This window comes from Tenacibaculum sp. 1_MG-2023 (genome assembly GCF_030547425.1).
Lineage (GTDB): Bacteria > Bacteroidota > Bacteroidia > Flavobacteriales > Flavobacteriaceae > Polaribacter.
Map to the genome: position 1 here is coordinate 57,672 of NZ_JAUORH010000004.1, position 115,343 is coordinate 173,014.

Consider the following 115,343-nt stretch of genomic DNA (forward strand, 5'->3'; position numbering starts at 1 on the left):
TGTATACAATAAAGCACAAGGAAAGTTATCGCTCTCTAAAATGACGTTTTCTCACCAAATGATTCGTTTATTTATAGTTGAGCAAGTGTATCGTGGTTTTACTATTCTTAGAAACGAGCCTTATCATCACGAGTAAAAACTCTAAAACTTTTATTTACATCAAATTTTATGTGAGTCAAAACATTATGCTTTTAATTTCCAGAAAAGCATAGTAAAAAACCTGTTAAAAAGTTATTTTATTTTTGCATTTAGCCATACTTTTGCGCCCCGAAAAATAAAACTTATATAACATAAAATAAATATGAAAACACTAAGATTCTTAGCTACTTTAACTTTTTTTATATCCTTTACTTGCTTACAACAAGTAACTGCTCAAAATGACATTAAAACGTTAAAGATTCAGGTAAAAAACAAAAAAAATCAAATTAGCGCTAATGAAGAAATCTTAATTAGTGGTGTTGATGCTTTAAAGCGTGTAAAAGGAAATTTAGAGCGTTTTAAGAAAAGTAAAAAAGCTACAAAACAGGAAGTAGAAAGAAAAGAAAAAATTGCTGCAAACATGCAACAAAGATTAAGTAAGCTAAACAATCAAATTGATTTGCATAAAAAAGATTTGGCTTCTTTAGAAAGAAAGTTAGCTAGAAAACTAAAGAAAGAAGAATCTTCAAAAAAAGAAGAGTCTTCGAAAAAAGCTGACAATACCGAGGTGGTATATGAAGACAGTATTAGTGCTGAACAAAAAGAAATTATTTTACAAAAACAAAAACTTGAAGAGGCTCGTAAAAAATTAGATGATGAAAGAAAAGCTAGAGAGCTTGCTTACTTAAAAGAACAAGAGGCTTTACGTTTAGAAGAAGAAAAACTGAAGCAATTAAGCAATCAAATTAAAGTTAAAGAGAAAAACATTAGTAAAGAGAAAAACACTTTAATTAGTGATCTTGAAGATGATATTAGCATTAATGAAGAGATTTTAATTAGTGGTAAAGAAGGTTTAGCTAAAATGAAGTCTAAATTAGAAGAGGCTAAAAAAGATGCTTCTACTTCTAAAGAAAGTATTGAAAGAAAAGAGGCTATTATTAGTAAGATTGAAAATCGCCTGTTAAAAATTCAAAATGAAATTGATGCTAAAAAACAAGAATTAGCAACTATAAAAGGGTAAAACTTTTTTCTCATAAACAAAAAACTCCAAGGATAACCTTGGAGTTTTTTTATTGTTTTTATGCTGTTGCTTTGGTTTTTCTAAACATTAACCAAAAACCTATTAACACTAACGGAATACTTAATACTTGCCCCGTATTTAGTGTGTTAAACACCCAGTCTTCTCGTCCATCTACTTGCGCTTCTTTTAAGAACTCTATTACAAAACGTAACGACCATAGTACTACCATAAACAACCCGAATAAGAAGCCTGTTTGGTTTTTCTTGTCTGTTTTCCAATAGAAATGCCATAATGCAAAAAATAAAACTAAATAACTTAACGCTTCATATAACTGAGTTGGATGACGTGGCACGGTTTCTCCTGCTCTTTTAAAAATTACCCCAAAACTACTTCCTGTTGGCTTTCCGTATATTTCTGAGTTAAAAAAGTTTCCAAAGCGAATAAAAAATCCTGCTAAGGCTACCATGATTCCTAATCTATCTAAGATAAATAACCATGGTTTTTGTAAGTGCTTTTTAGCATAAAAGTACATCGCAATAGGAATTCCAATCGCCGCTCCGTGACTTGCGAATCCTGTAAACCCTGTAAATTTCCATCCATCTAACAATCCGAATAAAGCCGAAGCTCCTTCTTGTTTTTTAAATGGTAATATGATTTCCAATAAATGGTTTTGATAATAATCCCAACTGTAAAAGAAAACATCTCCTAAACGCATTCCTACCAACATAGAAACGAATACGTACATAAATAACGGGTCTAGTTTTTCAACAGAAATGTTATCATTGGTGTAAATCTTTTTCATTAATCGAAGTCCTAAAATAAACGCCGCTACAAACATTAAACTGTACCAACGGATACCAAAACCTCCTAAATTTATTATTTCTGGGTTCCAATCCCACACTATGGATAAAAAATTCATTTACTTTAATTTAGTTTTAGTGTCATTGCGAACCTTTCGGCTGTCGCTAAAGACAAGTTAAAATGAAATAATCTTAAGATTACTTCTTAATAAACTCCTCAATGACAATTATTATTTTTCTTTTTTCTCTGGAACAGGGTCGTAACCACTTCCTCCCCATGGGTGACAACTAAAAATTCTTTTTAATGCCAACCAACCACCATAAAACAATCCATGTTTTTGCAACGCTTCAATGGTGTAGCTTGAACACGTTGGTGAATATCTACATGTTGCTGGTGTAAACGGAGATATGGCTGTTTGATAAAATCGAACTAGTAATATAAACGGATATGTTAGTATTTTTTTCAATTAGTTAACTGTAAACGTTGTTCCTTCTCTACCGTCTTTTAATTGAATCCCTAATTCCAGTAATCTATCACGAATTTCATCAGACAATGCCCAATCTTTATTTTCACGTGCTTCTTTACGCATGCTAATTAACATATCCACTACTCCGCTTAACTTATCAGAATTATTTCCTTCTGAAGTTTCATTCATTAGTCCTAATACATCAAAAACAAACGCGTTGATTGTATTTTTAAACACGTCTAAGTCATCGGTAGTTAAACTTGCCTTTCCTTCTTTTATTTGATTGATAACTTTTACTGCTTCAAATAAATGTGCTATTAAAATTGGCGTATTAAAATCATCATTCATAGCATCGTAGCAATCTTGTCTCCATTTTTGAACATCAAATGAAGAAGTAGCACCTGCTTCAATTTTATCTAAGAAATCTACAGCTTCCATCAACTTTGCATGCCCTTTTTCAGCAGCTTCTAACGCTTCTCCAGAAAAATCTAAAATGCTTCTATAGTTCGCTTGCATATTAAAAAAGCGAACCACACTTGCAGAAAATGCTTTTCCTAAGATATCGTTTTCACCAGTTAAAATTTCGTTTGGTAAAATAAAGTTCCCTGTTGATTTAGCCATTTTTTGACTGTTCAACAACAACATATTGGTGTGCATCCAGTAGTTTACTGGCTGTACTCCAGAACAGGTATGCGATTGAGCTATTTCACACTCATGATGCGGGAATTTTAAATCCATTCCTCCACCATGAATATCAAATTGTTCACCTAAGTACTTTGTACTCATTACTGAACATTCTAAATGCCAACCAGGGAAACCATCACTCCAAGGTGAAGGCCAACGCATGATATGACGATCATCGGCTTTCTTCCAAAGTGCAAAATCTTGTGGGTTTCTCTTATCTGATTGTCCGTCTAACGCTCTAGTATTATGAATAGCATCTTCTATTTTTCTACCAGAAAGAATTCCGTAGTTACCAGTTTCGTTATATTTTAATACATCAAAATAAACTGAACCGTTTACTTCATAGGCAAAGCCTTTATCCATGATTTCTTTAATCATTTCAATCTGCTCTACGATATGACCCGTTGCAGTAGGCTCTATACTTGGTGATAAAAAGTTGTAATTATTTAATACATTATGGAAATCAACTGTATAACGTTGCACTACTTCCATCGGTTCAATTTCCTCTAGTCGTGCTTTTTTTGCAATTCTGTCTTCACCTTCATCAGCATCGTTTTCTAAGTGACCTGCATCAGTAATATTACGTACATAGCGTACTTTATACCCTAAGTGTAATAAATAACGATACACCACATCAAAAAACATAAAAGTTCTTACGTTTCCTAAATGGGCGTTGCTATATACTGTAGGACCACACACATACATACCTATGCGTCCTTCAATTACTGGTTTAAAAAGCTCTTTTGATTTGGTTAAAGAGTTATATATTTTAAGTTGATTTTCTTTGTATAATTCCATAGTAAAAGTGACTATTTGCAATCGCTAATATAGGCACTTTATAAAGAATATAGAAAAAGAATTTGGCAGCAATTTTATAGAAATAGAAGGTAGTTTTGTTTGTATTTCTTATTGATTTTTAACTTTTAATTGACTGTATTTACCGTCTATTTCAATTTCTTTATCGTTAGAAATTAAAATGAACTCTCCGTTATACTCTACATTTCCATCTTTTAGTTTCTTAACCTTATCACTTTGGATATCAAATTTCTTATTTATACCTGTTAAATCAACTCCAGCATCTGAATAACTTAAAAATACTTTTAAATTATTATGACTTGGGTGTATTTTGGTAATGGTTAAGTTTCCAAACTTATTATTTACTTCAACATTACTATATACATTACTTACCACCAAGCCTGAAGAGTTCGAATTTACTGTTGTGTTGGTAACCGATGCTAATTGAGCATCGGTTACATTATTTAAGAACAACGTACAAGCGTTTAATGAATTTATATTTACTGGTGAAAATGAAATATTTAATTTTCCACCGTCAAGTGCGTCAGCTTTGAAGGTTCCATAACTAACCTTTCCTGAAGCTTTGGTTTTTGGCAGTTTTACTTTACAATGGCGGGTATTCAAATCAAACGTTGCTGATTTTGGAACCTTTATAATAATCTTCTTTGTGATTTTTACTTTTTTTCCATTAATCATAAGGTTATTACTGTCAGAAGAGTAAGAATAGTTCATACGAGTTTTTTTCATTTCCTCTCTAACCTTATGCATTTCTTCTCGTGCTTTTGCTAATTGTTTTCTAATCCTCTCTCTATCAACTTTTTTAAGTTCACTTTTAACTCTTTTAAGTTCTTCTTTTAATTTTTTCTCATTGAGAACTTGATGTTTTTTTGAGAAAAACATCTTTGTCTTAGAATTCTTATTATTCTTAAGATATTCTTTATATGCTTTAGTTTTCTTAAATTCTTCCCACTCTTCTTTTGATGTAATGTTTACATTATGTTTACCATCTTTCCATTTAAATCTAACAAGTTCTTCAGTTTCAAACATTTTTTCTACATCAAAATCTACATCTTGAAATAAATTTTCAAAATTAATTTCAGGGATTTCTATTTCAGGCATTTCTGGAATCTCAGGCATTTCTGGGATACTTACCTCTGGTATTTCTGGTATCACAGCAACCTCACTTTCTGTATCATACTCAAATATTCTTGGGTAATTATTGTCTGATGAATTGAAGAATACAATATTGTCTCTTCCTATTCTAAAGCTATTTCTATTGGCATTAATTTGTACCTTACTTTTATTCCCTAAGGCTTCAAATTTCCAGTTGTCTAAATATTTTTGAGCTTCTTTTTTATCTAGCCCTTCAACTTCTACAACTGCTTCTACTGAAACTTCATTTCTGTTCCATGTAGTCACATCAACATCCGCATTAGATGCATTGATATTAACTACTACGTCTTTATTTGTCTTAAAATTTTCACTGAACTTCTTGTTGTATTTCTGTGCAGATACAACGCCTGTCACTAACAGTAAAAAAACACTGATTTTAAATTGTTTGAATGTCATTTTGAGTTGGATTTTTAAATTCTTGTAATTGTTTTTGCATACGTTTTAACAGCTGTAAACGTAATTGCAGGTTTCCAATCAATGCATTGATAGTATCGTCGTTAATTCCTTTTGTATTGAGCTCTTCGGTTAACGATTTATATTCTTTGGTTAATTCTCCTATTTTGGTCAAATAACCATCAAAAAGTTCTTTGTTATCGTCAGTTAATTCTAACTGACTTAACTCGTAATTAATGGTATTTACATAGTAGTCTTCCACCGTTTTTAACTCAGGAGATATGGTTCCTAAACTAATTTGATTTTGAGTGTCTTTTGGAAGCTCTGTTATTATTGGATCTACAGTATTTGTTGGATAAAACTGAATTCCTAAACTTACCAACAACACAATAGATGCTGCTATATACAGCCATTGATATGATTTTTTTATTGATGGTGTTGAATGCAATTCATCCATCAACTTTTGTTGAAAACGCTGTCTGTGATTTGTTGATAACCTCTCTGTGTTTTCAACATTGTTTTTTAGTATTTCTCTAATATCTTTAGACATGATGTACTGCTTTTAATTGTTCTTGCACTTGTCTTTTTCCTCTTAATAAATGTGTTCTCGAACTCACTTCCGAAATTCCTAATATTTGTGAAATTTCTCCGTGGTCATACCCTTCTAATAAAAACAGGGTTAACACAACTCTATATTTTTCTTTTAATTGCTGAATGCAGTTTACAATATCTTGATGCGATATCGTAGCGGCTACATTCCAATTATCATCATCTACTACTGTGGTAATTTCTTCATTGATCGAAACCAGTTCTAGTTTTTTCTTCTTTAAATAATCAATACTTTGATTTATAACGATTCTTTTCAACCAAGCACCAAACGCTACTCCTTCTTTATAGGAATCAATATTTTTAAATGCTTTTATAAATGCTTCTTGCATTACATCTTCCGCTATAAACGAATCTTTTACATACCGAAACGCCACTGTACACATAGCATCACAATACAAATCATACAGTTGCATTTGTGCTTTTGCATCATTGTTTTTACAGGCATCTATTACCGATTGATGTAACTGTTTAGTTGATTTCATTCTTGATTTCTTACCCTAAAGACGAGACTTTTTCCGTCGCGTTGCATTTTCCTGCATTTTTATTTCTAAATTTACGTTATTATTTTGTTTTACCTACATAATGACCGACAAAGACACATCTGCACTTTCTGAAAAAGACGGAGTTTCTCAGCCTGAAACCACCAGTAAATCATCTGCAGAAAAAATAAAGCGTAACAGAAGAAAAACTACCTCAACCGAAGAATTTGTTACTCAAATAGTTGCTGGTAATATTCCTTTTTTAAGTAGAGCAATTACGTTAGTAGAAAGCACGAATCCTAAACACCAACAACAAGCCAATGAAATTTTAGAAGCTTGTTTACCGCATGCCAATAAATCGGTTAGAATTGGAATTACGGGTGTTCCTGGTGTAGGAAAAAGTACGTTTATTGAAGCTTTTGGTAAGCATTTAACTTCTTTAGGAAAAAAAGTAGCTGTTTTAGCGGTAGACCCAAGCAGTTCTATTAACAAAGGGAGTATTTTAGGTGATAAAACACGCATGGAGGAGTTAGTTACCGATGAGAATGCTTTTATACGCCCTTCTCCTTCTGGAACTTCATTAGGCGGTGTTGCTCAAAAAACACGTGAAAGTATTATTTTATGTGAAGCAGCTGGTTTTGATACTATTATTATTGAAACTGTAGGTGTTGGACAATCGGAAACCGCCGTACATTCTATGACCGATTTCTTTTTATTACTGAAATTGGCAGGTGCTGGAGACGAATTACAAGGAATCAAACGCGGAATTATTGAAATGGCAGATGCTATTGTGATTAATAAAGCTGATAGTGGTAATGAGAAAAATGCTAAACTTGCGAAGGTAGAATTTAACAGAGCCTTACACTTGTATCCCGCTAAAGAAAGTGGCTGGCAACCTAAAGTTTTATTAGCGAGTGCACTCCATCATCAAGGAGTTGATGCTATTTACGCTATGATTGAAGAGTACATGAACTTAGTAAAAAAATCTGGCTACTTTCAACAAAAAAGAAACGAACAAAATAATTATTGGTTATTAGAAACCATTAATCAACAACTAAAAAGTAACTTTTATAATAACCCGAAAATTAAAGATCGTTTACAACAGGAAATTACTAAGCTAGAAAAAGGAAAAACTACGCCATTTACTGCCGCAAAACGATTGCTAGAAAATAACTAAACTATGGAGTCCATGATGGGCACTTAATAAAATTTTATTTTTAAACAACTAATAAATACCTAACTGGTATAATCTACAAACATATGGAAGATAACACCCTCACTTGGAACGATTTTACAAAAGTAGAAATGCGTATTGGCACGATTATTTCTGCCGAGGTTTTTAAAGAGGTTAAAAATCCTGCCTATAAAATGCAGGTTGATTTTGGTGATTACGGAGTTAAAAAAACCTCAGCGCAAATCACTAAGCTATACAAACCTGAAGATTTGATAGGAAAACAAGTGGTTGCTGTGGTAAACTTCCCGAAAAAGCAAATTGCGAATATGATGAGTGAATGCTTAGTATTAGGTGGTTTAGGTGATGACAAAGAAGTAACCTTATTAACTACTGAACGTACTGTTAAAAACGGGACAAAGATTTCGTAGCATATCTAAATTTCACTTTTTATTCTTATGAATTAATTTAACTGAAGCTGATTTAAGGACATTAGAACTTAAATTAACAAGTCATAACATAAATTTTGCGTACAATAAAAATACTATTGAACTTATAATTGGAAAATTCCAAAATACTAGCTCAAAATTATTTATTGGTATAATAAGCTAGTTCTTTCTTTGGCTAGCTTATTTTTCTTAAAGAATGTATCACCATATAGTTAGCTTAACTAAGCTCACCAAATAAAAAATTACTTTTGCGGTTTCTTAATACTTTTTTTATGATAGAATTTAGCAAATTCTAAAGCTAAAAAGTTTTCAATTTCCTCTTCTGTTTTCTTTTCTTCTATCATTTTAAAAATAGTTGATATATGATTTTTTTTAAACTCATTGAGGATTCCATTATTAGTTACAACATCTTGATAAGTTAACTTTTGTAGTTCTGATTGCATCCATTGATGCGCCTCCATTTTTATTTTTCTAGTCTGTAAATCTTTTTTATCACTTTTAGATATAAAGTTTCCTCTTTTCGCTTCTTGTTTCATTAAGTGTAGTAAACGATTATAACTAGCTTTGACTTCTTCATCTAGTAAGACTGCTTGGTCGTAAAGCTTCTTTAAACTTTTAAACGCTAATTTATAATACGTATCTATAAAATCTTTGTGTTTATATAAATAGTCTAAATAATTTACTGCTGCCTTCTTATAATGTTTATTACTTGCATTTTCATTATTTACAACATCTGTTTCTAATAAACTTAAATCATTTCTTACTTTTTCTATACTTTTTATACTAGCAAAAACAGGATCATTTAATAGCTGTTTAATCTCTGAGGTAATTTTAGAATGTTCTCCACTAAAAGTATGCTCTTTATACGAGAATGAAAATTCTTTTACTTTTTTGTTTCTTTCTCTTTTTTCAAATCTGAATTTCGGTTTTTTCAAGCCAAAACTATAACTATAACCAAAAGTTACAGTTAATTCACTTAGTTTTTCTTGCTGTGTAGCTTCTCTGAATAACTGTATTGCATTTAAATTTAAATTATGGTTTTGTGCAATAGTTGTAGAAGCACTTGCCCTAAAATTTAAAACATTACTTGTAACTTCTTTGTTTACATTACTATTATACGAAGCTCCTAAAGTGGTATTTAATATGTTTTTAAAAAACAGTTTATTCATATTTAAAGACGCTCCGTATGCTTTACTATCATCTCTACCGATATCGCTATAATTGTAGTTAAGTGAAGGCGAAACTGTTAGCGCTTTTTCAGGAAACCCTAATGTATAAACTACATTTCCATTATGAAAATTATTCGCTTGACCAATTCTAATAATACCATTCTCTTTATTTGCTGAAGATGCTAATGAATAGTTTAAATTAACATTCTGCGTAACGTTTTTCTTTTTAACCAACATCCAATTCAAGTTTATATTGGCATTTTGTGACAGTTGCTTAAAATTTAATGCTTCTTGTTCTTCATCAGTTAAATCGTTGTCGTTAATGTCATCAAACTGATTTAAACTTTTGTTCGTAAACGTTGTGAAGTTAGAATACATTCCTGATAAAGTAATCGCATCTGTCATCTGATACGTTGCATTAACGCTTCCTATATTTCTTCCTGTAGATTGTGCTTTTTGATTGTTTAAATTATCTCTTTGGTATCCTATATTAAACGATAAGTTCAACTTATTTTTAAATAATGATCGAGCCATATTTAGTGTGATGTTCTCAAAGTCATTATTAAAATAATAGGCCCCTAAGGTTTCATAATTAGGATCAATACGTTCATAGCCCAAACCAACTTTCATTTGTCCTAATTTTACATCTAAATCTGCTTTAATCGCATTGTAATATTCGGTTGATGTACGATTATTAAACAAAAACCCTGCTAAATTGTTAGAGGTATTACTACTTTTATCTGCTCTTGTATCTTGTGTAATGGCTGTTGAGGCATATTCTGCCCTTATGGTGTATTTTTTAGCAATGGTAGTTTCTCCTGTAAGACTTATTACTAAGTTTTCTTTAGGTTTTATATTTCTTTCTTCTGGTATTGCTGCAATAGAGTTTTCAGCATCTTTTGCATAAAAACCTATTAGTCCTAGCTTATAATTTGGTTTTTCCCAAGCTACTCTTGCTCCATATCCTGTACGCTTAAAAGCTGGCAAGGTTTGTGGATTACCATCATCTTCTGTTGCTTTTAATAAACGTCCATACATGGCACTAAACTTTATTGGCTTGTTAGGAGTTAATTCAATACCTCCACCTGTAAATTGATGTCCGTTTAAGGTATAAGGAGAAAAATTCATAGTAACATCTCCTATATGCGCTTGTATCCATTTGTATTTTGGGTGTAAGCTCAACCTATTAAACTTAAAAGGCAGTTGGTAGTCAAAATTATCTCCTTGATTAGAAAAACTATAGGTAAAAGGGATATTAAAACTTAACCAACTTACATTCACTGTTCCTTGTAAAAAATACGTAAACGGAATACGTGCATTACGGGTATTTGCATTGTAATACACCATATTGGTATTGACATTACCACTTACTTTAACCTTAGTAGATTTTGTAATGGACTCTATATCTAAATTTTGCGCTAAACTTATACTACTTACTAAACATAGTAAGCTTACTAATATGTACTGTTTCCCCCTTTTCAACACTTCTTTTTCTTCTATTCAAATATTCTCTTTACTCCAATCAGTTCACTCCTCCTATAATTAGACTGGCTACACAATTCATTAATAACTTCCTGCTATATCAACTCTAATTTTAGTTAAGATCTCCCCTAATAAGTTTTTCCCTTGCCAAGTTTCTCTTTTTTGTGCTCTTATATCGTTTTCTACTAATCCAATACTCCATATCCTATCATTCGGAGATGCTTCTACAATGGTTGTACCTACTGTAGACAATAGTTTATTTTTTAATTCTTCGTCTTGTGTAAATTTTGCCTTGTTTCCTTCATAAACAACTTTACTTCTATAATATTTCCATACTTCTTCATTAAATTCAGCAACATTTCGTCCTAACTCTTTAATTTTTCGAACATTATTTGTCTTCATTATTTTTTTGGCTGAATCAATATCTAAAAAAATAATTGCTTTATGATACATCATAAACTGTTCAGCTGAAGAATATTCTTGATCAGGGTAAGGAAATTGACCTTGGAGTACATATTCTCGTTTAGTTTTATTCATACATACTCCCTCAATTAAACAAGTAGATGCTGTAAAATTTGATTTATACCATTGAGAAAAAGGAGACTTAGTTTCCAAAAAGAAAGTAAATTTTTCATTTTCTTTAATTGAATGATAGTGCTCAACTAAAGGAGTTACATAATTAGTATTTTCAGACGGTTCGCTATTTAATGCAAACTCAATTTGTTCTTCTAAAGTAATTCCTTCAATACCTCTTTTGTTGATTATAAATTCATAATCACTAAGAATTGATTTCTTTTTTTCGTCAAAAGACAGTAAGGACCACTCAAAAGCTTCTACTTTATTGTAATATTCATACCTCTCTTGTCTAGAAAGTTTTTTTAATTGCTCTTCAGATAATTTAATCATAACTCTGTCATTTCAATTATATAGCGAGATGTTCCATCAGTATTAGTTATAATTGATAAGTTATCAATTCTATACTGTCCATTTTTATTAAGTATAACTTCTTCTTGTACCATATTTTTAGGACTTGGTCTATTGTGAATCGGTTGCAAATTTTTACCATAATCTGAAATATTATCAATAAAAACTAAACAAATCTCCTCATAGGTGGTTCTTCATTAGAAGCAATAACATTCCATATTAAATCTTTCACGGATAACCAAACACTTTCTTCTGAGTCATCGGAGCCTATAAAGTTGGTTTCATATCCTATTTTTACCCAACTCCATTCAGGGTCATTTAATGCTTGAATAAGTTCTTTTTTTATTCGTTTAGTGTAGTCAGGTTCTGCATTAACAAATGAAGAAAAGGTTTCTTGATATTCTTCTTCTGTTAATTCCCAATCCGCTGAAAACAATTCAATAGCATATCTTAAATGTTTATATTTCTCCATAATTATTCTATTGGAAACATTGTATTTATTTCGTACTTTCCTGTTGCACGATTTAATTTATAACGAACTTCTATTTTGGTTAGACCATTTATTTTTATAGGATTTCCTGATAATTTTTGTCCTGTTAAAACATAATTAGGTGTTCCTATAGGTTTTTTATAACCTAAACCAATAGTTTCTCCCAAATCAACTTGAAATTTAAATAAAGGCGGAGTATCTGTACCTTTAGCTAGTTTTTCTGCCTTTAAAGCTTCTTTAAAAGCGCTTGTAGATACATCTACTGCGTTTAAAGCTTTTTTCATACTGGTAGCATCTATAAATTTAGATGACATTGGCGGTATTATATTCCCTATTCTTCTACCTCCTTGTCGTTTAGCAATAGAAGAGCCATCTGGAGCAATGCCTTCTGTAGCTCTTCTTTTTAATAAATCATCTGTTACTTCAAAGCCATGCCTTTCAATAGTATGAGCAGCTTCATTTGCTCTAAGTTTTGCTATATCAATTTCATCTAAAACTCCAACTTCAGAGGTAGTCAAACTCTTCCATTCAACATAGCTTCCAGCATTTTTAATCTCATCTACAATTACTTCCGCTGTTTTATTTTTTGCCTTTAGATGTGTTGTTACAAAACTTAGCTCTTCTAAATTTGTTCTTAAAGCACCTTCTCCAACTGTATCAAACACCCACCAACTAGTAATAACTTCTGGGTTCTCATCTATAGCTGTTACTAAAGCCTTCCCTATATCAGTGGTAGCGTCAATATCTTTTGTAAAGCGAGACCATCTAAGTTCACAGTCTGTTTGGGCAAAAGAAAAAACTACACTAAATATCGTTAGTAATACAACTAGTTTTCTTTTTAATTCACTTATTTTCATTTAAATAACATTTTTATTATTTCACGGGTATTCTTGTTATAACTAACCAACCATCATCTTCTACCTTACATTTTACATTAATAACATCAAAAAAGTTTATCATTTTATCTCTAAGCTCATTATTTTTAAATTGTAAGCTAAGAATCTCTAAACCCTTTTCTAAATCATTAAGTACTTTTCCAAAAGTAAACTTTTCATTTCCTCTATAATTTAACTTTAAAAAATTATATACATCACCTTCATTTACATATTTTCTTTTTATAATACCTTTAGCAATACTATCTACTGTTCTTTTTTTAGAGTTTCTTTTTCGTAATTCTGATGGTACATCCATGTAATGAACTCTTCTAAACTCTTTGGTTTCTTTATTGACCCTTATTGGACCGTATCCTCCCACTTTTCCATACCTGTCATCAAAGTCTATCCCTCTTAATTTTTCTAATTTCGTAAATACATAGATATAGGTTTCATCTTCAAAGGTTTTATAAATATATTTACCTTCTTCAGTGATGTCTTTTAATAATATTTCTAACGCTTCAATTGTCATATTACCTCTTTAAGACTGCTTTGGAACTCTTGTTATAAATAACCAACCATCATCCGTTAGCTCACACTCAACATTTATAACTTCAAGAAAAGATATTAGTTAATCTCTTATTTCATAATCCTTAAACTGTAAAGTTATAGTATCTGTAGTCTCTCTTTTCAAATCTTCTAAAACTTTATCAAAATTAAATTTTGAATCATCCTTTTCTTTAAATTTAATTTTACAAAAATTATACGTATCGTTAAAATTCACATACTGCCTTTTTACAATGCCCTTTGCAATACTATCAATAGTAGGTTCAACATAATCCTTTTCAAAAAAATGAGAAGGAATGTCCCTATTAGACCCCCTCTTAAACTCTTTATTTTTTTTATTTACTCTTATTGAACCAGGGCCTCCAACTTTTCCATACCTGTCATCAAAGTCTATCCCTCTTAATTTTTCTAATTTTGTAAATGCATAAATGTAGGTTTCATCTTCGTAGGTATCGTATATGTATTCCCCCTTTGGAATCGTATCTTTCAGTAATACTTCTAACGCTTCAATTGTCATATTACCTCTTTAAGACTGCTCCGGGACTCTTGTTATGACTAACCAACCGTTATCCTCTACCTCACATTTTACATTTAGGTCTTCTAAAAACGCTTTTAACTTGTCTCGTATTTCTTCTATTCTAAAATGAGCTCGTATTTTTTCTCTATCTCTTTTATAATCATAAAATACTCTTCCAAAGTTAAAATACTTTTCTCTTTCTCCTTCATAAACTAATTCAACAAAATATAACATATCATGTTCGTTAACATATTGTCTTTTTACAATACCTACAGCTATACTTTCTTTAGTTGGCTTAGGATCATTTTCAAATATTTCTGGTGGAATATCTAAATAATAACTTTTTCAAACTCTTTTTTTTCCATATTATATCTAATAATTCCTGGACCTCCTGTCATTGCTTTTCTATCATCTACACTATCATCTTTTTTACCTAATATATATACATATATATCATGTGTATACGCTTTATAAGGTGAGTCATCTCCTGTATAGTCAAATATTAATTTTCTCAACTCTTCAATGGTCATATTATTTCTTTAAGACTGCTCCGGGACTCTTGTTATGACTAACCAACCATCATGTTCTATCTTACATTTTACATTAAGAACTTCTAAAAAGGAAATAAACTTATCTCTTAGTTCTTCTATTTTAAAATTAGCTTTAATGAATTCTTTTTCAAACTTATAATCATAAAATACATTCCCATAATCAAAATACTCCTCTCTCTCTCCTTTATAATAGATTTCAACAAAACTTAACATATCCCCTTTATTTACATATTTTCTTTTTATAATACCTTTAGCAATACTATCAATCGTAGGTTCAACATAATGTTTTTTATGCAATTCCGAAGGCACATCCATAAAATGAATTCTTTTGAACTCTTTAGTTTGTTTATCCACTAATATTGGTCCTAGTCCCCCTACGATTGCATATCTATCATCATAATCTATCCCTTTTAATGTCTTTAATTTAGTAAACACATATATATAATCCTTATCCTCATATGTCTTATAAATATATTTACCTTCTTCAATGATATCTTTTAATAATATTTCTAATTTCTCAATGGTCATAATCAAAACTTATTTATTTACATATTACACGTTTTGCACCTTGCAGGTTTGCTATTTTGGTTCTAATACTTACGGGTATATTTGGACTTCTTTCCATGGTTTCCCATACCTTAAATAAAAGTGGATCTTTATTAAACTCTGATAATATTTCTACTTTATTATCAAACTCTCTTACAAATTGCTGTAATTTTGTATATGGTAATCCTTCTAAAGTATTAAGAAGCTCTTTGGGGATGTTTTCTACCCATGCATGTACCTCTTTAGGTAAATCTCTTTTTAAAATATTTCTAGATATATATGTATGGTCTTTATATAAGATTTCAAATATTTCAGTAGAAATAAAATATTTATTTATAGTATTCTTATCATACCTTGCTCCGTTTTGTATATCGATAATTTCCCATTCCCTATTTGCCATTCTCCTTGCATTAAAAGCATGGTGTGAAGCAAATTCTTCTATCTCAGACTTTCTTATAGATCCTATAAGGATAACACTTTCTTGATGAATACCATTTAATTTCGTTATCAAATCATCAAAATTAAATGCTGTGCTAGTTTTTACATTATCAAACCCAAATACATCATAAATTAATTTATTAATCTCTTCAGGAGCAACACCTGCATGGTACTTTTTGGTTATTTCTTCAATAACTTCATTCGTACCTTTTGTAAATTCATTTTGATATTTAATAGCACAGGTAAAACAATTGTGATTAAGTTTATTAGGATTATGAATATCTCTCAACGCCAGTAACTCATCTACCTGTAGTTTTATAATGTCTTCTCTAAGTCCTCCAACTAAACTAAGGTATATTTCACCATCATCAAGGTTTTTAACAACACTTATGTTCTTAATTCCTTTAGAACCCGCAGCAGTTTCTACTAACACGTTTTTAATGGTAGCTAGCTCTTCTGTATTTTTAATAGTACTTGGTAACCATTTAGAGGATTCTACAAGAACAATTTCTTTGTTTTCATTTAATAAAACCTTACCTAATCCGGTTAACTTATTATTATAATCAATTGCCAATGTAGGATTATAAGGTGTGCTTGTAGGCTTTACTTTAATTGCAAAAGAATTGGGTGTTTTAAATATAGTATTAAGCTCCAGTTTAAGCTCTACTAATTTTCTATAAATAATACGTTTACTTAAAGTAAGTACTTCAGACTCTTTTTTTATAGCTAACGCTAAATCATCCAATTTAAAAATTACATCTAATTTTTGCTCTGCACTTAATTTCTTAAATTCTTGTATAAAATTTGATTTATTTTTAAAATCAAAAACCAGTTTACGTAAAAACTTAGCATCACCAACCTCAGTGGTAGTGTATTTAAACAATGCTTTACCTCCTTTTCCTATCGAAGTTGCTAAAGCTGGTAGGTGTCGTAAATTATAAATACCATAAATACCTGTCCAAACATTAAAAAACTTTTCATTTCCTAATAAACTTTCATTATCTACATTATTTGCAATAGTAAAAACAATATCTGCTGTAGCTAAAGTAGCATCTATTGTTAGAAGTATTGATGATGCTCCTCCTGTTAATGGTATTGCAGCAACAGCCATTACTTCAGTAAATACTCGTAAAAAAGCTTCATTGTTTTTACCGTTAACGTTCGTAGCCAACCAATGAACAAAGATTCTAGGTACTAATATTTTTTGTTCCTTAAATACTTTACCTCCTATTTTAAAATCATGACGAATATCCATAACGACATAATCATATGGAGAGTATGTATTTTTAAACGCTATACCTGTTATGCTTCCTCCTGGTTTAGTTCCTGTACTAACTGTTATATTAACTAAACCTCCTTTTAAAGAAGTTTCCATTTTATATGGCAAACTATTAGGTTCTGCAAAACCAAACATATTGTTCATTGCTGTAGGAACTACATTGAGTTTGCTATAATTTTCATAATTGAAAGGAATTTCATTCCATGATTTAGCTTTATTAACCATTTCTTTATAAAGCTCTTTTGGACTTCTAGCAATAAGCCATTTAGAGATGTAACTAACAATGTCTTCAAATTGTGGATTATTATTATCCGCCCAATCATTAGTTATATTAACTATTTTAGTTAATAGCTTATAATTTTCAATTTTTAATATATCTAGAATTTTTTGTTCTCTTTCATCATTACCATCTGCTAATTTGAAAATTTTTAACAGTAGGTTTTCTGTTTCATTCCCCCAATCATCTCTTTCAGAAAGTGCTTTTAAAACTAATGTTAGATTATCGAAACCTAGCTTTTCAAAAAAGCAGTCCCAATTATCAGAAGAAACACTTTCATAATTAATATCCATTATTGATCTAAATGTTTCTATAATGTCATCATGATCAGCTTCTTTTAGCATTTCAAAATTACTTACTTGATCAGCTACAATTGGATAGTAATTTAAATTATATTTTTTCCAATGATTAATTAAACTTTTAGCATTATAAATGTTACTATTCTCTTCATGACTATCTTCAAACATATCAGAAGTATATGTAGAGGTAGCTCCTGATTTTGTAATTCTCATATGAGTTTTTACAATTAACTTTAATAATTGACCAGGAACTCCAGTTTTAAAACATCCTTTTAAAACATTATATTTCTCTAACTGAGTCGCATGGACAAAAACATAAGCATCATTATCATAAAACTCCTTCCCATCAAAACCAGCTTTGTATATATTATCAATTATGAACTGCTGAACTTCTTCACTTAAAGCAGGATCGAACTTTGGTGCAGAAATTTCATTAAACTTAACAACATCTTTCAATCTTTGAGATAGGAAATCATATTCTTGATAATCTCCTTCAGCTGTATAATTCTCTCCACCATTTTCAGGCGTTATAGAAAGTTGTCCTACTTTGAATATTATAGCTCCATTAGCTACAGCAGGAAAACCGACAATTGCTTTAGTTATAGATTTCTTCGTTAATACGTCTTTATAGGTATTGTCTAAGCTCGACATGTAACCCATAAACTTTTTCGATTTACACTTCCATGCAGCGGTGTAACGTTTGTCTTTGTAAACAAAACTAGTTAAAGTACCAAAAGGCTTTATTCTAAATGGATTTTCAGTATCTACTTCACATTTTTCAGAATCTCCTGTACTAAAAATAACTTCCGTAATATTTCCTGGTACAGTAATTGGTTTTCCTGACCTAGCAATAAACGTTAATGAACCATCTGGATTGGCAAACTCTTTTAATTCACTAATATCTGTAACTGTAACTTGTTGCCCCTCTTCATCCTTATCAAAAACTCCGACACGTAATTTAGGGTTGTGTATGGTTTGCCAGTGTACAAAAGGAAGTTTAGTACCATCTTTATAATCAAGTAACCAATTGGTAGCTTTTTGTGCATATTGGTAACTCTGTGAAGAGAACGGGTGCTTTAATTGGAAAGCTCCATGTCCTAACTCGTGAGCAGCAAGCCCCCCAACCCCCGAAGGGGGAGCATTAGCTGTGTATATGTATCCAAATTGTCTGCCGAGTGGCATTAATCCTTTCTCGTTAGCAGAAGAAGGTGTTTTGTCTGTTACAATCAAATAGTAAGCATCTTGCTGGTATTGTGGATGCTGCTTTAGCTTATTATTTATTTGACGTTGTTGTTCGGTATATTGTGCTGCAAAACCACTTTCTCCACTTTGTATGGTTCCATTTGGAGTTAAAGCTTCTAAATCGTTTTTAAAATCGTTAATTTCAGTAATGGTAAGGTTTACCATTGCTTGTTTATATATGTTTTGTAACGATTCTTTTATTGTACCTATGTTAGTATTAGAAGTATTAACCACTACTACTTTTATGTTTTTAGGTGCTGCTTGGTATTGTATAAATGCACCTGCAACCTCATATTTAGTTCCTTGTTTTACTAAAGCTTGGGTTTCTATTTCAGCATCGTCAAAAATTCCTTTTAATTGTAAGGTATAAGAAGTAGCTGTACTATCTATTTTTGTAATAGCTACTCCTTCTTTTGTTTTAAAAACAATGTCTTGAGGTTTAATTTTGCTATCTGTAATCGCTACATTCGCTACAATAGTTTCAGTATCGTTTTTTGCAACAGCTTTGTAGGGTACATAATAATTGTTCCCTAATTTTTTATATAAATCTTTCGTAGCACTATAGTTACTTTCGTAGCTATCAAACCCATATTTACTATTGGATGCCTTTTTAAAGGTTACTATTACTCCTTTGGCTGATATCGCAGTAGCTTGACCATTGTTATTAACACCATTCGTATTTTTTGGAGTACTCGCTCCTCCTTCTGCTTGTGTTCCTTGTGGAGTTACATTACCTTCTTCATCAACCGCCCAAACTTGTCCGTTACTATCCGTTATTACAATATCTTCACCCCCCGGTAATTCTACTACTTCTCCGTTTTCTCCTATAACTAATATGTCTCCATTCGGATCTATCTGTACATCTGAAACTGGAAAATCTACCTCGGTTGATTCAGAGTTTCCAGTTCCCCCTTGAGTCCAATCGTTGGTGTCTCCCATGTCCCCCCAAGTTGGGTCGTAGGTCGTTTTTACCACACCTTCTATCAATTGATAATCGGTATTGATACTTATAGCATCAAAGGTTACCGCTATTTTAGTGTCCCCTAAATAAGGAACTACAATGTACCCTACTCCTGTAAAGGTTCCGTTTCCTCCTTGTATCTGTTTCACAGTTACAGGGAAATCACCTGCGGTAAAGGTTTCATTGATTCCTATATTTTTTAGTGGATCGTTATTATCAATTTGTATTTCAGGAATAATTCCGCAGTTATAACTACTCCCCATTTCGTCTTTTGCAGGCATGGTAAACTGACTCATATGACTGTACGAATAGTTTTGGTCAAAATCTGTCAGTTCATTACAAGTACCTCCTACTCGAAACATATACGTTTTTCCTGCTCGTAAATTACTTATTTGTGCTTGTGTGTTATAGGTATATACTTCAAACCATTCAGCATCGGGTATATCTGCTCTTTTATATTGTACATGGTATTTTTTATGGTCTGGGTGTCCTTGCCAAGTAAGTTTAACTCTATCTTTGGCTACTACTTCTGACAATACAAAAGTTGGTGGATAACAGGCATTGGTATAGGTAAAGTAATAAATTTCGCTATAACCATCATTTTTAAAAATCGAGTTTTCACTAACTCCTGTAGTAGATTTGGCTTTTACTCGCCAACCATATCTTCTATTAGGTAATAAGGTAGGTTTCCCTATATTATATAATAATGTTGTTGTATAGGTAGTTTCTGAATAATAATTAGGTGATGCTAAAAAAGCTGCTTGCGGATTTACTTGCGTATCCCATAATTCTCGTAATTCAAACTCGTAGGATACATTGGTAGCGTTCGTATGTCTTGGCGTCCACTGAAAAATAATATTCATAGGATCTTGCGCCACAATTTGATCTCCTTTATAAGGTAAATTTAAAAACGGTGGATCGTTTAGTACTAAATACACATTAGAACAACCCGCTGTAGGATGATTTAATTGTTGATTTGTATACGCTTCATACACTTCCCAACAAAAAGAATACATTCCTTCTGGTAAAGGTTTGTTATACTGTTGAGGCGAAATGCCTATTAAATTATTAGGTTGAAAATAAGCCGCTAAATCGATATTTGTAAACTGCTGTAGTACTCCCCCATTCAAAATCACTTGTGAAGCTCCCGCTACAAAATCTGTTGACTGGATATCAAAACCATTCCCTTTGATATGTAGTTTTAATCGTACTTGTTTATTACTGGCTACAACATCAGTTAATAGTAAGTTTAAACGAAACTTAACATCGCTTGCCGTTGCATAATCACTTAATTTTGTTGAATAGGGTGGAATAATGGTTTGCGTTACTTGTACTGGATAACGTTGCGCATATGCTCCTACAACTATAAGTAAGCAATAAAAAAACAATGATTGTTTTAATCTATATTTTAATTTCGATACATTCATTCTAAGACAATTTTTGAACTTTAATATCACAAAGGATGTACGAATTACTTCCGTTATCTACAAACTCCTTTATTTTTATAGCTCCTTTTCTTCCATCAACAGTTTGAAACAGTACAATTCTTGGTTTCATAGTACTATCAAAATGTAATAATCCGTTTGGAGTTTCCGTAATTGTTATGGTTTGTAAAGGAGTGTCATTATTCATTGCATCAAATTGAGCAACACTAAAACTTACCCCACAGCTACAACCTTCTTGAGAGTTAATTAATTTAGTTTGTTGTGCATTAGGTATTGATACAAAACCATTGGAACCTGCTTCGGTTGGTGACAGAAATTTATTATAGGTAAAACCATTACTAAGTCCCAGAAAAACGAGATCTATTTTGGACCCGTTTTCTGCAGTTACTTCATTTGCAGTAACTGTTTTTCTTAATTCTGTTGAAAAAAAGGCTCCCACATTATTGTTACCATGGGCAGAGTTGATTCCTAACTTAACATCTGTAAATGTTCTTAAATTAGTATTTGGTTTAATCTGAATAGTTTTTATTGTTGTCTTTTCTGTCTTCCCATTAGAAGCAATCAACTTGATTGTATATGTCCCTATATTTTGAAAAGTAACCTCTGGATTCTCTTCTATACTTTTGCTAGGTGCTCCTCCTTCAAAAGTCCATTGATAACTTATGGCATCGGTTGTTTTATTCTGTAAGGTAATAGTTACTGGAGCTTGATAATCATCATCAAAAAAATCGACTTCCCAATCAAAATCTATATCTATACCTGGTAAAACTGTTATGGTTTCTTCTTTAGTTATTGTTTCAAAACCGTTTGACACCGAGACTTGTATACGGTGTTCTCCTGGTTCTTCAAAAACTATATTTGTAGGATTTTTATCTGTTGACTTTACTGGTTTTCCTCCTTCAAAAGTCCATTCATACGTTAAGCTTTCTCCAACTGTATTATTTGTTAATTTAACTTCTACCGGTGGGTAATTACTTTTAATTATTTCTGTTGAAAACTGTATGTCTATTCCTTCTACAACTGTAATCTCTTTTGTTAAGGTTTCTTCCAAACCATCAACATTAGAGGCTTTTAATTTTATTGTGTATGTTCCTGCTTTCGTATATTCAATACCTCCTGGGTTTTTATCTGAAGAAGAAATTATTGTTGCTCCTTCAAAAGTCCATTCGTAAGTATCTGCTCCTTCAGTTTTGTTTCGAATACTTATTTGTACAGGTACTGATTCATCTTCATTAACAAAAGAAGTTTCAAAGTCCGCTTTTATAAAAATTGGGGTCTCTTTATAACATGCAGTCATCACAAAAATTACTGTTAGTAAAATATATGTATAGTTATAAGTTTTCTTCATTCTTTTTAATCTACAATCATTCTTTTTACCTGTGTTTGCTTTGCTGTTTCTAGCACTACTACATACATTCCTGAAGCTAAATTCATTGTAAATGGAATACTATATTCTTCTAATGTCTCATTGGGTATATGTTTTGTTATAAATTGCCCTTGTGTGTTAAAAATACGGAGAGAAATAGGGGTTGCTTCTACTAAATCTATGCTAACCTCAAAATTTCCTTTATTTGGATTTGGAGAAATACTAAACACCTCAATAAATGGAGTTTCTGTATCTCCTGGGTCGACTAAACCACTTTCTTCTTCAACTACTACTTTTTTATATGTTTCTTGTACACAGTCGCCAACTTTTGTTAATAAACCTACTTCATAGGTTCCTGCTTTAGAAAAACTAAGCACTACTGCATTTTCCTTCTCTTCTACTACTTTTGCTTCGTTTGGCAACATCCAATCAAAAGATTCAGGTGTGGGGTTACTTGTATGAAAGACAACAACTTCTTCATCAATATAGGTTTGTGACGACATTAAAAACTCAGCATTTATTTCTTGGTTACTGTAATTAATTATTATGGTATCAGTAGCCACACAACCTAAGGAAGATGTTACTGTAACAGTATAAGTACCTCCTTTTGTTATAATTATTGATGCTTCATTTGAACTAAACCCATTATTTGATGCCCAACTATAGGTTGCATTTTCATCATCAATGCTGGCGTCTAAAAGATAGGTTTGATCTATACATAAGGTCTTGTCACTTCCTAAATCTATAGTTAATTTTTCAGGATTTTCTAACTTTATTTCTGAAAAAGCTTTACACCCATTAGCATCTATTAATGAAAACTTATAAGTTCCTTCTACCAAATTCAGTAAGCTTGTAGCTTTTTCTCCTGTTTCCCATTCGTAAGTATATGGTGCTTCTCCTCCTGAGATATCTAAAGAAATGGCTCCGTCATTTGCACCATAACAAGTAGGGTCTTTTTTATTTACTTCAATCTTTAACCCTCCTGGTTGTCCAATTGTAACATTTCCTGTTGCTTCGCACCCTCTAGCATCGGTAACAAACACCAAATGGTTTCCCGCTATTAAGTTTTCTGCCGTGGTAGTGGTTGCTCCATTAGACCACTGAATGTTGTATGGTGGGATTCCTCCTGAAATAGCTACAGTTGCAGTTCCATCATTTCCTGTATCACAAGAAATTTCAGTGGCAGATAACGATAGCGCTAGTAATTCTGGTTCTTCAAAGCTAAACAATACATCTGTTGGATTGATCAACTGTAAACTTTCATAAACACCTATTACAACACCCCTACTATCTTCTACATTTAAAGCATATTCTCCTGTTGATAAATCAGTGGCTATTGGATTGTTTTGATTCAAATCTTCATATATTCCACTACTATTTTTCTTTTTCCAATAATATATGTACGATTCCCCTGTACTAAACGGTAAACCTCCAGTTACACTCGCCTTCAAAGCTCCATCCGCATAAGGATTGTTAAAACTATTATTCTGATTACATGAAATTGGTTTTTCAATGCTAATAGTGGCTTCTATTGGATCATATAAGATGAATTCTTTCTCTACATAAATACACCCTTCTTTTGTCGTTGCTGCCATATAATTTGCATCTTCAATAGTCAAGTGATATAACCCTTTGGGGATATTGTTAATTTTTATTTGAAATTTACCATTCACGATACTTGTTTCCGTTTGCCCATTCAATATTGCTCCTTTTTCATCTTGCCAATAATAAGTATAACTACCGTCAGCAAAAGAGGTTCCTCCTTCTATCTCGGCTTGTATCCAACCATCTGATGCTTGTCCTGTAGAAGGCGTAGCAAAAGCTGTAAAATCTATACTTATTGGATTCTCTGGTTGTTTTATTAAAACACTCCCCGTTACTTGACAACCTCTAGTATCTGTAACCCTTACACTATATTCTCCTTTTGTTAGGGAATTTATTTGTGCTACTTTGTTTCCTCTTTCCCACTCAATGTTATATGGAGGTATTCCTCCTTTAATAATTGCTTTTGCCCAACCATCACTACCTTCATAACAGTATACATCTTGTTTTTCAAAGGTTAATTCCAGTAATACCGGCTCTTCAAAATTATAAATTACATCTGTTGGTGTTACTAATAGGTTATTTTTATATACACCTAAAATAATACCATTTGCGTCTTTAATATTTACGGCATAATTTCCTGCGTCTAATCCGCTTGCTATATTTGAGGTTTGTGTAGTCAATATTGTCCAAACTCCTGGACTTGTTTCTTTTTTCCAAGTATAGTAATAGGATAAACCATTATTTTCATTGGGTTGTAGTTTTATCCCTCCTTCAGCTATTACTTCTAAAACGCCATCAGAAAAAGGATCTCCATAACTATTACTACTATTACATGAAATTGGTTTTCTTAATTCAATACCTGCTTTTAATGGTTCTGGATCATCAATATAATACTCACTTTCAATTACAGTACACCCTTTTTTATCAACTGCTAAAGGGTAGTTTTTATCTTGAATTGTTAACTTATACGTTCCTTCACCAATATTATTGAGTGTTAACTCATAACTCCCAGCATTAAATCTTGCATTTACCTGAGTATTTAAATTATTTCCATTAGCATCTTGCCATATATATGTATAAGAGCCATCGTTTAGAGGAGTACCGCCTGTTATTGTAGCTTTAATCCATCCGTTTGTAGCACCTGCAAAGGTGGGTTCAAAAAAGGTATAATTTATATTAATAGGATTCTGAGGTTCTTCAATTGTTATTGTTTCTTGAGCTTGGCACCCTTTTTCGTCGGTTACCTCAATAGTATAATTACCAGCTACTAAGTTTGATATATTTTCTGTAGTTTCTCCTGTATTCCAAGAGATAGTATAGTTCCCTGTTCCTCCTGTTATTGTGGCATTAATAGCTCCGTCTGTCCCTTGATGACAAAATACATCTTGTTTAGTGTATGTTATTTTTAATAACTCTGGCTGTTGTAGCTCGTACTCTTTATCTGTTGGAGTCACCAATGTATTATTGTTATAACTTCCTATAATTATTCCGTTAGCATCTTCAATATTAACTGTATATTCTCCTGCTCCTCTATTTTCAAGTACATTTCCTGTTTCTCCAGGTATGATTTGATAAACACCAGACGCATCTTTCTTTTTCCAAGTGTATTTATACTTGTATTTACCTCGTATAAGTGGACTAAAAGGGACTCCTCCTGAAGCTATAGCTGTAAGTTCTCCATCACTAGATGGATCTCCGTAAACATTATTATTATTACAAGAAATGGAATTCGTTTCTTCTATTTTTAAATTTAATTTCGGTGGTTGCTGTAAAGTATATTCAGCATTAACTATCGTACATCCTTCTTTATTTGTTGCATTATTGTAATTTGCATCTGTTATAGTTAAGCTATATTTTCCTGCAATTGCATTTTCCAACGTTAGGTACCAACCATCTGCATTTACTATATCGCTAAAAGTATTCCATGTGGTACCATTTTCATGTTTCCACGTGAAGTTGTACTTTCCGTTAGGTAATGGAGTCCCTCCTGTGATTTCGGCACGGATTCTTCCATCTGAAAACCCAAAGGCTGTTGGTTGTTCTTCATGTACAAAATTTATTTTTACAGGTGATTTAGGCTCATCAATTTTTATAGGTTCTTTTTTTTCTTCTCCTAAGTCTATAATATTTCCTGCTCCATCTCTTACAGGTATTTTAGCGATACAATTATTTGCATCTTTTATTTGAACAATATAATCTCCAGCTGATTTTCCTGTGATAACTTGGGTAGCTTCTCGTTTTACATTTGGAAAGGTTCCTGTATAAGTTGCTAGGTGTGTAAACACAATCCAATCACTATCTAACACAGGGCTTGTATCTCCTTTATCTCGCAATAAATATTTATACTTTTTTCTATCTTGTCCTCCACTGGCTTTTATGGTTATGGTACCGTCACTACCTCCATTACACCATACATTGGTTGAAGTAACAGAGAACTCTATGTGATTTGGACGGTTAACTATAAATGTTGTTTCATGTGTTGGAGACTCTGTATATAAATTATAACTCTCTCCTGTGTCATATGCAGGTGCATCCCCAAATAGTTTAAAAGTATATCTCCCTGGAGGTAGATCTCTTATAGTATATGAATTATCATTTTCTAGAGTTTTATTAACTCCATCAGCTTGAGAAACTATACTAACACCATAAGGAAGATTAAAAGTACCTCCTTTATCGTTAGTAAGTGTATAAGTTAAACTCTCCCCTTGTTTTAAAGCTCTATCAAAGTTTATTTTTACAGCTCCATCATTTGAATCATAACATTTTACACCTTCTGGAACTCTTGATGCAATATGTGGTGCAGAGCGACGAATTTTGTATTTAACTGGATAAGAGTTATACCCGCAGGCTGTTTGCTTAAAATAAATACTTCTCCCATGATTTAAATCTGCATCAAAAACATTATCGATTTCTTGTGCATTTAATGTTATAGCAGGCGAACCATTAAACGCTGTCATATTAACCCAAGAATTAAGGTTAAAAGAATATTGCCAGTTATATTCACTACTCCTAAATCCTGTATGAGAAGTTATGGTTATGTCATCTTCAACAGGAAAAGAATTAGCTGATCCTGGTGAATTAATGGTTAAAATAGGGTAAATCTTTACATTAAATTGAGAGTTCCATAAACCTGTACCATCACTTCTATCTCTAAATTGTCTGAACTCAAAATCAAAATCAAAACACTCAAAATAACTATTACTATAAATACGTCCTGTATTAAAAGGTCTGTAACCATTACAACTACTTTTTATCTGTCTCTTTGCCCAAAAATTTAGAGATTTTAATCTCTGGTTAGCAGGAAAACGAGATGTTGTTTCATTACTTCCTGCACTATAATAAACCCTAGCAGAACGTTCTCTATAATTAAATTCAAAAGCTTTATAGTTATTTGAAGAATTTTGGAATTCTAATTCTACATAAGCATAGCCACAATGATGATTATTAGCCCCTTCAGCCCAACCATCAAATGTAATTTCATATTCACCTAGTTGTCCGAAAACTATTTTGAAGCAAAAAAAGATAATAATAAAAATAATTTTCTTCATCTCTTAAAATTTTATTTCAATCGTTTTTACTTTAGCATAACCTCCTTTTTTGAGTGTAGCTCTTATATGATAGATATACGTTTCGTTGGGGCTTACTTCTTTATCAATTGCATTTTTAATCTCAGCAGGTAAAATACGCCATGTACTAGGTTGCTTTTCTTTTAACTGTTTATAAATAGTGTATTCAGCTATTTCATCTTTATTTGCTCTCCAAAAAAGCTCTATGTGATTGGTTTCTCTATTTACTACAAAGTCTAATCCCTTTATATACTCCTTTGGTGTTAAATCTATCATTTCAATAGTTAAAGGAGTGGAAGGGGGCGAAGTCAACCCGCTTTTATCAATGGCTTTGATATGATATCGATACCTATTGTTCGATTTCAATTTGGTATCTATATATTGATGTATTGTATCATTAGTACTAAATACAGTTTCTAACTCCTTCTTTTCGGTAAGATTCTCTCTTAACAAAACATGTGTTGCTTTTTCTTCTGAAGAAGGTATCCATTCTATGATAATTTTTCCTTCTTTTATTTTATATCCTGAAAAAACAGGAGCTGTTGGTGGTATTACATCAGGCTTTTCTAGTATTAGCACTTCTGATTTTTCGGAGTGATTGTGACGCTTATCAACAGCTACTATACTATAAAAAACCTCTGCATTTAAGTTTTTTACTGTTACTGTATCAATAAAACTATTTTGGCTTATAGGAGATACTGTTATTTGTGAAGGTTCTTCATCTTTTAAAAAACTTCTAAAAACTCGATACCCTAAGAAATCAGGTTCTATATTTTGTTTCCAAGTTATGTGAACCACACCTAAACTATCTATCTTTCCGCTTAATTCTGTAGGTATAGCCGGAGGAATCCTATCTAAAGGTTGTATCAGTGTTGAAAACGATGTTTTTTCTTGTTTTGGATCTTTTCCTATTGCTTTTATTTTGACATAATTTGATGCTTGTAATTTGGAATAGGTAAGTTTACGTTGTTGCGGAGAAATATTATCTACGGCTACTACGTATGGACCTTTATCTACTGGAGCAATCAATAGTTGGAATTTTTCTAGCAATGTTTCTCCCTTTTCGGGAAACTCCCATGTAATTATGGCTTCATTGGTGTTTTTGGTAAGTTGTACATCAAAAACTCTAGGCGTGTAAGGCAAAATAGGCTTTCCTTCTCCTGAAATTATTGTAGAATACAATCCTTTTTCTCCGAACGGGGAAATTCCGTTAACTCTATAATAATACGTCTTTGTATTATTTGCCAAGGAATCAATATAAAACATACGTTTGGCTGGGGCTTCTGGTTTATCATTTAAGTTCACCAAAGGTTCTTTGCTTAACGATGTAAAGTTTACACCATCTTCTGAACGTTCTAAATTATAAGAGGTATATATTGTTTTAAACAGTTGATACTCCCATGTTAGAATTACATTTTTATCTCCAAAAATCCCTTGAAAATCTATCGGAGCAGGTAATGGCTCATATTCTTTAATACTAGCTATGGTAGCTGTTCCTTTTATTTTAACAATTTCTGAAGTATTCTCTATAGTTGCAGGTTTAATTTTGTACACATATTTTTCATGAAGTTTTACATCTGTATCTTCAAACCCCCACCCTGCTTTTTTTGCAGCTTCAAAACTCATATCAGCCGCTAATAAAGAGAATGAAAAACGCTGTTCATTTTCATTCACTAAATTGTAAATATCTGCCAATTGTCCTTCACTTCCTCCTTCTATAAAAAAACTTTCGCCAAATAGCGCTTGTGCAATAATGGCTGCGTTGTTATCTTCTTCTACAATTTCTTGCCAAGTTTCAATCGGAGCTGCTTGTATCTTTTTTGCCCATACTTTTTCTAAACTTGGTAATCGTTTACCATCACGAGAAAGCACGTATTTTTCTAATGTAAAACCACTTTTGTTTGTCTTTTTCCAAGCATTTGCTGTAGTTACCGCCCAACGTAATAAAATTTTATCTTTTTGTACTCTTGCAAGTATTTGTACACTAGACTGATGGAGTTCTTTTACTTGCGAAAAAACTCCTTGAGTAACTAAAAAATTTACAATTAGCAAATACGATACAGCAAATAACTTCTTCATGCCTTTTTAAGCTTTTTTTATTAATTAAAAGGGTAGGTGTTAGTTAGCATAACCTACCCTTTATTTTAATTATATTTTTTGGTAGAGGGTATAACTTCCATTTTCTTTTCCTTCTTCATCTTCTCCCAAGAATTTCAAGTTTCCATCTACAAAATAATATTTTACCTCTTCTATCTCCCCTTCTCTAGTTACTTCCAATATATTATCTCCTTTTTCCTTCCATTTTCCTTCTTCCGTATACGAAACACACTCATTATTCATATTTTCCTCATAAGAAACATCTTTAAAAGTGTTGTCCGATTTAAATTCTAATACTGCTTTTTTTTCACACTCGGTAAGTTCATCTACCTCTCCATTAGACGCTACATCTTTAAGTATCTGCCACTTTCCTATTAATGTATCTTGTGGTGTATCATCGTCACTACATGATGTAAAAAATACATTTACACATACTACTAAGGTTAAAATCATTGCATTTTTAATTGTTCTCATTTTTAAAATTTATTTGGGTTTATAATTAAGTTACTTGTTTACCTAAACTTATTAGGGTTTTTAAATTTATATACGGCACTAGTTCCTTTTATTCCACTTGGTAATGTATAGAACAGTTTTATTTTATAATCTCCATACCTCATAAATAAATAATTCTTATCTAAGAATTTCAATACTGAATTTCCATCGTTTATAATTCCGTCACTATAGTCATTTACTATTTGTGATTGTATATCTATCCAATCTTGTTTGTATACGTACCCTAAATTATATCTGAAAGGAAACGTCGTTTCTAACATCTTTTTATTTACCTCATACTCTGCGTTACTTACATAGGTATTTAATAATGGAAGTGCATATTTTGGAGGTGCTCCTAATTCGTTTTCATCACGTCTTTTTACTCGGTAACCTCCTAACGGATATCGTGCGTACAATGGTGGATTTATATCTTTTTCAAAATAATCGTCTTCTAAAGTTGCCTCAATAGTCACTAAAGGAACATTATCGGTGTAACTTGTTCCTAATAGTTCTACTATATCAAATGGTTCATGGCTCTCTATTCTATTGCTTAAATAAATAACATCTGAATAAATTTTACCCCAGTTATATTCCTTTGTATTTATTGAATTTATTTTATCCTTGAACGTTTTATATTTCGAAGTACTAAAATCATAGGCTAATCTTTCTATCTCTCCATCCTTTGAAATATTTTCAGCTTTACTTTGTTTAACTTCTACTTCAGTACTTTCTACATTATTATTATAAGAGCTTTCATTTTCAGAAGTATTATTTTCTTTTGACGAAATGTTGGTGCTAGATATAGTACCTTTTAGCTTACTTACAATACTTAAATGATATTTGGATGATTGTGCTACATTAGGTAAATTGTATGTAAGTATATTGTCTGATGTATTGTAATTAAAATTATATTCTGCAGGTAACTCTCCTTCTTTTTTATATGCTATATGACTCTTCCATTGTGTATCATCAAATAAGTAATCTTGCCCTCTTTTTAACTGGATATATCCTTTATCATATTCTTTTTCTAAAAAATACTTTTGATCCAAAACAGGGTATGCATAGGTAATATTATGTAACGGAATTACTGTTGGTGCTCCTCCTGTAATAAAGGTTCTTTCTTCTATTTCAATAGCTTTTTTACCATCTATCATTATTGTTTTAAAGACTCCTTTTACTTTTTCTTTAAAACTTACTTCAACTTCAACTGTTAATTCTTCATTTGGTGGTAAAATATCAGTAGAAATAAAGTTGGCTCTATCTTTATAATTAGACCATTCTATTACTCCTGGTATTTCTTTACCTTTATTTAATATTCTGTATTTTTCAAGAATAATCTTATATGTTTTATCTCCTTCATCTTCTGGTATTATAATAGGTTCACCTACTTTCATACTAAAAGTAGCTTGAGGTATAGCAAATACATCTACATCTTTACCTCCATCATCAGGTGTAACATCTGTAATTATTTTTAGTCCACCTAACGGAGAAGCATCTTCAAACACACACTCTTCTCCTAATGTTAATTTAAACCTAAATCTCCCTTTAATCAATCCTCCTAAAACATTAAAATGTCCTCCAACATAACCTCTCATCCATACAGGGTTTGGAGCTTTAGCTTGTAACAATACAGCTGCGCCAGCTTTTATAATAGGTATTTTTTTACTTATAAAGAATAACTTAACATGAATCCCTAACTCCCCTTGTAAGTACACGTACGCCTGTCCATTAGCATACCATCCGTTAATTCCTACTTGATCTCCTGTATTTGAACATTTTGCCTCCCCATAATCTTTCAACATAATATCAAAACCAGCCCCTGCCTGAAAACGAGCATAAAAGATTAAAAAACGTAAGTCTCCTGTATCAATAGAGATATCAGCTCCAAAAGCAAATCCTCCACCATTACTTAAGCTATTTTCATCTCGCATATAGTCAAGTTCATTAGCGTCAACTCCTAAAATTTCAGCAACTATAGGCGGAGGTGGTGGAGAACCTGGTAGTTTAGACCCTACCATAAAATACCCTCCTGCCTTTACACTTACAGGACCAACACCTATGCGCAATCCTAAACGATCTTCTGGTGTACCTGCATAAATGTACCATAAATCAGGAGCAAAGTGAAAAGATAGCCACCCTGCCCTACTTCTAGAACCTCTTCCTTCTATTATTCCTCCTGCTACATTAATATAAATACTTGCATCACCATGCAACGTGTTATTTTTAAAATCATATGATATATATAATTCCCCTTTTACTCCTCCTAAATCTACTGAGAACTCTTTTTCAAAAATTTTAACTCCAATGTCTTTATTTCTCATTTTAATTTCAGTCCCAAAAGCCTCCTTCATTAAAGATGTAAGGTTTAATTCTAAAGATATTTCCCCCTCTATCTTGGCCATTAACTCTGCATAACCATACAACTCAATATTATTTAATCCACCATTAGAGTTAAACTCCATACCAAAAGAAGCTTTCCCTTTGAATGCACTACTCCCTAGTACTGTTAGAAGAGTAACAGCTTTAAAACTTAACCCAATACTTTCATCAAACTCATAACCTATTCCTGTAAAAGAATTACTTGTACCATCAGAGCCTATATCCTCAAAACTAGAAGCTTCTGGGTTATAAAAAGAAGACATCTTCATTCTATATGATATACCTCCTCCTATTGCAGATATCGACAATGGAGGGACTAACGGTATAGGGCTTGGTGTAGCAACCATGAAGTCTACAAACCATAAGCGATGGTTGTTCTTTCTTGCAAATACTGCCTTTGCTTTTCCTAATTCAGCATCTTCTTCTAAGATGGAAACATTTACTACACCTTCAAAACCTTCACCATACGTAGGGTCGTTATCTAATATATTTATTTCTCCTTCAAATTTAACTGCTCCTAAATCAGCTTTTATTGATATTCCTTTTAATTCTACACCTTTAAACTTCCACTTTTGCCTATAGTTTTCTTCTTCAAAAGCACCTATAATACCTAAGCTGGTTTTTGCAGCAAAACCATTGTTTTCTCCCATTAGGTTTATTCCTAGGTCAAAATATAAATTTGCATTTGTTTTATTTGCTGTAATCCCTATATTCTCTATAGATACTGGGAACCCAGCTAGAGCTACCTTATCTCGATACCCCATATAATCAACCGAAAAAACTGGACTTTCAGTCTGTAAAACTAAGTTTTGAAAAACTATTCCTTTAAACTCAACTAACTTCCTTTTACTTGATTGTTTTTCAGTTGTTTTTTTGCTTTTTTCCTGGTTTGCACTAATTGCTAAACGACCATGAAGTATTGCTTTCGGCTTAAACTCTCCGTCATGTATTTTTAATTCTATAGCACTATTAGGTAATAGTTCCCCTTTAGCCTTCCATAAGTTAAAATCAATAATAGAATCATTACGTACATTCAACAAATATTCTTCTTCTGAAATAATTCCTGTATATTTTAGCCCAAGTATTTTATTTTTCCCCTCTGGTTTTGAAACAGGTAATTGAATACGACCATCAAAAGATGCCCCTACTAATTTATTTGCTGCTAATGACACTTCTATTTTATCTAAAGAATATGCCCAAGCTTTATTTTTATTCGTTCTTCCTTTGTTTAACGGAAAAATATTTTCTGCATAGAAAGAACCTGAAACTCCATGACCATCAATTAATAGGTTATGAGCTCCGAAAGCTATTCTCTTATCTCCTTGTGATATGGTTTCTGAAGTTTTAAACTCCTTAGGTAGTTTAACATCTAATGTATTTACATATACTCCCCTCCAAATATTTTGATTTGGTAGTAATAATCCGTTTTTATGATAATGCTCAGGAAATTTAACACTAGGAGAGTTTCGTAAATCACTAAAATCTAAGACAGCTTCATTCAAATAAAATTGAAAATTTCCACCATAGTCTTTTTTATTTCTTTTTTTTGCCAACACAAACGGCTGTAAGCTTATTCCAACCAATAAATCATTCCAATCTGAAGCAATCGCTTTAAAAGCCCCTTTTACACGATAAGGTACCTGAAGAGTTTGCGTTCCATTTTCTGTTTTTACTTTATAAGGTACTTTTGTTTTTCCTTCATTTACCTCTCCATTTTCTTCTAAAGGTAATATCAATTCTCTCGAAAACTCAACCTCTCCTTCTATTCCTAACTCTTTAACACCATCACAATTAATGGTTACATACGTTTTGTTTTGAGTAATACCTGTTCTATAATCAAACCCTCCTTTTAAAGTTAGCATCCATTTACCTCCATTAAAAGGTATATGCATATCTCCCAATAGCACCAAGTTAGCATCTCCTATAATACCTCCATCATGCGATAACTTTACATTATTAGCTCCAAAAAATAGTTCTATCGGATAACCATTTTCATTAGTTTGAGGCAAACGCACCCTTGCAAAAACAGTTAATTCTGTATAGTCTTTATAAATATTGGCTTGTGTTATCCCTATGGCATATTGAATATTTTCTCTAGTATGCTTAACCCCAACCGGAAGTTCTTTTATATCTTCATTTGAAAAATTGTCTACCCAAGACTTATGTTTTTCAATTTGTTCAAATGAAGCTAACGCTTTTTCCTTATCATTAATTACAAGTGAAGGAGTTGGATACCACTTTTTAATATTAGTCCAAGAAAACTCTTTTGCCTTTGGTGAAGTTTCTATTTCATAAGTTTCTTTTAATAAAGAATTAGAAAAAAAGTTTATAGACTTAACCTTTGAGTTACCTTTTGGTATTTCTCTAATATCATTATAGTCTTCTGAAGCAATTGTTACCTGAACAGTAAACAACCACAAAAGAACGAAAACAGCAATTTCCCTTAACATAGTTTTTTATAGTAAACTTAATCTTTTATTTCCCCTTTAATAGCCTGCAAATTAAATGAAAATTATAATCACAACAAAAGTTTTATTCTTTTATAATATTTTTTCTTATAGCCTTCGCTTAATTCCACTTAAAATATTGTTAATTCCTTACAAGAAAGAAGTATATAATAATCCTTTATCTAAGTATTTACATCCCTCCCCTTAAATTTAGAAAAATAACGGTGTCAAATTGTTGTTCTAAAAAGTCAATTGCTCGTTGGCTTCGTATTCCTGATTTACAATAAACCACTACAGGTTTTTCTGTATTTACTTCATCATATCGATGGGCAAGTTCTCCTAACGGAATGTGTTGTCCACCTATATGTTGCTGCTGTCGTTCCCAATCTTCACGAACATCTAATAAATTATACGCTGACAGATTATCTTGTAACTCCTCTAAAGTTATTTCATGAGTAGCTGTTTTTATTCCACAGAAAAATTCATAATCGTTATCTAATTCAGCTACCTCAGCTTTGTCTGTCTTTTCAAACTTCAATATCATTTGACGCATACTTAAGGTATCATACATCAATAATTTATTGGCTAACACCTCTCCTATTACACAAATAATCTTAATAGCTTCATTTGCTTGTAAACTTCCTATAACTCCCGGTAATACACCTATTACACCAATTTCTGAGCAATTCGGAGATTCTTCTGGTTTGGGTGGTGTTGGATACAAACATCTATACGTAGCACTTCCTTCGTAGTTGAACACACTTACCTGCCCTTCAAACTTAAAAATAGCACCATATACCAAAGGTGTTTGAGTTAATACTGCTGCATCATTTGTTAGGTAGCGTGTGGCAAAATTATCGCTCCCATCAACAATTACATCGTACTGCTGAAATAAAGAAATTGCATTTTTATTGGTTAGCTTTTCTTTGTATACATTGAACTGAACAAACGGATTCAATTTTGATAAACGATTTGCTGCTGTTGCTGCTTTAGACTTTCCTATATCGTCTATTGTATATAATATTTGACGCTGTAAATTACTTTGGTCTACTACATCATCGTCTATAATTCCAATCGTACCTACACCTGCTGCTGTTAAATATTGTAGTACAGGACACCCCAATCCACCAGCCCCTATCACTAATATCTTGGCTTGTTTTAATTTTAATTGCCCTTCTTCTCCTATTTTATCGAGAATTAAATGACGGTTGTATTGTTTTTGTTCTTCTTGACTTAAGTTCATGTTTAATTGTAGAATAAATTCACCTCATTAACTCTTAAAATTTTCATTCTTAATTCTAATAGCCTAACAGGCTAACTTCTAAAATGCTCCCAATCCTTCCAAACCACTTCTAATCCCTGTCCTTTTAGCATCTGTACAATTTCTTCTGTACTTCGTTCGTCTGAAATTTCAAATTGCTCTAACGATTGTGGTTCAACACTATATCCTCCTGGATTTGTTTTAGACTCTGCACTTATTGAGGTAGCCCCTAAATTAACAATATTATTTCTAAAAACTTCACTTTCTCGAGTAGACATAGACAATTCTACATCTTCATCTAACATTCTAAACGCACAGATTAATTGTACCAAATCAGCATCAGTCATTTCAACCTTAGGTTCTAAACCTCCTGAATGTGGCCTAAGCCTTGGAAAAGAAATAGAATACTTCGTTTTCCAGTAGGTTTTCTGTAAATATTTTAAATGCAATGCGGTAAAAAAACTATCGGCACGCCAGTCTTCCAATCCAAATAGAGCTCCTAAACCAATTTTATGAATTCCTTCTTTTCCTAATCTGTCAGGAGTGTCTAAACGGTATTCAAAATTAGATTTTTTCCCTTTCGGGTGGTGTTTTTTATATTCTTCTTGATGATACGTTTCTTGATATACCAATACGGCATACAATCCGTTTTCAATTAATAATTTATATTCATCTTGATCTAAAGGCTGTACTTCAATAGTAATGTTTGAAAACTGAGAACGAATGAGCTGAATCGCATTTTTAATATAATCAACTCCCACAGTTCTATTAGCTTCTCCAGTTACTAACAAAATATGATCGTAGCCTTTTTTCTTTAAAAAAGCGACTTCTTTCAATATTTCATCATCGGTTAATGTTCTCCTCGGAATTTTGTTTGTAAAGCTAAATCCACAATACGTACATATATTCTGACATTCATTACTCAAATACATAGGAGCATACATCTGAATCGTGTTTCCAAATCGTTTTTTGGTAAGCATACGACTCTTTTGTGCCATTTGCTCTAAAAAAGGCTTAGCTGCTGGTGATATCAACGCTTTAAAAGCTTCTAAATCAATTTTATCTTTTGATAAAGCGGCTTCAACATCAACTGTTGTTTTATTGAAGATATTTTGTAAAGTTTCATCCCAATTATATTGGTTGAATATTGTTTTAAAGCTATTAGCCTTTAGCTCTTGGCTATTGGTTGTCAGCTTTTTAGTATTACTCCTTGTTTTATTTAGTAACATACTATCAATTTAAAAAAGCTAATGGCAAAAGTCAAAAGCTCTAACCTAAAAAACTCGTTAACGGACTACTTGCTTCTGCTTGTTTTCTTACCGGAGCTAACTTTGCTTCGTATGCCATTCTTCCTGCTTCAACTGCTATTTTAAAAGCTTGTGCCATCGCTACTGGATGTTGTGAAACTGCTATCGCAGTATTTACCAACACTGCATCGGCACCTAGTTCCATCGCATGTGCTGCGTGCGAAGGAGAACCTATTCCGGCATCTACTACTACTGGCACATTAGATTGCTCTATAATAATTTCTAAAAACTCCAACGTTTTTAGTCCTTTGTTACTTCCAATAGGAGCTCCTAACGGCATTACACATTGGGTTCCAACTTCTTCTAATCGTTTGCATAATACAGGATCAGCATGAATATAAGGCATCACTACAAACCCTTTTTTCACTAATTCTTCAGCCGCTTTTAACGTCTCTATAGGATCTGGTAATAAATATCTTGGATCTGGATGTATTTCTAATTTCACCCAATTTGTTTCTAACGCTTCTCTTGATAATTCAGCAGCAAAAATGGCTTCTTTTGCTGTTCTAACTCCTGATGTATTGGGTAATAAATTAATTCGAGAGTGATTTAAATGTGTTAAAATATCATCTTCTTCATTCTGCACATCTACTCTTTTTAATGCCACCGTTATTAATTCACTTTCACTTTCGAATAAAGCATCTCTCATTAATTCTGATGAACCAAACTTTCCTGTTCCTGTAAATAATCGAGAGGTAAACGTTTTATCGGCTATCGTTAATTTTGTGTTCATTTTTACTAGTTGTTATCACCTAATTTATACACTTGCTCGTTGGTACTCGGTGCGTTTAAAATTTTATGAAAAGTCGGTATCAAATTGAAATTTTGAGTAACGGCTTCTGAAACGGCAACACCATATATCCCAATGCTAATAATATAAGAAACATCTTCTAAAGTAATTCCACCAACAGCTATTATAGGAGTTTCGGTTTGCAATTTTTCAAGTAGTATTTTATAACCTTTAATTCCCAAAACAGGACTCAAATTCTTTTTTGTTTCTGTAAATCGAAAAGGTCCTAAACCGATATAATCTACTTTTTTTTCTAGTAGAATTTTACAATCTTCTAAAGTATTAGCTGTTCCTCCAATAGCATACCATTTACCTAAATACTCACGGGCTTTTAACGGACATATATCCTTTTTCCCTAAATGAACGCCATCTGCATTTACTTCTTTGGCTACTTTGTAATAGTCGTTTATAATTAATCGTGTTTGAAAATGACTTGTAATTTCTCTCGCTTTTTGTGCTGTTTCTAAAATTGTTTTCGGATCCAGATTCTTTAATCTAAGTTGCACCCATTCCGCTCCTGAAGCACAAGCTCTTTGAATATTTTCTAAATGTTCTTCGGAAGTTTTCCCTTGCGTTATATAATGTAATTTACTTATCATTTTGTTTTTAGTTGTTACTGTTTTTTTAGAAGTTTAGGAGTTAAGAAATTAAGGACATCAAATATTAAGATTTTTTTAGAATACTTCTACAATATGCATTCAGCATTTTACTTACTTCTTCTAGTAGTCCTTTTTCTTTGGATATACTTTTCACATATTCTAAATCTTTAGATAGAATTAAAAAGTAACGACATTCTTCTAATGATACTTGCGCTATATTATAAAACCGTAGTTTTTCTTTATCACTAATTCTTTTATAACCCTCTGCTATGTTTGCTGTTATTGATATGGCTGCTCTTCTAAATTGTGATGTTAAACCATATACTTCTTCCTTTGGAAATTGTTTTGACATTTTATACACTTCTAATACAAACTGATGTCCTTTTTGCCAAACCAATAAATCTTCAAATGATGTTGTTTTATTCATATGCTTATTTTTTCAGTACTATTTCTCCTATAATCCTTAACTCCTAAAACACTCAATTACTTATAAGAATGTTCTCCCAGAAGTGAGTCATTAGAATTCAAAAATTGTTCTGTATAATACTTGGCATTTTTACAAGCATCTTCTAAAGGAAGTTGATTTGCTATATTTGAAGCTAAAGCTGAAGACAACACACAACCACTTCCGTGTTTTTCAAAAACCGAACCTGTAATCGGTGGAATATTTAGTTGTACTATTTTACTATGGTATATTTCATCCCATCCTCTTTTTTCTTCTCTATGACCTCCTTTTAAATAGATATTGGTTCTTTCTGTGATAAACTCAACGGTTTCTTCGATTGTTTTTTTAGGAAATAAAGCTTTTATTTCATCATAATTTGGAGTTATAAAGTCACAATGCAGCAATACTTTTTCAAATACTTTTAAGTTTTCTTTGGAATGAAAATCAAATCCAGTACTCGATTTTAATATTGGATCTAGCACTATTTTTATTGTAGGGTTACAACTTTTTAACACTTGAACAACCTCTAATAATACTTCCCAAGATTGAATAATTCCTATTTTGACTACAGAAATATTAAAGCGTTCAAAAAGTATTGTTATTTGATTGATAATTGTTTCTCTATCAATCCAAGTACACTCCTTAAAATCAACATCATTTTGAACAGTAACCGCAGTACATACCGATAATCCGTACAAATCATGTGCCTCAAAAGTTTTGATGTCTGAGGTGATTCCTGCTCCGCTTGACGGATCAAGACCTGCAATAGTCAGTATGTAAGGGTTTTGTTTCATGTTTTTTAATATGCTTTTTTTTCTTTGATGAAAAGATTACTTCGTCGTACACTCCTCGTAATGACGCTTGATATTTTTAAAGCTTTCAACTGGATTTTCTGTATTCCAAACTCCTCCTAAAACACCAATTCCTTGAAAACCTAATGCTAAGGTTTCTTGAACGGTATCTGTATTGATTCCTCCTATGCCTATAATAGTCTTATCAATATGGTTTACATCAAAACCTCTTCCTTCATATCCTTTTTTAGATATAGAAGAAAAAACAGGACTCAATAAATGGTAATCAAATTCGATGTCACAATTCGCAAGTTCTTCAGGTTCATGAAAAGAGCTACTCATCATTTTTCCTATCATATCTAGCCCAATAAAATATTCGCTTCCATTCTCTAAAGCATCTCTTCTTTTTTGTTCTTGAAAGTGAATGCCTTTTAAATTGAATTCATTAATCAATTCATGAAAATAATGCGTGATTATTCTATCATGGTATTTTTCATCTACCTGATTCAAATAAGCCACATGCTCCTCGTAATTCTTCTCAGGTTTTCTGAAATGATAATATTCCAACCCTTCTTTAAATAATTGCTGGAGGATTTCAATCTCATTGGGAATATCTTTTTCTGGAGCTATTAAAACAATCATATAGTCAGTTTTAAATTATGAATTACGAATTTAAAAATTGCTAACTCATAATTTATTTATAGATATACTTCTGAACCTTTATCTTTAAATTCTTTAGATTTGTCCTCCATCCCTTTTGCAAACACTTCGTCTCCTTCTACTTTATTCTCTGCAGCAAAATCACGCACTTCTTGTGATATTTTCATTGAACAGAATTTTGGTCCACACATAGAACAAAAATGCGCAATTTTAGCTCCTTCAGCAGGTAAGGTTTCATCGTGATATTCTCTTGCTAATTCTGGATCTAATCCTAAATTAAATTGGTCTTCCCAACGAAATTCAAAACGTGCTTTACTCAACGCGTCATCTCTGTGTTGCGCTCCTGGGTGTCCTTTTGCTAAATCAGCTGCATGAGCTGCTAATTTATAAGTAACGACTCCTGTACGTACATCTTCTTTATTTGGTAAACCTAAATGTTCTTTCGGTGTAACATAACACAACATAGCACAACCAAACCATCCAATCATCGCTGCTCCAATACCTGAGGTAATATGATCGTATCCTGGTGCAATATCAGTAGTTAAAGGCCCTAAAGTGTAAAACGGAGCTTCATCACAGGCTTCCAATTGCTTATCCATATTCGCCTTAATCATGTGCATTGGCACGTGACCTGGACCTTCTATAAAGCATTGTACTTCATGCTTACGTGCTATTTTTGTTAATTCCCCTAAGGTTTCTAGTTCAGCAAACTGTGCTTCGTCATTCGCATCGGCAATACAACCTGGGCGTAAACCATCTCCTAACGAAAAGGCAACATCATAAGCTTTCATTATTTCACAAATCTCTTCAAAATGGGTATATAAAAAACTCTCTTTATGGTGCGCTAAACACCATTTTGCCATAATAGACCCTCCTCTTGATACAATCCCTGTAATACGTTTAGCCGTCATAGGTACGTAACGCAAACGAACTCCTGCGTGAATCGTAAAATAATCTACTCCCTGCTCTGCTTGTTCAATTAGAGTATCTCTAAAAATTTCCCAAGTTAAGTCTTCAGCAATCCCATTTACTTTTTCCAATGCTTGATAAATAGGTACAGTTCCTACAGGTACAGGTGAGTTACGAATAATCCACTCACGTGTTTCATGAATGTTTTTCCCTGTAGATAAATCCATTATATTATCTGCTCCCCAACGACATGCCCATACTGCTTTTTCAACCTCTTCTTCTATTGATGAGGTTGTCGCTGAATTTCCAATATTAGCATTGATTTTCACTAAGAAATTACGCCCTAAAATCATAGGTTCGGCTTCTGGGTGGTTTATGTTAGAAGGAATTACTGCACGACCTCTAGCTACTTCTTCTCTTACAAACTCTGGAGTAATTTTTGCTGGAATACTCGCTCCAAAATCTTGCCCTTGATGTTGTTCTGACAAACGCGTCATTTCATCTATTCGCTGATTTTCACGAATGGCAATGTATTCCATTTCTGGAGTAATAATTCCTTTTTTAGCATAATGTAGCTGTGTTACATTATGTCCTTTTTTAGCCCTCTTTGGTTTACTTTTTAAATTGAATCGTAAATGATCTAAGCCTTTATCATTCAATCGTTCGTTACAATATTCAGAAGTAAATTCTGTTAATTCCTCTACATCTCCTCTGTCTAAAATCCATTGTTCACGAATACGTTCCAACCCATTATGAATATTAATTTCTTTAGTTGGATCAGTATAAGGTCCTGAAGTGTCGTACACTGTTACGGGTTCGTTAGGGGTTCTTTTTTTTGTCATCGAATCCACCGTGTCACTTAATTCGATTTCACGCATTGCTACGTTTATCTCTGGATAAACCTTTCCTTGAACGTATATTTTTTTTGAATTAGGAAATGGATGTCTTGTAATACCACTTTTTTTAGGTGCTGTGTCCTTTTTTTTCATTTTTTAAGGCTATTAGTTTGTATACTGTTGTTTGTTAATTGTTCGAATTATCCTCCTTGTGTAGATTTAATAATTAACACATTATCATTTCCTTTAAGTTTATATGAATTCCAATTTTCTTTTTTTATTACATTCTCGTTAACAGCAACAGCAATACCGTTCACTTGAACCTGTAGCTCATTTATTAGTTCTTGTAACGTTAATGTACTTGAAAATTCTCTTAAAGATTCGTTTACTCTTATTGTCATTGTATTAACATTTTTCAAAGTAAACTATAGAAGAAGAAATATAACGTGGTTATTATTAACCTTATATACTAGCATACAATACTACAACTTTTCCCTACGCTGGTGTTAACCATATCAGGTTCTAAGGATGTTTCTCAAACTAGTGAACTAGCTACTCCTAAAGTTTACTCGACAAATATAAATGTTTATTTTTTTCTTATTTACTTTTTCTACCTCATTTTCTGACACTTATACCTAAATCACTAACATACAAATCATTAAATCCATTACTCTTATTTTATTTTATGAAATTTATATACCTAAGTGGAGAAGCCCCTCTTAAAAAAATGACTCTTTCTGTTGAGTTAATAACAGAAGGCGGTAAACTGAAAAGCCTTACGAGTAGGTAAAACTAACCCTATTTATTATGAAAACTGAAACTTTACACCAAAACACTGAAAACTTAGTTGGAGGGTGGTCTCCTTACAGAGATTTAACCTCTGAAGACAAAGTTATTTGGAATGAAACTCCAAAACCATTGGGGGTTGACTATACTCCTTTTGCTGTATCTACCCAAATAGTTAACGGAGTTAACTATCGTTTTAAATGTACCGCCTCTATGCCTCCTGCTGAAGTAGTTTGGGAAGCTATTGTAGAAATTTATAAACCTATTAATGGTAAACCTAGGATTATTGGAATTATCCGTTTATAATTAAAAACTAAAAATTATGGCAACTACAATAGAAAAAACTCACGTTAAGTCAAATCAAGAGTTAGAAAAATTAGCTTCTGGAGAAGTTGGAATTATAGCTAAATATGCTTTTCAAAACCCGTATTCCATCAACGGACCATTTGGCACTTTAGAATTAACTCTTTCTGGTAACAACTCTGACAAGGAAGTTGCAGTTGGAGAAATAGAGATTAATACGCTATGGGGATTGGGATCGTATACCAATCTTAAATTTACTGGTACAGGTAATTTTAATGGTAGTACGGGATATACAAGCATCCAAGCAAATTCTATCGGAACTATTACTATAAGACCTAATGCACCTAAACCTATTAAAGCCAAAGTAAATATTTCATTAAATCCAGGGTTTCAAGAAGGTACTTTAAGTGTTGAAGGTTTCTTTAGTGATTTTACTATTAAAGCAACTTTTGTTCATTATATAAACAAAAACAATTAAGTATATTCTTTTTCGTTAACGTTTTTTATTCAAAAAAGAAAGCGGGCTTTAAAAAGCCCGCTTTCTTTCAAAATATTTCTTGTATCTTTTTTATAAACTCTTTACTTTTTTTGTTACTTCTTCAAGCACCTCAAAAGCGGTTTCGGCCATTTTATTACCTCTTAAATCTAATAATGGGTTTACTTCTACAAACTCTAAACAAGCTACTTTCTTACTTGCTAATAATCCGTTTATAAGATTGATGATTTCGTATTGATCAAATCCCTTAGGTACTGGAGTTCCTGTTCCATAAGAAATCATGTCACAATCCATTGAATCTACATCAAACGACACATAAATCACATCACAGTTAGAAAGTTTTTCCAAAGCTTCATTCACACAAACATCTAATCCACGGTAACGAACTTCTGCTACCATATAGTTTTTAATACCATATTTTTCCATTTGTTTATCCTCAGGTTCTTCTGTGTCACGAACTCCAAAGAATACAATATCTTCTGGTAAAACTTTTTGTCCAGAAGTTCCTATATTTTTCATTCGCTCCCATAACTCTGATGTTTCCCTATCTACATCATTAATTTGACAATCTAAGTTATCATCTGAAATAGCAGCTGACAAAGGCATTCCATGAATATTTCCAGATGGTGATGTATAAGGTGAATGCAAGTCTCCATGGGCGTCAATCCAAACTACTCCAACTCTTTTAGTTGGGTTTGCTGCTTTTACACCACTAATTGTTCCTAATGCTGAAGAGTGGTCTCCTGACAATACAATTGGAAACTTTCCTTCTTGTAAATTTACTTTTACATGGTTACTTAAGCGTTTGCATTGGTTGAAGACGCTATCAATTCGTTTTGCAAATGAGTTATTTACTTTATTGTAAATAGATTCATTCTCTGTAATTACATCTTCAAAATCATACGAATCAAAGTAATTACTTTTTTGATTTATAGCTGCAATTTCAATTGCATCTACCCCCATATCAGAACCACGAGTCCCTGCTCCGATATCTGATCTATTTTTAATAATTTTAATTTCTTTCATCATCAGTTATTTTATATAAAAAAAATGTCATTTAATTATTTTAAATGACACTTTTCAAATAGTTTATCTCTTGTCTAACTCTACGAAATCTCTTAAGTTCTCTCCAACGTAAACTTGACGTGGACGACCTATTGGTTCTTTGTTTAAACGCATTTCTCTCCATTGAGCAATCCAACCTGGTAAGCGTCCTAAGGCAAACATTACTGTGAACATTTCTACAGGAATTCCCATAGCTCTATAAATAATTCCTGAATAGAAATCTACGTTAGGATATAACTTTCTTTCAACAAAATATGGATCATTTAATGCTTCTTGCTCTAATCCTTTTGCGATATCTAAGATTGGATCTTCAACTCCTAAGTTATTTAGTACTTCATCAGCAGCTTTTTTAATAATTTTCGCTCTTGGATCGAAGTTTTTATACACACGATGTCCGAACCCCATTAAACGGAAAGGGTCGTTTTTATCTTTGGCCTTTGCCATGTACTTTTTAGTATCTCCTCCATCTTCTTTAATTGCTTCTAACATTTCAAGTACTGCTTGGTTTGCTCCTCCATGCAAAGGGCCCCATAAAGCTGAAATCCCTGCTGATAACGATGCAAATAACCCTGCATGTGATGATCCTACGATACGTACTGTAGATGTAGAACAGTTCTGCTCATGATCTGCATGTAAAATTAATAATTTGTCTAATGCATCTTTAACAATTGGATTTAACTCATACTCATCGTTTGGTTTTTGAAACATCATCGTTAAGATGTTTTCAACATAACCTAGCTTACGAGATCCATAGTTTAATGGTAATCCTTGTTTCTTACGTAAAGTCCAAGCTACTAATACTGGGAATTTCCCCATTATTTTAACAATAGCTTTATACATATCTTCTTCTGAATCAACATTTACAGAAGATGGATTAAAAGCTGTTAATGCTGATGTTAACGATGATAACACTCCCATCGGATGTGCATTCTTTGGAAAAGCATCAATAATTTTTTTGATATCATCATCTACAATAGCTTCATCTAAGATATCACCATAAAATTTATCTAATTGCTCTTTAGTTGGTAACTCTCCAAAAATTAACGCATAAGCTACTTCTAAAAAATCTGCTTTTTCTGCTAATTCTTCAATTGAGTATCCACGGTATCTTAAAACTCCTTCTTCACCATTTAAAAATGTTATAGCACTTTGGCATGAACCTGTATTCTTGTATCCTGGGTCAATGGTTATAATCCCACCCGTGGCTCCTCTTAAGGCTTTAATATCAATTGCAGTTTCATTTTCTGTTCCTTTTACTAAAGGAAACTCGTACGTATTTTCGCCAATTTGTATTTTTGCTATATCTGACATTTTTTAACTATAATTTTTTATGATTGAAGTGAATTGCGAAGATACCATTTTTTGGATTATTTTAAAAGGCTCTATTAATAGATTTTTAATATAAAAAAATCAATTTATTTTATTTAAAATAAACTTGAAAACACTAAACCCACCCTTACCTGTGATACAATGTTTTATATAGAAAAAAGTGGTGTTAATTTTCCTTACAAAATTAGTTTTATCTAGATTATTTTATTTTTTCACCCTTACAAACTCATTTTAATATGATAGTTCTCGTGCTCTTTTAGGTATATGATTTTTTTATTGATAAAAAGATTAAAATACAAAATGGATATTTCTTTACACCTCACACATTAAATAACATTATTAAAAAAAATGTTAATTTTTTGTTATTATTTTATTAATAATCAATAAACATATATTTTTAGAAAAAATTAATTCAATTCATAAAATCCTTTCACAATGAAAAAATTTAAATTTATTATTGCATTATTATGCATATCCTTTTTTACTGTACAATGCACCCAAGAAGAAAGCAATTTAACAAGTGACAACTCGCCTATGGGGATTAACTCTCCAAGTATGTTAGAAATTAACAATGCTGAGTGCTACACTGTTGATGGTTTTGGTCCAAATTCTTATTGGGCTGAATATATAGTTAACCAATCTACTACTAATTTTTTAAAGACTGAACACAACGAAGCTGCGAGTTTTTTTGGAATGGGTAATGTACCTTTATACTTAGCAGGTGGCGACGGAACTTTCAATGCTCTTTCTTATTCTAATGGTTACGTAGTATGGGGAGAAGAGTTATTAGCTAGTGCTTTAAATTATGGTAATGTTGCTATTGCTTACGTTGCTGCTCATGAAATGGCACATCAGGTACAGTTTAGAGACAACACTATTCCTAGTGGTAATCATGTTAGTGCTACTGAATTAGAAGCCGATGGGTTTGGAGGATATTTTATTCGTAGAACTTATACTAGTGATTGGAATACTGCAGCGGGTGCTTACAACTTCTCACAAACATTAGCTGGTCCTAATGGTAGTTCTCATGGTACAGCTGCACAAAGAAGGTCTGCTTTTAGGTTAGGTTACTTATTAGGGGATAACGGTACTTATTCTAACAAAAACTTTGATTCAAACTTTTTTTACTACTATGACTATTATGTAAAAGGTGGTAGATTAAAATTAGAATTGGTTAAGCCTTCTACTATCGAACAAAGTCAGCACGAGCATATTGTAGCACACTTAGAAGAGTTACAAAAAATTGCTTCAGGAGAAATTTCTGAAGAAGAATTCTTAAACTTAAATTAAAATATAATCAACTAAAATAAACGAATTGAATTGAATTTCAAAGGCTGTCTTACATGTAAGACAGCTTTTGTTTTTTTTATTTTTATACTACTTAACCTTGATTTGGTTTTTCTTGATCTTCTTCATAATTCTTTTCAAAGCACTATGAATAATAAGGTTTGAGTTTTTTGAAAGCGCATAATCATTATCTTTTTCAGAAACAACTAATTTACCAACTACTGTTTGACTATATATTATTTTAAACATATTTAAATCGTAGATACTAAGTACCACCTCACCTATGTTTTTTGAAGGATCAGTTTGAGAATTACTTGCCCCTAAAACACCTACTTCATTGGATATATTTTTAGTTCTAATATCAATAAAGTAATCATAACCTGTGCCGTTTTTTATATCTTTTAAAATAGATTTATCAAGACTAGGTGAAATATTACTAGGAATTAATAGTCCTTTCATGTTGCTAACCACCAAAAGTCTATTACCTATAAGTTCAGAAAATCGTTCATTTGCCATTTCAGTTAAACCATCTTTTCTAATGTTTTTAAAAAAGGTAACATCATTTAACAACCACTTTCCTTTTCTGAAATCTAATCGTGAATTTACATCTCCTGAATGAGTGTATTTTACCGAATTACAAGACGTAATTACAATAACAGCAAGTAATATGTATAAGTATTTCATATTTCTATAAATCAAACCCTAAATTTAGTTGTAACATTAAGGGGAAAAAACCATGACCTCCATTTACATCAAAATAATAAATAGGTCCCATATCAAATAATAAGTGAAAGTTTTTACCGTATTTACGTTGGATACCCCAAGTAGGTCCGACAGCAAAATCTAAATTATCAGTTACTACATCATCTCCAAAAAGAGTTTTACCTCTTGTTAAAATACGAGCTGATATAAAATTTGCTGAATTGTTGGTTATATTCAAACCTTTAGTTTTACGTTTATCAAAATTATAAAACCATCTCTGTTGCACGTCTAAAAAAGGGTTTATGGCATATACTAACCCTGTATCTACATCAGAAGCTGAAGAGTGTGGATAACTTCCACTATATCCTATTCCTACCCCTATAGAAAGGGTTGAGTTATTTCCAATAGGCATTTCATATTCAATTCCTGGGTTTAAAAAATTTACTCTCCAAACACGCTGCGTTAGTTTTTCTTGAGAAAACACTGTTGCAACAAATAAGCTACAAATAAGCAGGAATGATTTTTTCATAATTATTTTTTTAGTTTATAAACAACTATATAAAAAGTTAGAAGTGTTTTACCCTACTTTTACTTCTTATATTTAAACTATTTATCAAAAAACAATACTATACTTAACTAAAAAAGCTCGTACTTATGCACGAGCTTTAAATATTATATTAAAAAGTTTTATTTTATTTTAAACGCTTTTTCTTGCGGATAATAAGCTATATCTGCCAATTGTTCTTCAATACGTAATAATTGATTGTATTTTGCCATACGATCTGAACGTGAAGCTGAACCTGTTTTAATTTGCCCACAGTTTAATGCTACCGCTAAATCTGCAATGGTATTATCTTCTGTTTCTCCTGAACGGTGACTCATCACAGAAGTATACCCTGCATTATGCGCCATATTCACAGCTGCAATTGTTTCTGTTAATGTACCAATTTGGTTTACCTTTATTAAAATTGAATTTGCTATTCCATTCTCAATTCCTTTTGATAAACGCTCTACATTAGTTACAAATAAGTCGTCTCCTACTAACTGAACTCTATCTCCTACTTTTTCTGTTAAGTATTTCCATCCATCCCAATCATTTTCGTCCATTCCATCTTCAATAGAAATAATAGGGTATTTTTCGCATAACTCTGCTAAGTAGTCTGCTTGTTCTTGGCTAGTACGAACTTTACCTTTTGCTCCTTCAAATTTAGTATAATCATATTTACCGTCTACATAAAATTCAGCGGAAGCACAATCTAACGCTATCATAATTTCGTCTCCGAATTTATATCCAGCATTTTTAGTTGCTAAAGCAATTGTTTCAATAGCATCCTCTGTTCCTTCTAATGTTGGTGCAAACCCTCCTTCATCTCCTACTGCTGTAGATAAATTACGATCGTGTAGTACTTTCTTTAAGTTATGAAAGATTTCAGAACCTACTTGCATTGCTTCAGTAAAATTTTGGGCTTTAATTGGCATAACCATAAACTCCTGAAATGCGATTGGTGCATCTGAATGTGAACCCCCATTTATGATATTCATCATTGGAACTGGTAACGTATTTGCTGATACTCCACCTACATAGCGATATAATGGTAAACCCAACTCATTTGCTGCTGCTTTCGCTGCTGCTAAAGAAACTCCCAAAATGGCATTGGCTCCTAGTTTTGATTTATTTGGAGTTCCATCTAAATCAATCATTAGTTGATCAATCATGTTTTGCTCAAAAACTGATACTCCTAATAATTCTTGCGCTATAGTAGTGTTTACATTTTCAACTGCTTTTAACACTCCTTTACCCATATAATCATTTCCCCCATCGCGTAACTCAACAGCTTCATGTTCTCCTGTAGAGGCTCCTGATGGTACTGCTGCTCTACCTATGATTCCGTTTTCAGTAGTTACATCTACTTCTACTGTTGGATTACCCCTTGAATCAAAAATTTGACGTGCGTGAATGTTGATGATAATACTCATAGTGTTTATTTTTTTCTCTTGAACAATGCCAAGAGTGATCTGTAATTTATTTTCATTATAGATTCCCGTGAATTTTAGTCTACGAGAATCTCTATATTTTTATTTATTTAAGCTTTTACTTTTTTGATGTTTTCGATAAACTCGTCAAATAAGTATTCTGCATCGTGTGGACCAGGACTGGCTTCTGGATGATACTGAACAGAAAATACATTTTTAGATTTCATTCTGATACCTGCCACTGTATTGTCGTTCAAGTGTACATGTGTAATTTCTACATCAGGATGCGCTTCTGTTTCTTCTCTATTAATAGCAAAACCGTGATTTTGAGAAGTTATCTCTCCTTTTCCTGTAAGCAAATTCTTTACAGGATGATTAATTCCTCTATGACCATTGTGCATTTTGTAAGTAGAAATTCCGTTTGCTAACGCAATTACTTGGTGTCCTAAACAGATTCCAAATAATGGTAAATCTTTCTCTATGATTTCTTTTGCTGTATTTTGAGCTTCTTCTAATGGTTCTGGATCTCCAGGTCCGTTAGAAATAAAATACCCATCTGGATTAAAATCACTCATTTGTTCAAAACTTGCGTTGTATGGGTATACTTTAATATAAGCACCTCTTTTTGCTAAATTTCTTAAAATGTTTTTCTTAATACCAATATCTAATGCTGATATTTTAATTGAGGCATTTTCATCACCAACAAAATAAGGTTCTTTGGTTGATACCTTTGAAGCTAATTCTAATCCTTCCATGTTAGGAGTATCAGCTAATTGCTTTTTTAATTCGTCAATTTTATCTACTTCTGTAGAAATGATAGCATTCATGGCTCCATTATCTCTAATATAAGATACTAACGCACGTGTATCAACATCTGAAATGGCTACTAAATTATGCTTCTCGAACCAGTCAAATAAGTTTCCATCAGAATCTACACGAGAGTGTGTAAAACTGAAGTTACGACAAATTAATCCTGAAATTTTAATTCCTTCTGACTCTACTTCTTCATTGTTAACTCCATAGTTACCAATATGTGCGTTGGTAGTTACCATTAATTGTCCAAAGTAAGAAGGATCTGTAAAAATCTCTTGGTATCCAGTCATACCTGTATTAAAACAAATTTCTCCTGTTGCGGTTCCTTCTATTCCAATAGATTTCCCGTAGAAAATAGTTCCGTCTGCTAATAGAACTAATGCTTTTTTACGTGTTTGATATTTCATTTAGTGTGTTGTGTAATTTGTTTGCAAAAATATATAAAAAAAGGATAAACAATACTTTGTTTACCCTTTTGTTGTTTTATAATGAATTATAATATTTTAAAATCTGTTCGACATCTTTTTCTTTTCTATAAGATAGTTTCTTTTTTTTAGCATAAGATATTAACATTTTTTTATTTTTCTTATCTATAAAACTCAAAATTGTCTTTTTCTTTATTTTGTTCAGATTTGATACTTTATCACTTATTTTATCAACCAATACATATTCTTTTTTTATTCTATAATGAGCCGGTTTTATGACTTTTCCATTTAATTTATCTATTATTTCTTCTCTTTTAAATGAAATAAAACTTACTTTCAAATCTACTTTTTTCCCTTCAACTAAAACTTCATAAATACTATTTCCTTTTTTAATAAATTCTTTATTATTTATATAAGCTTTTTCTAAATTTGAAAAAACAAAAAGACTATCATTATTTATCTTAGAAACAAAAGAATTATCTATCAAATCGATATTAAAGTTATTTATTTTGTATTTCTTTTTATTTACATTGAGGATTATAGCCTTATTATTAAACTTCTCATAGTAGTATACTCTTTTTATCTTTCCTTTAGCTTCTGACATTCTATAAAAACCTGATGATGTTTTAGAGAAACTAGATTTAGGGCTACTGTCAACAACCCTAAATGAAGACTGTGAATAAACTAAGTTATTAATCATAAATAATAAAATCATAGCTAAAATTTGAATCTTTTTCATTTTTATAAATTTTAAGTTAATATTCCACTAATTTATAATTTTTATTATAAAAAAAGGGACAAACATTAAATGTTTATCCCTTTGATATAATTTATAAAAATTTTCATTTTTATTCTTCTTCTTGTGAAGTTTGAGTTTCAACAGCAGCTCCTTCAGTCTTCTTCGCTCCACCACGACGGCTACGACGAGTAGTCTTTTTAGCTTTGTTTCCTTTTGGATCGTATAACTCGTTATAATCAACTAATTCTACCATTGCCATAGAAGCGTTATCTCCTTGACGGTTTCCTAATTTGATGATACGTACGTATCCTCCTGGTCTGTCTGCTACTTTTACAGAAATTTCTTTGAATAATTCTGTTACAGCTTCCTTACTACGTAAATAACTAAATACTGTACGACGGTTGTGAGTTGTATCGTCTTTAGATTTTGTAATTAAAGGCTCTACAAACTTACGTAAAGCTTTAGCTTTAGCTTCAGTAGTATTGATACGCTTATGCTCTATTAAAGAACAAGCCATGTTAGATAACATCGCTTTTCTGTGCGCTGTTTTTCTTCCTAAATGATTAAATTTCTTTCCGTGTCTCATGACATTTGGTTTTAGCTTTCATCTTGCTACTAACCCTAGTTTAGGGGAGCAAAATATGAAAGGTTAATCTTTATCTAATTTGTATTTGCTTAAATCCATTCCGAAATTTAAACCTTTGTTAGCCACTAACTCATCTAATTCAGTTAATGATTTTTTACCAAAGTTTCTGAACTTCATTAAATCGCTTTTGTTAAATGATACTAAGTCTCCTAAAGTATCTACTTCTGCAGCTTTTAAACAGTTTAAAGCACGAACTGATAAATCCATATCAACTAATTTCGTCTTTAATAACTGACGCATATGTAATGATTCTTCATCATATGTTTCAGTTTGTGCGATTTCATCTGCCTCTAAAGTGATACGCTCATCAGAGAATAACATAAAGTGGTGGATTAAAATCTTAGCTGCTTCTGTTAAGGCATCTTTAGGATTGATAGATCCATCAGTATCGATATCGAAAACTAATTTTTCGTAATCGGTCTTTTGTTCTACACGGAAATTTTCAACAGCATACTTTACATTCTTTATAGGAGTGTAAATAGAATCTGTAAAAATTGTTCCTAAAGGAGCACCAGCTCTTTTATTTTCTTCTGCTGGTACGAAACCTCTACCTTTTTCAATGGTAATTTCAGCATTTAACGTTACTGATTTATCCATATTACAAATTACTAAATCTGGATTTAGTACTTGAAAACCTGAGATAAACTTTTGTAAATCACCAGCCGTTAATTGCTCTTGTCCTGATATTGCTATAGAAACTGTTTCTCTATCAGATTCTTCAATCTGTTTCTTAAAACGTACTTGCTTTAAGTTTAAGATAATTTCAGTAACATCTTCTACAACACCTTGAATTGTTGAAAACTCATGATCAACACCGTCAACACGTAATGATGTAATCGCAAACCCTTCAAGAGAAGATAATAATACTCTTCTTAAAGCGTTACCAACTGTTAATCCAAAACCTGGTTCAAGAGGTCTGAATTCGAATCTTCCTGAAAAATCAGTAGATTCAATCATTATTACTTTATCAGGCTTTTGAAAATTTAAAATTGCCATATTTTTTTTCTTCGTTTTAATTGTTATTCAGTTGCGCGGTTTATAAGTGTGAAGAAATACAAACAAACCCTTTGGCTGAACACCAATATGATTAATTTATTACTTAGAGTATAATTCTACGATTAACTGCTCTTTGATATTCTCAGGAATTTGTAATCTTTCTGGTACTTTTACAAATGTTCCAGATTTTTGATCAGCATTCCAAGATAACCACTCATAAACATTGCTGTTAGATGCTAATGAATTTTCAATAGCTTCTAAAGATTTAGATTTCTCTCTAACCGCAATAACATCTCCTTCTTTTAAACTGTAAGATGGAATGTTTACAATCTCACCATTTACTGTAATGTGACGGTGAGAAACTAATTGACGAGCTCCACTACGAGATGGTGAAATACCTAAACGGTAAACAACATTATCTAAACGAGACTCACATAATTGTAATAAAATTTCACCTGTAACTCCTTGAGAAGATGATGCTTTTTTAAACAAATTACGGAACTGACGCTCTAATATACCATACATATATTTAGCTTTCTGCTTTTCCATTAACTGGATAGCATATTCAGATTTTTTTCCTCTACGTTTACCTACACCATGTTGTCCTGGAGGGTAATTTCTTTTTTCGAAGTTTTTATCGTCTCCGAAGATTGCTTCGCCAAACTTACGAGCAATTTTAGTTTTTGGTCCTGTATATCTTGCCATTTCTAATTAATTTAGTAGGGATTATGAATTAAGGCTTACTCCTTCGATAATCTGTATATCCTACTGTTGTTAAAATATTTATTTTTTGTGCACAATAGTACACTTAAATAAAATATAAGTTGAAAATTAATTCAACTTATACTCTACGTCTTTTTGGTGGACGACATCCATTGTGAGGAATTGGAGTAACATCAATAATTTCTGTTACCTCGATACCTGTATTGTGGATAGATCTGATTGCAGATTCTCTACCATTACCTGGTCCTTTAACATACACCTTTACTTTACGTAAACCTGCCTCTTTAGCAACGTTAGCACAATCTTCTGCTGCTAACTGAGCTGCGTAAGGAGTGTTCTTTTTAGAACCTCTGAAACCCATTTTACCTGCAGATGACCAAGAAATAACGTCACCTTTTTTGTTTGTTAAAGAAATAATAATATTGTTGAACGATGCAGTTACGTGAGCTTCACCAACTGATTCTATTACAACTTTACGTTTTTTTGTTACTTTCGACTTTGCCATGATTCTTTACTATTAGTAAAAAATAATCAATGATTATTTTTTCTTGTTAGCTACAGTTTTTCTCTTACCTTTTCTAGTACGAGAGTTATTCTTCGTTCTTTGACCTCTTAATGGTAAACCAAGTCTGTGACGAATACCTCTTTGACATCCGATGTCCATTAAACGCTTAATGCTTAATTGAACTTCAGAACGTAACTCACCTTCAATAGTGAAAGCTCCTACTTGCTCACGAATTGCCGCAATTTGATCATCAGTCCAATCTTGAACTTTGATACTCTCATCTATATTAGCAGCAGCTAAAACTTCTTTAGCTCTACTTTTTCCTATACCAAAGATGTAAGTTAAAGCGATAACACCTCTTTTATTCTTTGGAATATCTATACCTGCGATTCTTGCCATAACTACCCTTGTCTTTGTTTAAATCTAGGATTCTTTTTGTTAATTACATATAATCTGCCTTTTCTGCGTACAATTTTGCAGTCGGCACTTCTTTTCTTAATTGATGCTCTTACTTTCATCAGTGTGTGTTTTTAATATCTGTAAGTAATTCTTGCCTTTGATAAATCATACGGACTCATTTCTAACTTCACTTTATCACCAGGTAATAATTTAATGTAATGCATACGCATTTTTCCTGAAATGTGTGCCGTAACAATATGTCCGTTTTCTAATTCTACTCGAAACATTGCATTTGATAATGCTTCAGTAATTGTTCCGTCTTGTTGAATTGCTGGTTGCTTAGCCATATTATTTTAATGATTTTCTGTTACTGTTACCTGTTTTCATTAAACCATCATAACGACTGTTTAATAAATACGAGTTTATTTGCTGTATCGTGTCGATTGCAACCCCTACCATAATGATTAATGATGTTCCTCCATAAAACATTGCCCAGTTTTGAGTAACTCCAAACTTTACAATAATTGCTGGTAAAATAGATAAAGCTGCTAAAAATATAGACCCTGGTAATGTGATTCTCGACAATACTGAATCTAAAAAGTTAGCAGTTTCTTCACCTGGTTTATATCCAGGAACAAAACCATTACTTCTCTTTAAGTCTTCTGCCATTTTATTCGTTGGAATAGTAATAGCAGTGTAGAAGTAACTAAAGATAATAATTAATAATGCAAATATAACGTTATACCATAAACCGTTAATATCAGTTAAACTGTTTAATGCTGGGTACTTTTGCCCTAGTGCTATTGGTAAAAACATAATAGCTTGTGCAAAAATAATTGGCATTACTCCAGCTGCATTCAATTTTAATGGAATGTACTGTCTTGCGCCATCAACATCTTTAATGTTTGTAACTGCTGTACGACGTGCGTATTGAACGGCTACTTTACGTACTGCTGTAACTAATAATACGGTTAACAAGATTACTACAAACCAAACTATTAATTCGATTAAAATCATCATAATTCCTCCAGCACCTGCAGTTTGCTTAGAAACTAACTCTTGTATAAATGCTGCTGGGAAGTTTGCGATAATACCAACGGTAATTAATAATGATATTCCATTACCAACTCCTTTATCAGTAATACGCTCTCCTAACCACATTGCAAAAATTGTTCCTGCACTTAAAAGAATGATAGATGATACCCAAAATGTTGCTCCTGTTACTAAAAATGCTTCTTGCGGTAAACCCATTTGATTTTGAATTACTCCAATATAGGTTGGTGCTTGAAATAATGTAATAGCAATAGTAAGCCATCTTGTTATTTGCGTAATCTTCTTACGTCCACTTTCTCCATCTTTTTGTAATTTCTGTAAATATGGTACCGCAATACCCATTAACTGAACTACAATTGATGCAGAAATATAAGGCATTATACCAAGTGCCATTACTGACGCTCTAGCAAATGCCCCTCCTGTAAATGCGTTTAATAAACCTAAAAGTCCACTGTCAGTACTGTCTTTTAATGCTGATAACTGAGTAGGATCAATTCCTGGTAATGGAACTGCTGCCATAAAACGGTAAACAGCGATTAAACCTAAGGTTAAAAGTAATTTCTCTTTTAACTCTTCAATCTTCCAAATGTCTTTTAAAGTATTTATAAAATTCATCATTTACAATTCTTATAATGTTACTGCTTCACCTCCTGCTGCTTCAATAGCCGCTTTAGCTGATGCTGTAAATTTATGTACAGTTATATTTAATTTAGCTTTTAACTCTCCACCACCTAATATTTTAACTAAGTCGTTTTTACGAGCTAATCTGTTTTCTACTAAAACGTCTAAATTTACTGTATCTGTTATCTTTCCGTTATCTACTAATGATTGTAACTTGTCTAAATTTACACCAACATATTCTTTACGATTAATGTTAGTGAAACCAAATTTAGGCACACGTCTTTGAAGTGGCATTTGCCCTCCTTCAAATCCTATTTTACGAGAATAACCAGAACGAGATTTAGCTCCTTTATGTCCTCTTGTAGAGGTACCTCCGTGACCAGAACCTTCTCCACGAGCGATTCTTTTACCGCTTTTTGTAGATCCTGCTGCTGGTTTTAAGTTGTGTAAACTCATCTTTATATTGTCTTATTTAATTTCTTCAACAGAAACTAAGTGTGAAACTTTACTTACCATACCCAAAATTGTAGCTGATGCATCATGTTCTACAGTTTGGTTCATTTTACGTAAACCTAACGCCTCTAACGTTCTTTTTTGATTTTTAAGGCGACCGATTTGACTTTTTACTTGTGTAACTCTAATTTTACTCATCGTCTTAAATTTTAACCGTTAAAAACTTTCTCTAAAGATATACCTCTTTGCTTAGCAATAGTTGCCGCACTACGTAATTGTAATAAAGCATCAAAAGTTGCTTTTACTACGTTATGAGGATTTGATGACCCTTGAGATTTTGATAATACATCTTTAATACCAACAGCTTCTAATACTAAACGTACAGCACCCCCAGCAATAACCCCGGTACCGTGTGAAGCAGGCTTAACGAATACTTTCGCTCCACCAAATTTACCTTTTTGCTCGTGTGGTAATGTTCCTTCTAAAATAGGGATACGTACTAAATTTTTCTTTGCGTCTTCTACTGCTTTTGCAATTGCAGAAGAAACATCTTTAGACTTTCCTAATCCATGACCTACAACTCCGTTACCATCTCCTACCACTACGATTGCAGAGAAACCAAATGCTCTACCTCCTTTAGTTACTTTGGTAACACGTTGTACACCTACTAATTTATCTACAAGCTCTAATCCGCTTGGTTTTACTCTTTCTACGTTTTTATATCCTAACATAATATAATTTCTTAAAATTTTAAACCAGCTTCTCTTGCAGCGTCTGCTAATACTTTAACTCTACCGTGGTATAAATATCCGTTACGGTCGAAAGCAACAGTATCTACGCCAGCTTTAACAGCTTTTTCAGCAATTGCTTTCCCTACAGATGTAGCCGCTTCTGCTTTAGAGCTAGATGTAATTTCTTTATCTCTTGATGATGCAGATGCTAATGTTACACCAGCAACGTCATCGATTAACTGAGCATAGATTTCTTTGTTACTTCTAAAAACTGATAACCTTGGTTTCTCAGCTGTACCTGTAACAATTTTTCTAATTCTATACTTAATTCGTTGTCTTCTTTCAAGCTTTGATAATGCCATAATAATTTCTCTTATTTATTATGCAGATTTACCTGCTTTTCTTCTTAATACTTCTCCTACAAACTTAACTCCTTTTCCTTTATAAGGCTCTGGCCTACGGAATGAACGAATTTTTGCTGCAACTTGACCAACTAATTGTTTGTCATGTGAAGTTAATTTTACAATTGGATTCTTACCTTTTTCAGATACAGTTTCAACCTTAACTTCTGGAGCTAAATTTAAAACAATGTTATGAGAGAAACCTAAGGCTAAATCTAACTTCTGTCCTTGGTTAGATGCTCTATAACCAACACCTACTAACTCTAATTCTTTAGTAAAACCTTTACTTACACCTTCAACCATGTTATTGATTAAAGCACGGTATAAACCATGTGCAGCTCTATGATCTTTACTTTCTGATGGTCTTTCTAAAGTGACTGTACCATCTTCAACTTTTACAGTAATTCCAGACTTAATTTCTTGAGTTAACTCTCCTAATTTTCCTTTTACTGTTACCACATTTCCGTCTACTTTTACTTCAACACCTTGTGGCAATGCGATTGGATTTTTTCCTATTCTACTCATCTTACAAAATGTTTTTTTAGTAAACGTAACATAATACTTCTCCACCTACGTTCTCTAGTCTTGCTTTTTTGTTTGTCATTACACCTCTTGATGTAGAAACAATAGCAATACCTAACCCGTTTAATACTCTTGGCATTTCTTTAGCGCCAACGTATCTACGTAAACCTGGTGTTGAAATTCTTTGAATCTTTCTGATTACTGACTCTTTCGTATCACGATCGTATTTTAAAGCTATTTTAATAGTTCCTTGAACTTTATCTTCATTGAACTGATAACTTAAAATGTAACCTTGATCGAACAAAATTTTCGTCATTTCCTTCTTCAACTTTGAAGCAGGAACTTCAACTACTCTGTGATTTGCTGCAATAGCATTTCTCACACGAGTAAGAAAATCCGCGATTGGATCTGTATACATAGTTAATTAAATTGTGGTTTTGGTTTTTAGCGACTCTATTTTACTTGATAAAGTACAGTTACTAAACCTGAAACCAGTTAATATTTATTTTTCGTTTTTCAAGGTAAAATCTCGTAGGCATTATACTATTACAAGTATTTACTTACAAGGCGTAATTTACCTCACAAAAACAGTGTGCAAATATACATAAACTTTTTGAAAATCAAACCTTTTTGATGATTATCATTTTTAGTATCAAAATATTACGTTTTTGCTAGTATGTTTAATCTAAAATGAAACTCAAAAAAACTACTTATTACAACTCTATTTTTAAGCAAAAAAGGTGTACAACTTTGTATTGTTGTACACCTTTATATTTTGTATCTAAAGAGCTATTTTACCAGCTTGCTTTCTTAACACCTGGAATTAATCCTTGGTTAGCCATTTCACGGAAAGTAACACGTGAAATTCCGAACTGACGCATATATCCTTTTGGACGTCCAGTTAGTTTACAACGGTTGTGCATTCTAATTGGTGATGCGTTTTTTGGTAACTTTTGTAACGCTTCGTAGTCTCCAGCTTCTTTTAAAGCTTTTCTCTTTTCTGCATACTTAGCAACCATTTTAGCTCTTTTACGCTCACGCGCTTTCATTGATTCTTTAGCCATCTTATTAATTCTTTTTAAATGGTAATCCTAATTCTCCTAATAATGATTTAGCTTCTTTATCAGTATTTGCAGATGTTACGAAAGTAATATCCATACCACTAATTTTTTTCACTTGATCAATATTAATCTCTGGGTAGATGATTTGTTCAGTAACTCCTAAGTTGTAATTACCTCTACCATCAAAACCATTTGCCTTGATTCCGTTAAAATCTCTTACACGTGGTAAAGAAGCTGTAACTAATCTATCTAAAAATTCGTACATTTTATCTCCTCTTAACGTAACCTTTGCACCAATTGGCATTCCTTTACGTAATTTGAAGTTTGCAACGTCTTTTTTAGAGATTGTAGATACTGCTTTTTGACCTGTAATCGTTGTTAACTCGTCAATAGCATATTCTATTAATTTCTTATCTGCTATAGCTGCACCAACACCTTTACTTACAACGATTTTTTGTAATTTAGGTACTTGCATTACATTGCTATAACCAAATTCATCAGTAAGAGCTTTGATAACTCTGCTCTTGTACTCTTCTTTTAATCTTGGTACGTAACTCATTGTTATATTGCTTTATCTGATTTTCTTGAAACTCTAACTTTTTTTCCACTTTCCTTATCAAAGTCATACCCTACTCTTACTGTTTTACCATTTTCGATTAAGGCAACGTTTGATATATGTAATGGAGCTTCTTTCTTTACAATTCCTCCTTGTGGATTTGCAGCACTTGGTTTAGTGTGTTTAGACACCATATTTACACCTTCTACTACTACTCTATCCTTATCTTTAAGAATTTGTAAAACTTTCCCTTCAGATCCTTTGTGATCTCCTGCTATAACTTTAACAGTATCTCCTGATTTAATTTTAAATTTTTTCATTTTAAAATCTGATTTTATAACACCTCAGGTGCTAATGATACTATTTTCATAAATTGTTTCTCACGTAATTCACGAGCCACAGGTCCGAATACACGTGTTCCTCTCATTTCCTCTGTAGGATTTAAAAGTACACAAGCATTATCATCAAATCTGATATATGATCCGTCTTTACGTCTAACTTCTTTCTTAGTACGAACAACAACTGCACGAGATACTTGACCTTTCTTTACAGTTCCGTTTGGAGTTGCAGATTTTACCGATACTACAATTTTATCTCCAACGCTAGCGTAACGCTTTTTTGTTCCTCCTAAAACTCTAATCACTAAAACTTCTTTTGCTCCAGTGTTATCTGCGACTTTTAATCTTGATTCTGTCTGTAACATATTATTTAGCTCTTTCTAGGATTTCTACTAATCTCCAACGCTTAGATTTACTCATAGGACGTGTTTCCATGATCCTTACAGTATCACCTTCGTTGCAATCGTTATTCTCGTCATGTGCAACGTACTTCTTAGTCTTTAATACGAACTTTCCGTACATTGGGTGCTTTACTCTTTTTACCTCGTTTACAACGATAGATTTCTCCATCTTGTTACTAGATACTACACCGATTCTCTCTTTTCTAAGATTTCTTTTTTCCATCTTTAAAACTGACTAGAATTATTGTAATTCTCTTTTAGTTAACTCTGTAGCAATTCTTGCTACAGTTTTTCTTAAGCTGCGTAACTCTAATGGGTTTTCCAATGGAGTTATGGCGTGAGCCATCTTAAGATCAGTATAATTTTTCTTCAACGCCCCTAGCTTTTCTTGTAAGTCAGCTGTTGATAATTCTTTAATTTCTGATTGTTTCATGATCTAATAGAATTAAGCGTTATAATCAAAATCTCTTGCTATTACAAACTTCGTTTTTACAGGAAGTTTTTGCGCTGCTAAACGTAAAGCTTCTTTTGCTACTTCCATTGGTACTCCACCAATTTCAAACAAAATTCTACCTGGTTTTACAACTGCTACAAAATGGTCTGGTGCACCTTTACCTTTACCCATACGTACCTCTAATGGTTTCTTAGTGATAGGTTTATCTGGGAAAATTTTAATCCAAAGTTGCCCCTCTCTTTTCATATAACGAGTTGCCGCAATACGAGCTGCCTCAATTTGACGAGAGGTAAGTAAGTTCTGGTCTAATGATTTGATACCAAACATTCCGTTAGAAAGTTCAGTACCTCTACCAGAGTTACCTTTCATATTTCCTTTCGCCTTCTGTACCTTACGGTATTTTACTCTTTTTGGCTGTAACATTGTTAATTTCTTTTAAAAATTATTTTCTTCTGCGAGGTTGACGTTTACCACCACCTTTGTTTCCACTACCTTTTTGCTTAGATAGTCCAACTAATGGAGATAATTCACGTTTTCCATAAACCTCACCTTTCATAATCCATACTTTCACACCGATTCTTCCGTATGTAGTATGTGCTTCAACAAGTGCATAATCGATATCTGCTCTAAAGGTAGAAAGAGGAATTCTTCCTTCTTTGTAATGCTCAGAACGTGCCATTTCAGCTCCATTTAAACGACCTGATAATTGCACTTTAATTCCTTCTGCATTCATTCTCATTGCAGCTGCGATTGCCATTTTAGTAGCTCGCTTGTAAGAAATTCTGTTTTCGATTTGACGAGCAACACTAGCTGCAACTAATTTTGCATCTAATTCTGGACGTTTAATTTCGAAAATATTAATTTGAACTTCTTTACCAGTAATTTTCTTAAGCTCTTCTTTTAACTTGTCTACCTCTTGACCTCCTTTACCAATAATGATACCTGGACGTGCAGTAGTGATAGTAACGGTTACAAGCTTTAAAGTACGCTCAATAATAACTCTTGATACACTTGCTTTAGATAATCTAGCATATAAATACTTTCTTATCTTATCATCTTCAGCAATCTTATCTCCGTAGTCATTTCCACCATACCAGTTAGATTCCCATCCTCTGATAATTCCTAAACGATTTCCTATTGGATTTGTCTTTTGTCCCATTTCTACTTTGATTAATTACTGTTATTTTTAGTTCCTAACTCTAAAGTTACGTGATTAGAACGCTTACGAATTCTATGTGCACGACCTTGTGGAGCTGGTCTTAACCTTTTTAACATACCTGCGCTATCAACACAAATTGATTTTACGTATAACCCAGCATCTTCGATACTCGCATCTTCATTTTTAGCTTGCCAGTTAGCAATAGCTGATAATAATAACTTTTCTAAGTTACGTGATGCTTCTTTTGAACTGAACTTTAAAATTTGTAAAGCTTTTTCAACTTCTACTCCTCTTACTAAATCTGCTACCAAGCGCATTTTCCTTGGTGATGTAGGACAATTAGTTAATTTAGCAAAAGCTCTAGACTTTCTAGCTTCTTTTAACTGTGTTGCCATGTTATGTTTACGACTTCCCATAATTTCCTACTATTTTTTACCTTTATTTTTTGCACCAGCGTGTCCTCTAAACGAGCGTGTTGGTGAAAATTCGCCTAATTTATGACCTACCATGTTTTCAGTAACGTAAACTGGTACAAACTGACGTCCGTTGTGAACTGCAATTGTTTGTCCTACGAAATCAGGGGTAATCATACTTGCTCTAGACCAAGTTTTGATAACTGACTTACTACCTGCTTCTACGTTAGCTAACACTTTCTTCTCTAACTTATAGTGAACGTAAGGTCCTTTTTTTAATGATCTTGCCATGGTTTATTATTTCTTTCTACGTTCTACGATATACTTATTACTAGCTTTGGTCTTTGATCTAGTCTTATATCCTTTAGCAGGAATACCGTTTCTAGATCTTGGATGCCCTCCAGAAGAACGTCCTTCACCACCTCCCATTGGGTGATCAACTGGGTTCATTCTTACTGCATTCGTTCTTGGTCTTCTTCCTAACCATCTACTTCTACCTGCTTTACCTGAAACTAATAACTGGTGATCTGAGTTAGACACTACTCCAATTGTAGCCATACAAGTTAATAAGATAAATCTTGTTTCTCCAGAAGGTAATTTAACTGTTGCATATTTACCTTCTTTCGCTAGTAATTGAGCAAAAGCTCCAGCAGAACGAGCCATAACAGCTCCTTGACCTGGATGTAACTCTATACAAGAAATTGTAGTACCTAAAGGAATTTCACTTAAGTACATAGCATTTCCAACTTCTGGAGCTGCATCTTTTCCTGAAATGATTGTTTGACCTACTTTTAATCCGTTTTGTGCAATTACATAACGTTTTTCACCATCAGCATAACTAACTAATGCAATAAATGCCGTACGGTTTGGATCGTACTCGATAGTTTTTACTGTTGCAGGAATACCTTGCTTATCTCTTTTAAAATCGATAATACGGTATTTTTGTTTATGACCTCCACCTATGTTACGTGTAGTCATTCTACCCTGATTGTTTCGACCTCCAGATCGTTTTTTCGGAGCTAATAAAGATTTCTCCGGCTTATCAGTAGTAATGGTGTCGAACCCATTTACAACTCTAAAACGCTGACCTGGTGTTATTGGTTTTAATTTTCTAACTGACATTCTGTCTTTTCTTAAAGATTGTTATAAAAATCAATAGTTTCTCCTTCAGCTAACTGAACGATTGCTTTCTTGTACCCACTTGTTATCCCTGTTACTAAACCTTTTTTAGTGTATTTAGTTTTTCTTTGAATAGGATAGTTCATTGTTTTTACAGATTCAATCGCTACACCATAAGTAGCTTCAACAGCTCCTTTGATTTCTAATTTGTTAGCTTTCTTATTTACAACAAATGTATAACGGTTATTTAACTCGCTATCATTTGTAGCTTTTTCTGTAATAATAGGTTTAATTAAAATACTCATCTTGTTCCCTATTTACTTAAATTAGACTCAATTCCTTCTAGAGAGCTTTCAGAAATAACTACTTTACTAGCATTTAAAACGCTATATGTGTTAATACCTGAAGCATCTACTACTTTAGAACCTTTTAAGTTACGAGATGATAAGTAAACATTTTTACTTTCTTCACCTAATACGAATAAAGACTTTTTAGTGTCTAATTCTAAAGCTTTTAATACATTGATAAACTCTTTAGTTCTTGGAGCTTCAAAATTGAAGTCTTCTACAACTACTAAATTGTTTTCTTTTGCTTGAATACTTAAAGCTGATTTACGTGCTAAACGCTTTAAGTTTTTATTTAACTTAAAAGAATAGTTTCTTGGTCTTGGACCAAACATGCGTCCTCCACCTCTAAAAACACCAGACTTGATACTACCCGCACGAGCTGTACCAGTTCCCTTTTGTTTTTTAATCTTTCTTGTACTACCAGCAATCTCAGCTCTTTCTTTCGATTTATGAGTACCTTGTCTTTGATTAGCCAAATACTGCTTTACATCTAAATAAATCGCGTGATCATTTGGCTCAATTCCGAATACCTCGCTAGAAAGTTCAACTTTTCTACCAGTATCTTTTCCTGTAATATCTAATACTGCTACTTTCATTATTTCTCGATAGTTACATAAGAGTTTTTGTGACCAGGAATTGCTCCTTTTACAACGATAAGATTCTTATCTGCAACCACTTTTAAAACTCTTAAATTTTGAACTTTTACTTTGTCTCCACCCATACGACCTGCCATACGCATTCCTTTGAATACTCTTGCAGGGTAAGATGCTGCACCAATTGAACCTGGAGCTCTTAAACGGTTATGTTGACCGTGAGTTGCTTGTCCAACTCCGGCAAAACCATGACGTTTAACAACACCTTGAAAACCTTTACCTTTTGAAACTCCTGATACATCAACGAATTCCCCTTCAGCAAAGTGTTCAACAGTAATTGAGTCACCTAATTTGTACTCACCTTCGAATCCTTGAAATTCAATGACTTTTCTTTTAGCAGATGTACCAGCCTTTTTAAAGTGACCATCTAAAGCTTTATTAGAGCTTTTTGCTTTTTTGTCATCGAAACCAAGTTGTAACGCGTTATAGCCGTCAACCTCTTCGGTTCTGACTTGGGTAACAACGCAAGGACCCGCTTCGATTACAGTACAAGGAATATTCTTCCCGTTCTCGTCGAATAAGCTGGTCATTCCTACTTTTCTCCCTATTAACCCAGACATATTTGTTAATTTTCAGACGATTAGATATTTTTTTATCCAGCGCGTCTATTAATAAAATAAATATTTGAAACAAATGTTTCTTGTTTTACCTTTGAACTTCTCAAAAAAAAAGAGCGAAAACATCTTCACTCTCTGAATTTGTTTTTACCGTTTTTCCTTCGCGAAACCCTCAGGACATGTCATTTCTGAATACTTTTCAGAAATTTTCACACTCCGAAACTAAAATTTCGGTGTGCAAAAGTAAAAAAAACTTTCGGCTTAACAAAATTAAACCGAAAGTTATTGATTTACTTATACTTTGATCTCAACTTCAACTCCACTTGGTAACTCAAGTTTCATTAATGCATCAATAGTTTTTGAAGAAGAACTATAAATGTCTAATAACCTCTTGTAGGCAGATAATTGAAATTGCTCTCTTGATTTTTTGTTTACGTGTGGTGAACGTAATACGGTAAAAATCTTTTTATTTGTTGGTAAAGGAATTGGTCCGTTTACTACAGCACCAGTGCTCTTTACTGTCTTTACGATTTTTTCAGCAGACTTGTCTACTAAATTATAATCGTAAGATTTTAACTTTATTCTAATTTTTTGACTCATCTTAATTAACCTTTAGCGTTTGCGATTACTTCTTCTGAAATGTTACTTGGAGTTTCTGCATAGTGAGAGAATTCCATTGTAGAAGTTGCTCTACCTGAAGATAATGTTCTTAAAGAAGTAACATATCCAAACATTTCTGATAAAGGAACGATTGCTTTTACTACTTTAGATCCAGCACGATCGCTCATATCGTTTACTTGTCCTCTTCTTCTGTTTAAGTCTCCAACGATATCTCCCATGTTCTCCTCTGGAGTTAACACTTCTAACTTCATCATTGGCTCCATAATTACAGCTCTTGCAGCTTTAGCTGCAGCTTTGTAACCTAACTTAGCAGCTAATTCGAATGATAATTGATCAGAATCTACAGGGTGGAAAGATCCATCCTTTAAAGTAATCTTCATCGAATCCATTTCGTAACCAGCTAAAGGACCATTCTTCATTGCTTCTTTGAATCCTTTTTCTACTGACGGTACAAATTCCTTAGGAACGTTACCACCTTTAATAATAGACTCAAATTGTAACCCTGTTACACCTTCATCAGCAGGCTCCATAGTAAACACAATATCAGCAAACTTACCACGTCCACCAGATTGCTTTTTATAAACCTCTCTGTGATCTGCAGTAGCTGTTAAAGCTTCTTTGTACTCTACTTGTGGTTGTCCTTGGTTTACTTCAACCTTAAACTCACGTTTTAAACGGTCTACAATAATATCTAAGTGTAACTCACCCATTCCTGATATTACAGTTTGCCCTGAAGCTTCATCTGTTTTTACAGTAAATGTAGGATCTTCTTCTGCTAACTTAGCTAAAGACATTCCTAATTTATCAACGTCAGCTTTAGTTTTTGGCTCAACAGCAATACCAATTACTGGGTCTGGGAAATCCATAGATTCTAAAACGATTGGATTCTTCTCATCTGATAAAGTATCACCTGTTTTAATATCTTTAAATCCTACTCCAGCTCCAATATCTCCTGCTTCGATATAATCGATTGCGTTTTGCTTATTAGAGTGCATTTGATAGATACGAGAAATACGCTCTTTTTTACCTGAACGGTTATTTAAGATATAAGAACCTGCGTCTAAACGACCAGAATACGCACGGAAGAATGCTAAACGCCCCACGAAAGGATCGGTAGCAATTTTAAACGCTAACGCTGCGAAAGGTGACTTTGCATCTGGCTTACGAATTTCTTCTTCACCTGTATCTGGGTTAGTACCTATAATATTATCTCTATCCATTGGAGAAGGCAAATAACGACATACAGCATCTAATAAAAACTGCACCCCTTTATTCTTAAATGAAGACCCACATACCATTGGAATGATAGACATATCCATTACAGCAGCTCTAAGTGCAGCGTGCACTTCTTCTTCTGTAATTGAATCTTCATCCTCCATATATTTCTCTAATAAGTTTTCGTCATAAGCAGCAACCTCTTCGATTAACTTACCACGTAACTCATGAGCTTCTTCTTTTAATTCTTCTGGAATATCTACAACATCGAAAGTTGACCCATAATTATCATCATGCCATACAATAGCACGGTTTTTAACTAAATCAACAATTCCTTTAAAGTCTGCTTCATCACCAATATTTAACACGATTGGTACTGCATTAGACTTTAACATATCTTTTACTTGCTGACAAACTGCTAAAAAATTTGCTCCTTGACGGTCCATTTTGTTAACAAAACCGATACGAGGCACTTTATAGTTATCCGCTAATCTCCAGTTAGTTTCAGATTGTGGCTCAACTCCATCAACTGCAGAAAATAAGAATACTAATCCATCTAACACACGTAACGAACGGTTTACCTCTACAGTAAAATCAACGTGACCCGGAGTATCAATTATATTAAAGTGATAATCTTTAGTTTCAGGTAATGGCTTAGCATTTTCTAATGGAAACTGCCAAGTACAAGTAGTTGCTGCTGAAGTAATTGTAATACCTCTTTCAGCTTCTTGCTCCATCCAGTCCATTGTAGAAGCACCATCATGCACCTCACCAATTTTGTGAGAAACTCCTGTATAGAAAAGAATACGTTCAGTTGTTGTAGTTTTTCCTGCATCAATATGCGCAGCAATACCTATATTTCTTGTAAATTTTAAATCTCTACTCATTTCTATTAAAATCTAAAGTGTGAGAATGCTTTGTTAGCCTCAGCCATCTTGTGAGTATCTACTCTTTTCTTAACAGCAGCACCTTCTTCTTTAGCGGCAGCTAATACTTCTGCGGCTAAACGCTGTGCCATTGTTTTTTCATTACGCTTACGCGCATATGAAATCATCCATTTAATCGCCATAGAAACCTTACGGTCTGGACGAATTTGCATTGGAATTTGGAATGTTGCTCCACCTACTCTACGAGAACGAACTTCTACGTGAGGCATCACATTCGACAAACCATCTTTCCAAATTTCTAAAGCCGACTTTTCTTCGTCAGTTTTCTTTTCGTTTACGATGTCCATTGCATCGTAAAACACTTTGAATGCTACAGATTTCTTACCGTCCCACATTAAGTTATTCACAAAACGTGTAACTAATTGATCGTTGAATCTAGGATCCGGTAACAAAACTCTTTTTTTAGCTCTTCTTTTCCTCATGTCTTTACATTAAAAAAGTTACTAATTAATTTTTACTTTTTGTCTTTAGGGCGTTTTGCACCGTACTTAGATCTACGTTGGGTTCTACCCTCAACTCCTGCAGTATCTAATGCTCCACGTACCACGTGATATTTAACACCTGGTAAATCTTTTACCCTTCCACCTCTAACTAATACTATCGAGTGCTCTTGCAAGTTATGCCCTTCACCTGGAATATACGCGTTGATTTCGTTACCGTTTGTTAATCTTACCCTTGCTACCTTACGCATTGCTGAGTTAGGTTTTTTAGGTGTAGTGGTATACACACGCGTACAAACTCCACGTCTTTGAGGACATGATTGTAATGCAGCCGATTTACTCTTCTTAGTTATTTTGGTTCTTCCTTTACGAACTAATTGTTGAATAGTTGGCATACTAAATTATTACTTGTTTTTAATTTGTACTTAAATTACTCTAATTTTAAGAGAGTGCAAATGTACGATAATTTTCTAATTATTCAAATATCAAGAAGTTATTTTTAATAACACTAAAAAAACACTAAAATACCTCACCCACAACCCTAACCTCTCAATAACTATACATAAACCCCATAAAAATGTTAAAAAAATAAACATTTTTCAATACAAAAAGAATATTAACCTACTTCAAACCTAAAACAAACGAAACAACTATAAATACAATAATGTTTTTAGAATTTTTTAACAAATACCTTGTTTTTTTAAGTTTTATTTATGATTTTTGGCTCAATTAATTCAAATAATTACATAATGAAAACAAAGTTTAATGGAATTTTAACGCTACTCTTAGCGTTGATTGTGCAACTATCCTTTGCACAAGAAAAAACAATTTCGGGTATAGTTTCTGACGAAACAGGACCTCTGCCTGGTGTTAATGTATTAATAAAAGGAACTACCTCTGGGGTTGAAACTGATTTTGACGGGAAGTTCTCTATTCAAGCTAAAAGTGGAGATATTCTTGTTTTTAGCTTTGTAGGAATGAAATCAATTCAAAAAACCGTTGGAAACTCAAACTCCATGAACATCACTATGACTAGTGACAATGTTCTTGATGAAGTAATTGTAACCGCTTTAGGTATCAGTAAACAAGAAAAAGCCATTGGTTACGCAATACAAAAAGTTGATGGAGACAAACTTAATGAAGCCAAAGAAACTAACCTTGTCAATTCATTACAAGGTAGAGTTGCTGGGGTACAAATCCAAGGATCGGCTTCTTCATTAGGGGGATCTTCTAGAATTACCATACGTGGTTCAAATTCTTTTTTAGGTAATAACCAACCTTTATTCGTTATAGATGGTGTACCTATCAACAATGATAATTATGCTACTCAAGATCAACAATCTGGCTTTGGTGGAGGTAGTTATGATTATGGTAACTCGGCTTCAGATATTGATCCTTCAAACATAGAATCTATGTCTGTTTTAAAAGGTGCTGCAGCAACCGCCATTTATGGGTCAAGAGGTGCTAATGGTGTTATATTGATTACAACAAAAAGCGGTAAAGGACAAAAAGGTATAGGTGTAAGTTTTGACTCTAGTGTTAGTCTTGATAAAGTAAACAACTTAATCCCTATTCAAACAACTTATGGTGGTGGTTCTATTTACCCAACTGCTAGTGGTTTCAATGAGTTCACACAAGATGGAGTTTCTTATTTAGCACCCAACTATGCTAAAGATGGTTCTTGGGGACCTAAATTCAACCCTAACCTTATGGTTAGACATTGGGACTCATGGGATCCTGGTTCTTCTAATTACAAAGAAACTAGACCATGGACAGCTCCAAAAAATTCATATGATTCATTTTTTGACATCGGTGTAACTTTCACTAATTCAGTAGCTTTCTCTGGATCCAACGACAAATCTAATTTTAGAGTTGGGTACACCAACCTTAAACAAAAGGGAACTACACCTGGAGGTGAAATAGAAAGAAACACCCTAAATGTAAATACTTCTTATAAACTAACTGATAAGTTAAGAGCTAATATTGTTGCTAACTATGTTAATACAGCTGCAGAAAACAGAAATGTAACTGGTTATTCTCAAGGTAATGCTATGCAAGGCTTCTATCAATGGTGGCAGTCTCAATTAGATGTTGAACGCCTAAGGGATCAACAAAACACAACTGAAGGAAGCCAGTACACTTGGAACCCTAAAGGTATTGTTACAGACTCAAACGGAAACCTAACTTCCTTTAATCCAACCGCTAATTATTTTGACAATCCTTTTTGGGTTAGAGAAAACTTCTTACAAGAAGATAGTAAAAACAGGTTATATGGTAATGCAAACCTTAGCTATGATATAACTGACGAGTTAACACTTACAACTCAGTTTGGAACTGATTGGTTTCAGTTGAACTTAAGAGAAGGGATTCCTTTCAGGTCTGTAGACGGATCAAGATATGAAGAAACAAAAAGACATTTCCAGGAAACTAATATGGAGGTTCGGTTAACTTATGACACCAATTTTGGTGAAGAATTCACCTTTAATGGATCAATTGGAGCTAATAGAATGAGAAGCTCTCAAAAAAGAACAACGATAGAAACCTCTGGAGGTTTAATAGTTGATAAGTTCTTCAATATAGCTAACTCTGCCGGTAGTCCTATAGCAGAGACTTTCGAGACTAATAGAGGTATAAACAGTATATTTGCAACTGCTTCATTAGGATGGAGAGACATGTTATTCTTAGATCTTGCAGCTAGAAACGACTGGTCATCTACCTTACCAGATAAAAATAACAGCTATTTTTATCCTTCTGCCTCTTTGAGCTTTGCTATTTCAGAACTAGAAGGAGTTAAAGAAAGTGGAGTTGTTAACTTTGCTAAGGTTAGAGCTAGTATAGCACAAGCTGGTAACGATAGTGATCCGTATCGCTTGACTGATGTGTACAACCCACTACCTCCTAACTTTGGAGACAATCCTCTTTATGAAGTACCTAACGCACAACAAAACCCAGATTTAGTTAACGAATTAACTACTGAAATAGAATTTGGTTTTTTAGTTAAATTATTTAGTAATAGATTAAGCATTGATGCTGCTTACTATGACAGAACCACCAAAGATCAAATATTTAACGTTCCTGTTTCAAACACTACAGGTTACTCTTCTAGACTTTTAAACGCTGGAGAAATGAAAAATTCAGGGTATGAATTTCAAATCACAGGAACCCCTATACTAACTGAGAATTTTAGATGGGATTTAGGAGTTAACCTTACAAAACAAGAAAATGAAGTTGTTGAATTACTAAAGGATGACGAAGGTAACACTATCGTTGAAAGTATTGGTGTCGGTAGCTCTTGGGCTGCAGACTTAAGAGTTCAAGAAGGACTACCATACATGGCTTTATTTGGTCAAGACTATGTTTATGATGATAACGGTAATAGAGTAGTTGGCAGTGATGGTGTTTATAAGTTTACTGATGAAAGAGTTTATTTAGGTTCTGCTCTTGCTGATTGGACTGGAGGCTTCAACACTTCTTTTAGCTACAAAGGCATAACTTTATCTGGATTATTTGACTTCCAGGTTGGAGGTATTATGCACTCAACATCTTTGCAATGGTCTAAATATTCTGGAGTACACCCGGAAACAGTTGCTTTTAACGGAGAGTCTGATATTCGTGAAAATGGTATGATTTTACCGGGCGTAAAAGAAGACGGTTCTCCCAACGACATAAGGATCGATCCTTTACCTTACTATCAAAACAATTTTGCCGTAGCAGCTCCAAACACCTATGACGCTAGTTTTCTGAAATTCAGAGAATTAAGGCTTAGTTATGCTATTCCAAGTAAAGTTTTAGATAAAACCCCTTTCACTAACTTAAGCTTAAGCCTTTACGGAAGAAACTTAGCTATACTTTACTCTGACGTTCCTTATATAGACCCTCAAATTATTACTGGATCTGGTAACACTCAAGGGCTTGAAAATGCTCAAATACCATCTACTAGATCATTCGGAATTAATTTATCAGCTAAATTTTAAATTTAAAAAAAATGAAAAAAATAAAATTATTAATATTAACGCTATCAGTATTATCATTATATAGATGTGATGATCTTTCTGAACTAAACGTTGACCCAAATACAGCTGTGGCCGTAGCTCCATCTACACTTCTTACCACATCACAGTTCAATTACTATAGTAGAGTTTCTGGCGTAAACATGAATGCTGATTGGGGGCAACTTATGGTTCAATACTGGGCACAAAATGAATATACCGAAGAAAGTAGATATAATGTAAACGTAACCCATTACAACGTAAGTTGGAGAGTTTTTTATGCTGATGTATTGAAAGAATTGTTTTCAGCTAAAGAACTCGTTGATGGAGAGTTAATAAGTAACGACATTAAAACAAATAAAAAGAATATTTTAGATGTAATGATAGCTCAAACCTTTATTACATTAACCGACAGCTATGGTGATGTCCCATATACTGAAGCTATTTCTGATATTCCTTTACCAGTTTATGACAGTCAGGAAACAATCTACAAAAGCGTACTTCAAACACTAAAAAATGCAAGCGACACATTTGTATCTTCAGCTGACTCTTTTAAGAGTGGTGATGTTATTTATGGTGGCAATGTTGACAGTTGGAAAAAATTCACCAATTCTCTTATGTTAAGATACGCTATGAGACTTAGTGATATTGACCCAGCAACGGCTGAGCAATATGCCAAAGCAGCAGAGAGCAACCTTATATCTAACAATGGTGAAAACGCTTTATTTACTTTCGATTCTAATCAAGATAGAGCAAACCCTTTATTTCGTAACCTTTCTCCTTTAATTGATAATAGAGATGATTATTGTGTTTCAGAATATTTAGTTTCCACTTTAGAAAACATGGGGGATCCTAGGCTAGAAGAATATGCTAAACCTGCTTCAGGGGGTACTATATTAGGCATGCCTTATGGTTTAAACGATAACGACGCTACTGTATTAAAACCTACTACTTCCAGACCAAACGATCAAGTAAGAGAGGCTACTACTCCACATCTTATTATCTCATACTCTGAAGTTGAATTCTTACTTGCAGAAGCTTACCAGAGAGGTTTTTTAACTGGTAATGCAGGAGACGCCTATAATAGAGGTATTGAAGCATCCATGAATCAATGGGGTATAACCGACGCTACGACTATTTCTGACTACATAGCTAACAACCCATACAATGCTTCTAACTGGAAAATGTCGCTAGGAACCCAAAAATGGGTTGGCTTATATATGAATGGTTTAGAAGCTTGGAGTGAATGGAGAAGATTAGATTTTCCACAATTAACAGTACCAACTGCTGCTGTTATAAACTCTATTCCTGTAAAACTACCATACCCTTTATCAGAAACACAGAATAACTCAAACCAATTAAGTAAGGTTACTTCAACACCTGGTAATTTAACTAACAAAGTTTGGTGGGATGTAAACTAATTTTTTTCAATATTCTTAATCACTAATTTAAAACGCCTTGGTTACAAGGCGTTTTTTTATGTTAAAAAATTGTTTATTTAAGATATATTTATGATTTTAGCGATTAATTAATTCAAATAATTACATAATGAGAACAAAGTTTAATGGAATTTTAACGCTATTTCTAGCGTTAATTGTGCAAATATCCTTTGCACAAGAAAGAACAATTTCAGGTACTATTTCTGATGAAACAGGCCCACTACCTGGGGTTACGATTTTAAAGAAGGGTACAACTCAAGGTACTGAAACAGATTTTGATGGAAACTACGCTATTCAAGCTAAAACTGGCGATGTTTTAGTTTTCAGTTTTGTTGGTATGAAAACAGCTGAAAGAACCGTTGGTTCTTCAAGCAATCTTAGTCTAGTATTACAATCTGACAACGTACTAGATGAGGTTATAGTAGTTGGGTACGGACAAGTTAGCCAGCGAGACTTAACAACTAACATTTCAAGTGTAAAAGCTGAAAGCGTACAAGCTATTTCTACTTCTAGTATAGCTGGAGCACTTCAAGGAACTGCTTCTGGTGTGCAGATTTCTCAACTATCTGGTGCTCCCGGTGGTGAAGTTAGAGTTAGAGTTAGAGGAGCTTCCTCTATTAACGGTTCTAACAATCCTCTTTATGTTATTGACGGAATACCTATGTTTTCTGAAGCAACTGCTTCAGATAGCTTTGGTGGGCAAAGAAACAGTGCTGTTACTAACCTTAACCCAGATGATATAGAATCTATTGAAATTTTGAAAGATGCTGCCTCAGCTGCAATTTATGGTAACAGAGGATCTAACGGTGTTATTTTAATTACTACAAAAAAAGGAAAAGCAGGTAAGGCAAGATTCAACATTAGTACTACAGTAGGTATTCAAAATCCTATTAAGAAATATGAGGTTATGAATTATGGCCAATGGTTACGTTTGGGAGATGCTTTTTATGAAAATTCAGGATTCCCTTCTGGTACATGGTCAAATAATCAAAATCCAGGTAATAACTTATCAGGAGCCGATCAAGCTACTTTACAGGCTTATTACGATGCTAACTCAAATAGAGGTGATAACTACTTAGATGAAATTTATGTTGATAATGCATTAGTTAAAAATATTAATGCTAATGTATCAGGAGGTAATGAAGACACAAAGTATTATTTCGGTATCGCTTCTTTTACCCAAGATGGTAACCTACTTACGCAAGATTACGAAAGACAAAATGTTAGGCTTAATCTTACTCAAAAACTTAGTGATAGCTTTAAATTAACTACAGGAATAAGTTTGACTGATGAGACAACTAGGATTATACAAGGAGATAATAACATTTTTGGTATTTTATCTACTGCTATGCTTGAAAGACCAGGTAGAGATATATACAACGAAGATGGTTCTTTTAATTCCTATACTAATTTTTCTTTTTCTAACCCTGTTCAAAATGCAATTGAAAATTTTGATCAAGGTAAGACTTTTCGTATTCTGGGTAATGCTAATTTAGAATATAAAGTGAACGATGAGTTAAGGTTTAATACTACTTTTGGTTTTGACCAACTAAATTTTAGACAAAGATCTTATTATCCTTCAACTACATCTTTAGGAGCTCCAAACGGAAGTGCTGACCAAAGAGAGAGAACAGATAGGAAGTTTACAGCATTAGCTGCTGGTAATTACAATAAATCGTTTGACAACTGGCGCTTAAGAGTATTCTTAGGAGCAGAATATGAACAAAATAAGCTTAACTTTATAAGAGCTGCTGGTAATGGTTTTATTAGCCCTAGCTTAACTTGGTTAGCTAGCGCAGCTAACCCTAGCACTGCTACCGCTCTTTTTTCTGACTCTAGAAGAGTTTCATTTATATCAAGGGTTGGGGCAACTATTTATGAAGACTTAATTTTAGAAGGATCTCTAAGATACGATGGTTCTTCAAGATTTAATGAGGATCAAAGATGGGGGCTTTTCCCTGCTGCCTCATTAGGTTATATTATATCTAATAATGACTGGTTCAAAAACAATTTTGTTAGTTATTTTAAAGTAAGAGGTTCATGGGGTATAACAGGTAATGTATCTGCAGTAGGTAGATATGATTCTCAACCTTCAGTACAGACAGGTAACTATGGTTCTGTAGGTTCTTCTTATTTAGCCAATGCTAACCCTAACCTAAGATGGGAAGAAACGGCACAAATTGATGTTGGTTTTGAAGCTAAGTTTTTTGACGATAGAGTTAGTTTAAACTATGCTTACTATGAGAAAGAAACTCATGACAACTCACTTATCTTATCTACCCCATTACCTGGTAGCCAAGGTGGTGGTGGTGTCACTGAAAATGTTGGTTCTATGATTAACAAAGGGCACGAAATAGATCTTAAAATTTCATTATTTAATAATGATAATTTTCAATGGGATACAAATATTGGATTCAGTTCTTTAGACAATAAAGTTACTTTTTTAGACAATACTGCTCCATTTGTTACAGGTTTTGTTAGTAGAATTGAAGAAGGCGTGGCTTTAGGTGGTTTTTATGGTCTTCAAGCTGATGGTTTGTATCAAGATATTTCTGAAGTGCCTGCAAACTTACAAACAGAAGGTGTTGGTCCTGGAGATGTAAAGTACATCGATCAAAACAATGATGGTTTATTAAATGATGACGACTATGTAGTAATAGGAAAGCCTTTTGCTGATTTTACAATGAACTGGTCAAACAAATTAAAATATAAAAATTTTGATTTAAATTTCTTATGGGCATGGTCAGAAGGTAATGATGTTTACAATAACACATTAGCGTTTACTGGTTCAACAGGAAGTATAGGTTTTAATAAGTTTGTATCTCAAGGTAATTATTGGACTCCTACAAACACCAATACAGGTATTCCTAGACCTAACAGTGCTACACAAGCATACAACAGTCAAGATTCTTCTAGGTATGTTGAAGATGGTTCTTTTATAAAATTAAGAAATATCACTCTTGGATATAATTTACCTAAAATAAAAGGTTTTGATCAGGTAAGATTAACTCTTTCTGGAGATAATTTAATTGTTATAACTGACTATAGTGGTAATGACCCTGAAGTAAACTTTTCAGGTGGTAATTCAATTGTTGGAGGTACTGACTTCTTAACTCAAGGTGGTAGTAAAGTTGTTAAAGTAGGAGTTAACGTTACATTCTAATAAAAAGTAATTAAGATGAAAAAAATATTTTTAAAAAGCACATACATTGTACTTATGGCTCTTATGATCATAAGCTGTGATGATAAATTAAACATAACAGACCCTACAGCCTTAGGTGTTGATGAGTTTATAACTGATTATGCTAGCGCAAAAACAGCTTTAGCCCAATGTTATAATGAAATTCAAACTAATACAGCAGGTACAAACGAACCAGTAATTGTAGAGTATAGAATGTTAACTGGATTATATTCTGGAGAATTAAGACATGTTGGGTCTTTTCCTAGTTACAAAGAAGCCGAGATTAATAATTATCTTGTAAATAATGTAAATGTTTCTAGAATTTTTGCTCAACATTATAGATTTATTAATAGAGCAACAGTTATTATAAGAGTAATTGAAAGTATTAGTAATATTTCTAACTCTGAAAAAGAAGAAATTCTTGCTGAAGCTCATGCTATTAGAGCTTTTGGATACTCTAGACTAGTAAGATTATTTGGAGGACTCCCTTTAGTAGAAAAAGTATTTGCTTTAGATGGACCTGATGCAAAAAATACTCCTAAATCTAGTGAAGCTGAAGTATATCAATATATTTTAAATGAAATTTCTTTAGCTAAAGGAAAAATTTCTACTACAAACCCTAATACATTCTTTACAAATGATGCACTTGATGTTTTAGAAGCAGAAACTCATATGTACATGGAAAAGTATGATTTAGCTGAAAATGTTTTACAGGGATTGATAGGAAAATATACTTTAGACCCTAGTTATGCTAATTTATTTGTTCTAGGTAATAGTAGTTCTTCAACTATATTCAGAATAAACTATAATGCAGCTGATAATAATAATTTAGCTTTTTACTTTACTCCAACAGGTAGATTAGAAGTAGGACCTTCTCAATTATTATTAGATACTTTTGAAGCAGGAGATACAAGAATTTCTTTCATAGAAAATAGTAATAGTGTAAATGATTCATTTATTACTAAATATGTAGATAACGCAGAAGGTACAGACCTACCTTACATTTACAGATATGCAGATGTTTTATTAATGTATGCTGAAGTTTTAGCTCGTAAAAATGACCCAAATGCAGCTACTTACCTTAACATGATTAGAAACAGAGCTGGGTTACCTGATATAGGTACTTTTGATTCTTCTAACGTTGTAGATGTAATAGCAAGAGAAAGAAGTTCAGAGTTTTTTGGAGAAGGAAAAAGTTGGGGAGATATTAAAAGACTAGGATTAGCTCCTAGTGTTATAAACTCAAAGACTGGTGTTACTTTTACAGAAAAGCAATTACTATGGCCAATACCTCAAAATGAGTTAGATTCTAATGGATCTATATCACAAACAGATCAAAACCCTGGTTATTAAGCTAGATTAATAACTTATAAAATTTTAAAACCACCTCAGAAAGAGGTGGTTTTTTTATACCATAAAATCAACTACATTTGCAGCATGGAACAAAACACAAACATTTTTGGTATTAGAGCCATTATTGAAGCTATTGAAAGTGGAGCTTCAATTAATAAAGTATACCTTCAAAAAGGCTTGAGAGGAGAATTGTTTTTTCAATTGGATAAACTTTTAAAGAAAAATAAAATATCAACTAGTGTAGTTCCTACAGAAAAACTAGATCGTTTATCGAAACACAATAACCACCAAGGTGCTGTAGCTAAAATTTCTCCTATTGATTTTCAAGATTTAGAAACTTTAATAGAAGCTACGTTAGAATCAGACAATACTCCCCTATTCTTATTATTAGATCAAGTTTCTGATGTTCGAAATTTTGGAGCTATTATTAGAACTGCAGAATGTACTGGTGTAAACGGAATTATCATTCAAAAAAGTGGTAGTGCTCCTGTAAATGCTGAAACCATTAAAACTTCAGCTGGTGCTGCTTTTAAAATCCCAATTTGTAAAGTAGACCATATTAAAGATGCTATCTTTCAACTAAAAGCGGCAGACATTAAGCTAGCTGCTGCAACTGAAAAAACTGAAGATTCAGTTTTTGATGTTGATTTTAATCAACCTATTGCAATCATTATGGGTTCTGAACACAAAGGTGTAAGTAACTCTGTATTAAAAATGGCAGATTATAAAGCTAAACTACCGTTACTAGGTGAGATAGAATCTCTAAACGTATCTGTTGCTTGTGGTGCCTTTTTATATGAAGCCGTAAGACAACGTTTATAATATTAAAAATCCTGCTTTCAGCAGGATTTTTTTATTCTTCTTCTTTATAAAAATATTTGTATTTAATTTCTTCTAACTCAACTTCTTCCTCAATTACTCGTGGAGCATAATTTCCTGCTTCATCGAACATAGAATCAAACTCTGTTTTAGTGAATTCAAACTTTTCTTTTATAATCCCTCTTTTTCTGTATAATAGAGCTAGAGTAATCCCTGTTATTAATCCTGATAAATGCCCTTCCCATGACATCCCTTCTTTAATTGGTAATACATACCAAACCATGCTTCCGTATAAAAATATAGTAACAAAAGAAACAGCTACTAATCTGTAGTTTTTCTTTATAATTCCACTAAAAAGAACAAAACTGAAAAGTAGATACACAATTCCACTCGCTCCAATATGGTACGATTCTCTTGCAATTAGCCAAGTTAATAATCCAGTCATAATCCCTCCAAACAACAAAACTTTAACTGCTACTTCCTTGTAAAAGTAAAAAAGACAAGCTGAGAGCACAAATAAAGGAACTGAATTATTAAAAAGATGTTTAGTATCACTGTGAATAAAAGGCGAGCATATAACCCCCTTTAAACCATCAAAACTTCTCGGAAAAACGCCAAACTTGTTAAAATTCCATCCGAATTTAATTTCTATCCAGTACACAAACCATATTACTATAACAAATAAAAAAGGTATAGTAAAAATGGATGGAGAAAATTTTAGCTGTTGTTCTGTATTCATGACCTTGAAAATAACAAAAATAAATCCAAAGTAGTATTTCTGAAGTTCTGTCATAAATCTTTGCTATTTTTACATTATGAATCAACCTTTGGCAGAAAGAATCCGTCCACAAAATTTAAGTGATTACATTAGTCAACAACATTTAGTAGGCGAAAATGGAATTTTAACCAATCATATAAAACAAGGAATTATACCATCATTAATTTTATGGGGGCCTCCTGGAATTGGGAAAACCACCCTTGCTAATATTATTGCAAATGAATCTGGGCGTCCTTTTTATACTTTGAGTGCTATTAGCTCCGGAGTAAAAGATGTTCGTGAAGTTATTGAAAAAGCAAAGAAAAGTGGTGGATTGTTCACACAGAAAAATCCCATTTTGTTTATTGATGAAATTCACCGCTTTAGTAAATCACAACAAGATTCTTTATTAGGTGCTGTTGAAAAAGGTTGGGTAACTTTGGTTGGAGCAACTACCGAAAATCCAAGTTTTGAAGTCATACCTGCCCTACTCTCTCGTTGCCAAGTTTATATATTAAATTCTTTTGATAAAAATGATTTGATTGCTTTGTTACATCGCGCAATAGAAAAAGATGAAATCATTTCTCAAAAAAAAATTGACTTAAAAGAAACTGATGCACTGCTTCAAGTTTCTGGTGGTGATGCCAGAAAACTTCTGAATATTTTTGAATTATTAGTTGCTGCTAATAATGAAATTGAAGTTACCAATGAGTTAGTGTTATCTAAAATTCAAAAAAACACGGTTCGTTATGATAAAACTGGTGAGCAACATTACGATATTGTTTCTGCCTTTATAAAATCTATTAGAGGTAGTGACCCTAACGCTGCTGTATATTGGTTAGCTCGTATGATTGAAGGTGGTGAAGATGTAAAATTTATTGCGCGTAGAATGCTAATTGCTGCTTCTGAAGATATAGGAAATGCGAATCCTACTGCGTTAATTTTAGCTAACAATACCTTTCAAGCAGTTTCAGTAATTGGCTACCCAGAATCTAGGATTATTTTAAGTCAATGTGCTGTTTATTTAGCCAATTCTGCTAAAAGTAATGCTTCTTACATAGCTATTGGTGAAGCACAAAACCTTGTTAAAACTACAGGAGACCTGTCAGTCCCTTTGCACTTAAGAAATGCTCCTACTAAACTAATGAAAGATTTAGACTACGGAAAGGAATATCAATACTCTCACAATTATGCAGGTAATTTTGTGAGTCAAGAATTTTTACCTGATGAAGTTAAAAACACTAAATTATACGAACCTGGAAACAATACTCGTGAAAATCAATTTAGAGAACTGTTAAAGCAACGTTGGAAAGATAAGTACAATTATTAGTTAATATACCATAAAGGCTATGAATTATAAACTAAAAACTTTTATCAAAGTTGCTCAGCATTCAAGTTTTACACTTGCTTCTAAAGAGTTGAATATTTCACAACCTGCTGTTTCTAAAACTATCTCTAAATTAGAAGAAGAATACAATACATCTTTTTTTAACCGATCTAGAAATTCTATTTCATTAACAAATGAAGGGAAAATTTTTCTTGATTACGCTTATAAAATTACCGAGTTGTTTGAAGAGTTAGAGAACTCTTTTCTTTTAAATGAAGAGAGCACTTCTCTTGAATTTAATTTAGGATTAAGCACTACAATTGCTACGTATGTAATGCCAAAAGTACTTGCTAAAATACAGCAAAACTCCAACAATATAAAATTCAATATAATTAGTGGCAATACTAAAGATATTGAACATAAGATCTTAAACCAAGAATTAGAATTTGGTATTGTAGAAGGAAAATCCTCTAATCAATTATTACGATATTCTAAATTTATTAAAGATGAAATTGTACTGGTAACAAGTACTAACAATACTAATAGTAAAAATTCTATATCAAAACAAGAACTAAGTAAAATACCTTATATAGGTCGTGAAATTGGTTCGGGTACGCGTGAAATAATTGAAGAAACTTTAAAGAAAAATAACATTACTAAACTAAACAGAGTAATTACATTAAACAATACTGAGGCTATTGAGCAATATTTACACTACTCTAACTCTTATGCTCTCTTATCTATTCATGCTGTAACAGAAAAGCTCATTCAAAACAAACTAAAGATTGTTGATATTAAAGGACTTTCTTTTGAGCGTGAATTTGATTTTGTTTGTAGAACAAATTATCAATCAAAAAAAATGAACTTACTTTATAAATTAATCAAAACCAATTATAACTTTTAGTTATTTTGTATAACTATTTAATTTGCTCTTTAGTTATATTTCAATCGTAGTTTTGTTTCATCAAATTCTTAGAAAAAATGAAACAATTCTGTCAAATTAGCTTTTTTACATTCTTCATAACACTAGCTTTAACCGGTTATATTTCTAGTTCTTTTGCTTTAATATCTGGCTTCATTATAACATATATTTTTAGTAATCCTTTTCCTGAAAAAACGAAAAAAGCAACTCAAATACTTTTAAAAATATCTGTTATTGGTTTAGGTTTTGGGATGTCATTAACTGAAACTATACAAACAAGTAAAGAAGGGCTTACTTTAACTACTTTATCAATTATTCTAACCGTTATTCTAGGCCTATTTTTTATTAAGCTTTTTACAATTGATAAAAAAATTGGGTTCTTGATTACTTCAGGAACTTCTATTTGCGGAGGCAGTGCTATCGCTGCTATTTCACCTGTAATTAAAGCTAGTCATAAAACTATTAGCATTGCTATTGGAGTCGTTTTCTTTTTAAATGCTATTGCCTTATTTATATTTCCTTCTTTAGGTCATATTCTAGGGTTAACTCAAAAGCAATTTGGTATTTGGTGTGCCATAGCTATTCACGATACTAGTTCTGTGGTAGGAGCTGCTTTAGAGTATGGTGATGAAGCTTTGCAAATAGCTACTACAGTAAAACTTGCACGCACTTTATGGATTATACCTTTGTCGTTTTTTGCTATGTTTCTTTTTAAATCTGGTGATAGGAAGATTAAAATTCCTTATTTTATAATAGGTTTCATTATAGCAATATTACTCAACAGCTATCAAATTGTTCCAGAAAATTTTTCGATGAACATCGTAGAATTATCTAAAAGACTCTTGGTAGCAACTTTATTTTTAATAGGAATGAATTTAACCATTAAAGACTTAAAGGAAAGCGGTATTAAGCCTATTATTTTTGCTTCTCTTTTATGGATATTCATAAGTATTTTTTCACTACTCTTTATTATCATTTTTTAAAGAGTAGTGAAAATATGTGTTAGAACTTTATTTGATACTGCTTTGTTACTTTAGTTCCATTTTTATAATATTCTGCAAACCAAGAATCACCGTTTTTATATAAAATTCCATTTTTATCTTTGATTACAAAAACGTCTTTTACATTCGTTTTTAATACTTGAAAAACAACTTCAGGCTTTGTATTTACTAATTGAAATCCATTAGTTATTGATTGTGCATACAATACATTCTTTGTCATGCTTTCTTCATTAGTCTTCACTGTTTTATTTTTTATTACCTCAACAGCTGAAACTACTGGAGCTGTTACTTCCTTTTTTACAACAGCTACTTCTTTTGATGGAATATATGTATACTTTAACCCTTGTACAGACTTAAATGCATTGCGGATAGCTTCGTGATACGCCTTTTTGTAATCTTTTTCTTTACTTTTACCTACTTGTGAGGTAAATACCACCTTATTATAACAGTCTCTGAGTTCTACAATACTCTTTGTAGTAAATAAGCTCGAATCATCTTTAACTACGCCAGTTAAAGCTAAACATCTATTGTTTACAACATCATCAGGTAACTTCTCATCTTCTAAAAGTGCTGTAAAACCGTATTTATTAAATAAGAACTTTGTTAGTGAACTTGTTTGGTATTTATCTTTTCCCTTCACAAAATCAAACTTATTTGGTACTATAACGTATTTATAGTTGTTAATTGTTTTTTGTGCAAAACTTGCTGTTGTTACAAATAATGCTATAAAAAGTATTTTTTTCATTTTTAGTTTTTGTTGTGTTTATTAAATATAGTTGTTTTTATAAACTTATAAATATTTTTTCAAATCTATCAATGAAGTTACTTGTTGAACTTCTTTGTTATTTACTTCTTCTGAAAAATGAATTGCTCTCATTCCTGAATTTATTGCCCCTATAATATCTGCTTCATAACTATCTCCTATCATAACAGATTCAACTGCCTTTGCTCCTGCCTTTTCTAACGCAAATTCAAAAACCTTAGGATTTGGTTTCTTAACTCCAACACACTCAGATGTAATTATCTGTTTAAAAAAGCTATGAATTCCCGATTTCTTCAGTTTTAATTTTTGTACTTCTTCAAAGCCATTTGTAATAATATGTAAATGATATTTACTTTCTAAATACTCTAACACTTCTATTGCATTATCAAACAAATAATTGAAATTTGGTAAGTATCCAATATAGTCTTTAGATATTTGATTTATTGAATCATCAGAAATCTCGTATTTTAGATTATCAAAAGTTTCTTTTAAGCGATAATATCTTAATGCTGTTTTTTCTACCTTATCTTCTCTATATAACCTCCAATATTTTAAATTTACAGGTATATACACTTCTAAAAAACTATGTATTGGGATGGTTATATTTTGTTCTTCAAAAATTTGTTGAAAAGTAAGTTTTGAGTTTCTATCAAAATCCCATAATGTATGATCTAAATCAAAAAATAAATGTTTTATTTCCATTTCTTCTCTAAACATTTCCTACTATTTTAAGCATTGAATTATACAACCTACTCCACCCTCTCCATCTTAAATAGTTACTCAAGCTTTCATTATGAAATACTGTAATAAAAGTACCATTTACTGCCTTTACTTCATTCTTTAAATCTCTAATTTTTCCTAACGACTGTTTTGGTGTTAACTTCATATAATCATTTAATGTCGTATCCATCAATGCGAACGGAAATATTTTTAAAGGTGTTTGAATTTCAAAATCTAAGTCGTAAAAATAAAATGGAGTACAAGTACTTGCTCGAAACCCTACATGTGTTGCATATCCCATTGAGTAATCTTCATCTATCTCTAAATCTATTAACTGCTGATACGTTTCTGGTAAAGATACTCGTAAGTAGTGTTGTCTTGAACGTTTAACAGGTATATTAGTTATCGTTTCTAAACGTTCTTTTTCTTTTTTTAACATTACAGAATCATTCATTGTGTAATATGACGGATGTAACCCTACGCGAGCATAATCAACCATATCTTTTATTAACAATTTGAATTTTCTTTTGGAGGCGGACACATTCGTATCAAATGTAGTATAGTCGCCTATTAAAAAGAAAAATATGGTTCTTACATTATGAGCTTTCTTTAACTCAATAATTTTTTGAAATGTATTAAAAGGGTCTTTTTTAAGATTGAAAAATACTGTAAATCGATCCCAAATTGTAAAAACCTTAAATTGAGAAACATCTTTTAAAAATCCTCCAATAGTTCTTATAAAACTCTTATACTTATAGGCATAAGCATTATCAACATCTATTGTAGAAATATATTGATATTCTCTTGTTATATGTTTAAAGTCTGGGAATTTTTGTTTTAAGGTTTCCAAAAACTTATATGCCCAAATATCTACCATAGGTTTTTCTAAAAATCCATTTTGATAGGCTATACTTTCACCAACTGTAAATCGTCCATACTTATCTTTTATATGTGGTAAATATTCTTCATATCTTGAAATTAAGAAAAAGCTAGCAGCAAAAATATCAAACGGAATTTCAGAAGCTTCAACAGTTGGAAAGAAACAAGGAACTTCATCCCAATTTTGAATTACTATTTCTATATCCTTTATACCTTGCTGAAAAAGTAGTTCATTGCTCTGGACGAAAAATTCTTTTCCTAAAGGCACATTTGTGTATGAAAACTTAGGTCCATTGTAAGCCACAAACTCTTCTACTTTACCTGTAAAATCAATTTGAACTTGTAAAATACGAGTAAAAATATGTTTGAAAATATAACGTACTCTAGGAGTAACTTTATGGGTATAAATAAGTATCATAAATAGTAACTAGTAATCGTGTAAAACGACTATAAAATTCCTTCATCTGCAAAGCTAAAATAAGCTTTTTCAGTAACTATTAGGTGGTCTAGCAATTTAATATCTAAAGTAATACCTGCTTGTTTAATTTTTTCGGTTATTTCAATATCTGATTTACTTGGTGATAGTTTTTCTGAAGGATGGTTATGACAAACAATTACACCTATTGCAGAAAGCTCCAATGCTCTTTTATACAGCAATCGTATATCTACTAAAGTAGCTGTAAACCCTCCTTTACTTAATTGGTGTTTTGCTAAGACTTTATTTGAATTGTTTAGATACAACACCCAAAACTCTTCATAATACAAGTCCCCTATAAGTGGTTGCATAATTTTTACTACATCAATAGAGCTACTTATTTTAGATATGCTTGCTCTTTCCTCAAATTGTTTTCTTTTTCCAAACTCCAAAGCAGTTACTATAGATATTGCTTTCGCCTCTCCTATTCCTTTAAATTTCATCAATTCTTCTACCGATAGTTTTGCTAATGTATTTAAGTCATTATTTACCGTTAACAATATTCTTTTAGCCAAAGCTACAGCACTTTCCTCTCTGTTTCCTGAACCTATCAAAATAGCAATCAACTCTGCATCTGATAATACTGTTTTTCCTTTAGACATTAGTTTTTCTCTTGGCCTATCATCTAATGCCCACGATTTAATAGAAATCTTATTCATGTTTTTTCTTTTTTTTCATAGCCTTACATTACAACTCAATATGTTAATCCAGTTATTTAACCATGAATGTTAATTACTTTTTCTTATAGATTTATAAATATAATTCATTTTTTGCACAACCAAAAGAAGCACAGTATCTTTGTCTCTTATCTTTTTTAATTTTTAATATGAAGATTATTATAGCCGGGGCTGGAGACGTAGGTTTTCATTTGGCTAAACTCCTTTCTTACGAAGCACAAGACACATACGTAGTCGATTTTGATGGTGAAAAATTAGAATATCTAAACAATCATTTAGATGTTATTACCAAAAAAGGAGATGCTACCTCTATAAAACTATTGAAAGAAATAGGCGTTAACTCAGCAGATTTATTGTTAGCAGTAACTGAAAGTCCTAACACAAACTTTACTATTTCTGTAATAGGTAAAGCATTGGGGGTAAAAAAAACAATTGCTAGAATTAGTAACCCTGAATTTTTAAACAACCCTTGTATCAATTTCAAAGATTACGGAGTAGATTTTATGATTTCCCCTGAAGAATTAGCTGCTGAAGAAATTAAATCTCTACTTAACCAATCTTCTTTTAACGATACAGTAGCCTTTGAAAACGGAGTTTTTAATATCATGGGGACAACACTTGGGTATAAATCTCCTATTCTTGATCTTACAGTTAAAGAAACTAAAGAAAAATATTGCTTAGTAGATTTTATTACTATTGCTATAAAACGTGAAGGGACCTCTCAAACAATTATTCCTCGTGGAGATACTGAGTACAAAATAAACGACCAAGTATACTTTTCTGTACCAAAATATAGTATTGACAAACTGTATCCTATTATCGGAAAGGAATATATTGATATTACAAACGTGATGATTTTGGGTGGTAGCCGTGTTGGAAGAAAAACAGCTAGAAAACTTTGTAAAGACAACTTTAAAGTGAAGTTGATTGAAAAAGATAAAGACAAAGCCTTACAACTTGCCGAAGACCTTCGTAATACCTTAGTAATATATGGTGACGGTAGGGATTTAGAATTGTTAGAAGAAGAAAGTATTAGAGAAATGGATGCTTTTGTAGCTGTTACTGGAGATTCTGAAACAAACATCATGTCTTGTTTAGTAGCAAAATCTAAAGGTGTAAAAAAAACAGTTGCTTTAGTAGAAAATATGGACTATATCAATATTTCTCAAACTATTGGTATCGATACTCTAATTAATAAAAAGTTAATTGCTGCAAGTAACATTTTCCGCCATATTAGAAAAGGAGAAATTGTAGCTTTAGCCAATCTGCATAATGTTGATGCTGAAGTTTTTGAGTTTGAAGTACATCCTGGTGCTAAAGTAACCCAAAAAATAATTAGAGAATTGCGTTTTCCTAGAGAAGCTATTATTGGTGGCGTAATTAGAAACGGAGAAGCATTAATGTCTTTTGGTGATTTTCAAATGCAAAGCGGTGACAAAGCTATTGTTTTTTGTTTACCCGAAGCCATAAATATTGTAGAAGATTTATTCAAATAATGGAAAATCTTAATCTTAAATTAATCTATCGTTTTTTAGGAGTTACAGCCATCCTTAATGGTTTATTTATGTGGCTTACTTTACCCATAAGTTTTTATTACGATGAATCCGCCAAACTTGGAATTCTAAATGCTGGAATCATAACCATAGCTATAGGTTCTTTATTGTTTTTTTTTAATAAGCCTGACAATAAAAACATCCATAAAAAAGAAGGCTACCTTATTGTTACTTTAGGTTGGCTTACCTTATCATTTACAGGGATGCTTCCTTATTTACTTACAGAAAGTATCCCAAGTGTTACCAATGCCTTTTTTGAAACAATTTCAGGATATTCAACCACAGGGTCATCTATTTTAACTGATATTGAGTCCATGCCAAAAGGGATTTTGTTTTGGCGTAGTTGTACACACTGGATTGGAGGTATGGGAATTATTGTACTTACTATAGCTATTTTACCTTTATTAGGTATTGGAGGAATGCAGCTTTTTATGGCTGAAGCTCCTGGACCTTCAGCAGATAAACTACATCCAAGAATTACTGATACGGCAAAACGATTATGGTTAATTTATGTATTATTAACCGCTGTTGAATTTTTACTACTAAAAGTGGCTGGAATGACTTGGTTTGATGCTATTAATCATGCTATGGCAACCGTAAGTACAGGTGGATTTTCTACTAAAAACGAAAGTGTAGCCCACTGGAATGGAACTCCATTGATTCAATATATAATCATTTTCTTCATGTTTATTGCAGGAACCAATTTTGTTCTTACTTATTTTGCTTTAAAAGGAAAAGTTAGAAAAGTGATACAAAGTGAAGAATTTAAATACTATTTCTTCGGAATTATTGGAATATCGACCATTGTTGCTTTAATGATTATCTTTTTACAAGACCCTAATTTACAAAGTAGTATAGCACATCCTAAAATATGGGGTGAAGTAGAGAGCGCTATAAGACATTCGTTATTCTCTGTAATTTCTGTAGTAACAACAACAGGTTTTGTTACTGCTGATTTTACAATGTGGAGCTTTTTTGTTACTGCTATATTTTTCTCTTTATTTTTCTTAGGAGGATCAGCTGGGTCTACATCAGGAGGTGTAAAAATTGTTCGTCATATTATTATGCTAAAAAACAGCTTTTTAGAATTTAAAAAATCACTACATCCAAATGCTATAATACCTGTTCGTTATGATGGTAAAGCAGTAAAACAAACTATTATATTTAATATCCTCTCGTTTTTTGTGTTATATATGTTAATTTTTATAATAGGTACCGTTGTTTTAGCTCTTTTAGGTTTGGATATAAAGTCTGCTTTAGGAGCATGTGCTTCCTCATTAGGAAACATTGGACCTGCCATAGGAAGTGTAAGCCCTGTAGATAATTTTAACCATTTATCAGCAGGCGCAAAATGGTTTTGCTCTTTTCTAATGTTAATTGGTCGTCTAGAGCTATTTACCGTGTTAATTTTATTAACTCCTTTCTTCTGGAGAAAAAACTAACTTAGCTAATACATTTACCAATAAATAATATTTCTCCTTAAACGTATATACCTTAAAAATATACGTTTGCATATCAATCAAACACGCTTAAACAATAGAATTAAAGTTTAGTTCTGTTTGTCTTTAAATTTGATTTTAGAAAACAAACATTCAACATTTAGTAATTTCGCAAACTTTCAAAAGCAGCCGTAAACAACAAATAATTAAACAGTTACATTATATATGTTGTTTTTTTACTAAATTGTTGAACTAAACATTATTAACTACTAAACTTTATTACTTATGGATCCATTTATAGGACAAATTACAATGTTTGGAGGAAACTTTGCTCCAAGAGGTTGGGCTTTTTGTAACGGACAACTACTTGCTATTTCTCAAAATTCAGCTTTATTTTCAATTTTAGGCACCACCTACGGTGGGGACGGAAGAACAACTTTTGCCTTACCTGATTTACGTGGTAGAGCTCCTATTCATTCTGGTGATGGTAGCGTAGGACCAGGGCTTTCTCCTAGACCATTAGGTCAAAGAGGAGGAGAACAAACACATACACTTAACATTCTAGAAATGCCTATTCATAATCATGTGGCAACTTCTACTTCTAAATTACATGGACAAAGTGCTTCTGGTGATGATGACACGATAAGTACAGGCTCTTCAATTGCCAGTGGGTCTTCAACTGGTTCAGAAGTATTCAGTAGCCAACCTCCAAACACTGAAATGAACACTAGTTCTGTAACAACGGCTACAACAACATTAAACCAAGGAGGGAGTCAACCTCATAATAATATGCAGCCTTATTTAGCTATAAACTTTATTATTGCATTAGTTGGTGTTTTTCCTTCAAGAAACTAAAAACATATTTACAACTTTAATTATCAGATGATTAAACACAATTAATCATCTGATTTAGCTTTTTTTAGTTATCTTTATTATAAACAAACTAAACTTACATTATGAAAAAAACTACTTTATTGCTTTTCTTTATAATCTTTTCATTTGTTCCAATTGCATTGTCACAAACTGTAATATATACTGAAGATTTTGAAGGAACTGATTTTAATGGTTATGCTATAGGTAATGCAGATACAGGAACTGACTATCCTTCTCAAACATTTGTTGTTTCTGGTCCAGATCGAATTAGCAGAGGAACTGTTGGTAGCTTCACTTTTGATGGTAGTATTACTGGTAATGCTACTAATTTTATAGGAGGAGAAGATATCAACTTTACTACTGACGGAGGATTTTATAATGGTCATTCATATATTGAATTAGATCCTATTGACATTACAAGTAAATCAAACCTATCAATAGATATAGACGTTGCGTTTCCTAATACATCTCCCACTAGGTATGAAATTAATGATTTTTTTATTGTTGATTACAAAATTGACGGAGGTAGTTATACAACTGTCCTTGCTTTTTATGGAGATGGTGATACCCCTACCCCTACCTTAGGGCTAAGAAGGGATGACAATTTAAATGGTATCTTGGAAGGTGGTGAAACCAGTAATGTAAATACTGCTATGACAACTTTTAGCTTAAATTTAGATGCAATAACTGGTAGCGCAGTAAGTGGAAATTCAATTGAAATCAGAGTTCGTTTTAAAATGCCAGACTCTCAAGAAGAATTTGCTTTTGATAATATCATTTTAAAAGGTTCAATTGGAAATACAACTCCTGTTATAGGAGGAACTTCAGCGGGTCAAACTGTAAACGATAACAGTACAATTGCCCCTTTTTCGAATATTACAACTATAGATGCTGATGGAGACAATTTATCTGCAACTATTACTTTAGATGATAATGTAAAAGGTTTATTATCAGGTACAGGTCTTTCTGGCTCTGGCCCATATACTATAACTAGTACCACCCCAGCTGATTTACAAACAAAATTAAGAGCTTTATCTTACAATCCAACTGATAACAGAACAACTACTACCGAGACTACTACTTTTACAGTAGTTATAAATGATGGTACAGATACTGACACAGATAATACAACTACCGTTATTTCAAGTGCAATTTCACCCACCGTGACAAGTGTTAACGTACCTACCAATGCTACTTACATTACTGGTCAAAATTTAAATTTTACAGTTAATTTTAATGAAAACATAACAATAAACACTACAGGAGGAATTCCTCAAGTAGCCATTACTGTTGGCTCTACTGTACGTCAAGCAACATACATTAGTGGTAGTGGAACAAACGCTCTAGTTTTTAGACATACAGTTCTCGCAGGTGAGTTAGACTCTGATGGTATAGCTGTTGGGACATTAACTGCTAACGGAAGCACTTTAAAAGATTCTGGAGGTAAAGATGCTAACCTAACATTAAATAGTGTGGGGACAACTACTAATATATTAGTAGACGCTGTTGCTCCAACCGTAACGAGTGTTAATGTGCCAGCAAATTCAACTTATATTTCAGGACAAAACTTAGATTTTACAGTTAACTTTAATGAAAACACAATAGTAAACACAGCTGGAGGAACTCCTCAAATAGCCATAACTATTGGAGCTACTACACGTCAAGCTACTTACCAAAATGGTAGCGGAACAAGTGCCTTACTGTTTAGATATACAGTACAAGCAGGTGATTTAGACACTGACGGTATCGCCATTGGTGCATTAGCTGTAAATGGTGGTACTTTAAAAGATGCTGTTAATAATGATGCTAACTTAACATTAAATAGCATTGGAGTAACAACTGCTGTATTAGTCGATGCGGTCGCTCCTGCTGTAACAAGTGTTAATGTGCCTGCAAATGCTACTTATATTGTAGGTCAAAACTTAGATTTCACCGTTAACTTTAATGAAAATGTAATCGTAAACACTACAGGGGGAACTTCTCAAATAGCTATCACTATTGGAGCTACCACACGTCAAGCAACTTACCTAAGTGGCAGTGGAACGAGCTCCTTACTTTTTAGGTATACAATACAAGCAGGTGACTTAGATACTGACGGTATAACTATTGGTACATTAACCGCAAATGGAGGTACTTTAAAAGATGCTGCTTCTAATGATGCTAACCTAACATTAAACAGTGTAGGAACCACAACTGGTGTATTGGTAGATGCAGTTGTACCAACAGTAACAAGTGTTAACGTTCCTGCTAATGAAACGTATTTAACTGGGCAAAACCTAGACTTCACCGTTAATTTTGATGAAAATGTCTCCGTAAATACAGCAGGAGGCACTCCTCAAATAGCTATTACTATAGGTGCTACTATCCGACAAGCGACTTACCAAAGTGGAAGCGGAACGAATGCCTTACTATTTAGATATACAGTACAAGCAGGTGATTTAGACACTGACGGTATTACTATTGGTACATTAGCTGCTAATGGTGGTACTTTAAAAGATGCTGCTTCTAATGATGTTAACCTAACATTAAACAGTGTGGGGAGTACAACTGCTGTTTTGGTAGGTTTACAAACCATTACTTGGACAGGGACTACAAATAACGACTGGAATACTGCTTCAAACTGGGATCTTAATGTCATTCCATCAACAAATACAGATATTGTTATTCCTTCTGGACTAACAAACTACCCTACTGCTTCATCAGCAGTTACATTTAATTCGTTAACTATTCATAACGGAGCTTCTTTTATACCACAAAGTACTGTTACTGGTACTGTAACTTATAAAAGAAGTTTACCAACTACAAACTGGTACTTAGTATCACCTCCTGTTGTTGGAGAAACGGTTCAAGATATTATTGCCAACCACACCTTAGCTTCTGGAACGGGTGGTAACTTAGGACTGGCTCCTTATAGTAATATTACAGGACCTGCATGGTTATATATACAAAGTAGTAGTACGGGAACAGTGACTAGTGGAACAGGTGTTTCTATTAAATTAGCTTCCCCTGGAGATGTTTCAGTTACTGGAACAATAAACACTTCTAACGTTAGTAAAGGAATCACAACAGGTAGTAGAACAAACTATAACCTTATAGGGAACCCATATACATCTTATATTAATTCTGCTAGTTTTACAGCTGCAAATACTGCTATACTTACAGATGAAGTTATTTGGCTATGGGATGGTACACAATACATCACCAAAAATGCAATAGATGATATAGAAATTGCTCCAGGTCAGGCTTTCTTTGTTGAAGCAGCTGCAAATGGAAATATTACGTTTTCTTCTGCCAATCAAAGTCATCAAAACACTGATACTTTTATGAGGCAAGAACCTATTCCTTCTCTTGAATTATCAGTTAATAACAAAGAAGTCAAAAGGTCTGCAAAAGTATTTTACGCATCTAGTAAAACCACTGGATACGATAAAGGTTACGACTCAAAAATGTTTGGAGAAGACTCTTCTGATTTAGCCGTATTTACAGAACTACTTACTAACAATCAAGGTAAAAATTTAGCTATCCAAACATTACCAAACACCGATCATGAAAACATGATTATTCCAGTAGGTATTAAAGGGAAAGCAGGTAAAGAAATAACTTTTTCGGTTACTTCTAAAAACCTACCAGCTAATCTTAAAATATACTTAGAAGATAGAACAAATAGAGTTTTCACCAATTTATCAGAAGAGACCTATACCATTACTCTTGCGAATGACACAAACGGTATTGGTCAATTCTATTTACATACTAGCTCTAAAAAACTTGAAACACCTCCTATTAATCCTTCATTAGATAATATTAGTATATATAGTTCTTCTAATAATGAAGTTACCATTGTAGGATTACAAACTAAAGCCAATGTAACAGTTTATTCAATTTTAGGGAAAGAAATTTTAAATAAAAACATAACCTCTAACGGAGTAAGCAAAATAAGCCTTTCTGAGGTATCTAGTGGTGTGTATATTGTAAAATTAAACACTGACTTAGGAGAAATCACTAAAAAAATAATCTTAAAATAAGTAAGCTATAAAAATCGAGCAATTATGAAGAAAAACATAAAAAAGACTGATACAGACTCTAAAAATATCACTCGTAAAGAAGCCTTAAAAAAAATTGGTGGTTATAGTAAATATGCTGCTTTAACGGCTTTAGGAACTTACATGATTTTAAATCCTCAAAAAGCACAAGCACAAAGTCCAGAAGCACCAGGAGGTGGCTTTTAAAAACCTTAAAATATTTTTTCAAAAAACCTCGATAAAATTATCGAGGTTTTCTATTTTTAGTCAATCATGATAAATAAAATAATTAAACGAAACATAGATAATAAAAGTATTGTTTGGTTTCAAGATAATAATGAATATCTTGTTGTAGCCCCTCTTGTGACTGAAATACTTTCTCTTTTAAACCAAAACGTTGATAAGCAAGAGATAACTACCCAGATTACTAAGCAAATTAATATTACGTATAAAGAAGCATTCAGTTTAGTTATAGATATTGAGGCTTTACTTATCTCTTCAAAAGAAACTAACAGTAAAAGCAAACTTCTTACTGTAATTAAACCAACATCTTTTGCTTCAATAAAATATTATAAAATCAAGGATATAATTTTAGAAGTAAAATATGCTTCTGACATAGAAATTTCTCTAATTCATCCAAAATTTGCTCATTTAGAAACTGAAGAAACCAAAAATATCAATCATAAGTTTGAAGTCTTTAGTAATGATAATGCTATTTCTTTTTCTGTAGATGATATTATTATCGATACTTGGAGTCTAAAAGAAATACATTATTTTCAAGGGAAATTTTCTATGGAATTAGTGCAAAAAATCCATCAAAAAGACGAAAATCAGTGGATGGGTGTTTTTCATGCTTCAGCAGTTAGCAATGGTACCAATACTATTTTGTGTTTAGGAGATTCTGGAAACGGGAAAAGTACTTCGCTAGCGTTGTTACAAGCTAGCGATTTTACTTGTTTAGCCGATGATTTTGTTCCTATTGACACCTCTTTAAATGTACACAGCTTCCCTTCTGCAATCTCTATTAAAAAAAATAGCTTAGAAACTTTACTTCCGTTATATCCTGAACTAAAAATGTCTGCTGAATATCATTTTAAAAGATTGAATAAAGTTGTTCGATACTTACCTACTAACAATCATAATTATTCTTTAAAATGTCCTTGTAAAGCTTTGATTTTTATCAAATATCAAGAAAACAGCGATTTAATTATTAACAAAATTTCAAATATTACAGCTTTTGAACAGTTAGTTCCTGACTCTTGGTTGTCTCCATTACCACAAAACGTAAAAATTTTTCTAAACTGGTTTGAAAAACTACCTTGTTACCAATTGACCTATTCAGACAACAAAAAAATGATTTCTACAGTTTCAAAAATATTCACTGATGAGCTATAAAGAAACCTTATTTTTTGTGGCTAAGTGCTTAACCATTACTCATGAAAAAGTTAATTATAAATTAGTTAAAGAAAAAATAGAAGCCGATTTAGTAGATTGGGATGCTGTTGTTAAAGTGAGTACAGCTCACTATGTTTTTCCTGCGTTATACTGCAACTTAAAACGTGCTCATTTTTTACATTATCTTCCTACTAACTTAGTTGAATACATGCAACATATTACTAATCTCAATAGAGACCGTAATCGGAAAATTATTGAGCAAGCTATAGAAATTAACGAACTTTTGCTCTCAAACAGCATCACTCCTATTTTTTTAAAAGGAACAGGAAACTTGTTAGAAGGATTGTATGAAGATATTGCTGAACGTATGGTAGGAGATATTGATTTTTTGGTCAAGCCTGAACTGTTTAACCTTACTGTTAATATCCTCAAAAAAAACGGATACCACAAAAAAACTCCCGACTATTTAGATAATACAGTCTTAAATAGACACTATCCAAAAATAACTAAAAAAGGGAAAATTGCTGCAATTGAAGTTCACTATAAAATGATTTCTAATGAAAAAGGATTTGACTTTAATTTTATAAAAAAAAGTGTAACTAAACTGGTTAATAACGCCACGGTTCTTTCCTATAATAATCAAGTTCTCTTAACTTGCTTTAATAAACAAATTAACGATAAAGGTCAATGGACTAAAACTATATCTCTAAGAAATTCATATGATCTTTATTTATTATCTAAACAAACTTCTGTTAAAACAACTTTAAGTAATTTTGACCATTCAGAGTCCAATAGTTTAAAAAACTTTCTTTCAGTTACTAATTACATATTTAACTCTCCTCAATCACTAGAATATACCAAAACACATAAGACTAAAAAGTATATCAAAAAAGTACTTTTCTTTATGAATAACCCTAAAAAAAGTGCTGCTAACAAAAAAAAGTGGGAATTATACTTTTTATACAAACACCGCTTCTCAGTTATTCTAAAGTCTTTTTATGTAAAAGAATACAGAAAATATCTATTTGATAGATTTTTTAATCAACCAAAGCTTTAACCTCATCAAAATCTAAACCTCCGTAGTTTCCAGAACTCATTAATAACAAGGCCGTATTTTCAAGGTTTTCATTGAATAAGAACTCTTTAAATTCTTCTGGTTTTGTATAAATTATCAAATCATCTCGTTCAAAAGCTTTGGCAATTTGCGCTTCAGAAACTTCTTCTAACTGTTTAATTTTTACTGCATGGGGAGAATAAAAAACTACTGCTTTATCAGCTTTATCTAGAGCTCCTTTGTATTCTGATAAAAACTCAGCATTCAAACTGGAATAAGTATGCAACTCTAAACATGCTAACAAAGTTCTATTTGAATATTGATTTTTAACCGCTCTTGTAGTAGCTTCTACTTTTGATGGTGAATGGGCAAAATCTTTAAACACAACAATTGAAGGGTTTTCAGCAATTTTTTCTAAACGCTTGCTTGCCCCTTTAAAACTAGCTATTGCTTCATAAAACTCATCCTCATCAATTCCCATGTGTTGGCAAATCCATTTTGATCCTGCTAAGTTTTTCAAATTATGCTCTCCAAAAATTTCCAAAGGTAAATCACCTTCTGATGTTTCTAAATAAGTGATTCCCTTATCAATAAAATAATCAGGAGTCTTATATGGATACTTTTTTATTGGGTGATTAGAGTTTTCAACAACCTCTTTTAACACCTCATCTTCTTCATTATATACCATTATTCCACCATTCGTCAACGAATCAGTAAAGGTTGAAAACTGTTCAACATAATTTTCAAACGTTGGGAATACATTAATATGATCCCAAGCAATCCCGCTTAACAATGCAATATTTGGTTTGTATAAATGAAACTTCGGGCGCATATCTATAGGAGAACTCAAATACTCATCTCCTTCCAAAACAATAAACTCGTTTTCTTCGGTTAAATGCACCATAGTATCAAAACCTTCTAACTGTGCACCTACCATATAATCCACTTCCCTATCATGATAATTCAACACATGTAAAATCATAGAAGTAATCGTTGTTTTTCCATGAGAACCACCTATAACCACACGAGTTTTATCTTTAGATTGCTCATGTAAAAATTCTGGATATGAATAAATTTTCACTCCAAGTTCTTGCGCTTTTAATAACTCTGGGTTATCTTTTTTTGCATGCATTCCTAAAATTACAGCATCTAAATTAGCGGTTATTCTCTCTGGAAACCAACCAAACTCACTAGGTAACAAACCTTTATTTGCTAAACGTGTTTTTGATGGATCGTGAATTGTATCATCACTCCCTGTTATTTGGTATCCTTTTTGTTGTAATGCGATTGCTAGGTTATGCATTGCGCTACCTCCAATAGCTATAAAGTGAATTTTCATAGTACTGTTATCTGTGATATAAGCGTCAAAAATACAAAACCAAGCGAGAATTTTAAGTATCTTTAAATCGAAACTCATTAAATAGCTATGTTAACTCACTCAAATAGTATCTTTACAAACTTTTACTTGTAAAAAACTACTGTTTTTAAGTGTTTTGTTCATATAAATTTATGATTATCATCAAAAAATATAGATCAATGAAAAGAATAACCCCTGTTTTACTAATGATTTTATTTTCAACCTTAGCACACGCCCAAGAAAACTATACCACCCTTTGGCAAAAGGTGCACAAGTTTGAAGCTGAAAACCTACCAAAATCTGCTTTAAAAATAGTAAACACTATTTACGATAAAGCTGAAAAAAGTAACAATGCTCCTCAAATTATAAAATCGTTGTTTTATAAAAGTAAGTATGCTCTAACTTTAGAAGAAAATGCGCAATTAAAGATTATTGATGAGTTTAAACAACAAATTAATCAACATAATTTTCCGACAAAAAATGTGCTAGAAAATGTATTAGCTAACTTATACTGGCAATATTTTAATCGAAACAAATGGAAATTTTACAATCGTACCCAAACACAAGAAAAAGTAGATGGAAATGATTTTAGAACATGGGACTTAAATACGTTGTTTGCTGAAATTCATTGTCACTATCAAAATTCTTTAGAAAATGAATCTGCACTACAAAAAACAGACATTTATACTTTTAAAGATATTATTCAAGCGGAAAAAGACTCTAAAAAATACCGCCCTACCCTATTTGACTTTTTAGCTCATAATGCCTTAGAGTTTTATAAAACCACAGAAACTAACATCACAAAACCTACTTATCAATTTAAAATTGATAACGCTTTATACTTAGGTGAAGTTGATAGGTTTTCTGCTTTAAACCTTACTACAAAAGATGATTTATCATTACAGTTTAATGCCTTAAAAATCTATCAAAAATTAATAACCTTTCATTTAAAAAACAAGAATTTTAATGCGCTTGTAGATGCCGATATTCAACGATTACAGTTTGTTAAGCAGCATATAACTTTAAATAACAAACAAAAGTTATTGTTACAAACACTAAAAACATCAGTTAATAATTACAAGAACAATGAAGTTTCTGGATTGTATAGTTATGAAATAGCTAGAGTTTATAATCAACAAGCTGGATCTTTTAAGACTAACAAAAACAAAGAGTTTCGTTTTAAAAATAGAGAAGCACTTGCTATCTGTAAAAAGGTTATTGAGCAGTTTCCTAAAAGCTTAGCTGCTGAAAAATGTGAAACTTTACAACAACAAATTACAGCTACATCACTCAGTATTCTTTCTGAAAAATTTGTACCAATCCAATCTCACTCTAGATTACTAGTTACTTACAATAATATTGACAAGCTGTACTTCTCTGCTTATAAAATTGATTATAAACAATTAGAAAAGCTTCAAAAAATTCACAAAGAAGAAGAACGTTTTAACTTTATAAAAAAGCTTGCAAAAACTATTTCATGGAATAGTAACTTACGTAACGAAAAAGATTATTTGTCACATACAACTGAGGTAGTAGTTCCCGAATTAACTCAAGGAAATTATTTAATTGTAGCACACCAAAACGCTACTTTCAACTCTGAAGACTTATATGCTACTGCTCATTTACAAGCAACCGATTTAGTTTTAGTAGAAAATAATAATGATGGTGTAAAAACGTACCAAGTTGTTGATAGAAACAATGGAAAACCAATTAAAAATGCTGAATTATTATTACAAAACAAACAGCGTAGATATGGAAAAACAATTCATAAAAAACTAACAACTGATAAAAACGGATTTGCTTCTTTTAAAAGTGATGCTAGTTATGGTAATGTGTACGTTACTGTAACTCACAAAAACGATTCAGCAGTTTTTGGTAACTATTACCTGAATAAATACCAAAAACAAGCCTCTCCAACTGCAAATGATAGTTATACCTCTATAAAGCCTTTTATTTTTACAGATAGAAGCATTTATCGACCAGGGCAAACCGTATACTTTAAAACTATTTTTGTTCAAGAAAAAGAGAACAAATCAACACCTTTTACTAGTGAATTTGTACAAGTAACATTAAATAATGTTAACGGTGAAGCAGTAAAAACACTAGAACTTAAGCTAAACGAATACGGATCTGCTTCAGGAGAAATTATACTCCCAAATACAGGGTTAACTGGTGAGTATTGGTTTTCTATTGATAAGAGTGAAAAACAAGAAAGCAGGTTTTATAAAACTATAGATTTTGATTTTGAGAGAGAAGATTATATCACTCGTATTTCAGTTGAGGAATATAAACGTCCTAAATTTAAAACAGAATTTAAACCTGTAACAAAAACCTATAAGTTACATGACAGTATTACAGTAAACGGATTTGCAAAAGCTTTTGCTGGTTCAAATATTACAGATGCTAAGGTGGTGTATAGCGTACATCGTAAAGTACAATATCCTATTTGGTGGTACTGGCGTAAACCTCAGTTTACTTCAGAAGCACAAGAAATTACACACGGTGAATTAACAACTGATGCACAAGGTAACTTTTCAATTACTTTCAAAGCTTTACCCGATGAAAGTGTGAACAAAGAAAACTTACCTGTTTTTGAATATGAAATCACAGCTGATGTTACCGATGTTAATGGAGAAACTCGCTCAGCAACCACTATTGTAAAAGTTGGGTATCATGCATTACTTGCTACAGTACAAACTCCTTCAACAATACATAAATCAGACAAGGAAACAAAAATTGAAATATCAAGTAAAAACTTAAACGGTGAGCTTGTTCCTGCCAAAGGAAGCATTAAAATATACAAATTACAAGCACCTAAAAACCCGTTACGTAAAAGACCTTGGGATACTCCAGATTATCAAGACATTTCAGAAAGTGAGTTTAGAAACTTATTTCCTCATGAAGCTTACACTTCGGAAGAGCAAAACCCTCAAAATTGGAAAAAAGGAAAATTAGTATTTGAGCAAAACTTCAATACAGATGAATCTAAAGAAATTATACTTAATAACTATAAAAAATGGGCTTCTGGTAAATACATAACCGTATTAAGTTCTAAAGATAAATTTGGACAAAATGTTACAGACAAAGCTCTCTTTACAATAATTGATAACAAAGAAAAAAGTGTAACCGACAATCAGTTATTCACGTATAACACAAATAAAACAACTTACAAACCAAATGACATTGCTGAGTTACAAATTGGTTCTGCTTCAAAAGATGTTACGGTTATAGTTCAAATAGAAAAGAATCATACCATCGTAAACACAGAGCTTATTCTTTTAAACGATAAAGTTAAAACGATAAAAGTTCCTGTTACTAAACGAGATATTGGTGGATTTGTTGTCAAATATTACTTCGTAAATTACAATAGTTTCATAAGTGGAATAATTCCTATTTCGGTTCCAAATGAACAAGATAGCATTACTATAGAAACCAATACGTTTAGAGACAAACTACAACCTGGAACTCAAGAAACATGGAGTTTTACCATTAAAAACGATAAAAACAACAAAGTAGCAGCAGAGATGCTTGCAAGTATGTACGATGCTTCTTTAGATGAATTTAAACCACATAATTGGAGCTTTAACCCTATCTCTACCTCTACATATTACTCTTATAGTGGTAACGCAAATGCTTATCAGAGTTTTGGTAATGAACGATTCAGAGTTTTTAATAATAACTATCTTTCATCCTTTAAAACTCAACGATATGACCAATTAAACTGGTTTGGTTTTTACTTCGGAATGAATAGAAATATTCGTTTAAGAGGCTTAGCTATGAACGCTAAAATGCAACCTTCTCCAGAAGTAGAAATGATTGTTGAAGAGAAAGAACTTTTAGATACTCAAGAAGCTGATTTGGCAAATGATTCAGTTATGACGGGATACGCTAAAAAAGAATCTAAACAAGAAAACGTTTCTTTAGATGGGGTCCAAATTCGTAAAAACCTTCAAGAAACTGCTTTTTTCTATCCTCATTTACAAACCGATAAAGATGGAAATGTTACTTTTAGTTTTACAACCCCTGAAGCTTTAACACGATGGAAGTTGCAGTTATTAGCACACACAAAAGAATTGCAATCGGCGACCAAAACATTAACTACTGTTACTCAAAAAGAATTAATGGTAATGCCTAATGCTCCAAGATTTTTAAGAGAAGGAGATCAAATTACATTCAGCTCTAAAATTGCTAATATCTCTGATAAAAACTTAGAAGGTACAGCGCAACTTGTATTAACTGATGCTATTACAGGAAAAGAAATCAATCTGTTAAGTAATTCTTCTAAAAACCAGTCTTTCAGTGTTGATGCTAACGGAAACACTCAGGTTTCTTGGAACTTATCAATTCCTGATACTTATCAAGCAATTCAATATAAAATAATTGCCAAGGCAGGAGATTTTTCTGATGGAGAACAAAATGTATTGCCAGTATTATCTAACAGAATGTTGGTTACTGAAACCTTACCTATGTGGGTTCGTTCAAATCAAACTAAAACATTTACGCTAGATAAGCTACAAAATCAGACTTCGACTACGCTCAGTCACCATAAATTAACATTAGAAGTAACTTCAAATCCTGTATGGTACGCAGTACAAGCTTTACCGTATTTAATGGAGTATCCGTACGAATGTAGTGAGCAGACTTTTGCTCGTTATTATGCGAATACTTTGGCGAGTCATATTGCAAATTCAAACCCAAGAATTCAAGAAGTCTTTAATGCTTGGAAATCTTCAGATGCTTTATTGAGCAACTTAGAAAAAAATCAAGAATTAAAATCGTTGATTATTCAAGAAACTCCTTGGTTACGCGACGCACAATCAGAAACCGAACAAAAGAAGCGTATTGCTTTGTTGTTTGATTTAAACAAAATGAACAACGAGCAACAAAACGCTATTAATAAACTACTGCAAATGCAGTTAAGCAATGGAGGTTTCCCTTGGTTTAAAGGGAATGATAATCCTAATATTTATATCACGAATCATATTGCTACTGGTTTTGGACATTTACAAAAATTAGGTATTGATAATAAAGACGATTCTTTACAGAAAATGCTTGTAGATGCTATCCACTTTTTAGATGCTGAAATTGAACATACGTACAAGAAGTTATTAGAAAGTGCTGAACGTATTAAAGCTGAAAAAGGGCAAAAAGAATACACTAAGTATTTGGAAAAAAACCACCTAAACTACTTTATCATTCAGTATTTATACATGCGTTCTTTTTATAAAGATATCAATGTTAATAGTACAAGTAAAACCGCTATTGAATACTACAAAAATCAAACAGCAACTTACTGGAAAGAGTTTAGTTTATACGGAAAAGGGCAAATTGCCCTAATACAGTTTAGAAATGGTAATACATCAATTGCTAATAAAATTTTAAAATCTTTAAGAGAGAACAGTATTACTTCTGATGAGTTGGGAATGTATTGGAAAGAAAATCAACCAAGTTGGTACTGGCATCAAGCACCTATTGAAACACAGTCGTTGTTAATTGAAGCTTTTTCAGAAATTGAAGATGACACTCAAACTATTGACAACCTAAAAATATGGTTACTAAAAAATAAACAAACCAATCGTTGGAAAACTACCAAAGCAACTACTGAAGCTGTATATGCATTATTATTACGAGGTAGTGATTGGATTTCGGTAACTGATATGGTGAATGTAACAATTGGAGAGAAAACAATCAATCCTTCTAAATTAGAAGATACAAAAATTGAGGCAGGTACCGGTTATTTTAAAACCTCTTGGAATGGTTCTGAAATTACTCCTAATATGAGTACGGTGAGTATTACTAAAAAAGGAAAAGGTATTGCTTGGGGTGGATTGTATTGGCAATATTTTGAAGATTTAGATAAAATCACTTCAGCAAAAACTCCACTACAGTTAAAGAAAAAACTATTTAAAAAAGTAAATACTTATATGGGTAAACAACTTCAAGAAGTTACAAAAAACACACAATTAAATGTAGGAGATTTAATGACTGTTAGAATTGAACTTCGCTCTGATAGAAATATGGAATTTGTACACATGAAAGACATGAGAGCAAGCGGAGTTGAACCGATTAACGTATTATCACAATACAAATGGCAAGATGGTTTAGGGTATTATGAAAGTACAAAAGATGCTGCAACAAATTTCTTTTTCGATCGTTTACCTAAAGGGGTATATGTATTTGAGTATGATGTACGTGTAAATAATTCAGGAAACTTTAGTAATGGAATCACAACTATTCAAAGTATGTATTCTCCCGAGTTTAGTAGTCATTCAAAAGGAGAAAGACTACTAATTAAGTAAAATAATTTATCTTAGCATTCACAAAACACTAAATTAAAAATTATGAAGAAATTCTTTTTATTCATCGGTTTTTTAACCATTTCATTTTTCACTGCAAATGCACAAGAAATTTCTGACAACGCTATTGGTCTTCGTTTAGGAGATAATGATGGTTTTGGAGCTGAAATTTCTTACCAACGTAGATTAAGCGATAACAATCGTTTAGAACTTGATTTAGGTTTAAGAAATGGTAGTGGCTATGATGGATTTAAAGCTACTGCTTTATACCAATGGGTATGGCAATTAGAAAATCGTTTTAACTGGTTCGCTGGTGCTGGTGGTGGTTTAGGTCACTGGAATGCAAAGAATGTAAATGTGTCAGAAACATACGTTTTTGTTTCTGGTGTAATTGGAATCGAATATAGTTTTGATATCCCTTTAATGATTTCTTTAGATTACAGACCTGACATAGGATTCGGTGATTACTATAAAGACTTTAACTCTGACTTCGGTTTAGGTATCCGTTACCAGTTCTAAAAAAGATAACAATAAAATTTATAAAAACCTCTAAAGTAACTTTAGAGGTTTTTTTATTGTAACCCCTCTGAGTTAAACACTTATTACCAATGTTTTCACAAAGTAACTTTTACATTAAATAAAAAACACATAAATATTATAAAAACATTAACCTATTAACACTTTGTAAACTTTATATATAAGTTTTAATAATTGTTTACTAACAAATTTGAAATCTAGTTGCTAGTTATCATAAATAATTTCGCCATGGATAATTTCACTAAAGATTTCAAAATGAAAAAATTAATACTAATTACGCTTTGCTTTATAAGTATTTTAGGATATTCACAAAGCAAATCGGGGTTAAAAGGAAGAGTTTTAGACGAAACAAATCAACCTTTACCTGGAGCTACAATAAGCATTCCTTCTTTACAAGTTGGATTTTCCACCGACTTTAATGGAAACTACGAACTTTTAAATATTCCTATAGGAAATTACGAAGTTCAAATATCTTTCTTAGGCTATCAAACCTTAACAGAAACCATTACACTTACAAACAATATCCAATCTAAAAACTTTTCCTTACTACCTAAAATAGATAGATTGGATGAAGTTGTTATTAAAGGAAGTATTGGTAAAGGACAGGCAAAAGCCTTAAATCAACAAAAAAACAAAGAGAATATAACCAATATTATTTCTGCTGACCAAGTAGGAAAGTTTCCTGATGCCAATATTGGTGATGCCTTAAAACGTGTTCCGGGTATTTCTATGCAAAACGACCAAGGAGAAGCTAGAGATATCGTTATTCGCGGATTAGCACCCCAATTAAACTCGGTAACTTTAAATGGTGACAGAATTCCGTCTGCCGAAGGAGATAACCGTAGAGTTCAAATGGATTTAATTCCTTCAGACATGATTCAAACCATTGAGGTTAACAAAGCTGTTACACCAGATATGGAAGGAGACGCTATTGGTGGCTCTGTTAATTTAGTTACACGTTCTGCTCCTACCACTTTTAGAGCTTTCGTTGCTGGTTCTTACGGACAAAACCCTGTAAGAAATACGCCTAACTATAATGTTTCTGCATTAGTTGCCAATAGAGCTTTTAAAAACGAACTAGGCTATGTAATCAATGCTTCATACAACTCTAACGATTATGGTTCAGATAATGTTGAGTTTGAATGGGAAAAAGAAAATAACAAAACATACATTGGTGAACACGATATTAGACGTTACGATGTAAAAAGAAATAGAATGAGTGTTTCCGCCAACTTAGACTGGACACCTGACAACAACAATACGCTTTTCTTTAAGTCTATGTACAATCAGAGAAACGACTATGAAAACCGTTATAGAGTACGTTTTAGAAAAATAGATGAACCAGATGCTACAGGAGTATCAAAAGCTGAAGTACGTCGTCAAACTAAAGGAGGTATCAACAATGATACAAACGACAACACACGTTTAGAGCGTCAGAGTACTTACAATATATCTGTAGGTGGAGAACACATTATTTTTGGAAACATTAAATTGAACTGGAAAACGGGAACAGCCAAAGCAAAAGAAGAACGTCCAGACGAACGTTATATCAGTTTTGAAAACGATGACATTGAAGTTATGCAAGACTTCTCACGAACAAACTTCCCTGTATTACGACCAACAAATAACGATTTTAACGATCCTTCAACTTTTGAATACAATGAAATAACACAACAGCAGGGATTTACACAAGAGCGTAAAATTAGTTCTAATGTTGATGTTTTAATTCCTATTAATACTACAGGAGCTTACAAAAACTCATTAAAGTTTGGGTTTAAGCACAAGTACAAAGAAAAAGTAAGAGATAATAGCTTTTATGAGTATGATTTAGAAAATCAATTTCTAACCATGAATACCACTACTACTAAAGACTATACTATTAATGGTTATTTAGCAGGCGATGATTATAAATCAGGGCTTTTTGTTTCAAAAGAATTTTTAGGAAGTTTAAACTTAAAAGGAGGTGAACTTGTATTAGATGAATTTGTTCCTGAAAACTACGATGCTAATGAAAACATTTATGCTGCATACGGAATGTTACAACAAAACTTAGGTAACAACTTTTCTTTTATAGTTGGTGTAAGAGTTGAAAAAACAACAACTGACTACAATGGTTTTGCTATTGATGTTGAAACTGCTGATGATTTAAGCGACGTAACTAAAACATCAGGAACTAGAAACTACACAAACTGGCTACCTAACTTACAAGCTAAATACAACCTTGATAAAAACACCATTGTTAGAGCAGCTTGGACAAATACTATTGCAAGACCGAACTATTTTGATTTGGTTCCTTATAGGAATATTAATAGTGATGATATTGAAGCTGAGTATGGAAATCCTAATTTAGATCCTACTGAAGCAATGAACTTTGACTTAATGTTTGAACACTATTTTAGTAATGTAGGTATTATATCAGCAGGAGTTTTTTATAAAGATTTAGATCAATTTATTTACAATTCAGTTACTGAAGAACCAATTACCATTGGAGGTGTAACAGAAACCTACGATGTAACAAGACCTTTTAACGGAGGTACTGCTGAAATTTATGGTTTTGAAGTGGCTTTACAACGTAAATTAAACTTCTTACCTGGCTTCTTAAGAAACTTAACTGTGTATGGTAACTATACCTATACAGACTCTAAAACAGATGGTATTGCTGATAGAGAAGATGGCTTGCCTTTGGCTGGTGCTGTTAAAAACATGTTTAACGGATCGTTGGCCTATGAAAGTTCTAAACTATCCATTAGAGCCTCTTTAAACTTTGCTGATGATTATATTTTTGAATACGGTGGCGATGCTTTTACGGATGTATTTTATGACGAACAATTGTTTGTAGACCTAAATGCTTCTTACCGTATTACTAAAAACTTACAAATCTTTGCTGAAGCAAAAAACTTAACTAATCAAGAATTACGTTTTTACCAAGAAACTAAACACCAAACAATGCAAGCCGAGTTTTATAACTATAACTGGAACGCCGGTTTAAAATACAATTTTTAAGAATGAATAATGTATACAAAATAACACTTACTTGCCTTATTTTAAGCGCTTGTAAAGTTGAAAAAATAGTACATCAAAACCCACAAGCTAAACCAGTAGTAGCTTTAACTGCTGATGCTGAAACAGCACCTGTTACTTCTTTTGACGATGCTGCTGATGATCCGTGTGTGTGGATAAATCCCGCTGATGTAACAACATCAACCATAATTGGCACAAACAAAAAAGAAGGTTTAGAAGTTTATAATTTAGAAGGAGAACGTTTGTATTCTTATAAAATAGGACGTGTAAACAATGTTGATATTCGTGATGGATTCTTATTAAACGGAAAAGAAGTTTCAGTAGTTACCGCTAGTAATAGAACCTATAATACTATTTCTGTATTGATTGTAAAACCTACAGGTGAATTAGAAGATGCTGCTGCAAGAAAAATAACTTCTAACTTAAAAGAGGTTTATGGTTTAGGAATGTATAAAAGCCCTAAAACTAACAAATTTTATGTTTTTATGGTTGGTAAAAAAGGCGGTGTTGAGCAATGGGAGTTGTTTGAAAGCAACACTCAAATTGATGCTAAGTTAGTCCGTGAATTTTCATTAGGAAGTCAAGGAGAAGGTATTGTTGCCGATGATGTACACGCCAAGGTATATATTGGAGAAGAGAACAAAGCTTTGTGGAAGTACGATGCAGAACCCAATGCTTTAAACAACCGTGTAAAGGTTATCAGCACCAAAGATTTGAATATGAAAGATGATTTTGAAGGTGTTACCTTATACGATGCTGGAAATGGAAAAGGATATATTATTTTATCCTCACAAGGAAATAACAGTTATGCTGTTTTTGATAGAATTAGCAATCAATACCTAGGTAGTTTCTCATTAAAAGACGGTGCTATTGACGGTACCTACGATACGGACGGAATTGATGTAACTTCTGTTAATTTTGGCTCAAAATACCCTAAAGGATTCTTTATTGCGCAAGATGGTGCTAATACCCAAGGTAAAGACAGTTTACATCAAAATTTTAAAATCATTGACTGGCAAAAAATTTCTAAAAATCTACATTTAGATTAGTCAAATTAGTGTATTTGTTGTGTAATTTGAAAAGCCTTTTGGTAAAACCAAGAGGCTTTTTTAACGCTAATAAAATTAGCTTAAAACATAGTCTTTAAAAAACACCTTGATGTTTTGATGAAAAGACCTTGACGTTTTTACAAAAACGTCAAGGTCTTTTTTGTAAGTCTTCTTAGTGTTTTGTTTTTATAGATTGTTAAGTGCTAGAAAAGTATCTTTTATTTTGGCGGATAATTATTAATCACCTTACCAATTACTTTTTGAAAATGTAATTTCTTTTGTTCTGGTGTTGCTTTTTCTCTTACTTCACTAGTAGCAATTCCTTGCCATATTAACTGGTTGTCTTTACTTTCTACAAAATCAATGGTTAATTGCTGATTTATTTTTCTACTTTCAATAGGGATACCTCCTGAAATTCCAAATCCAACATTTCTTCCTCCACTTCCTAAGCCAACACCTATTGTATTTCTATTAACAGACTCTCGTTCTTCAGATAAAATATTGATATACATATCTGGTTTTTCAGCCAACTGCATCCCTTTGGCTTGCAAAACAGCCGTTATTTCATAAGTGACTCTTTTTACATCCAACTCATTTAAACCTTTGCCAGCATCTTCAAAAAAATTAAAGGTTTTATACTGACTAAAATCTGTTTGGCTATCGTAGTCATATACTACTTTAGAAGAGGAACAACCAATAATAACTAACAGAAAAAAATATTTGTAATACTTCATATATAAATTCTTTACATTGTACTTAATCAAAAACTATACCTTATAAAAATACAAAAAGCCTCGTTTACACGAGACTTTTTCTAAGGTTAGTTAATTGATTTTTATTGAACTGCCTTTAAAGCATCAATATTTCCATATCCAAACTCTGAATGTTTGTTCGGATAAAAATCAGCGGATTCTTTCATTTTTTGTAAAACTTGTTCTCTTGACCAACTTGGATGCTTTGCCCATACTAACGCTGCAATACCAGCAGTAGTTGCTGTTGCTACAGATGAACCTCCTACATAATTTGCTTGTCCATCGTAATAACTTAATACAGGAGTTTTGTTATCTGTACCATTAGTACGTTGCATTTGTACCGTAAAATCAATTTGTGATCCTGTATGACATACATCACACTTACTATATTGTCCTTCTTTAACACCAGTTACCGCAACAGTTTCAGACATACTTGCTGGAAAAATTACTCCATACCAAGTAGTAAACGAAGTAGAAGTTCCTCCAGCAGCTAAAATCATCTTTCCTTTGCTGTGTGCATACTTAACTGCATCCGATACATTACCAATACTAAACGGAGAACCTAACGACATAGAAATAACTTTTACATCACTTCTATTTGCCAACGCTGTTAATGCTTCAACAACTCCTCTTTTTTCATGATAATCATCAATTACCACATTTTCAACAGCTCTATACGTTACCAAGTTTGCATTGTAAGCAACCCCTACAGGTAAATTATCATTATTTCTTGGTGCGGTTGCTACTGCTGCCATTTTCGTTCCATGACCACACTTATCATTTACGCCATCATAATTATTTGACCACGCCCACCAAGAATCTACAAAGGTTCCATATTTCTGAACTGTTCTTCCTGATGAATATCCATCATTAAAATATTGGTTCATCCATTTTTGTTCTGGTGACAAACCAGAATCAACTACAGCTACTGTTACTCCCGAACCTGTACTATAATTCCAAGCTTGTGAAATATTGTGCGCATCAAAAGACCATGGTAATTTAGCCCCTGGTGCTACTGTTCTATAATCATTGGTGCTTAAAGTAGCCGTACCATAGCCACATCCTGAAGAACCTGATGAACTTGACTTAGCTTGTGCAGTAGACTCTAAAAAACTATATCCTCCCGGTTCAATATAACGAACTCTACTATCTTTTAATAAGACATTTATTGTTTCCTTGTTGGTAACTTTAATATCTAATACATTAATATTTTCATTTACATACAGCTCTGTTTCTCCCTTAGCAGAAGTTGTTTCAAAACTTTTTACTAAAGTTATTAGCTCGTCTTTTATATTAGTACTTTCTTCACTCCTAGCATAATTATTTTTTGAAGTACCGTAGCCTATAGTCAAGATATTTTCTCCATGATTCACTGCACTCCATATAGTATGAGCATCTTGTGACATCCATTTAAAATCTCCTGTTTTTTGTAAAGATTCCTTGATTTTTGAGTTAATTTCTTTTTTGGTAAAAAAACCTTGATCTTGCTTTGTATCTAATGTTTCATCGTTATTAGAACATGAGATCATAGTTAAAACAACTGTTAGACTTAAAAGTATTTTTTTCATTTCTGAAGGGATTTAAATTAAACTTTTCGAATATAGTAAAATTTTAATACAATTTTAACACTTTAATCAATTTAACCCATACATAATTAACACTTTATTAAAGCCAAACATACAATTCCAATAAAAAAAGGAGCCTATAGCTCCTTCTTTACATTAAGTTTTCAAAACGTTTACTCCATCTTTACTCTAGTGGGTGTATCTTTTCCTTCAATAATACTTTGAGTTCCTCTAGCAACCGCTTTTACGGTTTCTGTTAATACAGTCATATTTAAGGTTTCAGCTTCATCTGTTACCTTATGATAGTCTGCATCGATATCAATCGGAGTCGTTGAAAATGTATGAGACGGCACACCTAAACGTGCTAAAGAAGCATTATCCGATCTTAAGAACAATTGAAATTTCGGGTATGGATCTGGAAACAACTTATATCCTGATCCTTCCAAATTCTTCTGAATTATTTTACCAAAATCCGATTTATCAAAACCAGTTAACCATGCCGTTTTTGGTCCTGTTTTAGGTTGTTTTCCTATCAACTCTAAATTAATTCCAGCTACAAACTTACTCGCATCAATTCCTTTACCAAAGTATTCAGAACCTACCAATCCCATTTCTTCAGCAGTAAAACATACAAACAAAATACTACGCTCATTATTTCCCTTTTTAGCATAATATTCAGCTAAAGATAATACACCGGTAACACCAGAAGCATCATCATTTGCTCCGTTAAAAATTCTATCCCCTTCTCCATCTTTCTTTACACCTAAATGATCGTGATGAGCTGATACAATAACAAATTCATCTTTTTTAGACTTTCCTTCTAACAAGCCTATAATGTTACTCATCTTAATTCCTTTATATTCAAAGTTTTGACGATAGGTAGTTAATGTATCAAAAGTCTTTAAACCAATTCTTTTGTATTCATTCTCTATATACTGAGTTGCTTTTTCCATTCCCTCTGTGCCTGGTTTTCTACCCTCCATTTCGTCTGAAGCAAGTGTATATAAGTGTTTTCTTACCAAAACAGAGTCAATTAACTCTTCTTTACTTTCTTTTTTCTGAGTTACTTCAACAGTATTCATAGCAACCTCGTTACTAGTATTTTTAGTTTGCTTACACGACAGTAAAACTGATACACTTACAAATGCTAATGGATATAAAACTTTTTTCATTCTTTATTTATTTAAAAGCCTAAATATAGCCAATTTAATTTCTTAATTTTGTTTAAAACTTTTTAAGGATGACTTTAACTGATATTCCAAATATAAAACATATTGATTCAAACAATTTTTTCTTGCTTGCTGGCCCTTGTGCTATTGAAAGTGAAGATATGGCGATGCGAATTGCTGAGAGAGCAATTACCATTACTGATAAATTAGCAATTCCTTATGTATTTAAAGGAAGTTTTAAAAAAGCGAATCGTAGTAGAATTGATAGTTTTACAGGAATTGGTGATGAAAAAGCATTAAAAATTTTACGTAAAGTTTCTGAAACTTTTAATGTTCCTACTGTAACCGATATTCATGAAGTTTCTGATGCTGAAAAAGCAGCTCAATATGTAGATGTATTACAAATTCCTGCTTTCTTAGTTCGTCAAACCGATTTAGTAGTTGCTGCTGCAAAAACTGGTAAAGTTGTGAATTTGAAAAAAGGACAATTTATGAGTCCTGAAGCCATGCAACATGCAGTAAAAAAAGTTCATGATGCAGGAAATAAAAAAGCGTGGATAACTGACAGAGGAACGATGTTCGGATACCAAGATATGATTGTTGATTTCCGCGGAATTCCTACCATGCGTCAATACGCTCCTACTGTATTAGATGTTACCCATTCGTTACAACAACCAAACCAATCAAGCGGTGTTACAGGTGGACGTCCTGATATGATTGAAACTATTGCTCGTGCTGGTGTTGTTAATAATGTTGATGGATTGTTTATTGAAACTCATTTTGACCCTGCCAATGCTAAAAGTGATGGTGCTAATATGTTACATCTTGATTATTTAGAGGGTTTATTAACCAACTTGGTTACCATTAGAAAAACTATTAATAATTTATAGGCACAGTTTTTGTTTCATACAATCGTTTTTAGTTTATATATGAAACAACTTCTTTTTTTATTCTTTCTAGCTACTACTATCGTAAGTGCACAAG

Annotated in this window: 106 protein-coding genes and 1 riboswitch (2 of these 107 cut by a window edge); of the genes, 28 read left to right on the top strand and 78 right to left on the bottom strand. The window is 32.5% G+C overall.

The features are described 5' to 3' along the window. Nucleotides 1-136: the 3' end of a 23S rRNA (pseudouridine(1915)-N(3))-methyltransferase RlmH gene (gene rlmH / locus Q4517_RS04365; protein ID WP_303506637.1), read on the top strand. Its footprint begins 338 nt before the window's first position; only the last 136 of its 474 coding nucleotides appear in the window; its start codon lies beyond the left edge, outside the window; it ends in the stop codon at nucleotides 134-136. A gap of 165 nt (nucleotides 137-301) precedes the next feature. After that, nucleotides 302-1,159, top strand: a complete 858-nt coding sequence (locus Q4517_RS04370) for a hypothetical protein (RefSeq protein WP_303506639.1) — start codon at nucleotides 302-304, stop codon at nucleotides 1,157-1,159. Nucleotides 1,160-1,217: 58 nt separating this feature from the next. Here Q4517_RS04370 and lgt read toward each other — a convergent pair whose 3' ends face one another. The 6 genes from lgt to Q4517_RS04400 all read right to left on the bottom strand — a co-directional run bounded on the left by lgt (nucleotide 1,218) and on the right by Q4517_RS04400 (nucleotide 6,562). Continuing rightward, nucleotides 1,218-2,078: a prolipoprotein diacylglyceryl transferase gene (lgt, locus tag Q4517_RS04375; protein WP_303506641.1), complete on the bottom strand. Its 861-nt coding sequence runs from the start codon at nucleotides 2,076-2,078 to the stop codon at nucleotides 1,218-1,220. Between the two features lie 111 nt (nucleotides 2,079-2,189). After that, a complete protein-coding gene (gene yidD / locus Q4517_RS04380) occupies nucleotides 2,190-2,426 on the bottom strand; it encodes a membrane protein insertion efficiency factor YidD (RefSeq protein ID WP_073181389.1) in 237 nt (78 codons plus the stop codon). Next, nucleotides 2,427-3,908, bottom strand: coding sequence for a cysteine--tRNA ligase (cysS, locus tag Q4517_RS04385; protein WP_303506645.1), 1,482 nt, complete (start codon nucleotides 3,906-3,908; stop codon nucleotides 2,427-2,429). It abuts the gene before it with no gap. Nucleotides 3,909-4,016: 108 nt separating this feature from the next. Then, entirely contained in the window at nucleotides 4,017-5,474 is a 1,458-nt protein-coding gene (locus Q4517_RS04390) for a hypothetical protein (RefSeq protein ID WP_303506646.1), read from the bottom strand. After that, a complete protein-coding gene (locus Q4517_RS04395) occupies nucleotides 5,455-6,021 on the bottom strand; it encodes a hypothetical protein (RefSeq protein ID WP_303506648.1) in 567 nt (188 codons plus the stop codon). The genes Q4517_RS04390 and Q4517_RS04395 overlap by 20 nt, the downstream gene beginning before the upstream one ends. After that, a complete protein-coding gene (locus tag Q4517_RS04400; RefSeq protein WP_303506650.1) occupies nucleotides 6,014-6,562 on the bottom strand; it encodes an RNA polymerase sigma factor in 549 nt (182 codons plus the stop codon). The genes Q4517_RS04395 and Q4517_RS04400 overlap by 8 nt, the downstream gene beginning before the upstream one ends. A gap of 100 nt (nucleotides 6,563-6,662) precedes the next feature. Here Q4517_RS04400 and meaB point away from each other — a divergent pair, with 100 nt between their 5' ends. Continuing rightward, nucleotides 6,663-7,736: a methylmalonyl Co-A mutase-associated GTPase MeaB gene (meaB, locus tag Q4517_RS04405; RefSeq protein ID WP_303506655.1), complete on the top strand. Its 1,074-nt coding sequence runs from the start codon at nucleotides 6,663-6,665 to the stop codon at nucleotides 7,734-7,736. Nucleotides 7,737-7,819: 83 nt separating this feature from the next. Then, nucleotides 7,820-8,161 carry a tRNA-binding protein gene (locus Q4517_RS04410; RefSeq protein ID WP_303506657.1) on the top strand — a complete coding sequence of 114 codons (342 nt, stop codon included), beginning with the start codon at nucleotides 7,820-7,822 and terminating at the stop codon, nucleotides 8,159-8,161. Nucleotides 8,162-8,421: 260 nt separating this feature from the next. Here Q4517_RS04410 and Q4517_RS04415 read toward each other — a convergent pair whose 3' ends face one another. From Q4517_RS04415 to thiS, 24 genes are all read right to left on the bottom strand, one after another. Continuing rightward, entirely contained in the window at nucleotides 8,422-10,833 is a 2,412-nt protein-coding gene (locus Q4517_RS04415; RefSeq protein WP_303506659.1) for a hypothetical protein, read from the bottom strand. A gap of 78 nt (nucleotides 10,834-10,911) precedes the next feature. Then, nucleotides 10,912-11,736 carry an NADAR family protein gene (locus Q4517_RS04420; RefSeq protein WP_303506661.1) on the bottom strand — a complete coding sequence of 275 codons (825 nt, stop codon included), beginning with the start codon at nucleotides 11,734-11,736 and terminating at the stop codon, nucleotides 10,912-10,914. A gap of 184 nt (nucleotides 11,737-11,920) precedes the next feature. Beyond that, the gene (locus Q4517_RS04425; RefSeq protein WP_303506663.1) at nucleotides 11,921-12,226 is read right to left on the bottom strand and encodes a hypothetical protein; all 306 of its coding nucleotides are present in this window, start codon (nucleotides 12,224-12,226) and stop codon (nucleotides 11,921-11,923) included. Between the two features lie 2 nt (nucleotides 12,227-12,228). Then, nucleotides 12,229-13,101: a hypothetical protein gene (locus Q4517_RS04430; RefSeq protein ID WP_303506666.1), complete on the bottom strand. Its 873-nt coding sequence runs from the start codon at nucleotides 13,099-13,101 to the stop codon at nucleotides 12,229-12,231. Nucleotides 13,102-13,117: 16 nt separating this feature from the next. Then, nucleotides 13,118-13,648, bottom strand: a complete 531-nt coding sequence (locus Q4517_RS04435) for a hypothetical protein (protein ID WP_303506668.1) — start codon at nucleotides 13,646-13,648, stop codon at nucleotides 13,118-13,120. Between the two features lie 99 nt (nucleotides 13,649-13,747). Continuing rightward, on the bottom strand, nucleotides 13,748-14,200 hold the full coding sequence (locus Q4517_RS04440) for a hypothetical protein (protein ID WP_303506670.1): 453 nt from the start codon (nucleotides 14,198-14,200) through the stop codon (nucleotides 13,748-13,750). 9 nt (nucleotides 14,201-14,209) lie between these two features. Then, nucleotides 14,210-14,434 carry a hypothetical protein gene (locus Q4517_RS04445; RefSeq protein ID WP_303506672.1) on the bottom strand — a complete coding sequence of 75 codons (225 nt, stop codon included), beginning with the start codon at nucleotides 14,432-14,434 and terminating at the stop codon, nucleotides 14,210-14,212. Nucleotides 14,435-14,529: 95 nt separating this feature from the next. After that, on the bottom strand, nucleotides 14,530-14,730 hold the full coding sequence (locus tag Q4517_RS04450) for a hypothetical protein (protein ID WP_303506674.1): 201 nt from the start codon (nucleotides 14,728-14,730) through the stop codon (nucleotides 14,530-14,532). Nucleotides 14,731-14,739: 9 nt separating this feature from the next. Then, entirely contained in the window at nucleotides 14,740-15,279 is a 540-nt protein-coding gene (locus Q4517_RS04455) for a hypothetical protein (RefSeq protein WP_303506676.1), read from the bottom strand. 13 nt (nucleotides 15,280-15,292) lie between these two features. Then, complete coding sequence (locus Q4517_RS04460; protein WP_303506678.1) at nucleotides 15,293-21,220, bottom strand: fibronectin type III domain-containing protein; 5,928 nt, start codon at nucleotides 21,218-21,220, stop codon at nucleotides 15,293-15,295. Between the two features lies 1 nt (nucleotide 21,221). Then, nucleotides 21,222-22,586 (bottom strand): PKD domain-containing protein, encoded by a 1,365-nt coding sequence (locus Q4517_RS04465; RefSeq protein WP_303506680.1) that lies wholly within the window; start codon nucleotides 22,584-22,586, stop codon nucleotides 21,222-21,224. A gap of 5 nt (nucleotides 22,587-22,591) precedes the next feature. Further along, nucleotides 22,592-27,697 (bottom strand): T9SS type A sorting domain-containing protein, encoded by a 5,106-nt coding sequence (locus Q4517_RS04470; RefSeq protein WP_303506682.1) that lies wholly within the window; start codon nucleotides 27,695-27,697, stop codon nucleotides 22,592-22,594. Between the two features lie 3 nt (nucleotides 27,698-27,700). Beyond that, nucleotides 27,701-29,794 (bottom strand): fibronectin type III domain-containing protein, encoded by a 2,094-nt coding sequence (locus tag Q4517_RS04475; protein WP_303506684.1) that lies wholly within the window; start codon nucleotides 29,792-29,794, stop codon nucleotides 27,701-27,703. Nucleotides 29,795-29,863: 69 nt separating this feature from the next. Further along, nucleotides 29,864-30,286 carry a lipocalin family protein gene (locus tag Q4517_RS04480; RefSeq protein WP_303506686.1) on the bottom strand — a complete coding sequence of 141 codons (423 nt, stop codon included), beginning with the start codon at nucleotides 30,284-30,286 and terminating at the stop codon, nucleotides 29,864-29,866. A 38-nt stretch (nucleotides 30,287-30,324) separates the two neighbouring features. Next, nucleotides 30,325-35,133, bottom strand: a complete 4,809-nt coding sequence (locus Q4517_RS04485; RefSeq protein ID WP_303506688.1) for a hypothetical protein — start codon at nucleotides 35,131-35,133, stop codon at nucleotides 30,325-30,327. A 187-nt stretch (nucleotides 35,134-35,320) separates the two neighbouring features. Beyond that, a complete protein-coding gene (moeB, locus tag Q4517_RS04490) occupies nucleotides 35,321-36,373 on the bottom strand; it encodes a HesA/MoeB/ThiF family protein (RefSeq protein WP_303506691.1) in 1,053 nt (350 codons plus the stop codon). Between the two features lie 71 nt (nucleotides 36,374-36,444). Continuing rightward, on the bottom strand, nucleotides 36,445-37,620 hold the full coding sequence (gene thiH, locus Q4517_RS04495) for a 2-iminoacetate synthase ThiH (RefSeq protein WP_303506693.1): 1,176 nt from the start codon (nucleotides 37,618-37,620) through the stop codon (nucleotides 36,445-36,447). A gap of 40 nt (nucleotides 37,621-37,660) precedes the next feature. Continuing rightward, complete coding sequence (locus Q4517_RS04500; protein ID WP_303506695.1) at nucleotides 37,661-38,431, bottom strand: thiazole synthase; 771 nt, start codon at nucleotides 38,429-38,431, stop codon at nucleotides 37,661-37,663. Nucleotides 38,432-38,436: 5 nt separating this feature from the next. Then, nucleotides 38,437-39,087: a thiamine phosphate synthase gene (thiE, locus tag Q4517_RS04505; RefSeq protein ID WP_303506697.1), complete on the bottom strand. Its 651-nt coding sequence runs from the start codon at nucleotides 39,085-39,087 to the stop codon at nucleotides 38,437-38,439. Nucleotides 39,088-39,151: 64 nt separating this feature from the next. After that, on the bottom strand, nucleotides 39,152-39,514 hold the full coding sequence (locus tag Q4517_RS04510; RefSeq protein ID WP_303506699.1) for a four helix bundle protein: 363 nt from the start codon (nucleotides 39,512-39,514) through the stop codon (nucleotides 39,152-39,154). A gap of 56 nt (nucleotides 39,515-39,570) precedes the next feature. Further along, nucleotides 39,571-40,326, bottom strand: coding sequence for a hydroxymethylpyrimidine/phosphomethylpyrimidine kinase (locus Q4517_RS04515; RefSeq protein ID WP_303506703.1), 756 nt, complete (start codon nucleotides 40,324-40,326; stop codon nucleotides 39,571-39,573). Nucleotides 40,327-40,362: 36 nt separating this feature from the next. Beyond that, a complete protein-coding gene (locus tag Q4517_RS04520) occupies nucleotides 40,363-40,965 on the bottom strand; it encodes a thiamine phosphate synthase (RefSeq protein ID WP_303506705.1) in 603 nt (200 codons plus the stop codon). A gap of 56 nt (nucleotides 40,966-41,021) precedes the next feature. Further along, nucleotides 41,022-42,881: a phosphomethylpyrimidine synthase ThiC gene (thiC, locus tag Q4517_RS04525; protein ID WP_303506707.1), complete on the bottom strand. Its 1,860-nt coding sequence runs from the start codon at nucleotides 42,879-42,881 to the stop codon at nucleotides 41,022-41,024. A gap of 47 nt (nucleotides 42,882-42,928) precedes the next feature. Continuing rightward, complete coding sequence (gene thiS / locus Q4517_RS04530) at nucleotides 42,929-43,129, bottom strand: sulfur carrier protein ThiS (RefSeq protein WP_303506708.1); 201 nt, start codon at nucleotides 43,127-43,129, stop codon at nucleotides 42,929-42,931. Between the two features lie 74 nt (nucleotides 43,130-43,203). Beyond that, nucleotides 43,204-43,298: riboswitch (TPP riboswitch) on the bottom strand. Nucleotides 43,299-43,535: 237 nt separating this feature from the next. Between thiS and Q4517_RS04535 the strand changes: the two genes are divergently transcribed. Further along, the gene (locus Q4517_RS04535; protein WP_303506710.1) at nucleotides 43,536-43,820 is read left to right on the top strand and encodes a hypothetical protein; all 285 of its coding nucleotides are present in this window, start codon (nucleotides 43,536-43,538) and stop codon (nucleotides 43,818-43,820) included. Between the two features lie 16 nt (nucleotides 43,821-43,836). Then, on the top strand, nucleotides 43,837-44,295 hold the full coding sequence (locus Q4517_RS04540) for a hypothetical protein (protein WP_303506712.1): 459 nt from the start codon (nucleotides 43,837-43,839) through the stop codon (nucleotides 44,293-44,295). 90 nt (nucleotides 44,296-44,385) lie between these two features. Here the strand turns inward: Q4517_RS04540 and Q4517_RS04545 are convergent, their stop codons facing one another. Together Q4517_RS04545 and Q4517_RS04550 are read right to left on the bottom strand one after the other, a co-directional pair. Continuing rightward, a complete protein-coding gene (locus tag Q4517_RS04545) occupies nucleotides 44,386-45,342 on the bottom strand; it encodes an arginase (protein WP_303506714.1) in 957 nt (318 codons plus the stop codon). Between the two features lie 60 nt (nucleotides 45,343-45,402). Beyond that, nucleotides 45,403-46,689: a citrate synthase gene (locus Q4517_RS04550; RefSeq protein ID WP_303506716.1), complete on the bottom strand. Its 1,287-nt coding sequence runs from the start codon at nucleotides 46,687-46,689 to the stop codon at nucleotides 45,403-45,405. 453 nt (nucleotides 46,690-47,142) lie between these two features. Here Q4517_RS04550 and Q4517_RS04555 point away from each other — a divergent pair, with 453 nt between their 5' ends. Continuing rightward, on the top strand, nucleotides 47,143-47,997 hold the full coding sequence (locus tag Q4517_RS04555; protein WP_303506717.1) for a hypothetical protein: 855 nt from the start codon (nucleotides 47,143-47,145) through the stop codon (nucleotides 47,995-47,997). Between the two features lie 87 nt (nucleotides 47,998-48,084). Here the strand turns inward: Q4517_RS04555 and Q4517_RS04560 are convergent, their stop codons facing one another. The 37 genes from Q4517_RS04560 to rpsL form a co-directional block, all read right to left on the bottom strand. Continuing rightward, complete coding sequence (locus tag Q4517_RS04560; protein ID WP_303506718.1) at nucleotides 48,085-48,678, bottom strand: hypothetical protein; 594 nt, start codon at nucleotides 48,676-48,678, stop codon at nucleotides 48,085-48,087. A 4-nt stretch (nucleotides 48,679-48,682) separates the two neighbouring features. Continuing rightward, nucleotides 48,683-49,225 (bottom strand): hypothetical protein, encoded by a 543-nt coding sequence (locus Q4517_RS04565; RefSeq protein WP_303506720.1) that lies wholly within the window; start codon nucleotides 49,223-49,225, stop codon nucleotides 48,683-48,685. 158 nt (nucleotides 49,226-49,383) lie between these two features. Further along, complete coding sequence (eno, locus tag Q4517_RS04570; RefSeq protein WP_303506722.1) at nucleotides 49,384-50,673, bottom strand: phosphopyruvate hydratase; 1,290 nt, start codon at nucleotides 50,671-50,673, stop codon at nucleotides 49,384-49,386. 107 nt (nucleotides 50,674-50,780) lie between these two features. Then, on the bottom strand, nucleotides 50,781-51,890 hold the full coding sequence (gene carA / locus Q4517_RS04575; protein ID WP_303506724.1) for a glutamine-hydrolyzing carbamoyl-phosphate synthase small subunit: 1,110 nt from the start codon (nucleotides 51,888-51,890) through the stop codon (nucleotides 50,781-50,783). A 76-nt stretch (nucleotides 51,891-51,966) separates the two neighbouring features. Continuing rightward, nucleotides 51,967-52,647 (bottom strand): hypothetical protein, encoded by a 681-nt coding sequence (locus Q4517_RS04580; RefSeq protein ID WP_303506726.1) that lies wholly within the window; start codon nucleotides 52,645-52,647, stop codon nucleotides 51,967-51,969. Nucleotides 52,648-52,756: 109 nt separating this feature from the next. Further along, nucleotides 52,757-53,233, bottom strand: coding sequence for a 50S ribosomal protein L17 (rplQ, locus tag Q4517_RS04585; RefSeq protein ID WP_303506728.1), 477 nt, complete (start codon nucleotides 53,231-53,233; stop codon nucleotides 52,757-52,759). Nucleotides 53,234-53,296: 63 nt separating this feature from the next. Beyond that, nucleotides 53,297-54,289, bottom strand: coding sequence for a DNA-directed RNA polymerase subunit alpha (locus Q4517_RS04590; protein WP_115900444.1), 993 nt, complete (start codon nucleotides 54,287-54,289; stop codon nucleotides 53,297-53,299). Nucleotides 54,290-54,388: 99 nt separating this feature from the next. After that, nucleotides 54,389-54,994 (bottom strand): 30S ribosomal protein S4, encoded by a 606-nt coding sequence (rpsD, locus tag Q4517_RS04595; protein WP_303506734.1) that lies wholly within the window; start codon nucleotides 54,992-54,994, stop codon nucleotides 54,389-54,391. A gap of 136 nt (nucleotides 54,995-55,130) precedes the next feature. Further along, nucleotides 55,131-55,517: a 30S ribosomal protein S11 gene (gene rpsK, locus Q4517_RS04600; protein WP_115900442.1), complete on the bottom strand. Its 387-nt coding sequence runs from the start codon at nucleotides 55,515-55,517 to the stop codon at nucleotides 55,131-55,133. A 33-nt stretch (nucleotides 55,518-55,550) separates the two neighbouring features. Beyond that, a complete protein-coding gene (rpsM, locus tag Q4517_RS04605) occupies nucleotides 55,551-55,916 on the bottom strand; it encodes a 30S ribosomal protein S13 (protein WP_115900441.1) in 366 nt (121 codons plus the stop codon). Nucleotides 55,917-55,918: 2 nt separating this feature from the next. After that, the gene (gene ykgO, locus Q4517_RS04610) at nucleotides 55,919-56,035 is read right to left on the bottom strand and encodes a type B 50S ribosomal protein L36 (protein ID WP_010519235.1); all 117 of its coding nucleotides are present in this window, start codon (nucleotides 56,033-56,035) and stop codon (nucleotides 55,919-55,921) included. 12 nt (nucleotides 56,036-56,047) lie between these two features. Beyond that, on the bottom strand, nucleotides 56,048-56,263 hold the full coding sequence (gene infA / locus Q4517_RS04615) for a translation initiation factor IF-1 (RefSeq protein WP_024740627.1): 216 nt from the start codon (nucleotides 56,261-56,263) through the stop codon (nucleotides 56,048-56,050). A gap of 1 nt (nucleotide 56,264) precedes the next feature. Then, entirely contained in the window at nucleotides 56,265-57,584 is a 1,320-nt protein-coding gene (gene secY, locus Q4517_RS04620; protein WP_303506871.1) for a preprotein translocase subunit SecY, read from the bottom strand. A gap of 12 nt (nucleotides 57,585-57,596) precedes the next feature. Continuing rightward, the gene (rplO, locus tag Q4517_RS04625; RefSeq protein WP_047789821.1) at nucleotides 57,597-58,046 is read right to left on the bottom strand and encodes a 50S ribosomal protein L15; all 450 of its coding nucleotides are present in this window, start codon (nucleotides 58,044-58,046) and stop codon (nucleotides 57,597-57,599) included. Between the two features lie 12 nt (nucleotides 58,047-58,058). Further along, nucleotides 58,059-58,241, bottom strand: a complete 183-nt coding sequence (gene rpmD, locus Q4517_RS04630) for a 50S ribosomal protein L30 (RefSeq protein ID WP_115900438.1) — start codon at nucleotides 58,239-58,241, stop codon at nucleotides 58,059-58,061. Nucleotides 58,242-58,252: 11 nt separating this feature from the next. Further along, nucleotides 58,253-58,777, bottom strand: coding sequence for a 30S ribosomal protein S5 (gene rpsE, locus Q4517_RS04635; RefSeq protein ID WP_115900437.1), 525 nt, complete (start codon nucleotides 58,775-58,777; stop codon nucleotides 58,253-58,255). A gap of 8 nt (nucleotides 58,778-58,785) precedes the next feature. After that, a complete protein-coding gene (rplR, locus tag Q4517_RS04640) occupies nucleotides 58,786-59,136 on the bottom strand; it encodes a 50S ribosomal protein L18 (protein ID WP_303506767.1) in 351 nt (116 codons plus the stop codon). A gap of 18 nt (nucleotides 59,137-59,154) precedes the next feature. Further along, nucleotides 59,155-59,700, bottom strand: coding sequence for a 50S ribosomal protein L6 (gene rplF, locus Q4517_RS04645; RefSeq protein WP_115900435.1), 546 nt, complete (start codon nucleotides 59,698-59,700; stop codon nucleotides 59,155-59,157). A gap of 16 nt (nucleotides 59,701-59,716) precedes the next feature. Beyond that, the gene (gene rpsH, locus Q4517_RS04650; protein WP_115900434.1) at nucleotides 59,717-60,115 is read right to left on the bottom strand and encodes a 30S ribosomal protein S8; all 399 of its coding nucleotides are present in this window, start codon (nucleotides 60,113-60,115) and stop codon (nucleotides 59,717-59,719) included. A 376-nt stretch (nucleotides 60,116-60,491) separates the two neighbouring features. Then, nucleotides 60,492-60,761 (bottom strand): 30S ribosomal protein S14, encoded by a 270-nt coding sequence (rpsN, locus tag Q4517_RS04655; protein ID WP_028890738.1) that lies wholly within the window; start codon nucleotides 60,759-60,761, stop codon nucleotides 60,492-60,494. Between the two features lie 4 nt (nucleotides 60,762-60,765). Next, on the bottom strand, nucleotides 60,766-61,317 hold the full coding sequence (gene rplE / locus Q4517_RS04660; RefSeq protein ID WP_115900433.1) for a 50S ribosomal protein L5: 552 nt from the start codon (nucleotides 61,315-61,317) through the stop codon (nucleotides 60,766-60,768). 2 nt (nucleotides 61,318-61,319) lie between these two features. Beyond that, entirely contained in the window at nucleotides 61,320-61,634 is a 315-nt protein-coding gene (gene rplX / locus Q4517_RS04665; RefSeq protein ID WP_303506777.1) for a 50S ribosomal protein L24, read from the bottom strand. A 14-nt stretch (nucleotides 61,635-61,648) separates the two neighbouring features. Next, a complete protein-coding gene (rplN, locus tag Q4517_RS04670; protein WP_099215305.1) occupies nucleotides 61,649-62,017 on the bottom strand; it encodes a 50S ribosomal protein L14 in 369 nt (122 codons plus the stop codon). 1 nt (nucleotide 62,018) lies between these two features. Next, a complete protein-coding gene (gene rpsQ / locus Q4517_RS04675) occupies nucleotides 62,019-62,276 on the bottom strand; it encodes a 30S ribosomal protein S17 (protein ID WP_099215304.1) in 258 nt (85 codons plus the stop codon). Nucleotides 62,277-62,294: 18 nt separating this feature from the next. After that, entirely contained in the window at nucleotides 62,295-62,486 is a 192-nt protein-coding gene (gene rpmC, locus Q4517_RS04680; protein ID WP_028890733.1) for a 50S ribosomal protein L29, read from the bottom strand. A 12-nt stretch (nucleotides 62,487-62,498) separates the two neighbouring features. Then, the gene (rplP, locus tag Q4517_RS04685; protein WP_115900430.1) at nucleotides 62,499-62,930 is read right to left on the bottom strand and encodes a 50S ribosomal protein L16; all 432 of its coding nucleotides are present in this window, start codon (nucleotides 62,928-62,930) and stop codon (nucleotides 62,499-62,501) included. A gap of 19 nt (nucleotides 62,931-62,949) precedes the next feature. Further along, nucleotides 62,950-63,666, bottom strand: coding sequence for a 30S ribosomal protein S3 (gene rpsC / locus Q4517_RS04690; protein WP_115900429.1), 717 nt, complete (start codon nucleotides 63,664-63,666; stop codon nucleotides 62,950-62,952). 11 nt (nucleotides 63,667-63,677) lie between these two features. Further along, nucleotides 63,678-64,082: a 50S ribosomal protein L22 gene (gene rplV, locus Q4517_RS04695; protein ID WP_115900428.1), complete on the bottom strand. Its 405-nt coding sequence runs from the start codon at nucleotides 64,080-64,082 to the stop codon at nucleotides 63,678-63,680. A gap of 9 nt (nucleotides 64,083-64,091) precedes the next feature. Further along, nucleotides 64,092-64,370 (bottom strand): 30S ribosomal protein S19, encoded by a 279-nt coding sequence (rpsS, locus tag Q4517_RS04700; protein ID WP_028890729.1) that lies wholly within the window; start codon nucleotides 64,368-64,370, stop codon nucleotides 64,092-64,094. 6 nt (nucleotides 64,371-64,376) lie between these two features. Next, a complete protein-coding gene (gene rplB, locus Q4517_RS04705) occupies nucleotides 64,377-65,201 on the bottom strand; it encodes a 50S ribosomal protein L2 (RefSeq protein WP_115900427.1) in 825 nt (274 codons plus the stop codon). Nucleotides 65,202-65,212: 11 nt separating this feature from the next. Continuing rightward, nucleotides 65,213-65,503 carry a 50S ribosomal protein L23 gene (gene rplW, locus Q4517_RS04710; RefSeq protein ID WP_115900426.1) on the bottom strand — a complete coding sequence of 97 codons (291 nt, stop codon included), beginning with the start codon at nucleotides 65,501-65,503 and terminating at the stop codon, nucleotides 65,213-65,215. 8 nt (nucleotides 65,504-65,511) lie between these two features. After that, the gene (rplD, locus tag Q4517_RS04715; protein WP_303506790.1) at nucleotides 65,512-66,141 is read right to left on the bottom strand and encodes a 50S ribosomal protein L4; all 630 of its coding nucleotides are present in this window, start codon (nucleotides 66,139-66,141) and stop codon (nucleotides 65,512-65,514) included. After that, nucleotides 66,141-66,758 (bottom strand): 50S ribosomal protein L3, encoded by a 618-nt coding sequence (rplC, locus tag Q4517_RS04720; RefSeq protein WP_303506792.1) that lies wholly within the window; start codon nucleotides 66,756-66,758, stop codon nucleotides 66,141-66,143. Before rplC ends, rplD begins: the two co-directional genes overlap by 1 nt. A 291-nt stretch (nucleotides 66,759-67,049) precedes the next feature. After that, complete coding sequence (rpsJ, locus tag Q4517_RS04725) at nucleotides 67,050-67,355, bottom strand: 30S ribosomal protein S10 (RefSeq protein WP_024740605.1); 306 nt, start codon at nucleotides 67,353-67,355, stop codon at nucleotides 67,050-67,052. 5 nt (nucleotides 67,356-67,360) lie between these two features. Continuing rightward, nucleotides 67,361-69,478, bottom strand: a complete 2,118-nt coding sequence (gene fusA, locus Q4517_RS04730; RefSeq protein ID WP_303506793.1) for an elongation factor G — start codon at nucleotides 69,476-69,478, stop codon at nucleotides 67,361-67,363. A gap of 5 nt (nucleotides 69,479-69,483) precedes the next feature. Then, on the bottom strand, nucleotides 69,484-69,960 hold the full coding sequence (gene rpsG, locus Q4517_RS04735) for a 30S ribosomal protein S7 (RefSeq protein WP_100925426.1): 477 nt from the start codon (nucleotides 69,958-69,960) through the stop codon (nucleotides 69,484-69,486). Nucleotides 69,961-69,992: 32 nt separating this feature from the next. Beyond that, nucleotides 69,993-70,373 carry a 30S ribosomal protein S12 gene (gene rpsL / locus Q4517_RS04740; protein WP_115900422.1) on the bottom strand — a complete coding sequence of 127 codons (381 nt, stop codon included), beginning with the start codon at nucleotides 70,371-70,373 and terminating at the stop codon, nucleotides 69,993-69,995. A 354-nt stretch (nucleotides 70,374-70,727) separates the two neighbouring features. On the opposite strand from rpsL, the gene Q4517_RS04745 reads away from it, so the two are divergent. The 5 genes from Q4517_RS04745 (at nucleotide 70,728) to rlmB (ending at nucleotide 80,762) form a co-directional block, all read left to right on the top strand. Then, nucleotides 70,728-73,952, top strand: a complete 3,225-nt coding sequence (locus Q4517_RS04745) for a SusC/RagA family TonB-linked outer membrane protein (RefSeq protein ID WP_303506799.1) — start codon at nucleotides 70,728-70,730, stop codon at nucleotides 73,950-73,952. A gap of 11 nt (nucleotides 73,953-73,963) precedes the next feature. Further along, nucleotides 73,964-75,388, top strand: a complete 1,425-nt coding sequence (locus tag Q4517_RS04750) for a SusD/RagB family nutrient-binding outer membrane lipoprotein (protein WP_303506800.1) — start codon at nucleotides 73,964-73,966, stop codon at nucleotides 75,386-75,388. A 127-nt stretch (nucleotides 75,389-75,515) separates the two neighbouring features. Continuing rightward, complete coding sequence (locus tag Q4517_RS04755) at nucleotides 75,516-78,569, top strand: TonB-dependent receptor (RefSeq protein ID WP_303506801.1); 3,054 nt, start codon at nucleotides 75,516-75,518, stop codon at nucleotides 78,567-78,569. A 15-nt stretch (nucleotides 78,570-78,584) separates the two neighbouring features. Beyond that, complete coding sequence (locus tag Q4517_RS04760; protein ID WP_303506802.1) at nucleotides 78,585-79,940, top strand: RagB/SusD family nutrient uptake outer membrane protein; 1,356 nt, start codon at nucleotides 78,585-78,587, stop codon at nucleotides 79,938-79,940. 84 nt (nucleotides 79,941-80,024) lie between these two features. Next, a complete protein-coding gene (gene rlmB / locus Q4517_RS04765) occupies nucleotides 80,025-80,762 on the top strand; it encodes a 23S rRNA (guanosine(2251)-2'-O)-methyltransferase RlmB (RefSeq protein WP_303506803.1) in 738 nt (245 codons plus the stop codon). Between the two features lie 31 nt (nucleotides 80,763-80,793). Here rlmB and Q4517_RS04770 read toward each other — a convergent pair whose 3' ends face one another. Further along, complete coding sequence (locus Q4517_RS04770) at nucleotides 80,794-81,552, bottom strand: rhomboid family intramembrane serine protease (RefSeq protein WP_368506459.1); 759 nt, start codon at nucleotides 81,550-81,552, stop codon at nucleotides 80,794-80,796. A 22-nt stretch (nucleotides 81,553-81,574) separates the two neighbouring features. Between Q4517_RS04770 and Q4517_RS04775 the strand changes: the two genes are divergently transcribed. The 3 genes from Q4517_RS04775 (at nucleotide 81,575) to Q4517_RS04785 (ending at nucleotide 84,748) form a co-directional block, all read left to right on the top strand. Continuing rightward, entirely contained in the window at nucleotides 81,575-82,846 is a 1,272-nt protein-coding gene (locus Q4517_RS04775) for a replication-associated recombination protein A (RefSeq protein ID WP_303506804.1), read from the top strand. 19 nt (nucleotides 82,847-82,865) lie between these two features. After that, a complete protein-coding gene (locus tag Q4517_RS04780; protein WP_303506805.1) occupies nucleotides 82,866-83,747 on the top strand; it encodes a LysR family transcriptional regulator in 882 nt (293 codons plus the stop codon). Nucleotides 83,748-83,824: 77 nt separating this feature from the next. Then, a complete protein-coding gene (locus Q4517_RS04785) occupies nucleotides 83,825-84,748 on the top strand; it encodes a YeiH family protein (RefSeq protein ID WP_303506806.1) in 924 nt (307 codons plus the stop codon). 19 nt (nucleotides 84,749-84,767) lie between these two features. Here Q4517_RS04785 and Q4517_RS04790 read toward each other — a convergent pair whose 3' ends face one another. The 4 genes from Q4517_RS04790 to radC are packed head-to-tail and all read right to left on the bottom strand — an operon-like array spanning nucleotide 84,768 to nucleotide 88,262. After that, nucleotides 84,768-85,511, bottom strand: a complete 744-nt coding sequence (locus tag Q4517_RS04790; protein ID WP_303506807.1) for a hypothetical protein — start codon at nucleotides 85,509-85,511, stop codon at nucleotides 84,768-84,770. A 45-nt stretch (nucleotides 85,512-85,556) separates the two neighbouring features. After that, nucleotides 85,557-86,246, bottom strand: a complete 690-nt coding sequence (locus tag Q4517_RS04795) for a YjjG family noncanonical pyrimidine nucleotidase (RefSeq protein WP_303506808.1) — start codon at nucleotides 86,244-86,246, stop codon at nucleotides 85,557-85,559. After that, nucleotides 86,239-87,546, bottom strand: a complete 1,308-nt coding sequence (locus Q4517_RS04800) for a polysaccharide deacetylase family protein (protein WP_303506809.1) — start codon at nucleotides 87,544-87,546, stop codon at nucleotides 86,239-86,241. The genes Q4517_RS04795 and Q4517_RS04800 overlap by 8 nt, the downstream gene beginning before the upstream one ends. Before the next feature lie 29 nt (nucleotides 87,547-87,575). After that, complete coding sequence (radC, locus tag Q4517_RS04805) at nucleotides 87,576-88,262, bottom strand: DNA repair protein RadC (protein WP_303506810.1); 687 nt, start codon at nucleotides 88,260-88,262, stop codon at nucleotides 87,576-87,578. 167 nt (nucleotides 88,263-88,429) lie between these two features. Between radC and trkA the strand changes: the two genes are divergently transcribed. From trkA to Q4517_RS04840, 7 genes are all read left to right on the top strand, one after another. Beyond that, entirely contained in the window at nucleotides 88,430-89,776 is a 1,347-nt protein-coding gene (trkA, locus tag Q4517_RS04810) for a Trk system potassium transporter TrkA (protein ID WP_303506811.1), read from the top strand. Continuing rightward, entirely contained in the window at nucleotides 89,776-91,275 is a 1,500-nt protein-coding gene (locus Q4517_RS04815; RefSeq protein WP_303506812.1) for a TrkH family potassium uptake protein, read from the top strand. The genes trkA and Q4517_RS04815 overlap by 1 nt, the downstream gene beginning before the upstream one ends. A gap of 282 nt (nucleotides 91,276-91,557) precedes the next feature. Then, nucleotides 91,558-92,127 carry a phage tail protein gene (locus Q4517_RS04820; protein ID WP_303506813.1) on the top strand — a complete coding sequence of 190 codons (570 nt, stop codon included), beginning with the start codon at nucleotides 91,558-91,560 and terminating at the stop codon, nucleotides 92,125-92,127. Between the two features lie 101 nt (nucleotides 92,128-92,228). After that, entirely contained in the window at nucleotides 92,229-96,167 is a 3,939-nt protein-coding gene (locus tag Q4517_RS04825; RefSeq protein ID WP_303506814.1) for a T9SS type A sorting domain-containing protein, read from the top strand. Between the two features lie 24 nt (nucleotides 96,168-96,191). Continuing rightward, the gene (locus Q4517_RS04830) at nucleotides 96,192-96,371 is read left to right on the top strand and encodes a hypothetical protein (RefSeq protein ID WP_303506816.1); all 180 of its coding nucleotides are present in this window, start codon (nucleotides 96,192-96,194) and stop codon (nucleotides 96,369-96,371) included. A 66-nt stretch (nucleotides 96,372-96,437) separates the two neighbouring features. After that, nucleotides 96,438-97,559, top strand: a complete 1,122-nt coding sequence (locus Q4517_RS04835) for a hypothetical protein (RefSeq protein ID WP_303506818.1) — start codon at nucleotides 96,438-96,440, stop codon at nucleotides 97,557-97,559. Beyond that, the gene (locus Q4517_RS04840; protein WP_303506820.1) at nucleotides 97,549-98,616 is read left to right on the top strand and encodes a nucleotidyltransferase family protein; all 1,068 of its coding nucleotides are present in this window, start codon (nucleotides 97,549-97,551) and stop codon (nucleotides 98,614-98,616) included. The genes Q4517_RS04835 and Q4517_RS04840 overlap by 11 nt, the downstream gene beginning before the upstream one ends. Here Q4517_RS04840 and murC read toward each other — a convergent pair. Beyond that, entirely contained in the window at nucleotides 98,597-99,952 is a 1,356-nt protein-coding gene (gene murC / locus Q4517_RS04845) for a UDP-N-acetylmuramate--L-alanine ligase (RefSeq protein ID WP_303506876.1), read from the bottom strand. The genes Q4517_RS04840 and murC overlap by 20 nt on opposite strands. A 197-nt stretch (nucleotides 99,953-100,149) precedes the next feature. On the opposite strand from murC, the gene Q4517_RS04850 reads away from it, so the two are divergent. From Q4517_RS04850 to Q4517_RS04865, 4 genes are all read left to right on the top strand, one after another. Next, nucleotides 100,150-106,269, top strand: a complete 6,120-nt coding sequence (locus Q4517_RS04850; RefSeq protein ID WP_303506822.1) for an alpha-2-macroglobulin — start codon at nucleotides 100,150-100,152, stop codon at nucleotides 106,267-106,269. A gap of 42 nt (nucleotides 106,270-106,311) precedes the next feature. Continuing rightward, on the top strand, nucleotides 106,312-106,785 hold the full coding sequence (locus Q4517_RS04855; RefSeq protein ID WP_303506823.1) for a hypothetical protein: 474 nt from the start codon (nucleotides 106,312-106,314) through the stop codon (nucleotides 106,783-106,785). 273 nt (nucleotides 106,786-107,058) lie between these two features. Next, nucleotides 107,059-109,806: a TonB-dependent receptor gene (locus Q4517_RS04860; RefSeq protein WP_303506825.1), complete on the top strand. Its 2,748-nt coding sequence runs from the start codon at nucleotides 107,059-107,061 to the stop codon at nucleotides 109,804-109,806. A 2-nt stretch (nucleotides 109,807-109,808) separates the two neighbouring features. Then, nucleotides 109,809-110,873, top strand: a complete 1,065-nt coding sequence (locus tag Q4517_RS04865; protein WP_303506827.1) for a phytase — start codon at nucleotides 109,809-109,811, stop codon at nucleotides 110,871-110,873. A 218-nt stretch (nucleotides 110,874-111,091) separates the two neighbouring features. Here Q4517_RS04865 and Q4517_RS04870 read toward each other — a convergent pair whose 3' ends face one another. From Q4517_RS04870 to Q4517_RS04880, 3 genes are all read right to left on the bottom strand, one after another. Then, nucleotides 111,092-111,607: a DUF4136 domain-containing protein gene (locus tag Q4517_RS04870; RefSeq protein WP_303506829.1), complete on the bottom strand. Its 516-nt coding sequence runs from the start codon at nucleotides 111,605-111,607 to the stop codon at nucleotides 111,092-111,094. A 101-nt stretch (nucleotides 111,608-111,708) separates the two neighbouring features. Next, entirely contained in the window at nucleotides 111,709-113,193 is a 1,485-nt protein-coding gene (locus Q4517_RS04875) for a S8 family serine peptidase (protein WP_303506831.1), read from the bottom strand. Nucleotides 113,194-113,363: 170 nt separating this feature from the next. Further along, nucleotides 113,364-114,362: a M28 family peptidase gene (locus Q4517_RS04880; protein WP_303506833.1), complete on the bottom strand. Its 999-nt coding sequence runs from the start codon at nucleotides 114,360-114,362 to the stop codon at nucleotides 113,364-113,366. A gap of 68 nt (nucleotides 114,363-114,430) precedes the next feature. Here Q4517_RS04880 and kdsA point away from each other — a divergent pair, with 68 nt between their 5' ends. After that, entirely contained in the window at nucleotides 114,431-115,249 is an 819-nt protein-coding gene (gene kdsA / locus Q4517_RS04885; protein ID WP_303506835.1) for a 3-deoxy-8-phosphooctulonate synthase, read from the top strand. A gap of 39 nt (nucleotides 115,250-115,288) precedes the next feature. After that, nucleotides 115,289-115,343: the beginning of a transglutaminase domain-containing protein gene (locus Q4517_RS04890; RefSeq protein WP_303506837.1), read on the top strand. The gene runs 896 nt beyond the window's last position; the window shows 55 of its 951 coding nt (coding positions 1-55); its start codon is at nucleotides 115,289-115,291; its stop codon lies beyond the right edge, outside the window.

What these genes read in the sequence shown, in the direction of transcription:
- moeB (WP_303506691.1), bottom strand. Translation starts at nt 36,373, where the DNA reads ATGAACTTAAGTCAAGAAGAACAAAAACAATACAACCGTCATTTAATT.
- Q4517_RS04870 (WP_303506829.1), bottom strand. Translation starts at nt 111,607, where the DNA reads ATGAAGTATTACAAATATTTTTTTCTGTTAGTTATTATTGGTTGTTCC.
- Q4517_RS04565 (WP_303506720.1), bottom strand. Translation starts at nt 49,225, where the DNA reads ATGAAAAAATCATTCCTGCTTATTTGTAGCTTATTTGTTGCAACAGTG.
- Q4517_RS04440 (WP_303506670.1), bottom strand. Translation starts at nt 14,200, where the DNA reads ATGACAATTGAAGCGTTAGAAGTATTACTGAAAGATACGATTCCAAAG.
- Q4517_RS04370 (WP_303506639.1), top strand. Translation starts at nt 302, where the DNA reads ATGAAAACACTAAGATTCTTAGCTACTTTAACTTTTTTTATATCCTTT.
- fusA (WP_303506793.1), bottom strand. Translation starts at nt 69,478, where the DNA reads ATGAGTAGAGATTTAAAATTTACAAGAAATATAGGTATTGCTGCGCAT.
- Q4517_RS04500 (WP_303506695.1), bottom strand. Translation starts at nt 38,431, where the DNA reads ATGAACACAAAATTAACGATAGCCGATAAAACGTTTACCTCTCGATTA.
- Q4517_RS04515 (WP_303506703.1), bottom strand. Translation starts at nt 40,326, where the DNA reads ATGAAACAAAACCCTTACATACTGACTATTGCAGGTCTTGATCCGTCA.
- Q4517_RS04540 (WP_303506712.1), top strand. Translation starts at nt 43,837, where the DNA reads ATGGCAACTACAATAGAAAAAACTCACGTTAAGTCAAATCAAGAGTTA.
- Q4517_RS04400 (WP_303506650.1), bottom strand. Translation starts at nt 6,562, where the DNA reads ATGAAATCAACTAAACAGTTACATCAATCGGTAATAGATGCCTGTAAA.
- thiH (WP_303506693.1), bottom strand. Translation starts at nt 37,620, where the DNA reads ATGTTACTAAATAAAACAAGGAGTAATACTAAAAAGCTGACAACCAAT.
- Q4517_RS04785 (WP_303506806.1), top strand. Translation starts at nt 83,825, where the DNA reads ATGAAACAATTCTGTCAAATTAGCTTTTTTACATTCTTCATAACACTA.
- rpsC (WP_115900429.1), bottom strand. Translation starts at nt 63,666, where the DNA reads ATGGGACAAAAGACAAATCCAATAGGAAATCGTTTAGGAATTATCAGA.
- rpsL (WP_115900422.1), bottom strand. Translation starts at nt 70,373, where the DNA reads ATGCCAACTATTCAACAATTAGTTCGTAAAGGAAGAACCAAAATAACT.
- Q4517_RS04820 (WP_303506813.1), top strand. Translation starts at nt 91,558, where the DNA reads ATGGATCCATTTATAGGACAAATTACAATGTTTGGAGGAAACTTTGCT.
- thiE (WP_303506697.1), bottom strand. Translation starts at nt 39,087, where the DNA reads ATGATAAGTAAATTACATTATATAACGCAAGGGAAAACTTCCGAAGAA.
- rplQ (WP_303506728.1), bottom strand. Translation starts at nt 53,233, where the DNA reads ATGAGACACGGAAAGAAATTTAATCATTTAGGAAGAAAAACAGCGCAC.
- rpsH (WP_115900434.1), bottom strand. Translation starts at nt 60,115, where the DNA reads ATGTATACAGATCCAATCGCGGATTTTCTTACTCGTGTGAGAAATGCT.
- Q4517_RS04815 (WP_303506812.1), top strand. Translation starts at nt 89,776, where the DNA reads ATGGAAAATCTTAATCTTAAATTAATCTATCGTTTTTTAGGAGTTACA.
- Q4517_RS04780 (WP_303506805.1), top strand. Translation starts at nt 82,866, where the DNA reads ATGAATTATAAACTAAAAACTTTTATCAAAGTTGCTCAGCATTCAAGT.
- rplN (WP_099215305.1), bottom strand. Translation starts at nt 62,017, where the DNA reads ATGTTACAGACAGAATCAAGATTAAAAGTCGCAGATAACACTGGAGCA.
- rplB (WP_115900427.1), bottom strand. Translation starts at nt 65,201, where the DNA reads ATGTCAGTTAGAAAATTAAAACCAATAACACCAGGTCAGCGTTTTAGA.
- Q4517_RS04875 (WP_303506831.1), bottom strand. Translation starts at nt 113,193, where the DNA reads ATGAAAAAAATACTTTTAAGTCTAACAGTTGTTTTAACTATGATCTCA.
- Q4517_RS04580 (WP_303506726.1), bottom strand. Translation starts at nt 52,647, where the DNA reads ATGAAAAAGATTCAAATTTTAGCTATGATTTTATTATTTATGATTAAT.
- carA (WP_303506724.1), bottom strand. Translation starts at nt 51,890, where the DNA reads ATGAAATATCAAACACGTAAAAAAGCATTAGTTCTATTAGCAGACGGA.
- Q4517_RS04835 (WP_303506818.1), top strand. Translation starts at nt 96,438, where the DNA reads ATGATAAATAAAATAATTAAACGAAACATAGATAATAAAAGTATTGTT.
- rpsJ (WP_024740605.1), bottom strand. Translation starts at nt 67,355, where the DNA reads ATGAGTCAAAAAATTAGAATAAAGTTAAAATCTTACGATTATAATTTA.
- rpmD (WP_115900438.1), bottom strand. Translation starts at nt 58,241, where the DNA reads ATGAGTAAAATTAGAGTTACACAAGTAAAAAGTCAAATCGGTCGCCTT.
- rpmC (WP_028890733.1), bottom strand. Translation starts at nt 62,486, where the DNA reads ATGAAACAATCAGAAATTAAAGAATTATCAACAGCTGACTTACAAGAA.
- rplD (WP_303506790.1), bottom strand. Translation starts at nt 66,141, where the DNA reads ATGAAAGTAGCAGTATTAGATATTACAGGAAAAGATACTGGTAGAAAA.
- trkA (WP_303506811.1), top strand. Translation starts at nt 88,430, where the DNA reads ATGAAGATTATTATAGCCGGGGCTGGAGACGTAGGTTTTCATTTGGCT.
- rpsN (WP_028890738.1), bottom strand. Translation starts at nt 60,761, where the DNA reads ATGGCTAAAGAATCAATGAAAGCGCGTGAGCGTAAAAGAGCTAAAATG.
- rpsD (WP_303506734.1), bottom strand. Translation starts at nt 54,994, where the DNA reads ATGGCAAGATATACAGGACCAAAAACTAAAATTGCTCGTAAGTTTGGC.
- murC (WP_303506876.1), bottom strand. Translation starts at nt 99,952, where the DNA reads ATGAAAATTCACTTTATAGCTATTGGAGGTAGCGCAATGCATAACCTA.
- Q4517_RS04545 (WP_303506714.1), bottom strand. Translation starts at nt 45,342, where the DNA reads ATGATGAAAGAAATTAAAATTATTAAAAATAGATCAGATATCGGAGCA.
- rpsM (WP_115900441.1), bottom strand. Translation starts at nt 55,916, where the DNA reads ATGGCAAGAATCGCAGGTATAGATATTCCAAAGAATAAAAGAGGTGTT.
- Q4517_RS04750 (WP_303506800.1), top strand. Translation starts at nt 73,964, where the DNA reads ATGAAAAAAATAAAATTATTAATATTAACGCTATCAGTATTATCATTA.
- Q4517_RS04460 (WP_303506678.1), bottom strand. Translation starts at nt 21,220, where the DNA reads ATGAATGTATCGAAATTAAAATATAGATTAAAACAATCATTGTTTTTT.
- Q4517_RS04550 (WP_303506716.1), bottom strand. Translation starts at nt 46,689, where the DNA reads ATGTCAGATATAGCAAAAATACAAATTGGCGAAAATACGTACGAGTTT.
- thiS (WP_303506708.1), bottom strand. Translation starts at nt 43,129, where the DNA reads ATGACAATAAGAGTAAACGAATCTTTAAGAGAATTTTCAAGTACATTA.
- Q4517_RS04390 (WP_303506646.1), bottom strand. Translation starts at nt 5,474, where the DNA reads ATGACATTCAAACAATTTAAAATCAGTGTTTTTTTACTGTTAGTGACA.
- Q4517_RS04840 (WP_303506820.1), top strand. Translation starts at nt 97,549, where the DNA reads ATGAGCTATAAAGAAACCTTATTTTTTGTGGCTAAGTGCTTAACCATT.
- Q4517_RS04555 (WP_303506717.1), top strand. Translation starts at nt 47,143, where the DNA reads ATGAAAAAATTTAAATTTATTATTGCATTATTATGCATATCCTTTTTT.
- Q4517_RS04465 (WP_303506680.1), bottom strand. Translation starts at nt 22,586, where the DNA reads ATGAAGAAAACTTATAACTATACATATATTTTACTAACAGTAATTTTT.
- rplR (WP_303506767.1), bottom strand. Translation starts at nt 59,136, where the DNA reads ATGGCATTATCAAAGCTTGAAAGAAGACAACGAATTAAGTATAGAATT.
- Q4517_RS04485 (WP_303506688.1), bottom strand. Translation starts at nt 35,133, where the DNA reads ATGTTAAGGGAAATTGCTGTTTTCGTTCTTTTGTGGTTGTTTACTGTT.
- rplC (WP_303506792.1), bottom strand. Translation starts at nt 66,758, where the DNA reads ATGTCTGGGTTAATAGGGAGAAAAGTAGGAATGACCAGCTTATTCGAC.
- lgt (WP_303506641.1), bottom strand. Translation starts at nt 2,078, where the DNA reads ATGAATTTTTTATCCATAGTGTGGGATTGGAACCCAGAAATAATAAAT.
- Q4517_RS04520 (WP_303506705.1), bottom strand. Translation starts at nt 40,965, where the DNA reads ATGATTGTTTTAATAGCTCCAGAAAAAGATATTCCCAATGAGATTGAA.
- Q4517_RS04880 (WP_303506833.1), bottom strand. Translation starts at nt 114,362, where the DNA reads ATGAAAAAAGTTTTATATCCATTAGCATTTGTAAGTGTATCAGTTTTA.
- Q4517_RS04435 (WP_303506668.1), bottom strand. Translation starts at nt 13,648, where the DNA reads ATGACAATTGAAGCGTTAGAAATATTATTAAAAGACATCACTGAAGAA.
- infA (WP_024740627.1), bottom strand. Translation starts at nt 56,263, where the DNA reads ATGGCTAAGCAACCAGCAATTCAACAAGACGGAACAATTACTGAAGCA.
- rpsK (WP_115900442.1), bottom strand. Translation starts at nt 55,517, where the DNA reads ATGGCAAAGTCGAAAGTAACAAAAAAACGTAAAGTTGTAATAGAATCA.
- Q4517_RS04855 (WP_303506823.1), top strand. Translation starts at nt 106,312, where the DNA reads ATGAAGAAATTCTTTTTATTCATCGGTTTTTTAACCATTTCATTTTTC.
- Q4517_RS04410 (WP_303506657.1), top strand. Translation starts at nt 7,820, where the DNA reads ATGGAAGATAACACCCTCACTTGGAACGATTTTACAAAAGTAGAAATG.
- Q4517_RS04470 (WP_303506682.1), bottom strand. Translation starts at nt 27,697, where the DNA reads ATGAAGAAAATTATTTTTATTATTATCTTTTTTTGCTTCAAAATAGTT.
- Q4517_RS04510 (WP_303506699.1), bottom strand. Translation starts at nt 39,514, where the DNA reads ATGAATAAAACAACATCATTTGAAGATTTATTGGTTTGGCAAAAAGGA.
- Q4517_RS04770 (WP_368506459.1), bottom strand. Translation starts at nt 81,552, where the DNA reads ATGACAGAACTTCAGAAATACTACTTTGGATTTATTTTTGTTATTTTC.
- rplO (WP_047789821.1), bottom strand. Translation starts at nt 58,046, where the DNA reads ATGAGTTTACACAACTTAAAACCAGCAGCAGGATCTACAAAAAGCGGT.
- rpsQ (WP_099215304.1), bottom strand. Translation starts at nt 62,276, where the DNA reads ATGGAAAAAAGAAATCTTAGAAAAGAGAGAATCGGTGTAGTATCTAGT.
- Q4517_RS04790 (WP_303506807.1), bottom strand. Translation starts at nt 85,511, where the DNA reads ATGAAAAAAATACTTTTTATAGCATTATTTGTAACAACAGCAAGTTTT.
- rpsS (WP_028890729.1), bottom strand. Translation starts at nt 64,370, where the DNA reads ATGGCAAGATCATTAAAAAAAGGACCTTACGTTCACTATAAGTTAGAG.
- Q4517_RS04850 (WP_303506822.1), top strand. Translation starts at nt 100,150, where the DNA reads ATGAAAAGAATAACCCCTGTTTTACTAATGATTTTATTTTCAACCTTA.
- rplE (WP_115900433.1), bottom strand. Translation starts at nt 61,317, where the DNA reads ATGAGTTACGTACCAAGATTAAAAGAAGAGTACAAGAGCAGAGTTATC.
- ykgO (WP_010519235.1), bottom strand. Translation starts at nt 56,035, where the DNA reads ATGAAAGTAAGAGCATCAATTAAGAAAAGAAGTGCCGACTGCAAAATT.
- rplF (WP_115900435.1), bottom strand. Translation starts at nt 59,700, where the DNA reads ATGAGTAGAATAGGAAAAAATCCAATCGCATTGCCACAAGGTGTTGAA.
- Q4517_RS04450 (WP_303506674.1), bottom strand. Translation starts at nt 14,730, where the DNA reads ATGACCATTGAAGAGTTGAGAAAATTAATATTTGACTATACAGGAGAT.
- Q4517_RS04775 (WP_303506804.1), top strand. Translation starts at nt 81,575, where the DNA reads ATGAATCAACCTTTGGCAGAAAGAATCCGTCCACAAAATTTAAGTGAT.
- Q4517_RS04760 (WP_303506802.1), top strand. Translation starts at nt 78,585, where the DNA reads ATGAAAAAAATATTTTTAAAAAGCACATACATTGTACTTATGGCTCTT.
- rplW (WP_115900426.1), bottom strand. Translation starts at nt 65,503, where the DNA reads ATGAGTATTTTAATTAAACCTATTATTACAGAAAAAGCTACAAATGAT.
- Q4517_RS04860 (WP_303506825.1), top strand. Translation starts at nt 107,059, where the DNA reads ATGAAAAAATTAATACTAATTACGCTTTGCTTTATAAGTATTTTAGGA.
- Q4517_RS04830 (WP_303506816.1), top strand. Translation starts at nt 96,192, where the DNA reads ATGAAGAAAAACATAAAAAAGACTGATACAGACTCTAAAAATATCACT.
- Q4517_RS04420 (WP_303506661.1), bottom strand. Translation starts at nt 11,736, where the DNA reads ATGATTAAATTATCTGAAGAGCAATTAAAAAAACTTTCTAGACAAGAG.
- meaB (WP_303506655.1), top strand. Translation starts at nt 6,663, where the DNA reads ATGACCGACAAAGACACATCTGCACTTTCTGAAAAAGACGGAGTTTCT.
- kdsA (WP_303506835.1), top strand. Translation starts at nt 114,431, where the DNA reads ATGACTTTAACTGATATTCCAAATATAAAACATATTGATTCAAACAAT.
- thiC (WP_303506707.1), bottom strand. Translation starts at nt 42,881, where the DNA reads ATGAAAAAAAAGGACACAGCACCTAAAAAAAGTGGTATTACAAGACAT.
- Q4517_RS04480 (WP_303506686.1), bottom strand. Translation starts at nt 30,286, where the DNA reads ATGAGAACAATTAAAAATGCAATGATTTTAACCTTAGTAGTATGTGTA.
- Q4517_RS04395 (WP_303506648.1), bottom strand. Translation starts at nt 6,021, where the DNA reads ATGTCTAAAGATATTAGAGAAATACTAAAAAACAATGTTGAAAACACA.
- Q4517_RS04795 (WP_303506808.1), bottom strand. Translation starts at nt 86,246, where the DNA reads ATGTTTAGAGAAGAAATGGAAATAAAACATTTATTTTTTGATTTAGAT.
- secY (WP_303506871.1), bottom strand. Translation starts at nt 57,584, where the DNA reads ATGAATTTTATAAATACTTTAAAAGACATTTGGAAGATTGAAGAGTTA.
- rplX (WP_303506777.1), bottom strand. Translation starts at nt 61,634, where the DNA reads ATGAAAAAATTTAAAATTAAATCAGGAGATACTGTTAAAGTTATAGCA.
- Q4517_RS04590 (WP_115900444.1), bottom strand. Translation starts at nt 54,289, where the DNA reads ATGGCAATTTTAAATTTTCAAAAGCCTGATAAAGTAATAATGATTGAA.
- Q4517_RS04445 (WP_303506672.1), bottom strand. Translation starts at nt 14,434, where the DNA reads ATGTTATATTTTGTTGAATTAGTTTATGAAGGAGAAAGAGAAAAGTAT.
- radC (WP_303506810.1), bottom strand. Translation starts at nt 88,262, where the DNA reads ATGAATAAGATTTCTATTAAATCGTGGGCATTAGATGATAGGCCAAGA.
- Q4517_RS04430 (WP_303506666.1), bottom strand. Translation starts at nt 13,101, where the DNA reads ATGAAAATAAGTGAATTAAAAAGAAAACTAGTTGTATTACTAACGATA.
- Q4517_RS04865 (WP_303506827.1), top strand. Translation starts at nt 109,809, where the DNA reads ATGAATAATGTATACAAAATAACACTTACTTGCCTTATTTTAAGCGCT.
- Q4517_RS04560 (WP_303506718.1), bottom strand. Translation starts at nt 48,678, where the DNA reads ATGAAATACTTATACATATTACTTGCTGTTATTGTAATTACGTCTTGT.
- Q4517_RS04425 (WP_303506663.1), bottom strand. Translation starts at nt 12,226, where the DNA reads ATGGAGAAATATAAACATTTAAGATATGCTATTGAATTGTTTTCAGCG.
- cysS (WP_303506645.1), bottom strand. Translation starts at nt 3,908, where the DNA reads ATGGAATTATACAAAGAAAATCAACTTAAAATATATAACTCTTTAACC.
- Q4517_RS04755 (WP_303506801.1), top strand. Translation starts at nt 75,516, where the DNA reads ATGAGAACAAAGTTTAATGGAATTTTAACGCTATTTCTAGCGTTAATT.
- Q4517_RS04475 (WP_303506684.1), bottom strand. Translation starts at nt 29,794, where the DNA reads ATGAAGAAGTTATTTGCTGTATCGTATTTGCTAATTGTAAATTTTTTA.
- Q4517_RS04535 (WP_303506710.1), top strand. Translation starts at nt 43,536, where the DNA reads ATGAAAACTGAAACTTTACACCAAAACACTGAAAACTTAGTTGGAGGG.
- rplV (WP_115900428.1), bottom strand. Translation starts at nt 64,082, where the DNA reads ATGGGAAGTCGTAAACATAACATGGCAACACAGTTAAAAGAAGCTAGA.
- Q4517_RS04825 (WP_303506814.1), top strand. Translation starts at nt 92,229, where the DNA reads ATGAAAAAAACTACTTTATTGCTTTTCTTTATAATCTTTTCATTTGTT.
- Q4517_RS04800 (WP_303506809.1), bottom strand. Translation starts at nt 87,546, where the DNA reads ATGATACTTATTTATACCCATAAAGTTACTCCTAGAGTACGTTATATT.
- rpsG (WP_100925426.1), bottom strand. Translation starts at nt 69,960, where the DNA reads ATGAGGAAAAGAAGAGCTAAAAAAAGAGTTTTGTTACCGGATCCTAGA.
- Q4517_RS04455 (WP_303506676.1), bottom strand. Translation starts at nt 15,279, where the DNA reads ATGACCATTGAGAAATTAGAAATATTATTAAAAGATATCATTGAAGAA.
- Q4517_RS04745 (WP_303506799.1), top strand. Translation starts at nt 70,728, where the DNA reads ATGAAAACAAAGTTTAATGGAATTTTAACGCTACTCTTAGCGTTGATT.
- rlmB (WP_303506803.1), top strand. Translation starts at nt 80,025, where the DNA reads ATGGAACAAAACACAAACATTTTTGGTATTAGAGCCATTATTGAAGCT.
- eno (WP_303506722.1), bottom strand. Translation starts at nt 50,673, where the DNA reads ATGAGTATTATCATCAACATTCACGCACGTCAAATTTTTGATTCAAGG.
- rplP (WP_115900430.1), bottom strand. Translation starts at nt 62,930, where the DNA reads ATGTTACAGCCAAAAAGAGTAAAATACCGTAAGGTACAGAAGGCGAAA.